This window comes from Variovorax brevis (genome assembly GCF_030317105.1).
Taxonomy (GTDB): domain Bacteria; phylum Pseudomonadota; class Gammaproteobacteria; order Burkholderiales; family Burkholderiaceae_C; genus Variovorax; species Variovorax brevis.
This window is the reverse complement of record NZ_JASZYG010000002.1, coordinates 342,105-453,524: the sequence shown is the minus strand read 5'-3', so window position 1 is coordinate 453,524 and position 111,420 is coordinate 342,105. Positions and strand designations below refer to the sequence as shown.

General features: G+C 65.3%; 112 protein-coding genes and 1 riboswitch (2 of these 113 running past the window's edge). Of the genes, 45 read left to right on the top strand and 67 right to left on the bottom strand.

Annotated features, from left to right (window positions below):
• Positions 1-644, top strand: the end of a protein-coding gene (locus QTI66_RS06770; protein ID WP_286558370.1) for a long-chain-fatty-acid--CoA ligase. The gene continues 913 nt to the left of window position 1, outside the view; 644 of the gene's 1,557 nt are visible here — the last part of the coding sequence; its start codon lies beyond the left edge, outside the window; its stop codon occupies positions 642-644.
• A 118-nt stretch (positions 645-762) separates the two neighbouring features.
• On the opposite strand, the gene QTI66_RS06765 is transcribed toward QTI66_RS06770, so the two are convergent.
• The 9 genes from QTI66_RS06765 to QTI66_RS06725 form a co-directional block, all read right to left on the bottom strand.
• Positions 763-1,767, bottom strand: a complete 1,005-nt coding sequence (locus QTI66_RS06765; RefSeq protein WP_286558368.1) for a cupin-like domain-containing protein — start codon at positions 1,765-1,767, stop codon at positions 763-765.
• 192 nt (positions 1,768-1,959) lie between these two features.
• Positions 1,960-2,949 (bottom strand): D-2-hydroxyacid dehydrogenase family protein, encoded by a 990-nt coding sequence (locus QTI66_RS06760; RefSeq protein ID WP_286558366.1) that lies wholly within the window; start codon positions 2,947-2,949, stop codon positions 1,960-1,962.
• 12 nt (positions 2,950-2,961) lie between these two features.
• Positions 2,962-4,026 carry an alpha/beta fold hydrolase gene (locus tag QTI66_RS06755; RefSeq protein WP_286558364.1) on the bottom strand — a complete coding sequence of 355 codons (1,065 nt, stop codon included), beginning with the start codon at positions 4,024-4,026 and terminating at the stop codon, positions 2,962-2,964.
• A gap of 95 nt (positions 4,027-4,121) precedes the next feature.
• On the bottom strand, positions 4,122-5,132 hold the full coding sequence (locus QTI66_RS06750) for a vWA domain-containing protein (RefSeq protein ID WP_286558363.1): 1,011 nt from the start codon (positions 5,130-5,132) through the stop codon (positions 4,122-4,124).
• Entirely contained in the window at positions 5,129-5,671 is a 543-nt protein-coding gene (locus tag QTI66_RS06745) for a tetratricopeptide repeat protein (protein ID WP_286558361.1), read from the bottom strand. Before QTI66_RS06745 ends, QTI66_RS06750 begins: the two co-directional genes overlap by 4 nt.
• On the bottom strand, positions 5,668-6,702 hold the full coding sequence (locus tag QTI66_RS06740) for a vWA domain-containing protein (RefSeq protein WP_286558359.1): 1,035 nt from the start codon (positions 6,700-6,702) through the stop codon (positions 5,668-5,670). The genes QTI66_RS06745 and QTI66_RS06740 overlap by 4 nt, the downstream gene beginning before the upstream one ends.
• Positions 6,699-7,670, bottom strand: a complete 972-nt coding sequence (locus QTI66_RS06735) for a hypothetical protein (RefSeq protein ID WP_286558357.1) — start codon at positions 7,668-7,670, stop codon at positions 6,699-6,701. The genes QTI66_RS06740 and QTI66_RS06735 overlap by 4 nt, the downstream gene beginning before the upstream one ends.
• On the bottom strand, positions 7,667-8,503 hold the full coding sequence (locus QTI66_RS06730; RefSeq protein WP_286558356.1) for a DUF58 domain-containing protein: 837 nt from the start codon (positions 8,501-8,503) through the stop codon (positions 7,667-7,669). The genes QTI66_RS06735 and QTI66_RS06730 overlap by 4 nt, the downstream gene beginning before the upstream one ends.
• Positions 8,504-8,535: 32 nt before the next feature.
• Positions 8,536-9,558 carry an AAA family ATPase gene (locus QTI66_RS06725; RefSeq protein ID WP_286558355.1) on the bottom strand — a complete coding sequence of 341 codons (1,023 nt, stop codon included), beginning with the start codon at positions 9,556-9,558 and terminating at the stop codon, positions 8,536-8,538.
• 601 nt (positions 9,559-10,159) lie between these two features.
• Between QTI66_RS06725 and QTI66_RS06720 the strand changes: the two genes are divergently transcribed.
• The 9 genes from QTI66_RS06720 (at position 10,160) to QTI66_RS06680 (ending at position 18,685) form a co-directional block, all read left to right on the top strand.
• The gene (locus tag QTI66_RS06720) at positions 10,160-11,980 is read left to right on the top strand and encodes a methanol/ethanol family PQQ-dependent dehydrogenase (RefSeq protein WP_286558354.1); all 1,821 of its coding nucleotides are present in this window, start codon (positions 10,160-10,162) and stop codon (positions 11,978-11,980) included.
• A gap of 127 nt (positions 11,981-12,107) precedes the next feature.
• Positions 12,108-12,506 (top strand): c-type cytochrome, encoded by a 399-nt coding sequence (locus QTI66_RS06715; protein WP_286558353.1) that lies wholly within the window; start codon positions 12,108-12,110, stop codon positions 12,504-12,506.
• 62 nt (positions 12,507-12,568) lie between these two features.
• Positions 12,569-13,432: a substrate-binding domain-containing protein gene (locus QTI66_RS06710; protein ID WP_286558352.1), complete on the top strand. Its 864-nt coding sequence runs from the start codon at positions 12,569-12,571 to the stop codon at positions 13,430-13,432.
• Between the two features lie 14 nt (positions 13,433-13,446).
• Positions 13,447-14,148, top strand: a complete 702-nt coding sequence (locus tag QTI66_RS06705) for a hypothetical protein (RefSeq protein WP_286558351.1) — start codon at positions 13,447-13,449, stop codon at positions 14,146-14,148.
• A 27-nt stretch (positions 14,149-14,175) separates the two neighbouring features.
• On the top strand, positions 14,176-14,565 hold the full coding sequence (locus QTI66_RS06700; protein WP_286558350.1) for a hypothetical protein: 390 nt from the start codon (positions 14,176-14,178) through the stop codon (positions 14,563-14,565).
• Between the two features lie 27 nt (positions 14,566-14,592).
• Positions 14,593-15,654 (top strand): quinoprotein relay system zinc metallohydrolase 2, encoded by a 1,062-nt coding sequence (locus tag QTI66_RS06695; protein ID WP_286558349.1) that lies wholly within the window; start codon positions 14,593-14,595, stop codon positions 15,652-15,654.
• On the top strand, positions 15,651-16,517 hold the full coding sequence (locus QTI66_RS06690; RefSeq protein ID WP_286558348.1) for a quinoprotein dehydrogenase-associated SoxYZ-like carrier: 867 nt from the start codon (positions 15,651-15,653) through the stop codon (positions 16,515-16,517). Before QTI66_RS06695 ends, QTI66_RS06690 begins: the two co-directional genes overlap by 4 nt.
• 37 nt (positions 16,518-16,554) lie before the next feature.
• Entirely contained in the window at positions 16,555-17,496 is a 942-nt protein-coding gene (locus QTI66_RS06685) for an MBL fold metallo-hydrolase (protein WP_286558347.1), read from the top strand.
• Positions 17,497-17,692: 196 nt separating this feature from the next.
• Positions 17,693-18,685: an ABC transporter substrate-binding protein gene (locus tag QTI66_RS06680; RefSeq protein ID WP_286558346.1), complete on the top strand. Its 993-nt coding sequence runs from the start codon at positions 17,693-17,695 to the stop codon at positions 18,683-18,685.
• Between the two features lie 93 nt (positions 18,686-18,778).
• Here QTI66_RS06680 and pqqE read toward each other — a convergent pair whose 3' ends face one another.
• The 5 genes from pqqE to pqqA form a co-directional block, all read right to left on the bottom strand.
• Positions 18,779-19,930, bottom strand: a complete 1,152-nt coding sequence (pqqE, locus tag QTI66_RS06675) for a pyrroloquinoline quinone biosynthesis protein PqqE (protein ID WP_286558343.1) — start codon at positions 19,928-19,930, stop codon at positions 18,779-18,781.
• A 5-nt stretch (positions 19,931-19,935) separates the two neighbouring features.
• Positions 19,936-20,211: a pyrroloquinoline quinone biosynthesis peptide chaperone PqqD gene (pqqD, locus tag QTI66_RS06670; protein WP_286559037.1), complete on the bottom strand. Its 276-nt coding sequence runs from the start codon at positions 20,209-20,211 to the stop codon at positions 19,936-19,938.
• Positions 20,211-20,924 (bottom strand): pyrroloquinoline-quinone synthase PqqC, encoded by a 714-nt coding sequence (pqqC, locus tag QTI66_RS06665; protein WP_286558341.1) that lies wholly within the window; start codon positions 20,922-20,924, stop codon positions 20,211-20,213. Before pqqC ends, pqqD begins: the two co-directional genes overlap by 1 nt.
• 24 nt (positions 20,925-20,948) lie before the next feature.
• Positions 20,949-21,869 (bottom strand): pyrroloquinoline quinone biosynthesis protein PqqB, encoded by a 921-nt coding sequence (gene pqqB / locus QTI66_RS06660; protein WP_286558339.1) that lies wholly within the window; start codon positions 21,867-21,869, stop codon positions 20,949-20,951.
• An 81-nt stretch (positions 21,870-21,950) separates the two neighbouring features.
• Entirely contained in the window at positions 21,951-22,025 is a 75-nt protein-coding gene (gene pqqA / locus QTI66_RS06655) for a pyrroloquinoline quinone precursor peptide PqqA (RefSeq protein ID WP_286559035.1), read from the bottom strand.
• A 242-nt stretch (positions 22,026-22,267) separates the two neighbouring features.
• Here pqqA and QTI66_RS06650 point away from each other — a divergent pair, with 242 nt between their 5' ends.
• Together QTI66_RS06650 and QTI66_RS06645 are read left to right on the top strand one after the other, a co-directional pair.
• Positions 22,268-23,662: an ATP-binding protein gene (locus QTI66_RS06650; protein ID WP_286558337.1), complete on the top strand. Its 1,395-nt coding sequence runs from the start codon at positions 22,268-22,270 to the stop codon at positions 23,660-23,662.
• Positions 23,659-24,288, top strand: coding sequence for a response regulator (locus QTI66_RS06645; protein ID WP_286558335.1), 630 nt, complete (start codon positions 23,659-23,661; stop codon positions 24,286-24,288). Before QTI66_RS06650 ends, QTI66_RS06645 begins: the two co-directional genes overlap by 4 nt.
• A 26-nt stretch (positions 24,289-24,314) precedes the next feature.
• On the opposite strand, the gene QTI66_RS06640 is transcribed toward QTI66_RS06645, so the two are convergent.
• On the bottom strand, positions 24,315-24,479 hold the full coding sequence (locus QTI66_RS06640) for a hypothetical protein (protein ID WP_286558333.1): 165 nt from the start codon (positions 24,477-24,479) through the stop codon (positions 24,315-24,317).
• A gap of 282 nt (positions 24,480-24,761) precedes the next feature.
• On the opposite strand from QTI66_RS06640, the gene QTI66_RS06635 reads away from it, so the two are divergent.
• The gene (locus tag QTI66_RS06635; protein ID WP_286558331.1) at positions 24,762-25,436 is read left to right on the top strand and encodes a M48 family metalloprotease; all 675 of its coding nucleotides are present in this window, start codon (positions 24,762-24,764) and stop codon (positions 25,434-25,436) included.
• A 20-nt stretch (positions 25,437-25,456) separates the two neighbouring features.
• On the opposite strand, the gene QTI66_RS06630 is transcribed toward QTI66_RS06635, so the two are convergent.
• A complete protein-coding gene (locus QTI66_RS06630; protein ID WP_286558330.1) occupies positions 25,457-26,146 on the bottom strand; it encodes an HAD family hydrolase in 690 nt (229 codons plus the stop codon).
• Positions 26,147-26,328: 182 nt separating this feature from the next.
• Here QTI66_RS06630 and QTI66_RS06625 point away from each other — a divergent pair, with 182 nt between their 5' ends.
• Positions 26,329-26,700, top strand: coding sequence for a hypothetical protein (locus tag QTI66_RS06625; RefSeq protein ID WP_286558329.1), 372 nt, complete (start codon positions 26,329-26,331; stop codon positions 26,698-26,700).
• A gap of 12 nt (positions 26,701-26,712) precedes the next feature.
• Here the strand turns inward: QTI66_RS06625 and QTI66_RS06620 are convergent, their stop codons facing one another.
• The 20 genes from QTI66_RS06620 to QTI66_RS06525 form a co-directional block, all read right to left on the bottom strand.
• Positions 26,713-27,708 carry a Bug family tripartite tricarboxylate transporter substrate binding protein gene (locus tag QTI66_RS06620; RefSeq protein WP_444814955.1) on the bottom strand — a complete coding sequence of 332 codons (996 nt, stop codon included), beginning with the start codon at positions 27,706-27,708 and terminating at the stop codon, positions 26,713-26,715.
• 36 nt (positions 27,709-27,744) lie between these two features.
• Entirely contained in the window at positions 27,745-28,734 is a 990-nt protein-coding gene (locus QTI66_RS06615; RefSeq protein ID WP_286558328.1) for a hydroxymethylglutaryl-CoA lyase, read from the bottom strand.
• Entirely contained in the window at positions 28,731-29,948 is a 1,218-nt protein-coding gene (locus tag QTI66_RS06610) for a CaiB/BaiF CoA transferase family protein (protein WP_286558327.1), read from the bottom strand. Before QTI66_RS06610 ends, QTI66_RS06615 begins: the two co-directional genes overlap by 4 nt.
• 106 nt (positions 29,949-30,054) lie before the next feature.
• Positions 30,055-31,251, bottom strand: a complete 1,197-nt coding sequence (locus QTI66_RS06605; RefSeq protein ID WP_286558326.1) for a CaiB/BaiF CoA transferase family protein — start codon at positions 31,249-31,251, stop codon at positions 30,055-30,057.
• 33 nt (positions 31,252-31,284) lie between these two features.
• Positions 31,285-32,664 (bottom strand): MFS transporter, encoded by a 1,380-nt coding sequence (locus QTI66_RS06600; protein ID WP_286558325.1) that lies wholly within the window; start codon positions 32,662-32,664, stop codon positions 31,285-31,287.
• Between the two features lie 109 nt (positions 32,665-32,773).
• A complete protein-coding gene (locus QTI66_RS06595; protein ID WP_286558323.1) occupies positions 32,774-33,679 on the bottom strand; it encodes a LysR substrate-binding domain-containing protein in 906 nt (301 codons plus the stop codon).
• 77 nt (positions 33,680-33,756) lie between these two features.
• Positions 33,757-33,966 (bottom strand): TOBE domain-containing protein, encoded by a 210-nt coding sequence (locus QTI66_RS06590; RefSeq protein ID WP_286558321.1) that lies wholly within the window; start codon positions 33,964-33,966, stop codon positions 33,757-33,759.
• A gap of 38 nt (positions 33,967-34,004) precedes the next feature.
• A complete protein-coding gene (locus tag QTI66_RS06585; RefSeq protein ID WP_286558320.1) occupies positions 34,005-34,514 on the bottom strand; it encodes a molybdopterin-dependent oxidoreductase in 510 nt (169 codons plus the stop codon).
• A 34-nt stretch (positions 34,515-34,548) separates the two neighbouring features.
• Complete coding sequence (gene tsaA / locus QTI66_RS06580; RefSeq protein ID WP_286558319.1) at positions 34,549-35,046, bottom strand: tRNA (N6-threonylcarbamoyladenosine(37)-N6)-methyltransferase TrmO; 498 nt, start codon at positions 35,044-35,046, stop codon at positions 34,549-34,551.
• A 791-nt stretch (positions 35,047-35,837) separates the two neighbouring features.
• Positions 35,838-37,808 (bottom strand): acetate--CoA ligase, encoded by a 1,971-nt coding sequence (acs, locus tag QTI66_RS06575; RefSeq protein ID WP_286558317.1) that lies wholly within the window; start codon positions 37,806-37,808, stop codon positions 35,838-35,840.
• Between the two features lie 35 nt (positions 37,809-37,843).
• A complete protein-coding gene (locus QTI66_RS06570; RefSeq protein WP_286558316.1) occupies positions 37,844-38,755 on the bottom strand; it encodes an acyltransferase domain-containing protein in 912 nt (303 codons plus the stop codon).
• Positions 38,752-39,618 carry a triphosphoribosyl-dephospho-CoA synthase gene (locus QTI66_RS06565; protein WP_286558315.1) on the bottom strand — a complete coding sequence of 289 codons (867 nt, stop codon included), beginning with the start codon at positions 39,616-39,618 and terminating at the stop codon, positions 38,752-38,754. Before QTI66_RS06565 ends, QTI66_RS06570 begins: the two co-directional genes overlap by 4 nt.
• Positions 39,615-40,274, bottom strand: a complete 660-nt coding sequence (mdcG, locus tag QTI66_RS06560) for a malonate decarboxylase holo-[acyl-carrier-protein] synthase (RefSeq protein WP_286558314.1) — start codon at positions 40,272-40,274, stop codon at positions 39,615-39,617. Before mdcG ends, QTI66_RS06565 begins: the two co-directional genes overlap by 4 nt.
• A gap of 12 nt (positions 40,275-40,286) precedes the next feature.
• Entirely contained in the window at positions 40,287-40,988 is a 702-nt protein-coding gene (locus QTI66_RS06555) for a biotin-independent malonate decarboxylase subunit gamma (RefSeq protein ID WP_286558313.1), read from the bottom strand.
• Positions 40,989-41,004: 16 nt separating this feature from the next.
• The gene (locus QTI66_RS06550; protein ID WP_286558312.1) at positions 41,005-41,886 is read right to left on the bottom strand and encodes a biotin-independent malonate decarboxylase subunit beta; all 882 of its coding nucleotides are present in this window, start codon (positions 41,884-41,886) and stop codon (positions 41,005-41,007) included.
• On the bottom strand, positions 41,883-42,218 hold the full coding sequence (mdcC, locus tag QTI66_RS06545; protein WP_286558311.1) for a malonate decarboxylase acyl carrier protein: 336 nt from the start codon (positions 42,216-42,218) through the stop codon (positions 41,883-41,885). The genes QTI66_RS06550 and mdcC overlap by 4 nt, the downstream gene beginning before the upstream one ends.
• A 12-nt stretch (positions 42,219-42,230) precedes the next feature.
• Complete coding sequence (gene mdcA / locus QTI66_RS06540) at positions 42,231-43,913, bottom strand: malonate decarboxylase subunit alpha (RefSeq protein ID WP_286558310.1); 1,683 nt, start codon at positions 43,911-43,913, stop codon at positions 42,231-42,233.
• An 11-nt stretch (positions 43,914-43,924) separates the two neighbouring features.
• The gene (madM, locus tag QTI66_RS06535; protein WP_286558308.1) at positions 43,925-44,689 is read right to left on the bottom strand and encodes a malonate transporter subunit MadM; all 765 of its coding nucleotides are present in this window, start codon (positions 44,687-44,689) and stop codon (positions 43,925-43,927) included.
• A gap of 5 nt (positions 44,690-44,694) precedes the next feature.
• Positions 44,695-45,111, bottom strand: a complete 417-nt coding sequence (gene madL / locus QTI66_RS06530; RefSeq protein WP_286558307.1) for a malonate transporter subunit MadL — start codon at positions 45,109-45,111, stop codon at positions 44,695-44,697.
• Between the two features lie 332 nt (positions 45,112-45,443).
• The gene (locus QTI66_RS06525; protein WP_286558305.1) at positions 45,444-46,562 is read right to left on the bottom strand and encodes a S1C family serine protease; all 1,119 of its coding nucleotides are present in this window, start codon (positions 46,560-46,562) and stop codon (positions 45,444-45,446) included.
• A 504-nt stretch (positions 46,563-47,066) separates the two neighbouring features.
• Between QTI66_RS06525 and infA the strand changes: the two genes are divergently transcribed.
• The 4 genes from infA (at position 47,067) to QTI66_RS06505 (ending at position 50,845) form a co-directional block, all read left to right on the top strand.
• Complete coding sequence (infA, locus tag QTI66_RS06520; RefSeq protein WP_286558303.1) at positions 47,067-47,333, top strand: translation initiation factor IF-1; 267 nt, start codon at positions 47,067-47,069, stop codon at positions 47,331-47,333.
• Positions 47,334-47,398: 65 nt separating this feature from the next.
• Positions 47,399-48,745, top strand: a complete 1,347-nt coding sequence (dbpA, locus tag QTI66_RS06515) for an ATP-dependent RNA helicase DbpA (protein WP_444814970.1) — start codon at positions 47,399-47,401, stop codon at positions 48,743-48,745.
• Positions 48,746-48,795: 50 nt separating this feature from the next.
• Entirely contained in the window at positions 48,796-49,986 is a 1,191-nt protein-coding gene (locus QTI66_RS06510) for an MFS transporter (RefSeq protein WP_286559032.1), read from the top strand.
• A 7-nt stretch (positions 49,987-49,993) separates the two neighbouring features.
• Complete coding sequence (locus tag QTI66_RS06505) at positions 49,994-50,845, top strand: DMT family transporter (protein ID WP_286558299.1); 852 nt, start codon at positions 49,994-49,996, stop codon at positions 50,843-50,845.
• A gap of 18 nt (positions 50,846-50,863) precedes the next feature.
• Here the strand turns inward: QTI66_RS06505 and QTI66_RS06500 are convergent, their stop codons facing one another.
• The gene (locus QTI66_RS06500; RefSeq protein WP_286558297.1) at positions 50,864-51,448 is read right to left on the bottom strand and encodes a DNA-3-methyladenine glycosylase; all 585 of its coding nucleotides are present in this window, start codon (positions 51,446-51,448) and stop codon (positions 50,864-50,866) included.
• 283 nt (positions 51,449-51,731) lie between these two features.
• Between QTI66_RS06500 and QTI66_RS06495 the strand changes: the two genes are divergently transcribed.
• The 9 genes from QTI66_RS06495 (at position 51,732) to QTI66_RS06455 (ending at position 58,821) form a co-directional block, all read left to right on the top strand.
• The gene (locus tag QTI66_RS06495; protein WP_286558296.1) at positions 51,732-52,637 is read left to right on the top strand and encodes a c-type cytochrome; all 906 of its coding nucleotides are present in this window, start codon (positions 51,732-51,734) and stop codon (positions 52,635-52,637) included.
• Between the two features lie 55 nt (positions 52,638-52,692).
• Positions 52,693-53,169: an FKBP-type peptidyl-prolyl cis-trans isomerase gene (locus QTI66_RS06490; RefSeq protein ID WP_286558295.1), complete on the top strand. Its 477-nt coding sequence runs from the start codon at positions 52,693-52,695 to the stop codon at positions 53,167-53,169.
• Between the two features lie 138 nt (positions 53,170-53,307).
• A complete protein-coding gene (locus QTI66_RS06485; RefSeq protein WP_286558294.1) occupies positions 53,308-54,387 on the top strand; it encodes a pirin family protein in 1,080 nt (359 codons plus the stop codon).
• A gap of 85 nt (positions 54,388-54,472) precedes the next feature.
• Positions 54,473-54,691 carry a SlyX family protein gene (locus tag QTI66_RS06480; protein ID WP_286558292.1) on the top strand — a complete coding sequence of 73 codons (219 nt, stop codon included), beginning with the start codon at positions 54,473-54,475 and terminating at the stop codon, positions 54,689-54,691.
• A 104-nt stretch (positions 54,692-54,795) separates the two neighbouring features.
• Positions 54,796-55,767 (top strand): AraC family transcriptional regulator, encoded by a 972-nt coding sequence (locus tag QTI66_RS06475; protein WP_286558291.1) that lies wholly within the window; start codon positions 54,796-54,798, stop codon positions 55,765-55,767.
• Between the two features lie 7 nt (positions 55,768-55,774).
• The gene (locus QTI66_RS06470; protein ID WP_286558290.1) at positions 55,775-57,142 is read left to right on the top strand and encodes an amidase family protein; all 1,368 of its coding nucleotides are present in this window, start codon (positions 55,775-55,777) and stop codon (positions 57,140-57,142) included.
• A gap of 65 nt (positions 57,143-57,207) precedes the next feature.
• A complete protein-coding gene (locus tag QTI66_RS06465) occupies positions 57,208-57,516 on the top strand; it encodes a putative quinol monooxygenase (RefSeq protein ID WP_286558289.1) in 309 nt (102 codons plus the stop codon).
• A gap of 116 nt (positions 57,517-57,632) precedes the next feature.
• The gene (locus tag QTI66_RS06460; protein ID WP_286558287.1) at positions 57,633-58,202 is read left to right on the top strand and encodes a hypothetical protein; all 570 of its coding nucleotides are present in this window, start codon (positions 57,633-57,635) and stop codon (positions 58,200-58,202) included.
• Between the two features lie 25 nt (positions 58,203-58,227).
• Positions 58,228-58,821 carry a hypothetical protein gene (locus tag QTI66_RS06455; RefSeq protein ID WP_286558285.1) on the top strand — a complete coding sequence of 198 codons (594 nt, stop codon included), beginning with the start codon at positions 58,228-58,230 and terminating at the stop codon, positions 58,819-58,821.
• A gap of 75 nt (positions 58,822-58,896) precedes the next feature.
• Here the strand turns inward: QTI66_RS06455 and gap are convergent, their stop codons facing one another.
• Entirely contained in the window at positions 58,897-59,898 is a 1,002-nt protein-coding gene (gap, locus tag QTI66_RS06450) for a type I glyceraldehyde-3-phosphate dehydrogenase (RefSeq protein WP_286558282.1), read from the bottom strand.
• A gap of 60 nt (positions 59,899-59,958) precedes the next feature.
• A complete protein-coding gene (tkt, locus tag QTI66_RS06445; protein ID WP_286558281.1) occupies positions 59,959-62,010 on the bottom strand; it encodes a transketolase in 2,052 nt (683 codons plus the stop codon).
• A gap of 77 nt (positions 62,011-62,087) precedes the next feature.
• Between tkt and QTI66_RS06440 the strand changes: the two genes are divergently transcribed.
• Positions 62,088-62,498: an S-adenosylmethionine decarboxylase family protein gene (locus tag QTI66_RS06440; RefSeq protein ID WP_286558280.1), complete on the top strand. Its 411-nt coding sequence runs from the start codon at positions 62,088-62,090 to the stop codon at positions 62,496-62,498.
• Between the two features lie 17 nt (positions 62,499-62,515).
• Positions 62,516-63,265 (top strand): nucleotidyltransferase family protein, encoded by a 750-nt coding sequence (locus QTI66_RS06435; RefSeq protein WP_286559030.1) that lies wholly within the window; start codon positions 62,516-62,518, stop codon positions 63,263-63,265.
• Positions 63,266-63,311: 46 nt separating this feature from the next.
• Here the strand turns inward: QTI66_RS06435 and QTI66_RS06430 are convergent, their stop codons facing one another.
• Positions 63,312-65,084 (bottom strand): hypothetical protein, encoded by a 1,773-nt coding sequence (locus QTI66_RS06430; protein WP_286558277.1) that lies wholly within the window; start codon positions 65,082-65,084, stop codon positions 63,312-63,314.
• A gap of 116 nt (positions 65,085-65,200) precedes the next feature.
• Here QTI66_RS06430 and QTI66_RS06425 point away from each other — a divergent pair, with 116 nt between their 5' ends.
• Entirely contained in the window at positions 65,201-65,353 is a 153-nt protein-coding gene (locus tag QTI66_RS06425; RefSeq protein WP_286558275.1) for a hypothetical protein, read from the top strand.
• Positions 65,354-65,653: 300 nt separating this feature from the next.
• Complete coding sequence (locus QTI66_RS06420) at positions 65,654-67,039, top strand: aminopeptidase P N-terminal domain-containing protein (RefSeq protein WP_286558272.1); 1,386 nt, start codon at positions 65,654-65,656, stop codon at positions 67,037-67,039.
• A 21-nt stretch (positions 67,040-67,060) separates the two neighbouring features.
• Here QTI66_RS06420 and QTI66_RS06415 read toward each other — a convergent pair whose 3' ends face one another.
• Both QTI66_RS06415 and QTI66_RS06410 read right to left on the bottom strand, forming a co-directional pair.
• Positions 67,061-68,632: an FAD-dependent oxidoreductase gene (locus QTI66_RS06415; RefSeq protein ID WP_286558269.1), complete on the bottom strand. Its 1,572-nt coding sequence runs from the start codon at positions 68,630-68,632 to the stop codon at positions 67,061-67,063.
• Complete coding sequence (locus tag QTI66_RS06410) at positions 68,629-70,194, bottom strand: polyamine aminopropyltransferase (protein WP_286559029.1); 1,566 nt, start codon at positions 70,192-70,194, stop codon at positions 68,629-68,631. The genes QTI66_RS06415 and QTI66_RS06410 overlap by 4 nt, the downstream gene beginning before the upstream one ends.
• Positions 70,195-70,336: 142 nt before the next feature.
• On the opposite strand from QTI66_RS06410, the gene QTI66_RS06405 reads away from it, so the two are divergent.
• Complete coding sequence (locus tag QTI66_RS06405; protein WP_286558268.1) at positions 70,337-70,855, top strand: hypothetical protein; 519 nt, start codon at positions 70,337-70,339, stop codon at positions 70,853-70,855.
• 30 nt (positions 70,856-70,885) lie between these two features.
• On the opposite strand, the gene QTI66_RS06400 is transcribed toward QTI66_RS06405, so the two are convergent.
• The 3 genes from QTI66_RS06400 to QTI66_RS06390 form a co-directional block, all read right to left on the bottom strand.
• On the bottom strand, positions 70,886-71,104 hold the full coding sequence (locus QTI66_RS06400) for a DUF350 domain-containing protein (RefSeq protein WP_286558264.1): 219 nt from the start codon (positions 71,102-71,104) through the stop codon (positions 70,886-70,888).
• Between the two features lie 45 nt (positions 71,105-71,149).
• On the bottom strand, positions 71,150-72,634 hold the full coding sequence (locus tag QTI66_RS06395; RefSeq protein WP_286559027.1) for a DUF4178 domain-containing protein: 1,485 nt from the start codon (positions 72,632-72,634) through the stop codon (positions 71,150-71,152).
• 66 nt (positions 72,635-72,700) lie between these two features.
• The gene (locus QTI66_RS06390) at positions 72,701-73,744 is read right to left on the bottom strand and encodes an SPFH domain-containing protein (RefSeq protein ID WP_286558261.1); all 1,044 of its coding nucleotides are present in this window, start codon (positions 73,742-73,744) and stop codon (positions 72,701-72,703) included.
• 173 nt (positions 73,745-73,917) lie between these two features.
• Here QTI66_RS06390 and QTI66_RS06385 point away from each other — a divergent pair, with 173 nt between their 5' ends.
• From QTI66_RS06385 to QTI66_RS06375, 3 genes are all read left to right on the top strand, one after another.
• Complete coding sequence (locus tag QTI66_RS06385; protein WP_444814954.1) at positions 73,918-76,284, top strand: NADP-dependent malic enzyme; 2,367 nt, start codon at positions 73,918-73,920, stop codon at positions 76,282-76,284.
• Positions 76,285-76,465: 181 nt separating this feature from the next.
• Entirely contained in the window at positions 76,466-76,879 is a 414-nt protein-coding gene (locus QTI66_RS06380; protein WP_286558259.1) for a guanyl-specific ribonuclease, read from the top strand.
• A gap of 90 nt (positions 76,880-76,969) precedes the next feature.
• Positions 76,970-77,371: a barstar family protein gene (locus QTI66_RS06375; protein WP_286558258.1), complete on the top strand. Its 402-nt coding sequence runs from the start codon at positions 76,970-76,972 to the stop codon at positions 77,369-77,371.
• Between the two features lie 255 nt (positions 77,372-77,626).
• On the opposite strand, the gene rsmA is transcribed toward QTI66_RS06375, so the two are convergent.
• From rsmA to QTI66_RS06360, 3 genes are read right to left on the bottom strand one after another with little or no spacing between them, the layout of a single operon-like run.
• Positions 77,627-78,400 (bottom strand): 16S rRNA (adenine(1518)-N(6)/adenine(1519)-N(6))-dimethyltransferase RsmA, encoded by a 774-nt coding sequence (rsmA, locus tag QTI66_RS06370; protein ID WP_286558257.1) that lies wholly within the window; start codon positions 78,398-78,400, stop codon positions 77,627-77,629.
• A 19-nt stretch (positions 78,401-78,419) separates the two neighbouring features.
• Positions 78,420-79,922 carry a peptidylprolyl isomerase gene (locus QTI66_RS06365; protein WP_286558256.1) on the bottom strand — a complete coding sequence of 501 codons (1,503 nt, stop codon included), beginning with the start codon at positions 79,920-79,922 and terminating at the stop codon, positions 78,420-78,422.
• A 17-nt stretch (positions 79,923-79,939) separates the two neighbouring features.
• Entirely contained in the window at positions 79,940-82,372 is a 2,433-nt protein-coding gene (locus QTI66_RS06360) for an LPS-assembly protein LptD (protein WP_444814969.1), read from the bottom strand.
• A gap of 133 nt (positions 82,373-82,505) precedes the next feature.
• Here QTI66_RS06360 and QTI66_RS06355 point away from each other — a divergent pair, with 133 nt between their 5' ends.
• The 4 genes from QTI66_RS06355 to QTI66_RS06340 all read left to right on the top strand — a co-directional run bounded on the left by QTI66_RS06355 (position 82,506) and on the right by QTI66_RS06340 (position 86,286).
• The gene (locus QTI66_RS06355) at positions 82,506-83,606 is read left to right on the top strand and encodes an aminoglycoside phosphotransferase family protein (protein WP_286558253.1); all 1,101 of its coding nucleotides are present in this window, start codon (positions 82,506-82,508) and stop codon (positions 83,604-83,606) included.
• Between the two features lie 16 nt (positions 83,607-83,622).
• Positions 83,623-84,366, top strand: a complete 744-nt coding sequence (locus QTI66_RS06350) for a 16S rRNA (uracil(1498)-N(3))-methyltransferase (RefSeq protein WP_286558251.1) — start codon at positions 83,623-83,625, stop codon at positions 84,364-84,366.
• A gap of 191 nt (positions 84,367-84,557) precedes the next feature.
• The gene (locus QTI66_RS06345) at positions 84,558-85,088 is read left to right on the top strand and encodes a YidB family protein (protein WP_286558250.1); all 531 of its coding nucleotides are present in this window, start codon (positions 84,558-84,560) and stop codon (positions 85,086-85,088) included.
• A gap of 25 nt (positions 85,089-85,113) precedes the next feature.
• Positions 85,114-86,286 (top strand): MFS transporter, encoded by a 1,173-nt coding sequence (locus QTI66_RS06340; protein WP_286558249.1) that lies wholly within the window; start codon positions 85,114-85,116, stop codon positions 86,284-86,286.
• On the opposite strand, the gene QTI66_RS06335 is transcribed toward QTI66_RS06340, so the two are convergent.
• Together QTI66_RS06335 and QTI66_RS06330 are read right to left on the bottom strand one after the other, a co-directional pair.
• Entirely contained in the window at positions 86,283-87,146 is an 864-nt protein-coding gene (locus tag QTI66_RS06335; protein WP_286558248.1) for an alpha/beta hydrolase, read from the bottom strand. The genes QTI66_RS06340 and QTI66_RS06335 overlap by 4 nt on opposite strands.
• On the bottom strand, positions 87,143-88,645 hold the full coding sequence (locus QTI66_RS06330) for a M20 family metallopeptidase (protein ID WP_286558247.1): 1,503 nt from the start codon (positions 88,643-88,645) through the stop codon (positions 87,143-87,145). Before QTI66_RS06330 ends, QTI66_RS06335 begins: the two co-directional genes overlap by 4 nt.
• Positions 88,646-88,733: 88 nt before the next feature.
• Here QTI66_RS06330 and QTI66_RS06325 point away from each other — a divergent pair, with 88 nt between their 5' ends.
• On the top strand, positions 88,734-89,495 hold the full coding sequence (locus QTI66_RS06325) for a DUF72 domain-containing protein (protein ID WP_286558246.1): 762 nt from the start codon (positions 88,734-88,736) through the stop codon (positions 89,493-89,495).
• Between the two features lie 21 nt (positions 89,496-89,516).
• On the opposite strand, the gene QTI66_RS06320 is transcribed toward QTI66_RS06325, so the two are convergent.
• From QTI66_RS06320 to QTI66_RS06300, 5 genes are all read right to left on the bottom strand, one after another.
• The gene (locus QTI66_RS06320; RefSeq protein WP_286558244.1) at positions 89,517-90,071 is read right to left on the bottom strand and encodes a bactofilin family protein; all 555 of its coding nucleotides are present in this window, start codon (positions 90,069-90,071) and stop codon (positions 89,517-89,519) included.
• Positions 90,072-90,219: 148 nt separating this feature from the next.
• A complete protein-coding gene (locus QTI66_RS06315; RefSeq protein WP_286558242.1) occupies positions 90,220-90,804 on the bottom strand; it encodes an IMPACT family protein in 585 nt (194 codons plus the stop codon).
• 30 nt (positions 90,805-90,834) lie between these two features.
• Positions 90,835-91,419, bottom strand: coding sequence for a methionine biosynthesis protein MetW (metW, locus tag QTI66_RS06310; RefSeq protein ID WP_286558241.1), 585 nt, complete (start codon positions 91,417-91,419; stop codon positions 90,835-90,837).
• The gene (gene metX / locus QTI66_RS06305) at positions 91,416-92,582 is read right to left on the bottom strand and encodes a homoserine O-succinyltransferase MetX (protein ID WP_286558240.1); all 1,167 of its coding nucleotides are present in this window, start codon (positions 92,580-92,582) and stop codon (positions 91,416-91,418) included. The genes metW and metX overlap by 4 nt, the downstream gene beginning before the upstream one ends.
• A 114-nt stretch (positions 92,583-92,696) precedes the next feature.
• Positions 92,697-93,266 carry a TMEM165/GDT1 family protein gene (locus tag QTI66_RS06300; RefSeq protein ID WP_286558234.1) on the bottom strand — a complete coding sequence of 190 codons (570 nt, stop codon included), beginning with the start codon at positions 93,264-93,266 and terminating at the stop codon, positions 92,697-92,699.
• A gap of 1 nt (position 93,267) precedes the next feature.
• Positions 93,268-93,456: riboswitch (yybP-ykoY riboswitch) on the bottom strand.
• 263 nt (positions 93,457-93,719) lie between these two features.
• Between QTI66_RS06300 and rbp the strand changes: the two genes are divergently transcribed.
• Entirely contained in the window at positions 93,720-94,235 is a 516-nt protein-coding gene (rbp, locus tag QTI66_RS06295; protein WP_286558231.1) for an RNA-binding regulator, read from the top strand.
• Positions 94,236-94,290: 55 nt separating this feature from the next.
• Here rbp and QTI66_RS06290 read toward each other — a convergent pair whose 3' ends face one another.
• From QTI66_RS06290 to QTI66_RS06275, 4 genes are read right to left on the bottom strand one after another with little or no spacing between them, the layout of a single operon-like run.
• On the bottom strand, positions 94,291-95,067 hold the full coding sequence (locus QTI66_RS06290; protein WP_286558229.1) for an SDR family oxidoreductase: 777 nt from the start codon (positions 95,065-95,067) through the stop codon (positions 94,291-94,293).
• A 5-nt stretch (positions 95,068-95,072) separates the two neighbouring features.
• Complete coding sequence (lptC, locus tag QTI66_RS06285; protein WP_444814968.1) at positions 95,073-95,732, bottom strand: LPS export ABC transporter periplasmic protein LptC; 660 nt, start codon at positions 95,730-95,732, stop codon at positions 95,073-95,075.
• A gap of 5 nt (positions 95,733-95,737) precedes the next feature.
• The gene (locus QTI66_RS06280; protein ID WP_286558226.1) at positions 95,738-96,286 is read right to left on the bottom strand and encodes a KdsC family phosphatase; all 549 of its coding nucleotides are present in this window, start codon (positions 96,284-96,286) and stop codon (positions 95,738-95,740) included.
• Entirely contained in the window at positions 96,286-97,287 is a 1,002-nt protein-coding gene (locus QTI66_RS06275; RefSeq protein ID WP_286558224.1) for a KpsF/GutQ family sugar-phosphate isomerase, read from the bottom strand. The genes QTI66_RS06280 and QTI66_RS06275 overlap by 1 nt, the downstream gene beginning before the upstream one ends.
• 72 nt (positions 97,288-97,359) lie before the next feature.
• Between QTI66_RS06275 and QTI66_RS06270 the strand changes: the two genes are divergently transcribed.
• A complete protein-coding gene (locus tag QTI66_RS06270; protein ID WP_286558223.1) occupies positions 97,360-99,345 on the top strand; it encodes a monovalent cation:proton antiporter family protein in 1,986 nt (661 codons plus the stop codon).
• 30 nt (positions 99,346-99,375) lie between these two features.
• Here the strand turns inward: QTI66_RS06270 and QTI66_RS06265 are convergent, their stop codons facing one another.
• The 7 genes from QTI66_RS06265 to rpmH all read right to left on the bottom strand — a co-directional run bounded on the left by QTI66_RS06265 (position 99,376) and on the right by rpmH (position 105,043).
• A complete protein-coding gene (locus tag QTI66_RS06265) occupies positions 99,376-100,230 on the bottom strand; it encodes a hypothetical protein (RefSeq protein ID WP_286558222.1) in 855 nt (284 codons plus the stop codon).
• A 122-nt stretch (positions 100,231-100,352) separates the two neighbouring features.
• Positions 100,353-100,820, bottom strand: a complete 468-nt coding sequence (locus tag QTI66_RS06260) for a Crp/Fnr family transcriptional regulator (RefSeq protein ID WP_286558220.1) — start codon at positions 100,818-100,820, stop codon at positions 100,353-100,355.
• An 85-nt stretch (positions 100,821-100,905) separates the two neighbouring features.
• Positions 100,906-102,315: a tRNA uridine-5-carboxymethylaminomethyl(34) synthesis GTPase MnmE gene (gene mnmE / locus QTI66_RS06255; protein WP_286558218.1), complete on the bottom strand. Its 1,410-nt coding sequence runs from the start codon at positions 102,313-102,315 to the stop codon at positions 100,906-100,908.
• 61 nt (positions 102,316-102,376) lie between these two features.
• Positions 102,377-104,125, bottom strand: a complete 1,749-nt coding sequence (gene yidC, locus QTI66_RS06250) for a membrane protein insertase YidC (protein WP_286558216.1) — start codon at positions 104,123-104,125, stop codon at positions 102,377-102,379.
• On the bottom strand, positions 104,122-104,409 hold the full coding sequence (yidD, locus tag QTI66_RS06245) for a membrane protein insertion efficiency factor YidD (protein WP_286558213.1): 288 nt from the start codon (positions 104,407-104,409) through the stop codon (positions 104,122-104,124). Before yidD ends, yidC begins: the two co-directional genes overlap by 4 nt.
• Positions 104,406-104,810 carry a ribonuclease P protein component gene (locus tag QTI66_RS06240; protein ID WP_286558212.1) on the bottom strand — a complete coding sequence of 135 codons (405 nt, stop codon included), beginning with the start codon at positions 104,808-104,810 and terminating at the stop codon, positions 104,406-104,408. Before QTI66_RS06240 ends, yidD begins: the two co-directional genes overlap by 4 nt.
• Positions 104,811-104,908: 98 nt before the next feature.
• Positions 104,909-105,043: a 50S ribosomal protein L34 gene (gene rpmH, locus QTI66_RS06235; protein WP_007834827.1), complete on the bottom strand. Its 135-nt coding sequence runs from the start codon at positions 105,041-105,043 to the stop codon at positions 104,909-104,911.
• A 305-nt stretch (positions 105,044-105,348) separates the two neighbouring features.
• Between rpmH and dnaA the strand changes: the two genes are divergently transcribed.
• The 3 genes from dnaA to gyrB all read left to right on the top strand — a co-directional run bounded on the left by dnaA (position 105,349) and on the right by gyrB (position 110,915).
• Positions 105,349-106,728: a chromosomal replication initiator protein DnaA gene (gene dnaA, locus QTI66_RS06230; protein WP_286558210.1), complete on the top strand. Its 1,380-nt coding sequence runs from the start codon at positions 105,349-105,351 to the stop codon at positions 106,726-106,728.
• A gap of 273 nt (positions 106,729-107,001) precedes the next feature.
• Complete coding sequence (gene dnaN, locus QTI66_RS06225) at positions 107,002-108,120, top strand: DNA polymerase III subunit beta (protein ID WP_286558209.1); 1,119 nt, start codon at positions 107,002-107,004, stop codon at positions 108,118-108,120.
• A 173-nt stretch (positions 108,121-108,293) separates the two neighbouring features.
• Entirely contained in the window at positions 108,294-110,915 is a 2,622-nt protein-coding gene (gene gyrB, locus QTI66_RS06220) for a DNA topoisomerase (ATP-hydrolyzing) subunit B (protein WP_286558207.1), read from the top strand.
• 24 nt (positions 110,916-110,939) lie between these two features.
• On the opposite strand, the gene QTI66_RS39550 is transcribed toward gyrB, so the two are convergent.
• Positions 110,940-111,420: the 3' portion of a Fic family protein gene (locus QTI66_RS39550; RefSeq protein ID WP_353506183.1), read on the bottom strand. It continues 80 nt past the right edge of the window; 481 of the gene's 561 nt are visible here — the last part of the coding sequence; the start codon falls outside the window, past its right edge; its stop codon occupies positions 110,940-110,942.

Here is a 111,420-nt window from a genome sequence, read left to right as displayed (position 1 = left end):
ATGGCATGACAGAACTCGGACCGGTGGCCACATTGCTCAAGCCCGCTTACCACGCAGGCCCGGATCGATCGCTCGGCAAGATCCGGTCCGGCGGCCAGCCGTGCGCCATCTGCGATGTACGCATCGTCGACGAAGCCGACCGCGACGTACCCGCCAAGGCCGTGGGCGAGATCATCGTCCGCGGCCCCGGGGTGATGCTCGGCTACTGGAACAAGCCGCAGGAGACGGCCCAGGCGCTCAAGGGCGGCTGGATGCACACCGGAGACGCGGGCTACATGGACGAGGACGGCTTCATCTTCGTTGCGGACCGCATCAAGGACATGATCGTCACGGGCGGCGAGAACGTCTACTCGGTCGAAGTGGAAAACGCCGTGGCACGCCATCCGTCGGTGCAGCAATGTGCAGTCATCGCCATTCCCGACGAGAAGTGGGGCGAGCGGGTGCATGCGCACGTCGTGTGCAAGCCGGGCACGACGTTGACGCTGGCGGAACTGCAGGGCCACTGCAAGTCGATGATTGCCAGCTACAAGGTCCCGCGCAGCCTGGAACTCGTCGAGAGCCTGCCGATGTCGGGCGCCGGCAAGATATTGAAGAACAAGTTGCGCGAGGCGTTCTGGTCTGAGCGGGACAGGCGCGTGGGTTGAGGTTGACTGGCCGGCGTGTTGGCGCTCGTTGACTTCATGGGCCAGACGCCTGCGGAGCAGCTTTCTGGAACGTGCGTTGCAACGTCAACGCCGCGAGCAATCCATGTAGGCGGTCGTTTCAGACCTTCCGAAACGCCGGATCAAAGTACTCGAACAGATTGTCGATCGGCAACGCGAAGTTCGTATACGAAAACGACAGGCTCATCTCCAGCGCATTCACCTGATGCCACCAGCCGGGCGGCAGGAAGATCGTTTCCCCCGGCTCGACGATCACGTCGAGCACCTTCACGCCCTTGAACAAGGGGAAGCGTGCATGGTCCGGCGCATCCAGGCTGATCGGGCTGAACACCGCGTTGGTGTTGTACAGGCGCGGGGTCTGCAGCGGCGAGATCATGCGCCAGCGCTTGCGCCCGACCACCTGCGTGTGAAACAGCATGACCTTGTCGTGGTGCAGGCTGGTGATTGTGCCGGCCGGACCGAACCAGAAAGATGAGCAGCGCGACAGCTGCGAGCGGTCGCAGCACGGCGGGAGCGTGCCGATGTCGTCCAGCAAGGGCGAGAAGCCGGGCTTTCGCAATGCCTCGTTGTTGGCCGTCAGGTAGTAGTCGTTGCTCGCGCCACCACTCACCACCTGGTCCACGAAATCGGCCACGCGCACTTGGCGCCGATGGGACAGCTTGTCCTGCTCGTAGCTGGGGTTGGCGTGGCGGTCTGCCTGTATCTCGACTTCGAGGTGGCCAAAGCGCTTCTTGAGGTCGGCCGGCGACCAGCGCTGCATCGCGGGCCAATCGTCCGTGTGCCCGGTGAGCACGACAGGCCGGCAAGCCTGGACGTAGCGCGACAGGAACTCTGCTTCGGTGATGTTGGCGCGCTTGTCGACCTTCTCGTATTGGGGGTCCAGTTCCCAGAGCCGTTGCACGTTCGCTGCCACCGATTCGAGCTTGCGCAGCAACTGCGTCTGCTGTTCGCCCGCGATGCAGATCGGGTTGCTGAACACGCCTTCGATGACGGCCGAGCTCACGAACTCATCCAGCCCCGCTGCAGCCATCACTTCGAGCATCGAGTCAGGCGAGCATCCGCGCATCGCTTGCTCGGCAACCCAACGCACCCACTCGCGCGTCATGGGTGTCTCGACAGCGGGCGGCGGGACCGTCGGCTCAATGGCAGCCGAACGGGGCCGTGGAGCGGGAGGCAAGGGTTTGAGCACGGCGGGCAAAAAGCTGGATGATAGTCACGCAAAAAGCGAAAGGCGCGCGCATGGCGCCTTGTTGCAAGCTTTTCGCCCGCATGCAATTGCGCCGATGCGGCTTGCTGCTTACTGCGGCACTGCCGCTGCACTCATGCCATCCAGCCAGGCCAGCAGGTTCTGCACGGTGTCGGCGTAGAAGGTTCGATAAAGGTTTTGCGAGACGTAGCCGATGTGCGGCGTCGCGAGCAAATTGTCGAGCGAGCGATAGGCATGCGTCGCAGCCAAGGGCTCCTGGTCGTACACGTCGATGGCCGCACCGGCAAGCCGTCTTTCACGCAAGGCGTCGATCAACGCCGCCTCCTCCACGATCGGTCCGCGCGATGTGTTGACGAGCCGCGCCGTCGGCTTCATGAGCCCCAGTTCGCCGGCACCCACGAGGCCTCGCGTGCGACCACTCAGCACCAGGTGAATCGACAGCACATCCGATTCGCGAAAGAGCTCCTCCCTGGAGACGCGCTTCACGCCCACAGCGGCGGCTTTCTCGTCCGTCAGGTTCTGGCTCCACGCGATCACGTTCATGCCAAAAGCCAGCCCGACAGCCGCGACGCGCGCACCCACGTTGCCCAGGCCGAGAAGGCCCAGCGTGCGACCGGCCATGTCCTCGCCCACGCCGGTTTGCCAGCCACCCTGGCGCACCGACTGCGCCTCCTGCACCAGATGGCGCGCACCCGCAAGAATCAGCGCCCACGTCAACTCCACCGTGGGGGTCGAGGTGTAGCCGGTGTGCACGACGCTCACGCCGTGTTCCCGCGCGGCCTCCAGGTCGATGGATGCGTTGCGCGGCGCCGTGGAGGCGATCAGCTTCAGACGGGGCAGCCGCTCGATCAATGCGCGCGACATCGGCGTGCGTTCGCGCATGACGCACAGGGCATCGAAGGGCGCGAGTCGCATGGCCAGTTGCTCAAGATCGGCAACGTGGTCATTGAAGACCGTGACCTCCGCGCGCTCCATCACACGCGACCAGTCGGCCATCCGGAGTGCGACGTCCTGGTAGTCGTCCAGCACGGCGATGCGAAGGCCTGCGCCGGGCTGCGAAGGGTGGGTGTCAGTGGTCATCAAAAGGTCCGATCAGTTGCCCGGGCGCGGCACGTCCGCCAGCCACTGCGCGAACTGGGTCTTCCAGAATTTGGCCATGCCGGTCGTGCCATGGCCGCGCGTGTCTTCGCTCGCCGGGATCAGGTAGAGCTTGCCATTCTTCAGGCGCTTGATCTCGCGTTCCATGATTCCTGTCTCGGGAGGGTTGCGTTCGTCGTCGGCGGAGTTGATGGCCAGCAGGGGCGCGCGAATGCGATCGAGTTGCGGCGCCGGGTTGTAGTCGCGCGATGAATCCCATTGGTACAGGAAGTCGTTGGCGTCGGCCGTGAAAGGTGCGGCAATGCGCGCGTCCAGCAGCTTGTCGGCGGCCTCGCGTGTGGGCGCCATCTTTTGATAGGCCAGCGTGCCGCCGTTGGACACCATGCCGTAGAAGGCGTTGGCCACGCGAAGGCCGGCGGGCTGCGCGGTGTAGTTTCCTTCGTTCCAGCCCGGGTCGTTGCGAACGGCGTCGATGATCATGCGCCGCATCATCCAGTTGCGGCTCGACATCTCGGTGGGTTGCGAGGCCATGGGCACCAGCGCGTCCATCCAGTCGGGATGCGCGGCGCCCCACATCCACGTGTGCATGCCGCCCATCGAGTTGCCGATGACCAGGCGCAGGTGCTTGACGCCAAGGCCTTCGCTCACCAGCCGGAACTGCGCAGCCACCATGTCGTCGTAGTTGTATTTCGGGAACTTCGCGCGCATGCCATCCGATGGCTTGGACGATTTTCCGTGGCCCAGTGCGTCGGGCAGGATGATGAAGTATTTGCTCGCGTCCAGCGGCTGGCTGGCGCCGAACAACTCGCCGCCAAAGGCCGGCTGCAACATGCCGCCTCCCGTGCCCGAGGTGCCATGCAGCACCAGCACCGCTTCATTCGAGGGCGAGCCCAGCGTGGTGTAGTGCAGGCGCAGTTCAGGCATCACTTCGCCGGAATGAAAGCGGAAGTCTTTGGCGATCCAGTCGCCTTCCCTGGCGGGTGGCAGGTCCGCGGCCAGCGCGGTCAGCGTGGCCAGGACCATGAGGCATGCGGCGCAGAACTGACGCAACAGTTTCATGATGGATGTCTCCAGTGGAATACGGCTCCCCGGGCGGCACTCTATGCACATCGTCAGGGGGTGCGCATCGGGGTCGGCACGGGGTCACGCCTGGATCAAGGCTTCTTGCGTCGCCCGCGGGAAGACCAGCCCCTGGCCACCAGCGGCCCCACGTAGCGCAGCAACAGCACGCCGAACGCCAGCGCCGCAAGCGGGCCGCGCCCGTCCGCCCTCACCAGGATCGGCTTGGCGAGCGTCGGCGCCATCAAGGCTTTTTCGAAGCCCTGCTGCGTCTGCAGGCGGTGGAAGGCCATGCCCTGCTCGCCTGCCAGCAGACGCAAGTAGCTCTCGCGCAATGCCGAGAGGTGCTCGCTGCCCGGCGTGGCACCCAGCATGGGTGCGGCGGTGCCGGCGCGGTCATCCGTCATCGCCTCGCCGCCCAGGCTCGCGCCGCGTCCCAGACTGCGCAAGTCGGTCTGCGCGACTTCCTCGGGGCGCCAGAAGCCGAGCGGCTGGCCTTGGGGATCGCTCTTGGGAATGGGCGACGGCCGCAGGTCTCCGACGCCGACGACCAGTCCCTGCACCTCGCCCGGCTTGTCGTCGAACTGGGGACGATAGTTGGGCGCGAGCGGTGGCGCCTCCTGCCCGTCGGTCACAAACACCAGCGACGGCTTGTCCGGCAACAACTTGGCGATGCCGATGGCGCTGTGCAGGCCCTTGGCGACTTCGCTGCCGCCCGACCACGACATGCGCGAATCGATCTGCGCCAGCGTCGAGCGCAGTTCAGTCAGGTTGCCGCACACCTCCACCGGTGCGAGCAGCAGCAAGGCACGGTACTCCGTGAAGATCGCCCAGCCGACCTTCGAGCCACAAGGCATGTGCAGCAGCGAATCGCGCAGCGCCTGCTTGGCGAAGGCCAGCCGGGAGACCGGTTCGCCGGCGATGCGCTCGTCGGTCACGTTCATGCTTTGCGTGATGTCGAGCACCACCACGGCATCGACCAGTGGGCGCTCGCGCATCACGCCGGGGTTGAGCGCGCTTGCCGCCAGCAGCAGGCCCGCGAGCGCCAGCAGCCAGCGGTCCCAGTCATGTTGCAGCGAGCCACGCAGCCGTTGCCAGAAGATCATGGCAACCCCGGCGAGTAGCCGCGCATCGTGGTCGGCGCGCGCTCGGCATTGCGCTTGGCGTCGGGCGGTTCCGTCTCCATTTCCTCGGGGTCGGCCAGCAGGCGTTGCGCACGTTCGAGGTTGTAGCGCGCGTCCCAGTGCTGCGGGTCGTCGCGCAGCACGTCGCGGTAGATTTCCTTGGCCAGTTCGATGAGCGCGATCGCCTTGCCGGGCTCCGGTCCCGCCTGCACAAGGATGGCCTGGCGCATCAGCAGGTTGCCGCTGTTGTAGCGGGCGGCTTGGCCCAGCGGCGAATCGCCTTCGAGGCTGCGATACAGGTTCAGCGCCGATTCTTCGTTACCCTCCGCTGCCTGCGCATACGCCCGTGCAAACTGGACCTGCGGCGGCGCGTCCTTGACCTGCGCGGGCAACGGGCCGGAGACGATGGCTTGGTTCCACCGCTGCTGGCGCCACATCCAGGCGCCATCGACTGCCGCAGCCACCACGGCAGCCGCCAGCACCAGCAGCGCGGCGCGTGTGCGTCGTTGTGCACGGCTCATGCCCATCTGCGGATCTCCACGAGGCTTGCCGCCAGGAGCATCGAAACGCAGCCCAGCGCCAGCGCGAAGAACGGCATCGCCAAGTCGCGCCGGGGCATGGTGTCGAGGTAGGTGATGGGCAGGTTCTCCAGCCGGTTGACTGCGTCGATGGCCTCCTTCAGCGCCTCGGGGTTGCTGGCTTCGTAGGCGTGGTACGCGCTGCCCGTGGACTGGAAGAAGTGATGCAATGCATATTCCGGCACCGAGTCCACGTTCGCCGCCGCCTCACCCTTTTCCAGCGTGAGCCCCGGGCTGTTGACCGAGCGCAAATAGATCCAGTAGATGCCCACGCGGAACTTGCGCGCCTGGTGCGCAATGCGCTCGCGGGTTTCGGCGTCGAGCCGGTCGCCGCCGTCGGACACGAGCATGATGATGCGCGAGCCGGTGTACGCCCGGTCGGCAAAGTAGCCCAGCGCCGCCTCGATCGCCAGGCCGATGTTGGTCTCCGACAGGCCCCGCCCGATGTCGCCCGCTGCAATGGCCGCCTGGATGGTTTCGTTCTTCTGCGTGAACTCCAGGACGCGGATCGGCAGGGTGCTGAAGACGATCATGCCGAAGCGGTCGTCCGGCCGGTTGGCGGTGAATTCGGACAACATCCGCCGCGCGACCAGGCCCTTGGACTCGGTCAGGCGGGCACGCTGCTTCATGTAGTAGTCGATGGCTTCGGGCCCTGTTCCCTTGGGGGCGCCGGCGTTCGAGCCGGCAAAGCCTTGGTCCATGCTGCGGCTGCGATCGAGCAGCAGCACGATCTCCGCGCCCTTGCCGACGCGCTCCACGTCGTATTCGGGCAGGTGCGCGCCGGCCATGCCGAGGATGAGGGCCGCCAGCGTCACCACGCCGAGCACGCGCAAAGTCCATCCGATGGCCTGCGAAGCCCGGTCGCGCGAGAGCATCGCCGTCCAGCTGTTGATGAGCGTGCGACCCGATTGCCCCCACAGCGGCAGCAGCGCCAGCGGCAAGAGCCACAACAGCCAGGGCGCATCGAAGCTCATGCAGCACCTCGTTCCGCGTCGCGGCAACGCCGGCAGAACTCGACCAGCCACGCGCGATCGCCCGTCGCCTTCGCAGCATCCCCGAAGAACTCGGCGCGCGAGCGCTCGAAGAAGGCCACGAGGTCACCGCGCAGGTGTCCGAAGCGCGGCCGCGCCTTCACGAAGCGTTCAACGCCCTGCTCGAAAACCACCTCCCCCATCGTGCGGTTCAGTGCCTGGTGCAGCGCCTGGTACGCGGCGCGCCACGCCGATTCAGGGCTTTCCGCCGTCAGGCCGCGCACGCTGCGCCAAGCCTGCGTGAAGGGCCGATGCGCGCGCCCCCACCACGGCAGGCCGATGTAGACGTGGGCCAGGTACGCCAGCATGGCCAGCGCGACCACACCGTAGGCCATCAACCGGTAGCGCGCGAAGCGCGTGTCGATCAGTGGCGGCGGCGCATCCGGCTGCAACTCCCCGAGGCCGCGCCGCGGCGAGACGTCCACCGGCACCAGCGGCGACACGGTCACGGGCCAGGCTTCGACCTCCACCTCCTGGTCACGCGGCTGGCCCTTGAAACGCAGGCTGAAGCCGGGCATTTCCAGCGTTCGCGGCTCGGCCGGCGAAAGGAACACCTGATAGGCCAGCGTCAGTTCGTGCCGCCGACCGCCCGCTTCGGCACTGCTGCGATGCCCGACGCTACGCAACTCCAGCGCCTTGCCGCGTACGCCCGCCTTCGGCAGGCTGGTCTCGTCCAGTTCCAGCCCGGTGGGCGCGTGCACGGTCACCTCGCGCGACACGAGATCGCCCACTTGATAGCCGAAAGCGCGCGGCTGCGTTGCCGTGGCGCTCAGCTGCGTCGGATCGTCCGCCGCGCCGGCGGCGAGCGGCGACGCTAGCGCCACGCCCAGCGCCGCAGCCCGAAACACGCGCATGACCCGGTTGGTGCCCACGCCCCTCATCTTGCGCCGCAGCGTCACTTCGCGCTTCATGCGTGAAAGTGCCGGGTCACGGCGTCGGCGTCGAACGCGCCTTCGATGAACAGCGGCTTGAGCCGGTTCGCCCTGAAGATCTGCAGGATGGCGTCACGGCGTTGCTGCAGTGCAGCCAGCCACTTGTCGCGCAAGGCGGGGCGCCACCACACCAGCTTTCTCGCGCCGGTTTCAGGGTCGACGACGTGCGCCAGGCCGCGCTGCGCCGTCAGGCTGAATTCCACCGGATCCCACAGCACCACCGGCACCAGGTCGTGGTGCGCCATCGACGCCAGCGTGGCCTCGATGTCCGCCAGCGGAAGATGAAAATCCGACACCAGGAACACCAGCGATCGCTGCCGGCGCAGATGGCGATGGGCCGACAGCAGCGCCTGCGCCGACGCGCCTTGCAAGTCCAGCGCCCGGAGCTTCTGCGCCAGCACCGTCCCCACGCCGCGCATGCGCGTCTGCGGCAGCAGGACGTCTTCGCGGATGCTGCTGTCGCAACCCACGAAGCCGAAGCTGTCGCCGGTGCGCCAAGCCGACCATGCGAGGCTGTCGACAAAGTCCGCCAGCACGTCGATCTTGCGGCGCGTGCCCACGAAACCCATGGACGCCGACAGGTCCGCCACCATCACGACCGGCACCGCCTTGCGCTGGCTGTAGACCCGCACGATCCAGTTGCCGAAGGGGTCGCGCAGGCTGGCGTGCAGGTCGAGCCGGCGCGGATCGGGCGCGTCCAGCAGGTTGGCGTGGCCCCGGAACTCGAAGCCGCTGTCGCCCCGCGCGCTGCGGTGGTGGCCCGGAAAGTGGCCGAGCGCCGGCTCCCTGATGCGGTAATGCAGTTCGTGCACGGCAAGCCTGGGTGTCTGGCCCGTGCGGCGGCTCAGGGCGCCGCCACGCTGGAGAGAATGCCGCTCATCAGCCGGCCGGAGATCTCGTGACGCCGCATCTCGTACACCGGCTGGTAGCACAGCCGGTGGGCGATGGTGTCGACGAACACCGCCTGCACGTCCTCCGGCGTGACGTAGGCGCGGCCCTCCAGCCAGGCCGCGACGCGGGCGGCGCGCATCAAAAGACTCATGCCGCGCGGGCTGGCGCCGGCCAGCATCAACTGGGCGGTGTCCAGGTCCGACAGGCGCACGCCGTACTCGGCCGGCACCGCGGTTGCGCGCCACAGGTCGAGCGCATAGGCCTGCAGCGCGTCGGAAGCCTGCACGCCGCGCTGGATGAGGTCCGACACATGGTTCAGCTCCTGGTACGCCACGATGCCGCTGGCCAGATCGCCCACGAGCCGGTCGGTGTCGTGAAAGCGCGGGTCGAACATCAGCTGGCGCCGGTCGGCCTCGTCGACGGGGGTGTCGATGGTCACTTCCATCATGAAGCGGTCGCGCGCCGCGGCGGAAATCTCGAAGGTCTCCTCGCGCTCCACCCGGTTGCGGTCGGCAAACACCAGCAGGTGGGGAAAGCGAAACTCGCGGTTGAAGGCCGACACGCTGCGCTCGGCCATCACGCGCAGCAGCAGTGAATGCACCTGCGGGCGCGCCCGGTTGATCTCGTTGAAGAAGAAGATCGCCAGGTTTTCCCCATGCCGGATGAGCGGCCCGGCCTCGACCGCAGGCCGGCCCTCGGCGCTGATGTAGGTGTAGTAGATCAGGTCGTTGGGCATCAGGTCGATGGTGCCCTCGGTGCGCGCAAAGTCGCCACCGAGCACCTGCGCAAAGGCGCGCAAGAGGGTCGTCTTGCCCACGCCCACGTCGCCTTGCAGCAGCACGTGGCCGCGCGCAAAGATCGCCGTGTTGATGAGGCGCGTCGCCCTCGCCTGCCCGACGACCGCGCGGGCGACTTCGGCTTCGAGCTGCAGGGCGCGCTGGCGCCAGTCGCTCATCACCGCATCGTTTCGATCCATTCGAATCCCCTCGATTTCGCGCCACAGCGGGCGCGGCGCCAAGACATCCACCGCTGTCGTGCCGGATACGGCACAAATTGCACCTGCAGTGGAACACCACGCGTGCCGCGAGGGGCGCAATTACATGCAGATTAGCAAGAGGCACGCCGCCGCGCAGGCTTCAGGTTTTGGCAATCATTGGCCGGCAGGCGGCTGCGCCAATTAACAATTGGCTAATCCAAATCAATTGGCCGGCGGCGCAGCCGGTGAAACACTCTGTGTCGAAAATGATTGCCACAACTTCGGCGCACCGCCTCCCCTGAAAGCCGGCCGCCACGCCGCGCCGGCGCTGCGCAGGCGCCTTGCTGCGCGCACTTGCCGCGGCGCAGCGGATTTGACCCGTCAATTGCGCCAATCAATAGGGTTTCCCTGAATGCAAAGCCCCCCATCGAGGACTAAACACGGGCTCGCCGACGTGATTTCCTGTTGCGATTTCGTGAAGTTTTGAGCAGGCGCGCAACTTGCATTTGCTGCCCGCGCCGTCTTCTTTGCGTAGCACGGCGGGCGCCTCGTCGGCGGGACGGTGCAGACAGGCTCTGATGAAACAAACAAGGAGACTTCGATGCGATTTTCCGGGCACATACTTTGGCGCTCATGGCGTCTGTTGGCGGCGGGCCTACTCGCGGTGCCGGCTTTGGCATGGGCCAATGCCGACGTCGAGAAGAACATCGCCGACTCCAAGAACTGGGCAATGCAGGCTGGTGACATGTACAACCAGCGCTACAGCAAGCTCAAGCAGATCAACACCGGCAATGTCGGCAAGATGCAGGTCGCCTGGACCTTTTCCACTGGCGTGCTGCGCGGCCACGAAGGCTCGCCGCTGGTCATCGGCAACATGATGTACCTGCACTCGCCCTTCCCGAACAAGGTCTTCGCGATTGACCTGAACACGCAGAAGATCGTCTGGAAGTACGAGCCCAAGCAGGACCCGGCCGTGATTCCGCAGATGTGCTGCGACACGGTCAACCGCGGCGTTGCCTATGCCGAAGGCAAGGTCTTCCTGCAGCAGGCCGACAGCAACCTGGTCGCGCTCGATGCCAAGACCGGCAAGGTCGTGTGGACCGTGAAGAACGGCGATCCGAAGCTCGGCGCCGTCAACACCAACGCGCCGCACGTCTTCAAGGACAAGGTCATCACCGGCATCAGCGGCGGCGAATGGGGCGTTCGCGGCTTCATCGTGGCCTACGACATCAACAGCGGCAAGCAGGTCTGGAAGGCCTTCAGCACCGGCCCCGACGCCGAAATGCTGATGGACCCCGCCAAGACCATGACCTGGACCGACGGCAAGATGGCGCCGGTGGGCGCCGACTCGTCGATCAAGACCTGGAAGGGCGACCAGTGGAAGAACGGCGGCGGCACCACCTGGGGCTGGTACAGCTACGACAAGGCGCTGAACCTGATGTTCTACGGCACGGGCAACCCGTCGACGTGGAACCCCGCGCAGCGCCCCGGCGACAACAAGTGGTCCATGACCATCTTCGCGCGTGACGTGGACACCGGCATGGCCAAGTGGGCCTACCAGATGACGCCTTACGACGAGTGGGACTTCGACGGCATCAACGAAATGATCCTGGCCGACATCGACGTCAAGGGCAAGGCCACCAAGGCGCTCGTGCACTTCGACCGCAACGGCTTCGGCTACACCCTGAACCGCGAAACCGGCGAGCTGCTGGTCGCTGAAAAGTACGACCCGGTGGTGAACTGGGCTACCAAGGTCGACATGAAGACCGGCCGTCCGCAAGTGGTTCAGAAGTACTCGACCGCGCAAGGCGGGCCTGACGTCAACACCAAGGGCATCTGCCCGGCCGCCCTGGGCTCCAAGGACCAGCAACCGGCCGCTTACGACCCGGAAACCAAGCTCTTCTACGTGCCGACCAACCATGTCTGCATGGACTATGAGCCGTTCAAGGTCGAATACACCGCCGGCCAGCCGTACGTGGGCGCGACGCTCTCGATGTTCCCGGCGCCCAACAGCCATGGCGGCATGGGCAACTACATCACCTGGAACGCCGGCACCGGCAAGATCGTGCAGAGCCATCCCGAGAAGTTCTCGGTGTGGAGCGGCGCGCTCAACACGGCGGGCGGCCTCTCCTGCTACGGCACGCTGGAGGGTTACCTCAAGTGCGTCGACAAGAAGAACATCAACAAGGAACTGTTCAAGTTCAAGACCCCGTCCGGGATCATCGGCAACGTGTTCACCTACGAACACAAGGGCAAGCAATACCTCGGCGTCTTCTCGGGCATCGGTGGCTGGGCCGGCATCGGCATGGCCGCTGGTCTCGAAAAAGACCAGGATGGTTTGGGCGCAGTCGGTGGATACAAGGAACTTAGTCAGTACACCGAACTCGGAGGTTCATTGACTGTCTTTGCGCTGCCCAACTGAAAAGCGGGCAATAACGAGAACAGGGCCTGCACCGGGCGGTGCGGGGGGCCCTGAACGAGGAGATCCGGAGATGGCAGCCACCCGGCTGCCATCTTTTCATTCCCACGACAACAAGGATCCTGGAATCATGAAGTTGAAGAAGGCGTTGGTCACCGTTTCCACATTGCTGTGTCTGGCCACAGCGGTTCATGCTCAAGACAAACCACTTTACAAAGTCGTCGACGGCTACAAGGTCGACAGCGAAACCATGAAGGGCTTCAGGGCCTGGCGCGCCGCAGCATGCGACCGCTGCCACGGCGCCAACCAGGAAGGGCTGGTCGGCCCCTCCCTCATCAACAGTCTCAAGACGCTCTCAAAGCCCGACTTCATCAAGACGGTGCGGGACGGACGCCTGGACAAGGGCATGCAAAGCTTCGGCACCAGCCAGACCGTGATGGACAACATCAACCAGCTCTACGCCTATCTCAAAGGCAGGTCCGACGGCGCCATCACGCGCGCGAAGGTCGAAGAACTGCCCGCCCAATAATGGCCGCCGCAGGATCCCCACGACGAGTTGAACGCAGCAGCGCCCGCAAGGCGTTGCGCAGCATGGCACTGGCCACAACGGCGCTTTCGCTATCCGTGGCTGCGTGCTGCGTGGCGGCGCAGGAGGCGCCCGCCAAGCGCACCGAGTTGCGCGTCTGCCAGGATCCCAACAACCTGCCCTTCTCCAACACCAAGGGCGAAGGCATCGAAAACAAGATTGCCGAAGTGTTCGGCAAGTCGATGGGCCTGCCGGTCATCTACTACTCCTTCCCGCAGCGGCTGGCCTTCATCCGCAACACGCTGCGCTTCAAGCTGCCGGGACAGGACTACCCCTGCGACATCGTCATCGGTGTGCCGGCCGGGTATGACCAGGTCTCGGTGACCAAGCCCTACTACCGCTCGACCTACGCCATGGTTTTCCCCAAGGGCAAGGGGCTGGACCAGGTGACGTCCGCCGAGGATTTCCTGAAGATCGACCCCGCCAGGCTGTCGAAGCTTCGCATCGGCGTGTTCGACGTGTCGCCTGCCTCGGCGTGGCTCAACAAGCACAAGCTGGTGGACCAGGGCGTGCCCTATCACTCGATGAACCCCGACCCGGACCAGTATCCCGGCCAGATCATCGTGGACGACCTTGCGTCCGGCAAGATCGACGTCGCCATCGTGTGGGGGCCGATCGGCGGCTACTTCGCGAAAAGGATCAAGTCGCCGGAAATGGCGGTGATTCCATTGAAGTCCGAGCCCGGCATCCAGTTCGACTACGAGATCGCGATGGGCGTGCGCTACGGCGAGCGCGAGTGGAAGCAGCAGGTCGAGGGCCTCATCGAATCGAACAAGCCCCAGATCCAGGCCATCCTCAAGGAGTACGGCGTGCCTGTGGTCGACGCCTCGTACTCGGCAAAGCCTGCGGCGCCCGCGGGCAAGCAGTAGGCCTGCACCCAGCGATGATGAAACGCCCACCTGCAGCAAACCTCGTCGCAAAGCTGGTGCTGGGATGCGTGCTCGCGGCCCCGTGGATGGCGCAAGCCGCCAACGACTTCTCGGTCGCCGAGCAGGCGCTTTTCATGAACAACCAGCTGGGCGGGCTGAAGCCGCCGCTGACCTTGCGCTATGAGTACCGCAAGACCGGCACGCTGGAGGAGCCTTTCGAAGACAAGGTGGACCTGTTCCTCACGGCGCAAAACGATGGGAGCTGCTGCGCGGTGCGATCGCAGTTCTTTACCGGCGCGCGAGCCATGACCCAACCCGAAGTCGAAAGCGCACAAGGCAACCCGGCCATCCTCTACTTCCTGGAGCGCGACATCCGCGAGATGCAGCGCCTGACCAAGGGGCAACCCAACTACTTTCGCAAGCGCATCCGCATGGCGGTGTACGAGGGCGCCACGCTGCGCAATGTCTCCTTGCCTTATCGAGGGAAGCCGGTGGCGGTACGCGAGTTCACCATCGCGCCCTATGTGGACGACCCAATGCGCACGCGCTACGAAAAGCTGGCCAACAAGACCTACACCTTCCTGCTCTCAGACGCCGTGCCCGGCGGCCTCTACGGCATTCGCACGCGCATCAATGCCGAACCCGGCGGCATGGAGCCCCTGATGCGGGAAGAAATGCTGATCCAGGGCGCAGACCCTGCCGCACTGGCGCGCTGACCCTGACGCAAACCTTTGGTTCAACCCATGCCCATGTTCCTTCGATTGCCCACGCTGCTGGCCTTGTCGGCCTTGTCGATGTCCGCCCTGGCGGCCGCTCCGGCAGCCCGCGCCCCTGTGAATGACTTTCCGACGGTGGACCGCGTGCTCTACGTGCAGGAGTGCATGCGCGCGCATCCGGGCCCGCAGTTCGAAATGATCAACAAGTGCTCATGCACGCTCGACGCGCTGGCCACCACCGTCAAGTACAACGAGTACGTCACGATGAGCACCATCGTCAAGGCCATGACCATCGGCGGAGAGCGCGGCGGCGCGATTCGCGACGTGCCTTCGTACGAACCCCAGGTCAAGCGCTACAAGGAACAGGTGAGCAAGGCTGAAAAGGGATGCTTCATCGGCGCAGACTCGGCGAAATAGGCGCCTGAGTTGTGAGCGGCGGGCGCGATGTTTCTGAAGCCCGTGTCGTCTTTGGTGCTCGCGGCGCGACGCCTTCGTTGGCCGATGCGCGCCGTGGTCGTGCGGGCCCTGCTGTTGTGCGGCTTTGTCTCCCTCATCCCACAGGCTGCACAAGCGGCGCCGCTCGCCGTGAGCGAAATCCAGCCCGGCGTCTACGTGCACACCGGCGCGCTGGAAGACTGGGCGCCCGCCAATGGCGGCGACGTGGCCAACCTCGGCTTCATTGTCGGCAGCCGTTGCGTGGCGGTCATCGACACGGGCGGCACGCCGGCCGTGGGGCTGGCGCTCAAGGCCGCCATTGCGCGGGTCACGCCGTTGCCGGTCTGCTACGTCATCAACACCCACGCGCACCCTGACCACGTGCTCGGCAACGTGGCCTTTTCGGACGCTGGTTCCCGGGAGCCGCCGCGCTTCGTGGCCAGCGCCCGCTATGGCCGCGCCCTGTCGGCGCGCGAGCCCTACTACCTGAATGCGCTCAAGCGCGACTTCGGCATCGAACTGACGCACGCGTCCGTCGTCTACCCCACCGTCGTCGTGGACACCTCGATGGATCTGGACCTGGGCGGGCGCGTCATCACGTTGCAAGCCTGGCCGACCGCGCATACCGACAACGACCTCACGGTATACGACCAGCGCTCCCGAACGCTGTTCGCCTCCGACCTGCTTTTCGTGCGCCACCTGCCGGCGCTCGACGGCAGCCTGCGCGGCTGGCTTTCGGTGATGGCGCAACTCAGGCGCCTGCCGGTGGCCACCGTCGTTCCCGGACACGGCCCCGTCGGCACCGACTGGCCCAGCGTCATGGACGCGCAAGCCGGCTATCTCGAAGCGCTGCTGCGCGACACCCGCGCCGCCATCCGCCAGCACATGGGCATGCAGCAGGCCATCGACACCGTCGCCGTCCCGCCCGGCCCCAATTGGCTGTTGACGGATCGCTTCCATCGGCGCAACGTCACGGCAGCGTATGCGGAACTGGAGTGGGAAGACGTCGACGCCACGGCGACGCCTTCTTCCGCGCCAACTTCCGCGAGCCCGAAAGCGTCGAAGCCATGAGTACTCGTCCTGTCATCCCGTCACCGGAAAGCCCCGCGTCCCGGCGCGCCTTCGCGCTCGGCGCCTTGCTTGTTGCAGCGCTGTTCGCCCACCCTGCCCTGGCGCAGATCAAGACCGCCGACAACCCTGATGCCAATCCCGTGTGGCAAAAGGTGCGTGCGAGCCTGTTCCAGTCGCGGCCCATTGCCAACGCGAGCGATGACGTGATTTCCATCGTCGCGCCGGTACGCGCCGAAGACGCCGCCATCGTTCCCATCGCGATCAAGACGCGCATGCCGCAGACGCCGACGCGCTACATCGACAAGGTCTACCTCATCATCGACAACAACCCCTCGCCGATCTCGGCGGTGTTCAATTTCACGCCGCAGAGCGGACGCGCCGATATCGAGACGCGCGTGCGCGTTGACGAATACACGCATGTGCGAGCGATTGCCGAAACCAACGACGGCAAGCTGCACATGGCGACGGCTTTCGTGAAGGCTTCCGGCGGCTGTTCCGCACCGCCGGGCAAGGACGCGGAGGCTGCGGCGAAGACGCTCGGCCGCATGAAGCTGAGCCTCGAAGGCCACGCCGACGCCAACCAGCCGCAACTGGCGCAGCTGATGATCAGCCACCCCAACAGTTCCGGCCTCGCGCTGGATCAGGTGTCGCGCCTGTACACGCCGCCCCACTTCGTGCGGCAGGTCAACGTCACCTATGCGGGCCAGCCGGTCATGTCGGCCGACGTGGATTTCTCGATCAGCGAAAACCCGAATTTCCGCTTCTATTTCCAGCCGCGTGGCGATGGCGAGCTGAAGGCCGAGATCGTCGACTCGCACGACCTGCGATTCGAAAGCGCACTCAAGTACCGGCGCCCCGAATGATTCGTGACGAGGCTTGGCATTGAAGTGGATTCGCGCCATGCTGTTCGCGCTGATGGCCGTTGCGGGCATCGGCCTGCTGCCCGGCTGCGCGGCACGAGGCGATCGTCAACCTGAATCGGACCCCAAGCCCATCGAACTCGCGCCCGGCGTCTACATGGTGCAAGGCAAGCGCGGCGGCGTCGATGCGCAGACGCTGGGCCGCGTGGGCAACGCCGGCTTCATCGTGGGCGACACCGGCGTGCTGGCCATCGACACCGGCACCTCGTGGCGCAACGGCGAGGCGCTGTGGCGCGCGATCCGCAGCGTGACGGACAAGCCCGTGCGGCTGGTGTTGATCACGCACGCGCAAAAGGACTTCCTCTTCGGCGCCAACGCCTTTCGCGAGCGCGGCATTCCGGTGCTGATGCATCGCAAGGCCGCGACGCTGATGGCATCTCGCTGCGACCGCTGCCTGCGCGTGCTCAAGGAAACGCTCGGCGAGGAGGAAATGAAGGGCACGACGATGTTCACGCCGGACCAGCAGTTCGACGACACGCACACGCTCGACGTCATCGGCCGACCGGTGCAACTCATCTACTTCGGGCATTCGAGCGGACCCGGCGACGTGGCGGTGCTCGACCCACGCTCGGGTGTCCTGTTCGCGGGCGGGTTGATCGATGAAGCCCGCGTTCCCGACATCATGGACGGTGATCTTGACGGGTGGATGAGCGCACTGGCGACGTTGCGCCAAGTGCCGGCAAAGGTCGTGGTGCCGGGACACGGCGCACGAACGACATTGCAAGGAGTCGATTTGCAGGAGCGCTATCTCACACAACTGCGCGCCAAGGTGGAGAAGTTGCTGCGGGCGGGAACTGCGCTCAGCGATGTCCCCAACGTCGCGGAGTTGCCGGAGTTTTCGGGATGGGACCAGTACGAAGCGTTGAACCGAAAGAACGCTTCGACCTTGTTTGTCCGGTTGCAGGGGAGTGAGTTGAAGTAACCCTGGTGTCCTCGACGGCAACAGCAAGCGCCAAGGGGTCTTGCCTCCCGCGCAGGGAAGAGTAAATTGCGCCCCAGCGCGCCCCTCGCGCTGGATGCCGTCCATGACGATGAAGGCCTTGGCCCCGTCGCTTTCAGGAACTCGTGCCATAACCCGCACCACGGGCAGGCAATTGCTCGACGTTTCCGAACCCGCAGTGGAAAGTCGACGACGCGTGATGCGCCTTGCGGCCGGCCTGGTACTCGGCATCCCCTGCGCTCCGTTCCCAGCCCGCGCGCAGACAGCGAAGACCTTCCGGATCGGGTGGCTCGGCTATGCCCTTCCGGCGAACCCCGAAGTGAAGGTATTGGAAGATGCCTTCGTCGAAGCCTTGCGGGCCCAGGGCTTTGTGGAAGGCCGGAACATCGTGATCGAGCGCCGGTGGTCCGAAGGGCGCAAGGAACAGGCCGCGGCAGCGGCGGCCGAGTTCGTCCAGATGCAGGTCGATGTGATGGTGGCGGTGGGCCCGGACGCCTTTGCTGCCAAGGCGGCAACCCCCACGATTCCTGTCGTGTTTGCGAATGTCGGAATGCCCGATCGCATGGGCCTCGTGGCAAGCCTTGCGCGCCCAGGAGGCAACGTCACGGGGGTCACCAATTTGACGCATGAGCATTCCATCAAGCTCTTGCAGTTCGTCCAGCATGTCTTTCCGCAACACATTCGCCTCGCCATCCTGTGGGACGCCACCAACCCTGTCTCGGAAATCGGCTTGAAAGAAGGGAACGTGCCCGCCGCCAAATCGCTCGGCATGGTGCCCATTGCGTTTGGCGTCCGAAGCGCCGCGGACCTGGAGCTTGCCTTCGACGGCGTGGTGCGGGAACAAGCTGACGTCCTGTTTCCCCATGCCTCGCTGTGGGCGCATCGCGCGCGCATCCAGGATTTTGCCGTTCAGCAGAAGCTGCCCTCGGTGAGCGGGGCGCGCGAATGGGCAGAGCTCGGCGCCCTGCTCAGCTACGGCCCCAACACGCGCGAGATCTTCACGCGATCGGCCGTGTACGTGGCCAAGATCCTGAAAGGGGCCAAGCCAGCGGACCTTCCCGTCGAACAACCCATGAAGTTCGAGTTGGTGATCAACATGAGGACTGCGAAGGCGATCGGAATCGACATCCCGACGCAGGTGCGCAAACAAGCGGATCAGATCATCGAGTGACCGTCCGGGGCAGCTTGGGACTCAATGCAGTGCCCCCGCCCCGGCCCTCTTCCGGCGGGGAGGGAGGAAGACGGAGACGTCACGGTCAAAACATCAAACACTCAACCGACGCGAATTCGCCGGCTCCCGAAACACCAGCGGATGCTCCACAGCCTTGGCAGGCGAAAGACTCCCCGCCCTCTCCACCGCTTCTTCCACCAGATGATGGTGCGGACTCTTGAAGCAGGCCGGGTCCGCCACATCCGGATCGTTCGCCAGCATGTACGCCTGGCACCGGCATCCGCCCAGATCCTGCTCCCTGAACTCGCAGGACGAACAAGGCTCCTTCATCCACCCCGTTCCGCGGTACCGGTTGAAGCCTTCCGACTCCACCCAGATGTGCCGCAAATCATGGTCGCGCACATTCGGAAAGCTCAGGCCCGGCAACATCTTCGCGGTGTGGCATGGCAAGGCCGTGCCATCGGGCGCCACGGTGAGGAACATGTTGCCCCACCCGTTGACGCACTTCTTGGCCTTGCCCTCGTGATAGTCGGGCGCCACGAAGAAGATGCGCATCCGGTCGCCCATGCGGGCGCGCCACACATCCGTCGTGCGCTCGGCCTGCTTCAGCTGCTCGTGCGTGGGCAGCAGATGGTCGCGGTTGAGAAAAGCCCACGAGTAGTACTGCGTGTTCGCCAGCTCCAGGTACTCGGCGCCCATCTCGGCCGCCATGCCGATGATCCGGTCGATGTGGTCGATGTTCATCCGGTGGATGACCACGTTCATCACCATCGGCCAGCCCTGGTCCTTGATGATCTTCGCCACCCGGTTCTTCAGCTCGAAGGTCTTGGTGTGCGAGAGAAAGTCGTTCATCTCCTTCGTCGAATCCTGGAAGGAGAGCTGCACGTGCTCCAGCCCTGCCGCTTTCAGGGCCGCGGCGCGCTGCGCCGTCAGGCCGACGCCGGAGGTGAGCAGGTTGGTGTAGTAGCCCAGCCGGCTGGCTTCGGCGACGATGTCTTCCAGGTCGTCGCGCACCAGCGGCTCACCGCCGGACAATCCCAGCTGCACGGCGCCCATCTCGCGGCCCTGGCGCAGCACGCGAATCCAGTCATCCGTCGTGAGCTCTTCTTCCTGCCGCGCGAAGTCGACCGGGTTGTAGCAAAACACGCAATGCAGCGGGCAGCGATAGGTCAGTTCCGCCAGCAGCCACAGCGGCGGGCCGGGCGCGGGACGCGGCTGTTGTGATGATGCTGCTGCGTGTTCCATGGTCGTCAATCCCAGGCCAGCCAGCGCTGCTTGCCGGCCATCTCGACAAAAGCGAGCACGTCGTCGCCCAAACCCTTCATCGAGAACGCCTCTTCCAGTTCGCCCACGATCACCGCCACGCTGCGTTCGCCGTCGCAGCGCTTCATGATCTCGCCGCCACTCTGGTTGAGCTTGACCATGCCTTCGGGATACAGAAGAACGTGCGCGCTCTGCGCCGGCTCCCATTGCAGGCGAAAGCCCGGACCCACGCGCGGCTGCGTGGCGGGGGTCGGCGCGGCCATCATGCGGTCACTCCGTACTTGAGCGCCATCGCGTCGTTCATGGCCCACAGGATGTCGAGCTTGAGCTGCAGCACTTCCAGCGCGCGCTCCTGCAGCGGCCGCGTCGTGAAATGGTCGAGCGTGATGGCCAAGCCCTGCTCCACGTCGCGGCGCGCCTGGCTCATGCGGTTGCGAAAGTAGGCCATGCCCTCCGGCTCGATCCACGGGTAGTGTTCCGGCCAGTTCGCCAGCCGCTGCTTGTGGATCTCGGGCGCGAACAGTTCGGTCAGCGACGAACACACGGCCTCCTGCCACGGCGCACGGCGCGCAAAGTTGACATAGGCATCGACCGCAAAGCGCACGGCGGGCGCCACATGGCGCAGGTCCAGCACCTCTTCGCGCTGCAGTCCCACCGCCAGCGCAAGGCGCAGCCACGCCTCGATGCCGCCTTCGTCGCGCACGCCGTTCAGTTCGAAGCCATCATGGTCGAGAATGCGTTGCACCCAGCCCCGGCGCACCTCGCGATCGGTGCAGTTGGAGAGCACGGCCGCGTCCTTGATGGGAATCGCGATCTGGTAATAAAAGCGGTTGGCCACCCAGCCACGCACCTGCTCCTTCGACGCGCGCCCGGTGTTGAGCATCACGTTGAAGGGGTGATGGATGTGATAGGACTTGCCACGCTCGCGCAGCTGTGCTTCGAACTCATCGCGCGACCATGCGGGGGCTTCACTCATGCTGGCTCTTTCCGGTTCGTTCGCTCACACGCGAAACTGCATGCCGTCCTCGCAGACTTCGATGCGCTCGCGCACCAGCGCGGCCCGTTCATCGGAGTCCTCATTGAGGATCGGGTTCGTGTTGTTGATGTGGATGAGCATGCGCCGCGTGCGTTCAGGCAACTTCCCCATCCACTCCATCATTCCGCCTTCGCCCGACTGCGGCAGGTGGCCGATGTCGCGCGCCGTCTTCTTGCTCAGGCCCATGCGGGGCATTTCGTCATCGGTCCAGAAAGTGCCGTCGACCATCACGCAATCGGCGCCCGACATGGCGTCGAACACGGGCGGCGTGATCTGGCCCAGGCCCGGCGCGTAGAAGGCTTTGGCACCGCTGGCGGTGTCCGTGATCAGCATGCCGATGTTGTCGCCTTCCACCGGCCGGTCGCGGTGCGGCGAATAGGGCGCCGCCTTGCTCGACAGCGGCAAGGCCCGGAAGCTCAGGTCGCCCACGCCAGGAACGCTGAAGGCCGTGCCGTCCAGCGCGATGGGATGGCGCTGCACGCCGCAGTAATGCGACAGAACCCGCAACACCGGGTTGCCCCGGCTCAGGTCTTCTTCCACCGGATCGGTGCACCACAGCGGCAAGGCCTGCGTGCGTTCTCGCAACATGAAAAGCCCGGTGGCATGGTCGATCTGACCATCCATCAACACCACGCCCGCAATGGCCGAGTCGCGAATGGAACGCGCCGGCTGCAGCGTCGCGTTGCTGCGAATCTGCTCGAGGATGTCGGGGGAGGCGTTGAACAGAACCCCGTCCACGCCATCGTCGGCCTGGACGAAAATCGATGACTGCGTGCGCGCCCTGGCGTTCAGGGTGCCTGCGCGAAGTCCCGCGCAGTTGGGGCAATTGCAGTTCCACTGTGGAAAGCCACCACCGGCGGCAGAGCCCAGGACGGTGATGCGCATAAGGAAGGAAACCCTTCAGGAACGCAGCAAATCCGGCGCGCCCCCGCCACGGGTGGAGCGCCGGACGTGCCACAACCCGCGTCAGCGGGCGGCAACGTACATCGTGATTTCGAAACCGAAGCGGAAGTCAGTTGCAGTAGGTGTAGTCCATTGCATAAGCAGTCTCCTGTAAACGATGCACAAACACCGGCTGGTGCCTGCAGGGATGTGTGGTCCCGTAACGCATCGTCCCTCTTCGGCATGGCCCCGCACAGCCCGCGCATCATGATTCGGGGCTCATGATTTTCATGAATCGGCGCGCTGCAAAACCGGAAGGCGCGCTGCGGTTTCTACCGGCGGTGCAAACTGTTGCCAGCCGCTACGATGGTCGGCGTGTCCGCACCCATCCTGCCCCGCCGATGAGCCTTCGGCTGAAGATCAACCTCATCGTCGTCGCACTGACCTTCGTCTTTGCGGCGGCCGTGCTGGCGCTCGAAGTGCGCAGCATGCGCGAGTCCGTCAACGAGGAAGTCGTGGCGGCCAACCGCGTGGCCGCGCAGCTGCTCCAGCGCACCATCTGGCGCTACGCCGCGCAAGGCACGCCCGCGATGCTTGCCTTTCTTCAAAGCATCGGCCGCGTTCGCTCCAACGAGATCACCCTCTACGACAGCGATGGCAAGGAGCTCTACCACTCGCCGCCCTCCACCTACAAGGCGGGCCGCGACGCGCCGGCCTGGTTCATCGACCTGATCGCGCCGCCGCCTTCGGTGCAGTCGATGGAGTTTCCCGACGGCAAGGTGGTGGTGCGCGCCAACGCGTCGCGCGCCGAAATCGACGCCTGGGACTACGTGGTGACGCTGGCGCTCGGCGCGCTGGCCATGCTGCTGCTGGTCAACGGCACGGTGTTCTGGCTGGTCGGCCGCGCGGTGCGGCCCTTCGGCAAGATCGTGCATGCCCTCAACGAATTGCAGGCGGGCCGCTTCGACGCCGCACTGCCGCCCCTGCCGGGCAAGGAGGCCGGGGCCATCGGCTCGGCCTTCAACCGCATGGTGGGCGAGTTGCAGGGCCACATCGAGACCGAGCGCCGTGCGGTGCGCGCGGAGATGCAGTTGTCCGACAGCCGCGAACTCACGCGCTGGATCGACCAGCACATCGAGGCCGAACGCCACATGATCGCCCGCGAGCTGCACGACGAACTGGGCCAGTCGGTGACGGCGATGCGCAGCATGGCCTTGTCCGTTGCCAAGCGCGTGCAATCGCTCGACCCGGAGGCGGCGCGGGCGGCGCAGGTGATTGCCGAGGAGTCGTCGCGCCTGTATGACGCGATGCACGGCATCATTCCCCGCCTCACGCCGCTGGTGCTGGACAGCTTCGGCCTGGCCGATGCGCTGGGCGACCTGGTCGAGCGCACGCAGCGCGCGCATGCGGACGTGAACATCGCGCTCAAGGTGGAACTGGCGGATGCGGCACTGGGCGCCGACGCCTCGCTGGCCCTGTACCGCGCGGCGCAGGAAGGCATCACCAACGCCATGCGCCACGGCAAGGCCCATCATCTGCAGCTCACGGTGCTCGTGCAGGCGGGCGAAGTGAGGCTGGAACTCATCGACGACGGCGAAGGCTTGCCGCCCGATGGCCTTCCGCGTGGCGAACACTACGGCTTGCGCTGGCTCGCGGAGCGCGTGCAGGGACTGGGTGGGCAGTTCGACATCGCCAACGCGCCTTCCCGCGGCGCCAGGCTGACGGTCCGCCTGCCTGTGGCGGGCGCTGAAACATCGACGGCAACATCGACGACGACAACACAAGGAACTGCATGATCCGCGTTCTCCTGGCCGACGACCACGCCCTGGTTCGCATGGGCTTCCGGATGCTGCTGGCCGACGCGCAGTTCGAGGTCGTGGCCGAGGTCGACAGCGGCGAGCAGGCCTGCGTCGAGTACGCGCGCGTCAAGCCCGACGTGGTGGTGATGGACCTGTCGATGCCCGGCATCGGCGGCCTGGAGGCGGTGCGCCGCCTGATTGCGCAAGACCCGAAGGCGCGTGTGCTGGCGCTGTCGGCCCATGAAGACACCGCGCATCCGCGGCGCGTGCTGCGCGCCGGTGCGCTGGGCTACCTGACGAAACGAAGCGCACCCGACGCCCTGATTGCCGCCGTCACCGCTGTTTCGCGCGGGCAGCGCTACATGGACGCCAACACCGCGCAGGCCCTGGCGCTGGCGCAACTCGAAGGCGACACCAGCCCGGCGGAAGCGCTGAGCGAGCGTGAGTTTTCGGTGTTCATCCAGCTCGCGCGCGGACAGACCGTCGCGCAGATCGCGGAAACGCTGAACCTGTCGCCCAGCACCGTCGGCACCCACCTGTACCACGTCAAGCAAAAGCTCAATGCGAGCAATCAGTCGGAACTGACGCTGGTCGCGCTGCGCTGGGGGTTGATCCAGGCCTGAGGTGGCGGGCACGCGCGTTCTCGAACCTATCGGCGGTCGTACTTGCGGAACGCCAGGCCGAACAGCGCGCACAGCAGCATGCCGCCGATCCACATGAACTGCGCCCAAAACGGCAAGGCACTCACGTTGATGAACCACGCGGGGGCGCACAGGCCAGCAGCGGCCCCCAGGAACAAGGTGCTTCTTGTCATGCGCGGTCCTTCAGTGCGTGCACATCGGGACGGGGTGTCCGCCGGCGCAGCCTGGCGGTGGCGTCATGGCGCCTTTTTGCTGTGGCATGGAGTCTCCCTCGATCGATTTTTCTGGAGGCCCGATTATCGCGGGCGCTCTGCGGATTCATGCCGGGGATTGATCCAGATGCAACTTCGCCGTCCAATCGCGTTCTTGAGACCGAGGGTAAACGCCAAGGGTTGGCATGTTTGTTGCACTGCAGCAATAAGAATGTCCTGACAGGCTTGCCCCGGAGATTGCCCATGCGATGGCTGTTGTTGATGTGGATCGTTCTGGCCTGCGGCGCGGCCAGCGGGGAAGTCGCGCCCGGCCCGCAGCCCGACATCGTCGGCGTGCTGCACCGCTCGCAGCAGGTCCAGCTGGACGCCATGACGCCGGCGGACGCCGCCAGTCCGCGCGCCCTGAAGGTGCGTGAATCCTTCGACCTGCTGTTGCGTGGCTTGAAAAGCCCAGCACTGTCCACCGTGGAGTTGCGCGTGATGCGCGGCGACATGGTCGGAGAGACGCTGCAGGGTCACGTGGTGGTGGCCAACGTAGCGCTGGCCGATCTGCCGGAAGGCGAGCGCGTCTTCATCCTCGCGCATGAACTGGGGCACGTGCTGCTGGACCACTGGTCACAGATGTGCACGCTCTATGTGAAGTGGGTGCCCGGCGCCGTCGTGCAGCAGCACACCGACGCCATCGCGGGCCAGCTGGGCCGCGATGCCTCGGCGCTGGCCTACCGCCAGGAATTCGAAGCCGACGCTTTTGGCCTGAGCGCCCTGCGCGCGCTCGGGCTGCCCGACCAGCACGTGATGGCCGCATTCATGCACCTTGGCTGGCACAACGACACCGCAACGCACCCCGGCACGCGCAAACGGCTGGCAGCCCTGCGCAGCTTGGCACCGCACTGGCAGATCGGCGCCGTGCAGCCCTGACAGCCTGGCCGCGTGGCGCGTCAGGCCAAGTCGATCACCGGCCAGCCCGCTTGCGCCGCATGCGCCCGCAGACGTTCGTCAGGGCTGACGACCACCGGATGCGTCACGGCGCACAGCAAAGGCAGGTCACCCATCGAGTCGGAATAGAACCACGACTTTTCGAATTCACCGACGCTGCGCTGCGCGCCCTCGGGCTGCGCGGCCAGCCATTCGCCCACCCGCGACACTTTGTGGTGTCGGTAGCAAGGCTCGCCGTCGATCTCGCCGGTGAAAGCGCCGTCTTCCAGACCGCCCACCGTGGCCGGCCGCGTCGCGACCAGATGGGCCACGCCGAACAGTTGCGCGATGGGCTGGGCAATCAGCCGTGTCGTGGCGGTGACGATGGCGCACAGGTCGCCGTTTTCGCGATGCTTCTTCACCAGCGCGAGACTGGCCACCGGCAGCCTGGGTGCGATCTCTTTGGCGAATTCCTGCTGCCATTGCGCCAACGTCGCGCGGGGGTATTCCAGCAGGGGCTTCATGTTGTTGCGGTGCATGGCGTGAATGTCGAGCGTGCCGGCGACGTATTCGTGGCAATAGGCCAGGTAGCGCGCTTCAGCCTGCGCAGGCAGGATGCCCTTGGCGATGAGGAACTGCGTCCATGCCATGCCGCTGTCGAAGGGAATCAGGGTGAGGTCGAGGTCGAAGAGTGCGAGGTGTCGGGATGGCATGGGGATGAGCTTAGCGTCTGTCGGCGGCCAGGCTGGACCCCATGGGAACAGGCCCGTGGGAGCGCTTCGTCGCGTGCTTGCGCCGGATGGGGCTGCAGGACTCGCGCAAGACGCGACGCGTGCCTACAGCGCTCGCGGGGCAAACGCGCATGCTCGCCCCTGATCAATCCATGGAGACTCACTTGAAAAACCTACGCTTCCAGACCGGTGGCCTGTTGCTGTCGCTCGCCGCCCTTCTCGCCTGCGGCACTGCATCCGCCCAGTCCGCCAAGCCCTCCACCTGCGATCCCCGGCAAGACCCGGCCGCCTGTGCGCGCGAATCCGGCGCAGCGCGCCAGGAGGCTGCACGCGGCGGCTTGACCCAACCCGGCGCCAGTGCCGACGTGAACGCCACCGCAAGATGCCAGGCACTGCCGGCCGCGGAGCGCACCGACTGCGAAGCACGCATCCAGGGCAGCGGCGCGGCAAGTACTTCGACCACGAGCGGCAGCGTGATGGGCGGCGGCTTGGTCCGTGAAACCGTCACACCCATTCCGGCAACGCCCAGCCGCTGATCGCCTCCCGGCTCAATCCCCTTCGATCTTCGAAGCCTTGACGACCTGGCCCCAGCGTGCCAGTTCGGCCTTGCTGAATTCAGCCAGCTTCTTCGGGTCCATGTAGTCGGCCGACGCCCCCTGCTCCGCCGCCTTCTGCTGGAAGGCCGGCGTGGCGGTGATCTTCGCGATTTCGCTGCTCAGGCGGTCGATGACCGGCTGCGGCGTCTTGACCGGGGCGAACACCGCGAACCACGAGGTGGCATCGAGCTTGGGCATGCCGGCCTCGGCAGCCGTCGGCACATTGGGCAGCGAAGTCAGCCGCGCCTTGCCGGTCACGGCCAGTGCGCGCAGCTTGCCCGCCTGGATGTGCTGCATGAAGGGCGGCGGCGTGCCGAAGGTCATGTCGACCTGGCCGCCCAGCAGGTCTTGCAGCGCGGGGCCGGTTCCCTTGTATGGCACGTGCGTCAGCTGGATGCCCGCCTGCTGCTCCAGCATCGCACCCGTCACGTGCTGCAGCGAGCCGTTGCCGGACGACGCGTAAGTCAGCTTGCCCGGATTGGCCTTGGCGTAGGCAATCAATTCCGCCAGGCTTTTGGCCGGCACGCCCTCGCGCACCACGATGACCTGCGGCGCGCTCACCACGTTGGCGACCGGGCGAAAGTCCTCCGCGGTCCACTGCGGCTTTTGCTGGCTCACGTGCGGCGTGATGACGTGGTAGCCCGAGTACTGCATCAACAGCGTGTAGCCACTCGGGTCGGCACGCTTGACCGCCATGGCGGCAATCGCCCCGTTGCCACCGCCCTTGTTGTCGACAATGACGGATTGGCCAAGCGCCTTGCCCAGCGGTTCGGCGAGCATGCGCGCCGAGATGTCGGTCGTGCCGCCGGGCGCCGTCGGCACCACCATGGTGATGGGGCGGCTCGGGTAGGCGTCCTCGGCGAGCGCCATGCCCACGGCGGCCATGCCGCATGCGGCGATGAGCAGGGTGAATGCGCGGCGCGCGGGTGCCTTGTGTTGCGATGTCATGGCTTGTCTCTCTTTCTTTCGAATGTGTGTGGGGGATCAGTGGGTCCGCGCGACGGCACGCTCGCGAATGGCGGCGAAATCGCCCGGCACGGGATGCAGGTCGAGGCGGCGGCCGGCCTTGACGATCTGGCTCGGGATGTCGTGGCCGATGAGCGCGGGCAGGCACTTCGACGCGTCGATCAACCGCGCCAGATCGACGCCGGTGTCGTAGTCCATCAGCGTGAGCGCATGCACGATTTCCTCGGTGCACACATTGCCCGTGGCGCCCGGCGCGTAGGGGCAGCCGCCAATGCCGCCGAGCGAGGCATCGAAGCGGTCGGCGCCGGCGCCGATGCCCGCCAGCACATTGGCCAGGCCCATGCCGCGCGTGTTGTGGAAGTGCAGCGTGAGTTCGGTGTCCGGCCAGCGCGCCCGGAAAGCGGCCGTGAGCTCGGCAACCTGCCCCGGATAGGCCATGCCCGTGGTGTCGCACAGCGTCACACCGCGCGCGCCCATGCCTTCGACAAAGCGCGCGCACCAGTCGAGCACCGCGTCCACAGGCACGTCGCCTTCCATCGGGCAACCGAATGAACACGAGAGCGACACATTGACGCTGACCTTGGCAAGGCGCGCCAGCTTGTTGACTTCCGACAAGCCCGCAAAGGACTGCTCGCGCGTCATGCGCAGGTTGGCCAGGTTGTGGGTTTCGCTGGCCGACATGACGAGGTTCATTTCGTCCGCCAGCGCATCGATGGCGCGCTCTGCGCCGCGCACATTGGGCACCAGTGCGCTGTAGATCACGCCGGGCACGCGGTCGATCCGGCGCAGCACCGCTTCGGCATCGCGCAAGGCCGGGATCGCCGTGGGCGACACGAAGGCCGTCACTTCGATCTTCGCCATGCCGGCTTGGGACAGCGCGTTGACCAGCGCGATCTTGTCGTCGGTCGGTACAAAGGCCGCCTCGGCCTGCAGGCCGTCGCGCGTGCCGACTTCCTGCATGTAGATGCGCCGGCCGGCGCCGTTCCAGAGCTTGTCGTTCGCGTTCATGCGACCACCTTCCTGTCGCGCAGCGCGACGATGTCTTGCGTTGAAAAACCGAGTTCACCGAGCACCGCATCGGTGTCGTCGCCCAGATGCGGCGCCGACGTCCTCACCGTGCCCGGCGTGCCAAGCAGCTTGGGCACGACGCCGGGCACGTCGACCACATGGCCGTCGCGCGTGGTCTGCTGCAGGATCATGTCGCGCGCCCGGTAGTGCGGGTCTTCGTCGATGTCCTTGGCGGTGTAGACCTTGCCGGCCGGCACCTTCGCCTCGCCAAGGATGGCGAGCACATCGGCCATCGATCGGGTCTGCGTCCAGGCTTCGATGGCTTCGTCGAGTTGCGCGACGCGCGCCACGCGGCCGGCGTTGCTGGCCAGGCCTTCGTCCTCACCCAGGTCGTTGCGCCCGATGGTCTGCATGAGGCGCTTGAAAATGCTGTCGCCGTTGCCGGCGATGAGCACGTAGCCATCCACGCACCGGTATGCGTTGGATGGCGCAATGCCCGGCAATGCACTTCCTGCCGCCTCGCGCACGGCACCGAAGGCGCTGTATTCGGGAATCAGGCTTTCCATGACGTTGAACACCGCCTCGTGCAGCGCCACGTCGATCACCTGGCCCTGCCCGCCGTTCACCTTGCGGTGGTACAGCGCCGTGAGGATGCCGATGGTGCCGTGCAGTGCCGCCAGCGTATCGCCAATGGAGATGCCGCAGCGCACCGGCACGCGGCCGGGTTCGCCGGTCAGGTGGCGCAGTCCGCCCATGGCTTCACCGATGGCGCCGAAGCCGGGAAGATCGCGATAGGGCCCCGTCTGGCCGTAGCCCGAGATGCGCAGCATCACCAGGCCGGGATTGAGTTGGGACAGCACGTCGTAGCCCATGCCCCAGCCTTCCAGCGTGCCGGGGCGGAAGTTCTCGATCAACACGTCGGCCTCGGCGATGAGCTTGCGCGCAATTTCCTGGCCTTCGGGGCTGCGCAGGTCCAGTGCAATGGAGCGCTTGTTGCGTGACTGCACCTGCCACCACACCGACGTTCCCTCCTTGATGAGGCGCCAGTTGCGCAGCGGATCGCCGGCGCCGGGCGCCTCGATCTTGATGACGTCGGCGCCGAATTCGCCGAGCGTCTTGCCGGCGAAGGGGCCGGCGATGAGCTGGCCCATTTCGATGACGCGCACGCCGTGAAGGGCGCCGCGCGGCGGGGTTGTCTCAGTCGTTGTGTTCATGATGTTGATTGTTCAATCAGGGCGCCTTGCGCGGAATGACACAGTGGCGAGCCGAGCTTTCTCCATTCGCGAAAGCGCGTGCAGGAAAACCCTTGCTGCCGATTCATCAGATGACGCCTTCGCTGCGCAAGGCCTGAAGGCGTTCGGATGGCAGGCCCAGCAGGCCGCCAAGCACGCTGTCGTTGTGCTCGCCCAGCCGCGGTGCCGGCGTGCGCAGGCGCGCAGGCGTCGCGCTCAGCTTGATGTGCGCGCCCGTCAGTTTTGTCTTGCCGGCGGTCGGATGCTCGACGTCGACGAACATCTCGCGCGCCACGGCGATGTGCGGGTCCGTCACCAGCCGGTCGACGGTGTTGATCGGCGAGGCCGGCACACCCACGGCGAGCATGGCGTCGACGATGTCGTCGACCCGGCGCGTGCGCGTCCACTCTTCGATCAGCGTCTTGATCTGCGCATGGCGCTGCACCCGCTTCGCGTTGGTGTCGAAGCGTTCGTCATCAGCCAGCGAAGCCTGCCCGATGGCGCCGCACACGAGGCGCCACAGCTTGTCATTCGCCGCCGCGATGACCACGCTGCCGTCGCTGGCCGCGAAGGAGTCATAGGGGTAGCACGACTCGTAGCGGTTGCCAATGCGCTCGGGCACGCGGCCATCGGCCAGGTAGATCTGCGTGATGATCTCCAGGCTCGCCACCACCGAGTCGACCAGTGCGACATCGACCTTCTGTCCCACGCCCGTCTGGTCGCGATGGCGCAGGGCCGCGAGCAGGCCGATGGTGACCGACAGGCCCGCCAGCACATCGCCCATCGCCGTGCCCGAGCGTGTGGGCTCGCCGCCCGGCCAGCCCGTGGTGCTCATCAGGCCGCCCATGGCCTGGGCAATGATGTCGTAGCCCGGACGCAACCGGTAGGGGCCGGTGTCGCCAAAACCGGAGACCGCGGCGTACACCAGGCCGGGGTTGATGTCCTTGAGCGTCTCGTAGCCCAGGCCGAGCTTGTCCATGGTGCCGGGGCGATAGTTCTCGACCACGACGTCGGCCTTCTTCACAAGCTCCAGGAAGATCTCGCGTCCCTCGCCCTTGAGGTCGAGCGTGACGCCCTTCTTGCCCCGGTTGAGGTTCATGTAGTAGGCGCTTTCGCCGTTCTGGAAGGGCGCGAAATGGCGCGTGTCGTCGCCCTTGCCGGGCTGCTCGATCTTGATGACCTCGGCCCCCATGTCGGCGAGCATCATGGTGCAGAAGGGGCCGGCAAGAACCCGGGTGAGGTCGAGGATGCGCAGTCCGGAGAGAGCGCCTCTGGAATCGTTCATGGCTTGTTTCCTTCGAGGGATATGGAATGGCATTCAGCGCGCGGCGGCTCCGGTCGCGAAGCCTGTCAGGTTCGGCTTGCGCTCTTCCTTGCGTCGCAGCGTGGCGGGCAGCCCATACATCAGGATCGCCGCGCAGGCCAGGCTCAGGACGCCGATGACATACAGGGCCGGCGTGGTGCTGCCGGTGATGTCCTTGATGCGCCCCACCATCACCGGGCTGACGATGCCGCCCAGTTGTCCCAGCGTGTTGATGAGCGCGATGCCGCCAGCGGCGCCCGCTCCCGTCACGAGCCGCGGCGGCAAGGCCCAGAAGGCGGGGATGGAAGCGATGACGCCTGCACCCATCACCCCCAGCGCCACCACCAGCAAGGCGGTGCTCTTGTCGAAGAAGCCCGCAGCGAAGAAGCCCAGGGCCGACAGCGTGATCAGCCCTGCGACGAACTTGCGCCGCTCGCCGGTGGCATCCGACAGTTTGCCGACGACGAGCATCGCAATCGCGCCGCACAGGTAAGGCACCGAGGTCAGCAGGCCGATGACCGTGGGGTTCGTCGTGCCCGAGGTGCGGATGAGGTGCGGAGCCCAGAAATTCAGGCCATAGGACGCGACCTGGATCAGGAAGTAGACGAGGCCCAGCGTCAGGAAGCCTGGCGTCTTCAGCGCACCCAGCAGCGAGTGGCTGCCGATGCTCTTGTTCTGGTCGGCGATGCGGCTCGACAGAAGCGTTTGCTCGGCCGGCGTCAGCCAGCTGGCATCCTGGATGCGATCCTTCAGCACGTTGAACACGAGAAAGCCGAGCACGACGCACGGCAAGCCGCCCACGAGGAACAGCCAATGCCAGCCCGCCATGCCGAGGGCGCCATCCAGATGCGACAACACCAGCCCTGCGGCGGGCGCGCCGACGAGGCCGGCGAAAGCCGATGCGAGGAACAGCGTCGAGGTGATGCGGCCGCGGTACGCCACCGGAAACCACAGCGTCAAGTAGAACAGCACACCCGGTGCGAAGCCGGCTTCCATCGCGCCGATCAGGAAGCGCAGCACATAGAACTGCCACTCGGTCTGCACGAACACCATCAAGGCCGTGGCGATGCCCCACGACACCATGATGCGGGCGATCCAGCGCCGCGCACCGACCTTGTAGAGCATCAGGTTGCTCGGTACCTCGAACAGCACGTAGCCGACGACGAAGAGGCCGGCGCCGAAGCCGTAGGCGGTGTCGCTGAGGTGCAGGTCGCTTTGCAGCGCAAACTTGGCAAAGCTGATGTTGATGCGGTCGAAGAATGCGAACAGGTAGCACACCATGATCAGCGGCATGATTCGCCATGCGACCTTGCGCACGATGCTGGATTCGCTCGGTGATGGCGCGTCGTGACTGCTGCTCGCGACGCTGGCGTGGGACGGAATGGTTGAACTCATGCGTGACTCCTTGGGGGTGCATGAATTCTGGAATTTCGCCCCCGCCGAGGGAACGACAAAGGTGCGTCGCCAGCTTTCGTGGATCGCGAAAGCCGGCCGGGGTTTCCCCTCAGGAGCGTCGGGGCGCTTCGCAGAGGTGATCGATCAGCAGGCGCACGTGCCGCGGCACCGCGCTGGCGTCGCGCAGGCCGATCAGCAGGCGCCGCGAAGCCCACGCATCCTGCAGCGCAATTTGCCGCAGGTTCATCGATCGCACGTGGGGCTGGATCGCCTCGCGCGGCAGCACGGCAACGCCCAAGCCGGCCGCCACCATCTGACACATCGCATCGAAGCTGCGCACCTGCAGGCGCATCTTCAGGCTGCGGCCCAAGGCGTTGGTCTCGGCCTGCAGCCGCTTGGCGAGCGAGGTGCCCTTGGGCAGGCTGACGAAGTCGTATTCGATGGCTTCCTCGAAGCGCACCGAGCGCCGGCGCGCCAGGGGATGGCCTTGGGGCACCACGAGCACCAGGAGGTCATCGCGGTAGCTCATCTGGTGCAAGCCGAAGGCGGGCGTGCGGTCGGCGAAGATGCCGAAATCGGCACGGCCATCGAGCACCGCCAGCACCACTTCGCCGCTGTCTTCTTCCTCGAGTTCGATGCGGATGCCGGGGTTCGCGCGCACGAAGGACGAGATGTCCGCCGGCAGGAACTGCGTCACCGCCGACGTGTTGGCCCACAAGCGCACGACGCCGACCAAGCCGGTCGCGTAATCCGACAGATCCGCCGCCAGTTGATCGACGTCGCTGAGGATGCGTTGCGCATGCACCTGAAGCGCCTGGCCGGCAACCGTCAGGGTGATCCCGCGCGAATGGCGCTCCAGCAGCGGCGAGCCCACGGCCGCTTCGAGGTCGGTGATGCGCTTGCTGGCGGCACCGACGGCAAGGTTCGCCAGTTCGGCGCCCTTGCTGATGCTGCCACTGCGCACCACCAAGCTGAACAGGGACAGCGAGAACAGGTCCAGCCGGTGGAGGTTCACGGCGCTGACGTGGGTGCGGGCATGGGCGGATTCTGCACCGCGCGCTGCCCGTGCGCAGCAGGGCTGCTATCGGGGAATCAATCCACCCCGACCATCACGCTCGATGCCTTGATCAACCCGTAGGCTTGGCCACCGACGGCCAGCTTGAGCGAGTTGGCCGAGGTCGTGGTGATGGTGGCAACGATCTCCACGCCGGGCGCGATTTCCAGGGTCACTTCGGTGGTCACCGGGCCGTGGTTGATGGCGGTGATTTTTCCGGGCAGTACGTTGCGGGCGCTGATTTTCATGGCGGTTCTCCTGGGGTTGGCTGATTGAAGCGGGAAGTTCAATTCAACGCGCGCACCTCGATGCGCACGAGGTTTCGCACATGCCGCGGTCCCTTGCGCAGGTCCGCGGCCGAGATCATCGCGATACGGCCTTCGCGTTCATCCAGGGGCTTGCCGTCGCGCTCGAACAGCACGAGCGCCCCTTCGCCGACGGCGGTGTTGGAAAGCTCCGGCCACGAGAACACCGCACGATAGCCGTCCGTGGCGGTGGCGACGACGACCAGCGTCTTCCAGTCGTTCTTGTCGGCGGTGACGAGGCCGGCGCGCTCGATGAGTGCGGAAAGCTTGACGCCACGCACGGTGGTCGATGCCGCGGTGCCGGCCCCGCTCGACGTCGATGTCACCTCGCCGATGGCCTGCGCGGGGAAGGCGGCGAGCGCCGCGACGTCCAGGCTCAGGGACTGCTTCACTGCGCCTTGGACCTCGACCCGAGTGCTCGGCTGTGCGTGGGCGGCGATCCAGGTGAACAGGCTGAGAACAAAGATGGATGCAGCGCGGGCAAGCAGCATGTTGGCACTCCGGTTGATTCGCTTCATTCGTCTGTCAGGCCATCCGGTCGTCGGCACGTGCATCGGGCAGGCGGCTGAGCCGATCGGCGAACCAGCCGATGCGCTGCGTCGCGCGAACGTCGAACTCCGGAAGGTAGGGTTTGATGTCCAGCACCGGCGTGCCGTCGACCATGTCGTTTCCGGCAACATGAAGAACGGCACCCTCCACGCGCAACAGTTGCACGATGGAGATGCCCAGCCGATTGGGGCGCGTCGGCGCGCGTGTCGCGAACACGCCGTGCGTCTGGTCGTCCAGGAAGGGTGTGACCTCCAGCCGTTCGTGGAGGCACTTGTGGAAGTGCGTGAGCAGAATGAGGAAGCCGAAGCCTTCGATGTCGCGCAAGCCTGCGACGAAAGGAGCGAGCACTTCCACCTGCGCCACCTCCTGTTGGGCTGCGACGGTCTGGATTGGCGTGCCGACAGGGTCGTCGAAGCGGCTGCGGACGTAGCCGATGGGGCGACAGGTCACGAGGTCGTGTTCGCGGGCTTCCATGTGCACCGGATTCTCCTGGTGTGCGCAATGCGCTATTCAGTTTGAGAACAGCGGAGTGTAGGCTGAGTGGGCTACTTCCCTGTGGCTGCGATTCGCATTCGACAAGAGACGGATTTGGGCAGGTGGAGGGTTGAATTGCATGGTGTTCTGTCGTCGGGGGGGCGCCGCGGCAGGTGGTCTGCGGCGCGGGCTCATACCGGGGCGGTCGATGCTGCGCATCGACTGCACTGCGGTGCTCGGTCGCGGGGCGCGGTGCAGAACTCACTGCGCGCGCCTTCGGCGCGCTACGCTCAAACAGCTGCACCGAGTCAGTTGACGAAGCGCGTGTCCTTCGGCACGCGCCGCCCCGCGCCCTGCGCTCCTCGCCGCCCCGGAAATCGCCCGCGCCACAGACCACCTGCCGCGGCTGGGCACGGCGTGCGTGTTCAGAGAGGGGCGCGGAACCCTGTGCCGCTATTGCGCGTCGGGGCGATCCCTGCCGGGTAGTGCACCCCTACCGTTTCCAGAGCAAAGGCGCCTGCGGGCCCGGCGTGACGCGCCTCTGCGGCGCCGAGAAGCGCAGCGCGACCGGCCTGCACGCGTGCCGAAGGACACGCGTGCTTCGTGATCTGACTTGCCGCGGCTGTTCGAGCTCAGTGAACGAAGTGAACGTCGCGAGTTCCGCGGCAGGCCGGGCGCGTGAGCATCGCAGGGAAGTCGGTGCGCAGCGCCGACCGCTGCAGTGGCGCGTCACGCCGGGCCCGCAGGTGCCTTTGCGTCGCGCGCAAACACAGCGAACCACGATCCAGAGATCAGTTCCTCTCAGCCAACTGCGCCAACACCGCCGGATTCTCCAGAGTCGACGTGTCCTGCGTAATCTCCTCACCCTTGGCCAGCGAGCGCAGCAGGCGCCGCATGATCTTGCCGCTGCGCGTCTTCGGCAGGTTGTCGCCAAAGCGGATCTCCTTGGGCTTGGCGATGGGACCGATCTCGGTGCCGACCCAGTTGCGAAGCTCGGCCGCGATCTTCTTCGCTTCTTCGCCCGTCGGCCTCGCACGCTTGAGTACGACAAAAGCGCAGATGGCCTCGCCCGTGGTGTCGTCGGGACGACCGACAACAGCCGCCTCCGCGACCAGATCAGTGCACGACACCAGCGCCGACTCGATCTCCATCGTGCCCATGCGGTGACCCGACACATTCAACACATCGTCGATGCGGCCCGTGATGGTGAAGTAGCCGTTCTGCGCGTCGCGGATCGCACCGTCGCCCGCGAGGTAGTAGCCCTTGAGCTCCGGCGGAAAGTAGCTGCTCTTGAAACGCTCGGGCTCGCCCCAGATGGTGCGGATCATGCTGGGCCACGGCTTCTTCACGACCAGGATACCGCCCTGCCCGTTCGGCACGTCATTGCCCGTCTCATCGACGATGGCAGCCGCGATGCCAGGGAAAGGCAGGGTGCAGGAGCCCGGCACCAGCGGCGTCGCGCCGGGCAGCGGCGTGATCATGTGGCCGCCGGTTTCGGTTTGCCAGAATGTGTCGACGATCGGGCAGCGGCCGCCGCCCACGTGCTGGTGATACCAATCCCACGCGGCCGGGTTGATCGGCTCGCCCACCGAGCCAAGGATGCGCAGGCTCGACAAGTCGTAGCTCTTGGGATGCACCGCATCGTTGCCGTCGGCCAGCTTGATGAGCGAGCGGATGGCCGTCGGGGCGGTGTAGAACACGCTGACCTTGTGCTGCTGGATCATTTTCCAGAAGCGCCCTGCGTCCGGGTAGGTCGGCACGCCCTCGAACACGACTTCGGTCGCGCCGAGCGCCAGAGGTCCATAGGCGATGTACGTGTGGCCGGTCACCCAACCGATGTCGGCGGTGCACCAGAACACGTCGTCGTCCTTCAGGTCGAAGGTCCACTTGGTCGTGAGCGCGGCGTGCAGCAGGTAGCCGCCGGTCGAATGCTGCACGCCCTTGGGCTTGCCGGTGGAGCCGGAGGTGTAGAGCAGGAACAGGGGATGCTCGGCGCCTACCCATTCGGGCTCGCAGGTGTCGGGTTGCGTTTGCGTTTCCTCGTGCATCCAGTGGTCGCGCGCCGGGTCCCATGCGACCTTGCCGCCGGTGCGCTGGTAGACGATGACATCCTTGACCGATTCACAGCCACCGAGCGCGATCGCGTCGTCGACGATGGCCTTGAGTGGCAGATGCTTTCCGCCGCGCACCTGCTCGTCGGCCGTGATGACCATCACGGCGCCGGCGCCTTCGATGCGGTCGCGCAAGCTCTGCGCCGAGAAGCCGCCGAACACCACCGAGTGCGTGGCGCCGATGCGCGCGCACGCCTGCATCGCCACCACGCCTTCCACGCTCATCGCCATGTAGATGACAACGCGGTCGCCTTTCTTGACGCCGCGCGCTCTCAGCGCGTTGGCGAGGCGACAGGTGCGCGCCAGCAGCTCGCTGTAAGTGACGCGCGTGACCTGCCCGCCGTCGGCCTCGAAGATGATCGCGACCTTGTTGCCAAGACCGTTCTCCACCTGCCGGTCAAGGCAGTTGTACGAAACGTTGAGCGTGCCGTCTTCGAACCACTTGAAGAAAGGCGCATTGCTCTCGTCGAGCGAGCGCGTGAAGGGCGTCTTCCACGTGACGAACTCGCGTGCCAGCCGCGCCCAGTAGCCGCCGTAGTCGGCCTCGGCCTCAGCGACCAACGCGTCATAGGCCTCCATGCCGCGGATGTGGGCGGTCTGCATGACGGCTTCGGGTACCGGGTGGCGATGGGCTTCGATGGTGTTGCTCATGGTGTGTCCTCGTGGTTCAAAAAAAGAAAGCTCAATCAGTGGTCCGCGTGCGATCGCAGCCAAGCTGCGATGGCGGCAGCACTGCGAAAGTCATCGCAGGCGCGGGCGGGAATGGCCGGGTAGCGCTGATTCCACATGCGCGTGAGCGCTTGGCCCGGGCCGACTTCCAGCACGCAGCGCACCTGGCGTGCGGCGATGTTTTCCATGCACTCGTCCCAGCGCACGGTCTGCGCAATCTGGGCGGAAAGTGCGGCCTTGGCACTGCCTGCGTCGCGAAGCCGGTCGCCGGTGGCGTTGCTGAACAAGGCAATGCGTGGCGACTGAAAAGGAATCGGCGCGAGCGACTGCGCAAAGCCCTCGGCCGCCTCGCGCATCCACGACGTGTGGGACGCGACGTTGATGCGCAATCGCGTGCACTGCCCGCCCTCCGCTGCGGCCATGCGCTCCGCCCTTTCAAGCGCAGCCACAGGGCCACCGAGCACGACACTCTCGATGCCGTTGCGAATCGCGATCGCCGTGCCTGTTTCGGCGAGCAGCCGTTGCAATGCGGTTTCGGCGAGGCCGTTGATGGCCAGCAAGCCGCCGGTCGTCTTCGAGGCGCTGCTGTCCATCGCGGCGGCGCGCAATGGCGCCAGCGACAAGGCAATGTCGCCATCGAACACACCGGCCACGCTGAACGCCGCAAGCTCGCCGACGCTGTAGCCAGCGACCACCGCCGGCGTTGGCACCAAAGGCGCCAACTGGCCCCATGCCGCCAACGCGAGTCCGGTGAGCAGCGTCTGCGCATTCGCGTTGTTGGCCGCCCAGGGCGCGTCTGCAAGGGCCCGGCGCCAATCGTCCACGCCGAGCTGTGCACGCACTGCGGCCACGCGTTCATCGTCGACCAGCCAGGGCAGCATGTCGGGGTGCTGCGTGCCCTGGCCGCAGAAGAGCAAGGCGAAGCTCATGGACGACCAGCCATCCGCAGGACCCAGCACGCAGCCGCGAGCGTGTCGGCTGCACCGCCGGGCGAGAGGCGACGCATGACGAAGTCCCTGGCAATGGCCTCGGCCCGCGCCAGGCCACCGGCACTTGCAGCACCGCCTTGGTCGATGAACGCCTGCGCAGCGGCTTGGGCGTGGCGCAGTCCTTCCAGTCCGCCGCGGTGCGCGAGGTTGCTGTCGTCCAGAACGGCGATCACATGGAACAACGTGTCGAGCCGCGCCAGCCGAGCCGGCAAGCCTCGCGCAAGCCCGCGCGCCAAGGCCGGCACTGCCGTTTCGAACAACACCGGAAAGGCCATGGCCGCCTCTTCCGATGCGCCACGCAGGCCAAGGCGCTTCGTGGCGATGCCGCCCGGCAGTGTCGAAGTCCGAAGGCTGCGTGCAGACAGCGCGGCGCCCCAGTGCCGACGCAAGGCGTCGCGCAGTTGCGCCGGCTGCATAGGACCCCGGCCCTCTCGCAAGACAGCACCGGCCGAAGCGCACAGCAGGCCCAGCATGAAGATCGCGCCACGGTGCGTGTTGACCCCGCCGGTCGCGTCCAGCATGCGCGCTTCCGCGTCGATGCCGCACCGCTCGAGTTCAGCAAACTCCGCACCTTCATAGCCCGCTTCTGCAATGCGCTCGAAGTAGCTGCGCAAGGCGAACACGCTGCGCATGAACGTGTTCGCGTCCATGTCGTCGTGGCTGCCGTTGTCGATCAGCGTGACTAGCCCAGGCTTGGGCGTCAGCGCCAGTTCGTCGTAGAGGGAGAGCGCGGCCGCACGGCCGATGGCCGCCGGGGTCAGCGGTACGGAACGAAGCAGCGCAAATTTGGTCACGGCTTTCATGCGGCAACCGCCTCGCACCATTGAGCGTCCTGGCGCAGCGATGCGCCGGTCAGCCCTTTGAGCATCACGAAGCGCGAGCGCTCCGCGCGCCAGTCCAGCCATTCGCGCCATGCCACGGCCGTGCCATCGGCGAACATGAGTTCGCCGTCCAGCCGCGGCGGCGCAATGAAGCGACTCAGTGACAGCGCAACAGCATCGGCGTGCTTTGCATCGCTCACCGCCACGCAAACGTCGAGGTCGGAACTCGCCCGAAGGTGGTCGAGCCCGCTGATCGCCTGCCAGCCATAGCTGCCAAAGACACGCGCCGTCGATTGACGAGCCGCCAGCGCGTCCTGCAATTCACGGGCCGATGAACGCGCCGACGGAGGAAGCAAGGCCATCACCTGATCCAGCGCAGGAAATTCCTCGAAGCACTCCACGGCCGTGCGCGGAACCTGCAACGCAAGCCGCCGCCGATCCCACCGCCCGGGCGCAGGCAGGCCCACCGCGATCCGGTCGTTCGCCCCCACGGGCTGCCGCGTGATCACCAGCGGCAGTCGATGCGTCGCCCAATGCGTGAGGCATTCGCGCGCCTGCGCGTCCCACGGCCGGTCCAGCACGGCTGCCCAACCTTCGCTGGTGACGCGAACGAGCCGATGTCTGCGCAGCGATTCCATGGCCCTTCCCCTTCAGTCGGCCGCCAGCACACGCTCCACCACCGCGGCCGCCAGCTTGCGACCGCCACGCGCAGCCCCGTCTTTCGCACGCGTGTCCTTGATCGGCGTGTTTGCCAATGCCTCGCGCAGTGCAGCGGGCAGGTCGCCCTTCCACAGCGACCGCACGCCGCCCATCGCCACGTAGTTGCCCACGCCCGGCGCAAACACCGGGTTCGATTCCGACAAGGCCGTGAGCTTTTCTTCAGACAGCTTGGTCACCCGCGCCATCGCCGGAATGCGCATCACGCGGATCTCGGCCTCGGGCAGCGCGTAGCAGCCATCGGCAATCAGCCCCGAAGTGATGAAGCCGCCCGACAGCGCCTGGTCGTACACCACGCCGATGACCGGATGGCCGCGCCGCCGCGCCAAGTCGATGCACATGCCCAGGTGCGCCATCGCGCGGTTGATGCCCAGCGTTTCGTCGCGCCGGCGCAGTTGCTGGCCCTGGGTGTCGATGAACAGCAGGATCGGCCGGCCCGGATGCTGCGCGACGGTGTCCAGCACCACGCGCGCTTGCGCCAGGGCCACTGCAACGCCGATCGGCGCATGGTTGGTGGTGCCGACGACGGTGATGGGCTGCCCTTCGAACATCACATCGCCCTGCACGAAATCGCCCGAAGCGCGCATGCCGTGAAAGGACCCGAAGAGTTGGGTCGCGAGTTGGTTCCAGTTCATGTTCGTCCGCCTTGCGTTATGCAGCGACGCGCAATGCGCGCACCGCGTCCACATCCAGTTCGGGCACGCGCTCGGGGTGCTCGATGCCCAGCTCGCGCCACAGCCAGGTGGCTGCGTCGGCGCCTTCGGTGTCCAGCGGCAGCATCTGCTGGCGCGCATCGAGCAGCGCGTGCTCGGCTTCCAGCGATTCGAGCGTCACCGGGCTCGATGCCTTCAGGGCTGCAATGGCCGCTGCACGAAAGGCTTGCACGTCGTCTTCGACCAGCGCGTCGCAGTCGCCGATCAGCCAGCGATGCTTGCCGCCACTGGTGCGCCACACGAGGGCTCGGTCGCGTGAGTCGTATTCCTCGACGCCGTGGGACGCCTCGATGACTTCAGGCCCCGACATCGCCAGCCTTCCCACATCGCTCATCACGATGAAGTCGGCGCAGCGCGCCACGATGCCCATGCCGCCGAAGCAACCGTTGGCACCGCCGATGAGCACAACCACAGGAATGCCGGCCGCGCGCACGTCGAGAACGGCGCGCATCACTTCCGACACGGCGATGAGCCCGGCATTGGCTTCGTGCAGGCGCACGCCCCCCGACTCGGCCAGCAGCACCACGGCCTCGGGCTTGTCGCGCAAGGCGCGTTGCAGCAGCCCAACCAGCTTGGCGCCATGCACTTCGCCCACGCCGCCGCCCATGAAGGCGCCTTCCTGCGCGGCGACGAACACGCGGTGCCCGTCGAGCGTGGCACGGCCGATCGCCACGCCATCGTCGAACGCGGAGGGCACGCCGAGTTGCGCAAGATGCGGACTTGTCAGCCGTTCGGCCGGCGGCAACCATTCACGAAAGCTGCCTTCGTCGAAGAGCAAGGCCACGCGCTCGCGCGCAGAACATTCGGCAAAGCTGATCATGAAGAGGCTCCTTGCGGCAGTTCGGCCACGGCCTGGTCGAGCCGCAGGCTCACCACGGCGGGCGTGGCGCCCATGTCGTTGATCGAAACGCGCACGCCGCCCAGCGGATGGCGTGCGAAGAAGTCGCCGGCAACGGCTTGCCAGATGGGGCCGAAGCCGCGTGCGGAGGTCTCCACGCGCACGGCGCAGCCATCGCCTTGCGCGGCTTCGAGCATCACTTCGAGGTTGCCCGATCCGACGACGCCGACGAGCACCGGTGCAAAGGGCTTCACGGGCCGGCCGCCTGTAAAGGAAAAGTCGAGGGTCTCGATGCCCACGGGGATGTCGCTCATGTCGAATGCTCCTTACCAGTTGCGGAAGCGCTTGGGCGGCTGGTAGAGCCCGCCCGATGCGCGCACGAGGTCGCGCATGCTGCGCGCGGCCAGCAGGTTGCGCGTGGCGTCGCGCGGGTCGATGCCCAGGTCTTGCGGGCGGCGGATCACGCCGCGGTCGCGCAGGTTTTCCACCGCTTGCTTGTCGCGTGCCAGGCCCACTGCGGTGTAGCCGGCCACGCCCCGGATCGCCTGTTCGCGCTCCGCGTCGCTGCGGCACAGCAGCAGGTTGGCGATGCCTTCCTCGGTGAGCACATGCGTCACATCGTCGCCGTAGATCATGATGGGCGGCAGCTCCATGCCGGCCTGTTCCTGCAGCGTCCACGCGTCGAGCCGGTCGACGAACGCCGGCTGCATGTGTTCGCGGAAAGTCTCGACCATCTGCACCACCAGCTTCTGGCCGCGCGGCGTGCCGGCGGCGCCGCTGCGGCCCGCGCGCGCCTCGCGACCGGCCTTGAGCCACGCGGGGCTGGAGTGACGCCGGCCGCGCGCATCGGCGCCCATGTTGGGCGCACCACCGAAGCCGGCGATGCGGCCCAGCGTTGCGGTCGAGCTGTTGCCGTCGAGGTCCATCTGCAGCGTCGAGCCGATGAACAGGTCGCAGGCGTAATGCCCTGCGGCCTGGCAGAAAGCGCGGTTGCTGCGCAGGTTGCCGTCGGGTCCGGTGAAGAACACGTCGGATCGTGCGCGGATGTAGTCCTCCATGCCCAGCTCGGAGCCAAAGGAATGCACCGACTCGACCCACCCCGCCTCGATGGCCGGGATCAGCGCCGGGTGGGGGTTCAGCGCCCAGTGCTTCGCGATCTTGCCCTTGAGCCCGAGCAATTCGCCATACGTCGGCAGCAGCAGTTCGATGGCCGCCGTGTCGAAGCCGATGCCGTGGTTCAGCCGCTGCACGCCGTATTCACCGTAGATGCCCTTGATGGCCATCATCGCCATCAGCACCTGGATCTCGCTGATTTGCGCCGGGTCGCGCGTGAACAGCGGCTCGATGAAGTTGGGGCGCGGCGCCTTGACGACGAAGCTCACCCAATCAGCCGGAATGTCGATGCGCGGCAGCGTGGTGGTCTTGCCGTCGACCAGTTCATTGACCTGCGCGATCACGATGCCGCCCGAGAAGGCCGTCGCCTCGACGATGGCCGGCGTGTCTTCGGTGTTGGGGCCAGTGTAGAGGTTGCCCTCGGCATCGGCTGCCTGCGCCGCCACCAGCGCGACCTTCGGCGTGAGGTCGACGAAGTAGCGAGCAAATAATTCCAGGTAGGTGTGGATCGCGCCAATCTCGATGCGCCCGGCCGAGACCAGCTTGGCCAGCCGCGCACCCTGCGGCCCCGAGAAGCTGAAGTCCAGCCGCGAGGCGACGCCGTTTTCGAAGACGTCCAGGTGCTCCGGCAGCGCCAGCACCGACTGCACCATGTGCAGGCTGTGCACGCGCTTCGGATCGACCTGCACCAGCGCCTTGGCCAGGAAGTCGGCCTGCTTCTGGTTGTTGCCTTCCAGGCAGACGCGGTCGCCGGGTTCGAGCGCGGCTTCCAGCAGCTTGTCGATGGCCTGCGTGGCCACGCACTTGCCCACGAGTTGAGGGCCAAGAGCCTGCGCAACCCGCGCCAAGCGTGAGGCACGGTTGTCGGCCTTGGTGTTCCAGTTCATGCGGTCCATGGCGGCGGCCTTCAGTGAACGATGGCCTTGACGGCGAAGAACAGCAGCGACGGGCCCAACAGGCAACCGAGGCCGGTGTGGAAGGTCGCGACCAGCGCGCCGTAGGGCACCAGCTTTCGGTCGGTGGCGGCCAAGCCTGCAGACACGCCGCTCACCGTGCCGGCCAAGCCGCCGAACACCATTGCCGAGCGCGGCGTCTTCAGCACCAGGAACTTCGCCGCGATGGGCGTGCCGACCATCACGATGATGGCCTTGACGAGGCCGGTGGCGATGCTGAGCGCCATCACATCCGGCGTGGCACCGATGGCCGCGCCCGTCACCGGGCCGACGATGTAGGTCACCGCACCGGCGCCGATGGTCGTCATGCTCACCGCGTCCGAATAGCCGAAGCTCCAGGCAATCGCCGCGCCGACGATGAAGGGCAGCACCGTGCCCAGCACCAGCGCGACCACGCCGATCATTCCTGCCTTGCGCGCCTCGGTGGCCTGCACTTCGAAGGCGGTGGCCACGATGGCGAAGTCACGCAGCATGGCGCCGCCCATCAGCCCGATGCCGCCAAAGAGCGACATGTCGGCAAGGCCCTTGTGGCCGCCGGTCTGCGTGCCGCCCCAGTAGGCCAGCGCCAGTCCGATGACGATGGCAATGGCCGAGCCATGCACGCGGCCAAAGGTCAGGCGTTTGGAGATCTGCCCCGAGATCAGGACGATGAAGCCGACGATGGCAAAGGCAGTCACGAGGCCGTTCAGGGCCGCAGCTTTTTCAAGGATTTCGAGCATGGCGTTCACTCCGCGTCAGCCAAGAGGGGGTTGTCGTGCAGCATCGGCGCGGGTGTCGGCTCATGTGCCGGGCGCTCCGTGCGATTGATCGCCGAGATGACGAGGGCGCAAACGCCCACCGCCGCAAAGGCCGAGAGGAGCGCCACCGGGCCGCCGCGCAGCGCGGACACCATGTCCTGCTGGGCCGCCATGGCGACCACGACCGGGATGTACATCGCGCCCCAGTACTCCACGCCGAGTTCGGTGAGCTTGGGCAGCATGTTCTTTTTCTGCAGGTAGATGCGCCCGAAGATCAAGAGCAGCATCGCGATGCCGACGCCGCCCACGTTGGTCTTGACCCCCAGCGCCTGCCCGAGCAGATCGCCAATGAAAATGCCGAGCAGATGGCAGATGGCCAGCAGCGCGGTGCCGTAAATGATCATGGGTTCATCTCCTTGGTTGGGCGCCTTGCCTGGATGGCAAGAAGCGTGGATCCCTGGGGATGAAAGGTATTCGGGGGGCCGATTTCGATCAATTAACCACCCGCGCGCAAAAACGCGCGGAGTGAAACGATCGAGGGAAAACCCTGGCAGGCTGTTGAAATACGCTTCGGGGTCGCGTTTGCGAGAGAAAGGGCCTGATGGTAGGCGCGAGGCGAAGCGTCGTACTGCTCGTACGACCGAGCCTCGCAACGCCCCAGCAGGCCCTTTATCTCGCAAACCCTTCGGGGCGGTGTCTTTGCGGGCGCGACCCCGAAGCGTATTTCAACAGCCTGCTAGATCCCCTGCGGCTTGCGCAAGGTCAGCATGCGGTCCACCGCCTTCACGCGGATCTTGCGCACTTCGCTGCCCTGCCGCACGGTGAGTTCCACTTCGCCGTCGCCCACGGTGCGTGCCCAGACCTTCTTGTAGAAGGACTCCAGCGAGCGCACCTGCACGCCATCTACTTCCAGCACCACGTCGCCCACGTGCAGCCCGGCCGCCTTGGCCGGGCCTTCGCTGTCCACGCGCACGATCTGCACGTGGCCGCCTTCTTCCTGCGATGACACGCCCAGCCACGGACGGTGGCTGGCGCGGGTGGTGCCGGTGCTGCGCATCTCCTCCAGCACCGGATTGAGCAGGTCGACCGGCACGAACATGTTGCCCGGCGTCGCGCGCCCCTTGGCCTGGGTGTTCGACACGAACAGGCTGCCAATGCCCAGCAGTTCACCTTTCTGGTTGAACACCGGCGCGCCGCTGTGGTTGGCCACGGGCGGCGCCGTGAAGAGCGCCGTTTCGATGTGATATTCCCAATAGCCCGAGAAGGCGCGGCGGTCGACCACCCGCGTCACACCAACGCCCAGTTGGCCATCGCTGGCCACGGACACCATCAGCGCCTCGCCGTTCTTGAGATCGGCCACCCGGCCCAGCGGCGCGGGCTTCACGTCGCGTACCGGCACGAGCGGCCGCACGAGCCCGAAGCCGGTGGCCAAGTCGTAGCCCACTTGCCGCGCCGGAAAGGTGCGGCCCTCGTGGGTGGTGACTTCAATGGTGTCGGCTTCCAGCAGCAAATAACCGATGGTCAGGATCAGCCCGTCCGCATCGATGAAGACGCCGCTGCCGGTGCGGTCCTGCCCGAGACTGCGCGCCGACGGCGCCCCGTCCGTTGCGCTGACTTGCACGCCCACGACCGCGTTGAGCGCGCGGCGCAGGGCGGCCACCTGCGAGTCGCTGGCCTTCGGTTCGCTCGCCTTGCCCTCCCGTACGGCGACGGGCGTCATGGCCGGTTGCACTTGCGCGACCGGCGGCGCGAGTGGAATCGCCGCGGTGGCGCAACCCCCAAGGCAGATGCTGCAAATCACCAGTGCCGCCATGCGCCGCGAAGGCGTTGCTGTTGCAGAGTCCAGAACACGCATGGCCGCGCTCCTTGCATCGATGGTGATTTTCGCCATCGTGCGCTTTCGCCCGCACGCCCGCAACTGTCTTGTGAACGCTACGTTTTCTGTAGCGGTTGCACTAGATTCCACGCGGGCTGATCACTAGAATCGGGAAGATGCAATTCAACGCTCCCAGCAACAGTCGTGCCAGATCGGTTATGATTGAGGGTTCGTTTCCGTTACACGACGAAGCACTTCGTCATTTCGCCGGCCGGTCCATTGCGACGTAGTCCAAGGGCCCTATGCACTTCAGCCGGCTCCAACAGTGCGTTGGCGCGCCAAACTAAAGGCGTGCGCGATTGCAGGCACTGCCTCGTTTATGTTGAAGAAGCGAATCTTGCGCCCCGGGTGAGAAGGCTTTCCCGGTTTGCCGCTTGTCATGCTTCTGTCCGCTTCAGGCTCGACACTTGCATCGCGCGACATGAACGGCCCGTTTTTAATTGGATCCAACGCGACACGTCGCGAATATTACAGAGGTACTGAATGCCGAAGGAAGAACTCATTGAGATGAACGGTGCGGTGACGGAAGTCCTGCCCGACTCACGTTATCGCGTCACGCTCGACAACGGCCACCAGCTCATCGCCTACAGCGGCGGAAAGATGCGCAAGCACCACATCCGCATTCTGGCGGGCGACAAGGTGTCGCTCGAGCTGTCGCCGTACGACCTGACCAAGGGACGGATCACCTTCCGTCACCTGGAGCGCCGCGGCCCCGCGCCGACGTCGCCGCCGAATTCGCAACGCCGCTGAACGCGCTGCTTCTCGTGACAGCTGCTCCCGCCGACGGGTTCGACGTGCTGCCGCTCGCGCCGCAGATGCTGGCCAACTTGGCCCAGCTCGGCTACGTGCGAATGACGCCCATCCAGTCAGCGAGCCTGCCCGCGGCCTTGCTCGGCAAGGATCTGATCGCGCAGGCCAAGACGGGGAGCGGCAAAACGGCCGCCTTTGCGCTGGCCCTCCTGTCCAACCTGAACGCCCGGCGTTTCGCGGTGCAGGCACTGGTGCTGTGCCCCACGCGCGAACTGGCCGACCAAGTCACCACCGAAATCCGGCGCCTTGCGCGCGCCGAGGAAAACATCAAGGTCGTGACGCTCTGTGGTGGCGTCGCGCTGCGCGGGCAAACCGCCAGCCTGGAGCACGGTGCCCACATCGTCGTCGGCACGCCCGGCCGCATCATGGACCACCTCGACCGCGGCAACCTCGATCTCGAAGCGCTCAACACGCTGGTGCTCGACGAAGCCGACCGCATGCTGGACATGGGCTTCTTCGATGACATCGCCAAGGTGGCGCGCCAATGCCCGTCCAACCGGCAGACGCTGCTCTTCTCGGCCACGTACCCGGAAGGCATCGCCAAGCTGAGCCAGCAGTTCATGAAGAACCCGCAGCAGATCACGGTGCAGGCGCAGCATGAAGAAGGCAAGATAGTCCAGCGCTGGTACGAAGTGAAGGAAAGTGAGCGCCTGCACGCGGTGTCGCTGTTGCTGGATCACTTCCGCCCTGAAAGCACACTCGCCTTTTGCAACACCAAGCAGCAATGCCGCGACCTGGTCGAAGTGCTGACGGCGCAGGGCTTCAGCGCGATGGCCCTCTTTGGCGAGCTGGAGCAACGCGAGCGTGACCAGGTGCTGGTGCAGTTCGCCAACCGCAGTTGCTCCGTGCTGGTCGCCACCGACGTGGCCGCGCGCGGACTCGACATCGCCCAGTTGGGCGCCGTCATCAACGTCGACGTCACGCCCGACGCCGAAATCCACATCCACCGCATCGGCCGCACCGGCCGGGGCGATGCCGACGGCTTGGCGCTCAACCTCGCGTCCATGAACGAGATGGGCAGCGTCGGCAAAATCGAACAGCTGCAAGGCCGCGAGTCCGAATGGCACCCGCTGGCCGAACTCACGCCTTCGGGCGGCGGAAAGCTGCAGCCGCCCATGGCCACGCTGCAGATCGTCGGTGGCCGCAAGGAAAAGATCCGCGCCGGCGACGTGCTGGGCGCGCTGACTGGTGACGCCGGCTTCACCAAGGATCAGGTCGGCAAGATCAACGTCAACGAGTTTTCGACCTATGTCGCGGTCGATCGGCGCATTGCACGCGAAGCCGTGCACAAGCTCTCGACCGGCCGCGTCAAGGGCAAGAGCGTGAAAGTGCGCCTCCTCGAATCGACGTGACGGCGACGTCCGCGAGCCTCGCGTCCCGCAGAAGCGCCCCCGCCTGGGTCATGCTGGCCGCCTTGTGCGGCGCCTTTGCGCTGAGCCAGGCCTTCAGAACGGTGGCCGCGATCCTTGCGCCATCCCTCCAATCCGAATTTGCCCTTTCCGCGCAACAGCTTGGCGTGTTTGCGGGCGCCTTCCACTTTTCCTTTGGTGCGCTGCAGTTCTTCATGGGCATGGGCATCGACGTGTATGGCGTGCGCCGTACCGTGCTGTGCGCATTCCCCATGGCCGTTGCCGGCGCGGCGGTGTCGGTGCTGTCCACGAGCTTCCCGGTGCTGGTGCTGGGCCAGGTGCTGATCGGCATGGGCTGCGCGCCCGCCTTCCTGGTGTGCACGGTGTTCATTGCGCGGCACTTTCCTGCCGAACGCTTTGCGCCGGTTTCCGGACTGGTGCTGGGTCTGGGCGGGGTCGGCATGCTGATCACGGGCACGCCGCTCGCATGGCTGGTGCACGAATGGTCTTGGCGCGCAGGCTTCATCGCGCTCGCTGTCTGCTCGGTGTTCGCCTGGCTGCTCATCGCGTGGAAGGTGCATGAGCCGGCGCGGGCGATCCACGTGGCCCGGCCCTCGATGCTCGGCGCGCTGCGCAGCTATGGCGCGCTGTTTCGCCTGCCGCACACGCTGGGCATCCTGGCGCTCGCGTCGGTGACCTACGCGTCCTTCATTTCCCTGCGGGGCCTGTGGCTCGGCCCGCTGCTGATCGAGCGGCACGGCTTCTCGCTGGTGGAAAGCGGCAACATCGCGCTCATCATGTCGGTCATGGGCATGTTCGGCTCGCCCCTGTTCGGCCGGCTCGATCCGGGCGCGGCGACGCGCCGGCGCTGGATCGTCGGCGGCACGCTGGCGTGCGTGGCGGTCTTCTTCGTGATGGCCTTCAATCCCGGGAGCTGGTTCGACGTGGCGGGCATGCTCGTGGTGGGCCTGTTGTCCGGCTTCATCGTGCTGCAGTACGCCGACACCAAGGCCGCGTATCCGGCAGACATGACCGGCCGCGCGATGGCGCTCTTCACCATGGCCATGTTCCTGGGCGTGGCGGTCATGCAGTGGTTCACCGGTGCCGTGGCGTCGCTGGCGCACGCGCATGGCGTCGATGCCTTTGCAGCCGTGCTGGGCACCATCGCCGCACTGCTGGCCGCCGGCGCCGCCGGATTTGCCTGGCTGCCCAAGCCTGCGCAGGCCCCGGTCCCGCAACGCTGAAGTCGCGATGCAGCAACGACCGGTGCTCGGCGCGACATGGCTCGTGCTGGGCATGGGCGCCTTTTCCGTGTCCGACGGGCTGGCCAAGCTGCTGGCCGATGATTTTTCAGCCGGCGCGCTCACCTGGTTTCGATATCTCGGGCTGCTCCTGACGGTACTGCCGCTGGCCGTGCGGCAGCCTTCGATCGTGCGCACCGGCCAGCCGATGGCGCAGGTGCTGCGGGCGGCGGGGCTGATCGGCGCGGCGGTGTTCTTCCTGTTGGGGCTGGCCACCATTCCGCAAGCCGAAGCGACCGCGATGGTGTTTGCGTCACCGCTCTTCGTGCTGATCCTGTCGCGCTGGCTGATGCGCGAGACGGTGGGCCCGCGCGGCTTTGCGCCGGTGTTGCTCGGCTTTGCGGGCGTGCTGATCGTGGTGCGGCCGGGGAGCTTTCACTTTGGCGGCGCCGAGATCTTCCCGCTGCTTTCGTCCATGGCGTGGGCGGGTGCCGTGGTGCTGACGCGCAAGCTCAGCGCAACCGACAGCGTTTCCACGACCATGCTGTATTCGGCCGCGCTCGGCGCCGTGGGGCTGGCCGTCACCGTGCCGGGCATCGACTGGGCCAGGCTTTTTTCGACCTGGCCGCTGATGCTGGGCATGACCGCCGCGTGGTGCGCCGCGCAATGGCTGGTGGTCGCGGCGTACCGCGTGGCCTCGCCCCCGGTGATCGCGCCCTTTGCGTATTCGCAGCTGCTGTGGGCCGCCCTGTTCGGCTTGGCCTTTGCGGGCCATTGGCCAGACGCGATCAGCCTGCTGGGCATGGTGCTGATCGTGCTCAGCGGCCTGTACGCCGCCTGGCTCTCGCGGGCGCGGACCTGAACCGAGGTTGCCGCCGGATCAGCGTTTTGCAGCGATGGGAAAAGGCTTGCTCAGGAAGCGCGACCCTTTTTCGCCGAAGCGCCAGGGAACGTCCATTGCCTTCGAGATGCCGATGCGGGGGCCTTCAAACAGTTCGAGCGGCTGAGCCTGCCTGGGCGCCAGCAGCCGAAAGGGCGGCGCATCCAGCCGCTTGCCGTTGAAGCTGGCGTCGATTCCCAGCGCCTGGCCGACTTTGCCTGGGCCCGAGCACAGCAGACGAAGATCGTCCACGCCGCGGCGATCCCGCATGCGCTCGATGCCCTCGGTCGGCTCGATCGCGCGGACCAGCACCCCGGCCCCGTGGCCTTCCTCGCGGCACACGAAATTCAGGCACCAGTGGATGCCGTAGGAGCGATACACGTAGGCGCGGCCCGCCGGTCCGAACATGGCGGCATTGCGCACCGTCGGGCCGCCAAAGGTGTGCGAGGCGGGGTCGTCGCGGTCATAGGCCTCGGTCTCGACGATGCGCCCGCCCACGCCATCGAGCAGCAGCGTGACGCCGATCAGGCGCCGCGCCACCTCGTGGGAGTCGGCGTCGAAGTCGATGTCGGCGAGCACAAGCATGGGTGGATCCATTCTGCGGTACTTCGATGACATGGCAGGCCATTGCCCCTCTTCGTTGGGGATGCCAAGTGGCGGGTGCTTCAAGTCCAATGGCGGCGCGCTTCGCTTCAGGCGCCATCGCCGTGCGCGGTGGACCGGCCGGCGCTCCACTTCATCCACTTCGCAGGTCTGACATGCCTTCTCGTGCCTATTCTTGTCTTCGCCGCGAACGCACCCCGCGTTCGTCCCATTGCTGCTCTCCCACGAATCCGGACCTTGCGGCGCTGGACCAGGAGCCGCGGCTGTGACGCGCACCAAAGTCTGGCTGAAACGCGTCGCCATCGTCGTTGTCGGCTTGGTGGTGATCGCGGCCGGCGCGCTGTTCGCGGGCGACCAGCTCGCCACGCGCAAGATGCAGCGCAGGCTCGACATCGCCGTGGCGGGCGTGCCTTTTCGCAACGATGCGGCCGCCATCGAGCGCGGGCGCTATCTCTTTGCTTCGCGTGGCTGCGTCGATTGCCACGGCGCACAGGGCAACGGCAAGATGTTCCTGGACGACGGCAAGGGCATGCGCATCGCCGGCCCCAACATCAGCCCCGGCGCCGGCAGCGTGGTGGCCGGCTACACGCCGCAGGACTGGGACCGCGCGATCCGCCACGGCGTGAACCCCAAGGGGCGGGCGCTGATGATCATGCCCAGCGAGGACTACAACCGCCTCACGAACGATGACTTCGCCTCGCTGGTCGCCTACATCCGCCAGATGCCACCCGCTTCCGGCGGAGGACCGGTGCTCGACTTTCCGCTGCCGGTGCGCGCCTTCTACGGCTTCGGCGTGATCAAGGATGCAGCCGACAAGATCGACCACGCGCTGCCGCCGCAGCAGCCTGTCGTGGCCGGTGCCACCGTCGAGCACGGCGCGTACGTCGCGAACATGTGCCTGGGCTGCCATGGCGCCAAGCTGACGGGCGGCAAGATTCCCGGCGGGCCGCCCGAATGGCCCGCGGCGGCCAATCTCACGCCCGGCGACGGCTCAGCCATGCCGCGCTACCCCGACGCGCAAGCCTTCGCCACCCTGTTCAAGACCGGCAAGCGGCCGGACGGCAGCGCGGTGCAGGTGATGCCTTTTGGCTCCCTGAGCCAGATGAACGACACGGACGTGCGCGCGCTCTACCTGTACCTCAAGAGCCTCGCGCCGCTGGCGAAGGGATAGTCCGTCAATGCCCGCGCCACGCGCGGGCGTTGGCGCTCGGCGAGAATCCCGGACTATGCAAATCCTCAAAGACACCGTCGTCACGCTGACGTACAAGGTTGCCGACGCCAACGGCAAGCTCATGGAGCAAAGCAAGGACCCGATGGTCTACCTGCATGGCGGCTACGACAACACGCTGCCCAAGATCGAAGCCGCGCTCGAAGGCAAGGAAGCCGGCTTCCAGACCACGCTCGCCCTGGCACCCGAAGACGCCTTCGGCGTGCGCGACGAAGCGCTGGTGCGCACCATCCCCAAGTCAGAATTCCCGCCGGGCGTGAAGGTCGGTGGCCAGTTGCAGGGCACGCTGGACGATGGCAGCGGCGCCATCTTCTACGTCACCAAGATCAAGGGCGACAAGGTGCTGCTGGACGGCAACCATCCCTGGGCCGGCATTCCGCTGCGCTTTACCGTCAAGGTGACGGGCGTGCGCGCGGCGTCGCAGGAAGAAATCGAGCATCGCCACGTGCACGGCGAGCACGGCCACCACCACTGAGCCGCCTGCGGCGGCGCGGCGGCCATCGTTCCACCGGTGGGCCGCACTGTCGCGCAGGGCGTCCTTTTGCTGACGGGGGTCGCCCCCATATCCTGTGGATCGCGGCCTTGCGCTGCACCCGTTCGAAAGGAAACGCCCGTGTCCGCTTCTCCCGTTCTCCAGATCAGCCCGCTCGGTTTTCCGTGGCAGACGATCGACCCCTTCCTGTTCTGCGTCTACCACGATGACGCCTATCCGCGCGGCAACGCGCAGATGGGCCCGGACGCTTCGCTGGCCGGCCGCGACATGGGCCAGGACTTCAGCCGCAAGGACGGCTGGAGCATGTACCACGGCGACACCGTTCCCGGCTTTCCCGGCCATCCGCACCGCGGCTTCGAGACGGTGACGATCGTGCGCAAGGGCCTCATCGACCATTCCGACTCGCTGGGCGCCGCGGCGCGCTTTGGGGGCGGCGACGTCCAGTGGCTCACCGCCGGCAAGGGCGTGGTGCATTCGGAGATGTTCCCGCTGCTGGACAGCTCGGCGCCGAACCCGCTGGAGCTGTTCCAGATCTGGCTGAACCTGCCGGCGAAGAACAAGATGGCCGCGCCGCACTTCACGATGCTGTGGTCGCAGGACATTCCGCACCTCACGGCCTGCGATGCAGACGGCCGCGTGACCGACGTGGCCTGCATTGCCGGCCGGCTGGCGCTCGATGCCGGCGCCGGCACCGAAGGCGGAGCCATTGCGCCGCTCGCGCCGCCGCCGGATTCGTGGGCTTCGCAGCCGGATTCGGACCTGGCGATCTGGACGATCCGCATGGCGCCGGGCGCCCGCTGGACGCTGCCGGCCGCCACTGGGCAGGGGACACGGCGCAGCCTGTACTTCTTCAAGGGGTCCGGCGTGCGCCTTGCCGGCCAGCAGATCACCGAGCGCGCCGCAATCGAGTTGCAGGCCGATGTGGCAGTCGAACTCGTCAACGGCGACGACGTCGGCGAATTCCTCGTGCTGCAGGGCCGTCCGATCGGCGAACCGGTCGCGCAATACGGCCCCTTCGTGATGAACACGCAGGCGGAGATCGTGCAGGCGATGACGGACTACCGGCGCACGCAGTTCGGTGGTTGGCCCTGGCCTGACCAAGCCCCGGTGCACGGGCGCGACACGCCGCGCTTTGCGCGCCATCCGGACGGGCGGGAAGAGCGGCCGACGGACGCGCCTGCCACGGCAGAACAAGCCTGAAGCGTCCAGGCAAGTCCTTGGCGGGTCGCGTTGTCCTCGCCGGGACTTGCTCAGAATCCCCCAGGCTTTGCTGTCCAATAGCGGGATGGAAAACCCGCAAGACGTCGCTCGCCGCCTGGAAGCGCTGGAAATCAAGGCCAGCTACACCGAGGACCTGCTGGACCAGCTCAACATGGTCATCTATCGGCAGCAACAGCAGATCGACAGCCTGATCGCGCAGGTGACGCAGCTGCGGCAGCAAAGCACCGATGCGGGTGCCGGCGGGGCGCGCAACCTGCGCGACGAATTGCCGCCGCATTACTGAGTGGCGCGTCGCGGGAGGCCGCCGAAGGCCTTCCTTTCAAGCTGGCCGGCGCATCCAGCACCTTGGGACACGCAGGGCACCGGCTGATTCGCCAGAATCGCGTCATGGCGCAAGACGCTCCCTCCCTCGACGTCGCGCGACCGGCAGCCTCGGTGCGCTACCTCGACCTGCTGGCCCGCGCTGCGGCGCATGTCGATGCAAACCTCGATGCGCCGCTGGATGTCGATGTGCTGGCCCAACGGGCGGCCATGTCGCGGCACCATTTCCACCGCATCTTCCACGCCCACTTCGGGCTGACGGTCGGCGGCTACGTCACCTGGCGACGATTGCGGCGCGCGTGTGAGTTGCTGGCCCTGCCGGGCGGCGACGCCGTGATGGACGTTGCATTGGCCGTCGGCTTCGCGACGCCGCAGGCCCTGGCCAAGGCGATGCGGCGCGAACTGGACGCCACGCCCTCACAGGTTCGCTCCGGCCACGCGCCGCAATGGGACGCCTTCTTCGTTCGGCGCGAGATCCGGCCCGGCGATCGCCCCGGCTCGCCCGAGCGCGAATCGCCACCGCCGCTGCACCCCCAATGGGCGCTCGTTCCCGCCTTCGCGGCACTCACCGCTACCGGCCACGGCATGCGCAACGGCAGCATGAGCGAGGCGGCGCAGCAAGGCTTTGGCGAGCTGTGGCCAGCGCTCGAGGCCGCGGGGCTGGCATCGTGCGTCACGCATTGCATCGCCGCGCTGCCCGAAGAGCCCCAAGGCCCTGACGACCAGAACTGCCGGATGCTGACCGGCGCGCTGTTCGGCATGTCACTCCCGCAGCGGCGCGGCGCACCCGAGCAGCCCGAAATCGCGCTGCAGGGCAGCCTCGTGTGGACGCATTGGCCCGCCGGCCGGTACGCCGTCTTCACCCACATCGGCCCCTACGATGGCCTGCACGCAACGTGGAAAGCCATCTACCGCCACTGGCTGCCGGCGACCGGCTATGCGTTGCGGGACGTTCCAGGCTTCGACCTGTATGTCGACCATCCGCGCGCCACGCCGCCCGAGCGCCTGCGCACCGACCTCTACCTGCCGCTTCAATAGGACTTCGATGACCACCGCCAACACACTTCAGGACCTGCTAGCCAAAGGCGCGACGCAATGCGCCAGCGCCGTGGCCGCCGGCGACACCAGCGCCCTCGAGTTGTGCGACGCGGCCATCGCGCGCATCGAGGAACTCGACGGCCATCTCAACGCCGTGGTCGTGCGCGACTTCGAACGCGCACGCGAGCAGGCACGCGCTGCCGACGCCGCACGCGCGCGCGGCGAGCGCCAGCCGCTGTTGGGCGTGCCGATGACGGTGAAGGAGTCGTTCAATGTGGCCGGCCTTCCCACGTCCTGGGGCATTCCGCCGTTTCGGGACTACGTGCCCGATCAGGACGCCGTCGCGGTGCAGCGACTGAAAGCGGCAGGCGCCGTGATCCTCGGCAAGTCGAACGTGGCGCCCGGGCTGGCCGACTTCCAGAGCGACAACCCGGTGTACGGCCGCACCGTCCATCCGCTGGACGCGGCGCGCACGCCGGGCGGCTCCTCGGGCGGCGGCGCAGCAGCGCTCGCAGCGGGGATGGTGGCGCTGGAGATGGGCTCGGACATGATGGGTTCGATCCGCATCCCCGCGCACTTCTGCGGCGTGTACGGCCACAAGCCGAGCACCAACGTGTTGCCGATGCGCGGCCACGACTTTCCGCGAACGCACGCCGTGCCCGGCGACATGCCGACCGTGATCGGCCCGATGGCGCGCCGTGCCGAAGACCTGGACCTGGTGCTTGACGCCATCGCCGGCCCGGACATCCCCGACTCGAAGGCCTATCGGCTTGCCTTGCCCGCGGCCCGTCACAGCCGGCTCGCTGCCTTTCGCGTGTTCTTGCTGACCGATCACCCCTCAGCGGCGGCATCCGGCGACGTGCGCAACGCGGTGGAGAGCGTGGCGCAGCGCATGGCAAGCGCCGGTGCATCCGTCGCGCGCAGCAGCGAACTTCTGCCCGATCTGGCCGACGTGCAGTCGAGCTACGTGACGCTCATCATGACGCTGCTCAGCGCTTTCGAACCAAGCGGCAAGTCCACGATGTCGGCCCACGAATGGATTCACCTGATGGCCAAGCGCGGCGCCATCCGCGCGAAGTGGCGCGCCTTCTTCGAGCAGTTCGACGTGCTGCTGTGCCCCGCCTTCGGCACCGCCGCCTTCGTGCACGAAACCAACCCCGATTGGGAAGCGCGCACGCTCACGATCGATGGCAAGCCGACGCCGTACGGCGCCCAAGGTGCATGGGCCACGATGGCCTCGCTGGCCGGGCTGCCCGCCACCGTCGCGCCGGTCACGCGCGACGCCGACGGCTTGCCGTTGGGCGTGCAGATCGTCGGCCCCTTCCTCGAGGATCGAACGACGATCGCCTTGGCCAGAATGCTCGCGACAGCGTGATCGGACGGATTGCCTTAGATTCGCAAGGCCATCCCATCCACCATCACTCCGGAGCCAGCATTCCAATGATCCACGTCGTCGCCGTCATCACCGCCAAGCCGGGCCAGCGCGCCACGGTGCTCGAAGCCTTCAAGGCCAACCGTCCGGCGGTGCTCGCCGAAGCCGGCTGCGTCGAATACAACGCCACGGTCGATGCGCAAGGCATGCCGCCGTCCAAGGGCACGTTTGGCGAGGACACCTTCGTGGTGGTCGAGAAGTGGGAAACGCTGGACGCGCTCAAGGCGCACGCCGTCGCGCCGCACATGGTGGCCTATGGCGCGAAGACCAAGGACCTGGTCGCAAACCGGGTGATCCACGTGCTCGAGCCTTTTTGAGCGCTGCAATCCGCATTTGCCATCAGCGTTGCACGCGATCAACATAAGGAATTAGCCCCGTTACATCCTGATACATTTCGTCCTCCAACATCAAGTCAATTTCGGAGGAGGACGACATGCGAACCACGCGACTGCATGGTTTGGGAATGTGTGCGCTGGCGGTTTTTGCGACCGGTTGCGCACAACTGAAAGCACCGCCCTATGCGGCGGACTACGAGGCGCTGGATCGCCTCAGGGCAACCAAGCCCGCGGCCATTGCTGTAGCAACGGTCCAGCCGACCGATCCGAACGACCGGGTCAACAACCTCTCATTGCGCGGCGCGCGCCTGGTGTCGCCGAGCGGCACCTTCTCCAGATATCTTGAGGACGCGTTGATACGCGACCTGAAGGAAGTCTCTGCTTACGACGCGCAATCGAAGACGCGGCTCGACGCAAGAATCCTGAAAAACGATATCAACGTCGCGGGCATCGTCACGGGCACCGGCTTCATGGAAGTCGAGATGGTCGCTACGCGCGATGGCCAGCAACGTTTGAAGAAAACGTACAAGGCCAACACCAGCTTCGAATCGAGCCTCGCCGGCATCGTTGCCATTCCGGCAGGGCAAGCCGCCTACTCGAACCTTGCACGCGCGCTGCTGCGCGAGGTGTATTCCGACCCGCAGTTCATCGCGGCCATCGGCCCCTGAATCCACAAAAACGAGGAGATCTCACATGTCCATCATTCAGAAGATCGTTCGCACCGCAGCCGCGCTGGGAACCGTCATCGTGCTCGCCGGTTGCGCGCACCCTATCGCCATCAACAGTGATGCCGGTCCCGAGCGCGTCGACTCGAAGCTCATCCAGAAGAAAGTCGCCTATGCGTTGAGCGACACGGAGCGCGCCAAGCAAGTCATCACCGCCGGTGGTGGCGGGGACAAGATCAGCTACTACCCGTACCGGGATCTGGAAAAGTCGATTCGCGATGCGCTTCGTTCGGTCTACCAGGACGTCGTGGTCGTGAAGACCGCGGCCGATGTGAATGCCGTCAAGGCTTCGGGCGCCACGCTGGTGTTCACACCGGAAATCAAGACCTCGTCGAGTTCGCCATCGGCCTTCACCTGGCCGCCAACGGAATTCACGACCGACATTTCGTGCACCGTGACCGATGCCGGCGGCGTGGAAGTGACACGCGTGAAGGCCACCGGAAACGGCAAGGCGGAGTTCGACGAGTTCAAGAGCGACTTTGCACTGTCTGCCAAGCGCTCTTCGGCCGATATGTCCGTCAAGCTGAGCGAGGAAATTCGCAACAACGTCCGGCTCCGCTGAACGTCAAGGCCCTCGGTCACCACCAACAAAAAACGCGCCCTCGGGCGCGTTTTGCATGGAAGAGCGAGCCCCGGATTACTTCGCGACCACGCGCACCATTTCCAGGCACTTGTTCGAGTAGCCCCATTCGTTGTCGTACCAGCTCACCAGCTTGACGAAGGTGCTGTCCAGCGCGATGCCGGCTTCCGCGTCGAAGATGGAGGTGCGCGGGTCGCCACGGAAGTCGGTCGCGACGACCTTGTCTTCGGTGTACCCCAGCACGCCCTTCATGGCGCCTTCGCTCTGTGCCTTGAACTCGGCGCAGATTTCCTTGTAGCTGGCTTCCTTGACCAGTTCCACCGTCAGGTCGACCACCGACACGTCGGAAGTCGGCACGCGGAAGCTCATGCCCGTGAGCTTCTTGTTCAGCTCGGGGATGACCACGCCCACGGCCTTGGCAGCGCCGGTGCTCGAGGGAATGATGTTTTCCAGGATGCCGCGGCCGCCGCGCCAGTCCTTGTTGCTCGGGCCGTCCACGGTCTTTTGCGTGGCGGTGGCGGCGTGCACGGTCGTCATCAGGCCGCGCTTGATGCCCCACTTGTCATTGAGCACCTTGGCGAGCGGCGCCAGGCAGTTGGTCGTGCAGCTGGCGTTGCTGATGATGGCTTCGCCCTTGTAGCTCTTGTCGTTGACACCGTAGACGAACATGGGCGTGTCGTCCTTCGACGGCGCCGACATGATGACCTTCTTCGCGCCCGCGTCGATGTGCTTCTGGCCGGTTTCCTTGGTGAGGAAGAGGCCCGTGGCTTCGATCACGATGTCGGCGCCGACTTCGTTCCACTTGAGGTTGGCCGGGTCGCGCTCTTGCGTGAGGCGGATCGACTTGCCGTTGACGATGAGGTTGTTGCCCTCGACGCTCACTTCACCCTTGAAGCGGCCATGCACCGAGTCGTACTGCAGCATGTACGCCAGGTAGTCTGGCTCGAGCAAGTCGTTGATGGCGACCACTTCGATGTCGCTCTTGAAGTTTTGCACTGCCGCGCGAAACACCATCCGGCCGATGCGGCCGAAGCCGTTGATACCGATCTTGATAGCCATGTTGACTTGCTCCTAAGGTTGATAAAACTGAAATGTGGCGAAGAGCCTCTGCGCGCCTGGTCAGCGCTTGAGGGCTGCTTCCACCGTAGCGGCCACGTTCTCCGCCGTGAACCCGAAATGCTTGAAAAGCACGCCCGCCGGCGCCGATTCGCCATACGTATCGATGCCGACCACGGCCGCGACGCCGTACTTCCACCAGCCATCCGTCGCACCCATTTCGACCGCAACGCGCAGCAGGCCCTTGGGCAGCACGCTCTTCTTGTACGCCACGTCCTGGCGGTCGAAGGTGGTGGTCGAGGGCATGGAGACCACGCGCACCGCGATCTTCTTCGCGGCAAGCAGTTCCTGTGCCTTCATGGCCAGCTGCACTTCCGAGCCGGTGGCGATGATGACGGCCACGGTCTTCTTGTTCTTCAGGCCCACGCGCTCGGGTTCGGCCAGCACATAGGCGCCCTTGCTGATGTCGCTCAGGTCGCCCTTTTGCGCGTACGGCAGGTTCTGGCGCGACAGCAGCATGGCCGTCGGACGCGTGGCGTTCTGCAGCGCGACGGCCCATGCCACGGCCGTTTCAGCCGTGTCGCCCGGACGCCAGACGTCCAGGTTGGGGATCAGGCGCAGCGAGGCGGCATGCTCGATCGACTGGTGCGTCGGGCCGTCTTCGCCCAAGCCGATGGAGTCGTGCGTGAACACGTGAATCACGCGCTTCTTCATCAGCGCCGCCATGCGGATGGCGTTGCGGCTGTAGTCGCTGAAGGTGAGGAAGGTGCCACCGTAGGGAATGAAGCCGCCATGCAGCGCCACGCCGTTCATGATGGCCGCCATGCCGAACTCGCGCACGCCATAGTTGATGTGACGGCCCAGCAGCCCGTCGGGGAACTGCTCGTTGCCGTCGGCGCGGACCACGTCGCCCTTGCTGTCGAAGCGCAGGGCGGGGGTGCTCTTGGTGTTGGTCAGGTTCGAGCCGGTCAGGTCGGCGCTGCCGCCGAGCATTTCGGGCAGGGCCGCGGTGAAGGCTTCGAGCGCGAGTTGCGAGGCCTTGCGGCTGGCAACAGTTTCGCCCTTGGTGTGGGCGGCGACGACCGTGTCGAACGCGGTCTGGTGGAAGTTCTTCGGCAGTTCGCCCTTCATGCGGCGCGTGAATTCGGCGGCCAGGTCGGGGAAGGCGGCGGTGTACGACGCGAACTTGTCATTCCATTCGGCTTCGCGCTTGGCGCCTGCGGCCTTGGCGTCCCACTCTTCGTACACCGCGCCAGGCAGTTCGAAGGGCGCGTGCGTCCACTGCAGCGCGCTGCGGGTCAGGCCGATTTCGTCAGCGCCGAGCGGCTCGCCGTGGGCCTTGGCGGTGTTGGCGCGGTTCGGGCTGCCCTTGCCGATCTGCGTCTTGCAGATGATGAGCGTGGGCTTGTCGTTCTGCGCCTTGGCTTCCTCGATCGCCTTCGACACTTCGGGCGCGTCGTGGCCGTCGATGGCGCCGATCACGTTCCAGCCGTAGGCCTTGAAGCGCTCCGCCGTGTTGTCGATGAACCAGGGCTTGACCTGGCCGTCGATGGAGATGCCGTTGTCGTCGTAAAGCGCGATCAGCTTGCCCAGCTTCCACGCGCCAGCCAGTGCGGCCGCTTCGTGGCTGATGCCTTCCATCAGGCAGCCGTCGCCCAGGAACACGTAGGTGTGGTGGTCGACGATGTTGTGCGTGTCGCGGTTGAACTCGGCGGCGAGCAGCTTTTCAGCCAGCGCAAAGCCGACGGCGTTGGTGATGCCCTGGCCGAGCGGGCCGGTGGTCGTTTCCACGCCCGGGGTGATGCCGGTTTCGGGGTGGCCAGCCGTCTTGCTGTGCAGCTGGCGGAAGTGCTTGAGCTCGTCGATCGGCAGGTCGTAGCCCGAGAGGTGCAGCACCGAGTAGATGAGCATCGAGGCGTGGCCGTTCGACAGCACGAAGCGGTCGCGGTCGAACCAATGCGGATTGACGGGGTTGTGGCGCAGGTGGTCGCCCCAGAGCGCGACGGCCATGTCGGCCATGCCCATGGGAGCACCGGGATGGCCCGAGTTGGCGAGTTGAACTGCGTCCATCGCCAGCGCGCGGATCGCGTTGGCCATCAAGGCTTGGTTGGCCATTTATGTGGCTTTCGGGGGATGAGGTTGGGGGGAACCCGTAATTTTAGCGGCCCCGACCGGCTGCTAGAGTTGTGGCCATGCATGGCCTCCATCTGACCGCCGATCTCCACGACTGCCGCTGTGCGCGCCAATGGCTCGAAGACGCGCAGGCCCTGGGTGCCGTTTGTCGCAAGGCGGCGGTGGCCGCGGGGCTGCAGCCGGTGGGCGAGCTGTTCAAGGCTTTTCCGGCCACGCCGCTCGGGCCGGGGGGTGTCACGGCAACGGTTCTGCTCGCGGAATCTCATTTGTGCGTTCACACCTGGCCTGAATTGCGCGCAGCAACGCTTGACGTCTACGTATGCAACGTTGGCGCCAACCACGCGCCCGCCGCGCATTCGCTGATGGATTGCCTGATTGCCCTGTTCGAGCCCTCGCGATCCGATCTCAATGCCTTGCAGCGGGGCGAGATTGCCCCTGCAGCGCCGGCCTCCGTGGAATCCACGCATTGAAGCCGCTGGCCCAGGCGATGGTGCTTGCTGCCGGACGCGGCGAGCGCATGCGTCCGCTGACCGACACCACGCCCAAGCCCTTGCTCCTCGTGCAAGGCAAGCCGCTGATGCAATGGGCGATGGAGGCACTCGCCCGCGGTGGCTTTGACCAGGTGCTCATCAACACCGCGTGGCTGGGCGAGCAGATTCCGGCCCATTTCGGCGAGCGCTTTGTCGCCCGCCCGGCAGGGCACGCCGAGGTGGCCATGTCGGTTTCCTATTCGCACGAAGGCCGCGATTTCGGAGATGCGCTGGAGACGACCGGCGGCATCGTGCGCGCGCTGCCGCAGCTGGCGGACGTGTTCTGGGTCGCCGCGGGCGATGTCTACGCGCCCGAGTTCGAGTTCCCACAGGCCGCGGTGGATCGCTTCAAGGCCAGCGGCCGGCTCGCGCATCTGTGGCTGGTGCCCAACCCGCCGCACAACCTGCGCGGCGATTTCGGGATCGCCAGCGACGGCACGGCCCTGGGCACCGCGCCCGCTGGCGAGCCGAGCTACACGTTTTCGACCATCGGCTTGTACCGGGCCGAGTGCTTCTCCTTGCCATACTGCAACATCGCGCCGGGCAATCCACTGGGGGTCAAGGCCGCGTTGGGACCGATGCTTCGCGCCGCCATGCAAGACGGCAAGGTGAGCGCCGAGGTGTATCGGGGCTCATGGACCGACGTCGGCACGCCTCAACGACTTGCGGCGCTGAACGAGCCCGAAGGTCGCACAGCGCCGCAATGACTTTTGCAACGCGCCGGGGTTTCAGATCCCGGCACGGTCATGCCCGTCAGGGCACGTTCTGCGCAGTGAGGAAGAAAGGCTTGCCCGGCAAGGTCGCGGGTGCCTTGGTTCCATCCTTGTAGAGCAGGGTCGGCGGCAGGTCCAAGTCGCCGCCATATTCGAACAGGTCGGTTCCGCTCGCGCCCATTCCGCACCCGGGCCTGCGGCAGGCGCCCCCGTTCGTGTGGAAGATGACGTTGCTGTAGCGGTAGTTGCGCACCGTGCCGCCGGTGTAGTCGGCCAGGGTCAGCGTGAAGGCTTCGGTGCCGTGGTTCTCGTTGTCCTCGATCGCGATCGGATCGACCAGGCGCGAGTCCTTGAGGGTCTTCACGATGGTGCCGCCCGTGCGGGCATCGTTGAAGTTCACCCAGTCCACACGCCGCTCGCCACGCGACAGCACGATCGCCTGCCACGCAAGGCTCTGCATGTTGCCCAGGTCGCCGCGGAAATGCGAGATGCTCGTGGGATTGCTGCCCACGGTCACCGTCCCCACCTGCCGGATGACGGATCGCGTACCGCCGCCGCCTGGCTGGGCGTAGTTGCCCAAATCGAACAGCCGCAAGCTGCCTTCCTGCGTTGCAACCCACGCGCGGGCGTTGGCTCCCCACAGCGATGCCTTCACGGCCGTCGGCCTGGCGCCGCTGGGCATGTCCATCGTCTTGATCAGGGTCGGCATCTGTGAAGGCACTGCCGCAAAGGTGTAGGGCCACTGATTGGCCGCCTCACCGATCACCTTGGTGGCGTTGAAGTTCGCGAGCGAACCGAAGTACATCGACTTGTAGTAGTTGAACAGCGGCTTCAGGTCGACGAAGGCCACGCGCTGCTCGGACTTGGAGAGCACGATCGCCACTCCGGCCGTGGCGTAGGCATCGGAGTTGTTGCCCGAGATGAAAGTCTGGCGATTGGCTTCCACGGCCAGCGGCGTCTTGTACGCCGACATCTGCCCTGTCGGCGAGTTCACCCGTCCCGTCCAGGGATTCCAGCCGGTCGTGGAAGAGATCTCGGTCGGTGCGCGCAGGTTCTCGGGCAGGTCGACGTAGCCCAGCACCTTCATGTAGGCGATGTTGCCCTGGTTGGCCAAACCGGGATGCGTGGCACCCCAGTCACCCCAGCCCACATCGCCCAAGTCGGGCCTGGCCACGGTGCAACCACCGCACAGGCCCGCCAATGCGACGACGGCGATCTGCCCGCGCGTCCTGGCGACGTCCCACACGGTGATGAGCGCGAACTCGCCGCTGTTGGTGATGGTGATTCCGGTCGGCACCTTGCCTGCCGCCAGCTTGGTCATGTAGGAGTTCTGCGCCGTGTTGCTGCCAAACGCCGTCGACACGGTGCCGTCCTGGTAGGCGACGACGGCTTCGGAACACCAGCCCGGCCGGCCGTAGCAACGCGCTGCGGCCACCGGATTCTTGAGGCCGAACTGCTGCGCGTGCATGTCGTCCACGCCGCCGCCCTTGTAGTTGCGCATGACCCACGGCAGCTCGGGCTTCTGGGTGAAGGTGTTGCTTTGCTGCGAGATCGTTGCGACGTCGGCGACACCCGTGCGGCCCGGCGAATTGGCCACGTACAGCACATTGCCGATGTTCGAGAAGTAGTCCCCCTCGCCGCCGTGCGACGCCACGGGCCCGCCCACCTGCCAGTGGCCGAGATTGCCGATGTCGGCGTTGGGGCGCTGGGCGAAGCTGAAAGCGGTGCTTGGCCTTTCGTACCACGTCGTGGTCGTGGCGCCTCCGGATGAAGGCGAGCCGTAGCGGTACGTGATGCCCGCCTCGGTGCTCATCAGGCCCGCCATCTTGGCGTAGGCCGAAGGATCGACGTTGCGCGCCGCATTGACGATGTCCCCGGCCGTTGCACTGCCGGCGGCCGCGAGCGGCGCGCTGAGCGTGGGGCTGTCCGTTGGGACGCCGTGAGCTGCCGGCGGTGGCGCGGGCGGTGGCGGTGGCGGTGGCGGTGGTGGCGGTGGTGGCGGTGGTGGCGGCCGTGATGGTGTTGGTGGCGGTGGCGGCGCCTCCACTGCCGGGGCTGGCGTTGTCGAGCCTCTACGCCTGAGCTTGTCCGCGGCGGATTCGGTCCCCGCGATTTCCGTTGAATCATCGGAGGCGCTGAGCGCTCCTGCGGGATGGGTGTCGGCGGCTGCGCCACCGGAACCACCGCCGCCGCACGCGCCCAACACCGAAACCAGCGTCAAGAACGCCGTTGTCTTAATTACTTTCACGACCTGATACCCCCTGTTGTAATAACGAATTTGTAATTTGCGCTCGCGACAGGGGCAAATGTTCTTGCAATCCCTTTCAGAATCGGTGGGCCTACAACACCTGCCTGTTACAAACGTGTGGCATGGTGTCGCCTATGAACGCCACGCAATTTGCTGATCGCCGCGCGCGACTTGCCGCTCAGTTGGGGCCTAACGGCATTGCAGTTATTCCCACGGCTCCCGAACGCCAACGTAACCGTGACAGCGACTTTCTATATCGCCATGACAGTTACTTTTTCTACCTGACAGGTTTCACCGAACCCAATGCCTGGCTGGTATTGGCCGGTGATGGCCGCAGCACACTGTTCTGCGCACCGAAGGATCTCGAGCGAGAAATTTGGGATGGTTACCGCTTGGGCCCAGAGGCAGCGCCGGAGGCGCTCAAGGTCGATGTGGCCCTGTCAGTCGAGGAGCTTGATAAGCAATTGCCGCGCCTGTTGGAAAACAGGTCTGTCGTCTGGTACCCCTTTGCCACTCACAAGGGCCTCGAGACACGGGTGGACGAGTGGCTTTCCGACGTGCGCGCACGTGTGCGCTATGGCGCAATTTGTCCGCAAGAGCAGCGGGATTTGTGCGGACCACTTGACGAAATGCGGCTGTTCAAAGATGTACACGAACAAGACGTAATGCGAAAAGCCGCCGCCATCAGCGCGCGCGCTCACATTCGTGCCATGCAGCTTTCCGCGCAAATGTTGCGTGATGGTCTCGAGGTGCGTGAATACCACCTCGATGCGGAGTTGCTGCACGAATTCAGAAAGGGCGGCTCGCAATATCCAGCCTACGGTTCCATCGTCGCCGCCGGCGCGAATGCTTGCGTGCTGCACTACCGCGCCGATACGGCGCCGGTGCGCGACGGCGAGCTCGTGCTCATCGATGCAGGTTGCGAACTCGATGGCTACGCGAGTGACATTACGCGCACCTTCCCTGCGAATGGTCGCTTCACCGGTCCGCAGCGCGCACTGTATGAACTGGTGCTCGCCAGCCAGGATGCGGCTGTTGCCGTGACAAAGCCTGGCGCGCGCTTTACCGATCCGCATGAAGCCACGGTCAAGGTGCTGGCGCAAGGCCTGCTGGACCTGAAACTGCTCGACGCGCAGAAGGTGGGCTCGGTGCAAGACGTGATCGAGCAGCGCGCTTACTTCCCCTTCTACATGCATCGCACGGGCCACTGGCTCGGCATGGATGTTCACGACTGTGGAAGCTATGTTGAACCGTCGCAGCTGGGCGAATCGAGCGAACGCAAGGATCCGTTGAGCGGCGAGGTCATCACCAACCGACCCAGCCGCATCCTGCGGCCCGGCATGGTGACCACGATTGAACCCGGCCTTTACGTTCGGCCCACCGAAGGCGTGCCGCAAGAGTTCTGGAACATCGGCATCCGCATCGAGGACGACGCCATCGTCAACGAAGGCGGCTGCGAACTCATCAGCCGCGGCGTGCCGGTGAAGCCTGATGACATCGAAGCGCTGATGCGCGGCTGATTCAGCGCAAAGGTGAAGGCATCACGCCGCGAAGTGTCCGCGCGTGAACGCCTCTTCGAAAATCGAATAGCCCGACCAGTCGGCATGCGCGAACGCGAGCCGACCCGATTCGATGCGCCGCTGCCCGATGCCGATGTGACGCAGCAATCCCGGTGAGGGAATGGCCATCGCATGGCCGTAGCGCGTGATGTCGATGCGCGTCGCCAGATGCGCCAGGTCGGGGTGTGGCACGCCCATCTCCGCCAACAGTTCATTGCGCCACGTGGCCCAGGATCGATCCTGCAGCGCGCGACGGCCATCGCTGCCGTCGTGCCCGCTCGGACCGAGCGGGCGATACCACGTGAGCACCGTCGCGCCCGGCGCAGGACTGAGGCTTTGATGACGCGCGTCCACATAGCCGAGGCCACGCGACCCATAGAGCACGTTGTCCCAGCTTGGCGCCGCCCCGGGCCGATCGGCGAGCGGTGCACGCACATGCACATTGGCCACGAGCCAGGGCGCGTAGCGGAGCCGCTCGGCCGCTTCACGCAGCACGCGGGGCGCACCGATGACGACACGTGCCGCGATGAACACGGGCAAGGCGACGATGCAACGCTCGGCCTGCCAGCGGACGGGCGCTTGCGAAGACACGTCGAACGCATCAACCTCCACGCCTGAACGTGTCTCTTCGATTCGCATGACGACATGGCCTGTGCGCAGGCGCTCGCCAAGCGGCGCCGCCATGCGCCGGGCGAGCCATGCGTTGCCTTCGGGCCAGGTCAGGACCGGGTCGCGCTCCTCGTTGTCATCGCTGCCGGGCGCATGAAAGCCGTGGCGGCTTGCGAAGTAGTGAATGCCGGCCCACGCCGACACATGCGCGATGCCCGCGCCGTAGTCGTCGCGGCAGCAGTAGTCGAGGTACCAGCGCAGATGCGTATCGCCCAGGTTCTCACGATCGAGCCACGCGGCAAAGCTGATGGCGTCCAGCTCAAGCCATTCGGGCGCCAAGGGCACCTTCGCCACTGGAATCGAGAAGCGCGTGCGCTTGCGCAGCGCATCGACGCGTTGCGCAAAGCGATGGTATTGGTCGAGCGTGGCCTGCGTGACGCCTTGCACCGGCAGCAGGCCTTCCTGCCATTGGCCCTGAAAGTAGAGGCGCTCCTGCGGGCTGTGGCAAAGATGGCGCTCGTCGTATTCCCATCGCCCCGCCACGCGCCGTCGCAGGCCCAGTTCTTCCAGCAGGTCCTGCACTTCGCTCGCATCGTCGCCGGGCACAGGCAAATAGTGCGCGCCCAGTGGGCAAGCGATGTTTTGGACGATTCCGCCACGGCTGTTGCCGCCCGCGCTGTCTTCGAGTTCGAGCAGCACGAAATCATCGATGCCCTGCAGGCGCAATGCCCGCGCGGCAGCCAACCCTGCGATGCCGCCGCCTGAAATGACCACCTGCGTGCGCTTGACGCTGGCGGAGGAGGCACTGGCGTACTCCGCATCGCGCATCGCATGGCCGCGCGCCATGTCGATGCCGGTGAATCCACCTTCGATGGGAGGCCGCACATCGCAGGCACTGAGCGCCATCGCACCGACGCCAGCACCGAGGAAGCCGCGGCGCCTCATCGCGTGCCCCACTCGTGTTCGTACGTCGTCACGAGGATCTGGTTCGACAAGCGATGGACCTGCGTCGGCACGCGCGCCATGTCGACCGGAAAGTCGAACATCAGTGGTGCCGTGGTGGCGGAAAGAAATCGCAAACCTTCAGGCAACACGTCCGGCAGACGGTAAGGGCGCCGGCTCGCAACGATGAATCCCCACTCGCCGAAACTCGGCACGTGCGCGTGGTACGGCGTCGCCGTGAGCCCGACGGATTCAATGGTGGTGACCACGGTCCAGAAACTCTTGCGCGCGATGAGTGGCGACGTCGTCTGCACCACCGCATAGCCGCTGGCCGAAAGACGCTTGTCGAGCAGGGCATAGAACGAATTCGTGTAGAGCTTGCCGATCGCGAAGTTGGTCGGGTCGGGAAAGTCGACCACGATCACGTCGAAGAAGTCGTTTGCCCCCACGCTGCCCGACGGGGCGTTCGTGTCGCCTTGCTGCAGCCACTGGAAGGCATCCATGTTGACGACATGCACCTTGGGTGACTTGAGGGAGCCGCCATTGAGCGCACTCAGCGTTTCGTGCTCGCTGAACAGTCGCGTCATGTTCGGATCCAGCTCCACCAGCGTGACGCTCTCCACCGACGGGTACTTGAGGATCTCGCGCATCGCCATGCCGTCGCCGCCGCCCAGCACCGCGACCCTCTTCGGCGCCCCCTGCGCCGCCATCACCGGATGCACCAGCGCTTCGTGATAGCGGTATTCGTCGCGCTCGGCGAATTGCAGGTTGCCATTGAGGTACAGGCGATGCCCTGCACTGCCGCGCGTGACGACGATGCGCTGGTAAGGCGAGCTCTCGCTGAACACGATGCGGTCCTGATAGAACCGGTCCTCGGCAAGCGATGTGATGTGGTCCGCAAACACGAAGGCTGTCGTCAACACGCCCAGCGTGATGGCGCATGCCACCGCATGTGCGCCGCGCCTGCGCAACTCGTGGCGAAACAACCAGAGGGCCCATAGCGCCACGGCGGCGTTCATCCAGCCGAACAAGAGCCCCGTGCGAATCATGCCCAAATGCGGCACGAGCAGGATGGGAAACGCAATCGACACCGCCAACGCGCCGAGGTAGTCGAAGGTCAGCACCTGCGACACGAGATCCTTGAGCACGACATGGCGCCGCAGGATGCGCATGACCAGTGGAATCTCCAACCCGACAAGCGTGCCGACCACACCCACGAGTCCATAGAGCAGCCACCTGAACGCGCCGGGCACATAGGCATTGGCCAGGAACAGCAATGCCGGAAGCAACCCACCGACGCAGGCCACCATCAGCTCGATGCGAAGGAAGTGCGCCGGCAACTGGCGTTCGAAGAAGCGCGAAAGCCACGAACCCACGCCCATGGCAAAGAGATAGGTGCCGATGACGGTGCTGAACTGCAGCACCGAATCGCCGAGCAAGTAAGAGCTCAGCGCCGCCGCACTCAGTTCATACACCAGCCCGCATGCGGCCACCACAAAAACGCTGGCGAGCAATGCAATGTCCACCGGGCCAGGCCGGCGTTGGGCGTGCGTCAGGTCGCGTATCAAGTCAAAAACAATCTGTTGACCATTGACATGGGCACCGCGCAAAAAAGGTCACGTTCAATTTGCACGGGCTGCGATCTCTCGACGGAAAAGAAGGTGCTTTTCAAGACAAACTCTCCCCAAGAATATTCAGGAGGATGAGGTGAGCATTTTCAAGTTCATGGGCCCTGCGACGTTGCTCGCTGCAAGCTTGTGCGGCTGCAACCAGATGACGACGGAGCCGCCGACGAATCCCGGCCGATTGCTGGTGGGAGACGAGATCAGGCTGGTCACGGACGGAAAGTCGCTCAACGGCCAGCGCGTGTCGATTGACGGCTATGCGCTGTTTTGCAGCCTCAACGGCATGTACCGCAGCGGCAATGTGGTCGACATCGAGATCCACGCCACGCGCGATTGCCGCAGCCGCACGATCGCGGCAGCCAAGGTCCGCCTGCTGCGCGAAAGCGCCGCCAGTCCGGGCCTCATGGCGTCGGGCGTGCGCCCCCGCAACGCGGTGTTGATCGGCGACATTTTCTCCAATGAACACGTCAAGTTCCTCACGGACGATTACACGGTGCTGCCGCCCAAGGGCGTGGTGCGCGTCTCGGGCGTGGTGAACTATCAGTCGGACCGGGCCGGGTCGCCGGAACTCGAAGGCATTTCGCTGCACGGTCTCAACTGACGGCGCGCCCCGGCGCGAGGCGGCGAGCCATCAGTGGATCGCCGCGGCCACGATGATCGAGATGCCCAGGCACATCGCAGCAACGACCAGCCCCAGCGCGACGTTCTGCTTCTCGACGATCTCGTTCCACAGGTTGTAGGGCGTGAGCTTGTCGAGGACGACGAAGCAGATCCAGAACACCGCCACGCCGATCAACGCGTAGACAAGGGAGCCGAGCACGACACTCGGCTTCAGCCATTCAATTCCCATAGAGACCTCCAGTCTTGCCAAACCTGACGCGACGAAATGAGGGCGTCACTTGTGCCCCCCGCCGCTGGAATACCCACCCCAGGACCCACCGGACGTGCGCGAGCCGCCCGATGATCCGCCGCCGCCGCTGCATGTGCTCAGGATGATGAGCAGCACGATGATGATGACGATGATCAGGATGATCGTGCCGCAGCCCATGCGCGATCCACTGCTGAGCGGCGCCGCGTCGCTGCGCTTGAACAGTTCCTTGTTGTCGTCGAGCTTGAAGGCCGCGGCAACGGCGGCGCTGTCGATCTTGCTGCCCGAAGACCACGTCAGTTCGTTGGCGCTTTGCTCCAGCGACAAGAGCGAGGCGCCGGCGGAAAAATCGCGGTTGAAGGTCTTCTGTCCGCGCTCGACCTTCCAGTAGAACTCACCGGCAACGTAACTGGTCTCGGCGTTGTAGCTGTATTGCAGCTGGTAGCGTTTGCCGAGGTAGGTCGCGCTCTGGGCGCCTTGCGCCATCGTGGGCGCACCGGTCGTCGGACTGACCATGCTCCAGCCGTCTTCCGAATCCACCAGGAAGCTGAACCCGCGCTTTCGGTTGTAGAGCAGGTACTCGCTCCACCCGAAGTGCTCGTCATCGCCGGGCTCGGAGCCCATGCGGTGCTGGAAACCGACCACCTGCCACGGCACGCCTTGCAGCTGACCCGTGGAACCCAGCGCGATGAGGGGCCGGATCGGCTCGTCCTGCTCCGCATGACGCAATTCGCCGCCAATGCCCTGCGACAGGTCGATGATGCTGCTGCATGAACGGCAGGTGATGGTCTTGCTGTCCGCCAGCTTGACGGTCACGGGCGCGCCGCAGTTGGGGCAGTTGAAGCTTCGGCCCGTCTCTTCCTTGGCGGATTCGTCGCGCAGGCCCTTGAGCTGGAGTTCATCGAGCAGGACGGAGCGACCGAGCGAGGCCGTCGGCTCGCTGCCCGAGTAGTCGAGGCTGAGCACCAGCCCCCGGTCGTTCCGCAGTTCGACGACGGCAAAGGCGCGACCCAGTTCCGGCAGCTTGGGCAGTTCCCCCTGGGCAGACGCCAAGGCCACCAGTTCGTTCGAGGCGACGGTATAGCTCTGGCCATTGATGGCCGTCGTCATGCCCGTGCGCAGTGCGCTTGCGGGCGGCGCACCCTGCTGCAGATCCAGCGGCAGCGAGAAGACGTAGGCGCCGTTGTCTTCGCTCAGGACGCCGGTGCGGTCGCCATCCAGTGCCGCGATCCACTCGGTCCAGCGCCCGCCGGCATAGCTGTACTGCAAGCGCCCGATGATCGTGAACGGCTTGTCCTGGATGCGGCCACTCACAAAGAGCTGCAGCGGACTGAAGTCGTCGAACAGCTCCGCCATCTTCCCGATGCGGGCGAGCGTTTCGCCCTGGCGAACGACGGTGCTCTTGCAATAGGGGCAGACGGCGTGCGTCGACTGGGCCGAGCGAAACTCGACCGGCGCGCCGCAACCCGGGCAGGGCGCCCGATAAGCCCGCTCCGATGTCTCAGCCACGATCTCTCGCGGCTTTCAGGGGCATGCCGGAAACACCGGCAAAGCGGCACGCAATGCGCGCAGGCTGGTTCACACCAGCTTCTTCAGCAGTTCGGCCTTCTTCGCGTCGAACTCTTCCTGCGTGAGGATGCCCTTGGTCTTGAGCTCGCCCAGCCTCTCGAGCGTGGTCATGACGTCATTGGGATTGATGACGGCCACGGTGGGTTGTTGTTGCGTGGTTGGCGGGCTGGCGTTGGGATTCAGGCCTTGCGCCAGGTTCTGCGCGAGCACCTGGCCGAGCGCGACACCCGCGCCCAGGCCCATCGCATCGCCGGCGATGCCACCGCCTTGCGCCGAGCCCTCGGCGAACTTCGGAATGGCCTGCGCCGTCTGGTACTGCATGAACTTGCCCATGTCGTTGCCGACCATGCCCATGCCGATTTTCTGGTCGAGGATCTTCTGCAGTTCCTCGGGGAGCGAGACGTTCTGCACCGTGATGGTGTCGAGCTTGATGCCGATCTTTGCGAACTCGGGCACCAGCTGTGCTGCCAGTGCCTGCGCAAAGGCGATCTGGTTGGCCGCAAGGTCGAGAAAGGGCACGCCGCTGGACGCAATGGCGTTGCTGATGTTCTGCAGCACCAGCCCGCGCAATTGCCCGTCAAGGTCTTCCACCGTGTAGATGTCGCGCGTGCCGGAGATCTCGGTATGGAAGAGCTTCGCGTCGCCGATGCGGAAGCTGTAGTTGCCGAAGGCGCGCAGCCGCACGGCGCCGAAGTCCTTGTCGCGCACGGTGATCGGCTGCGGCGTTCCCCATTTCTGGTCGACCTGCTGACGCGTGCTGAAGAAGTAGACGTCGCTCTTGAAGGGGGACTCGAAGAGCTTGTCCCAGTTCTTGAGGTAGGTGAGGACGGGCAAGGTCTGCGTCGTCAGCTTGTACATGCCGGGGCCGAACACGTCGGCCACCTTGCCCTCGTTGACGAACACCGCCACCTGCGATTCGCGAACGGTGAGAGAGCCGCCGTTCTGGATTTCCATGTCCTGCATCGGAAAGCGCCAGGCCAGCGTGCCGTCGCCCGTTTCCGTCCACTGGATGATGTCTATGAACTGCTTCTTGATGAAATCCATCAGCGCCATGGTCGCTCCTCGTTCATGTTTTCCCCAGCGCAGGATATTGCCACACGGCGCGCTGTGGCGGGTTTTGGCGCCCCACGCACTGTTAATTCGAGGTCTACAATCGGCGCCCCTTACACAGTGCCGCGGGCCCGCGCCCCTTGCGTGCAACAGCGGCAGCAGGAGTCAAAACGTTCATGTCCGATCCCACCTCTCCCGGTAGCATGCAAACCTCTGCCAGCAAGCCGCTGAGCGCTGAAGACAAGCGCGCAGAACTACGCCGAGCGGCATTGGAGTACCACGAGTTCCCGGTCCCCGGAAAGATTGCGATTGCTGCTACCAAGCAGGTGGTCAACCAGCGCGACCTGGCCCTGGCCTATTCCCCGGGCGTTGCCGCGCCTTGCGAGGAGATCGTCAAGGACCCGACCAACGCGTTCAAGTACACCGCGCGCGGCAATCTGGTCGCCGTCATCACCAACGGCACGGCCGTGCTGGGCCTGGGTGACATCGGTCCGCTGGCGTCCAAGCCGGTGATGGAAGGCAAGGGCGTCTTGTTCAAGAAGTTCGCCGGTGTCGACGTGTTCGACATCGAGATCGACGAGAAAGACCCGGCCAGGCTGGTCGAGGTGATCGCCGCGCTGGAGCCCACCTTTGGCGCCATCAACCTCGAGGACATCAAGGCGCCGGATTGCTTCTACGTGGAGCGCGAGCTGCGCAAGCGCATGAAGATCCCCGTCTTCCACGACGACCAGCACGGCACGGCCATCACGGTGGCGGCGGCGATGCTCAATGGCCTGAAGGTGGTCGGCAAGGACATCGGCCAGGTCAAGCTCGTGGCTTCGGGCGCGGGTGCGGCGGCCTTGGCGTGTCTGAACCTGCTGCTCAAGGTGGGCCTCAAACGCGAGAACGTTTACGTGACCGATCTGGCCGGCGTGGTCTATGAAGGCCGCACCGAACTGATGGACGACGACAAGCGCCAATATTCGCAAAAGACGTCGGCGCGCACGCTGGCCGAGGTGATCGAAGGCGCGGACGTGTTCCTGGGCCTGTCAGCTGGCGGCGTACTCAAGCCGGCCATGGTGGCCAGCATGGCGCCCAAGCCGGTGATCTTTGCGCTGGCCAATCCCAATCCGGAGATTGCCCCGGAAGACGCGCACGCCGTGCGTGACGACGTCGTCATGGCCACCGGCCGCACGGACTATCCGAACCAGGTCAACAACGTCCTTTGCTTTCCATACATCTTCCGCGGCGCGCTGGACTCCGGCGCGACGACGATCACGGACGAAATGGAGATTGCCGCCGTTCACGCCATCGCCGAACTGGCGCAGGCCGAACAGAGCGAACGCGTCGCTGCCGCCTACGTCGGCGAAAAGCTGAGCTTCGGTCCCGAGTACCTGATCCCCAAGCCTTTCGATCCGCGCCTGATGATGAAGATCGCGCCGGCCGTGGCGAAAGCTGCCGCCGACAGCGGCGTGGCGCTGCGGCCGATCAAGGACATGGACGCCTACCGCGACAAGCTGCAAAGCTTCGTCTATGCCTCCGGCACCACGATGAAGCCCATCTTCGATGCGGCCCGCAGTGCGCCCAGGAAGCGGGTGGCCTTTTGCGAAGGCGAGGAAGAACGCGTCCTGCGCGCCGTGCAGGTGGTGGTGGACGAAGGCGTCGCCCGTCCGACGCTCATCGGCCGTCCGGCCATCATTGCCCAGCGCATCGAGAAGTTCGGCCTGCGGCTGAAGGAGGAGCTCGATTACGACATCGTCAACGTTGAGCAAGACCACCGCTATCGCGACTTCTGGCAGACCTACCACCGGATGACCGAGCGCAAGGGCCAGACGGTGCAAACCGCCAAGATCGAGATGCGCCGGCGCCTGACCCTCATCGGCTCGATGCTGCTGCACAAGGGCGAGGTCGACGGCATGATCTGCGGCACTTGGGGCACGACGCAGACCCATCTGCATTACATCGACCAGGTCATCGGCAAGCGGCCCGGTGGTTGCGCCAGCACACCGCAAGACGTGCCGGTCTACGCCTGCATGAACGGCCTGCTGCTGCCCGATCGCCAGGTATTCCTGGTCGACACGCACGTCAACTACGACCCGACGGCCATCGAACTGGCCGAAATCACGACCATGGCCGCGGAGGAAATGATGCGCTTTGGCATCAAGCCCAAGGCCGCGCTGTTGTCGCACTCGAATTTCGGCACCAGCAACCATCCCAGCGCCGTCAAGATGCGCCAGACGCTGGACCTGCTGCGAGAGCAGGCGCCCTGGCTGGAGGTCGATGGCGAGATGCACGGCGACGTGGCGCTCGACGGCAAGCAGCGCTCCGTGGTCATGCCGCACAGCGCGCTGGCCGGGGACGCCAATCTGCTGGTGTTCCCGAACATCGATTCGGCAAACATTGCTTACAACTTACTCAAGACTGCGGCCGGCGGAAACATTGCGATCGGCCCGGTTTTGCTCGGCGCGGCAAAACCTGTTCACATTCTTACGGCGAGCGCGACAGTTCGACGAATTGTGAACATGACGGCGCTCACCGTGGCGGACGCGAACGCCGACCGTTAAAGGCCACAAACGGAAGCGACTGCTAACTTCTGTTAGCTTTCTGGCCACTCCACGCCTGCCCAATCCTTGGGCAGGCGCTTGCTATTTATGCGCGGCTAGTGCACACTGGCGGGCTTGAATTCGCGGGTTAACCCCAAGGTTTTACTCCGATTCGACCCCCGCACTTTTCCGCGTTACCCCCATGGCGTTTCTCGCCTCCCGTACGTCCTCTTTAAAAAAGTTTGCGCTCACTAGCTTCGTGCTGGTTGCGTTGGCTACTGGAGCACAAGCACGGGATTGGTTCGGCAGCACGGACAAAGCGCCACAGCAAGGGTCGATTGCGCTGTCAGATTTGCCGGCGCAGGGACGACAAACCTATGAAGCCATTTTGAATGGCGGCCCGTTTCGGCATGAGAAAGATGGCAGTGTGTTCGGCAATCGCGAACGCATCCTGCCGCGCGAACCGCGCGGCCACTATCGCGAATACACGGTGGAGACGCCGGGTTCCCGCGATCGGGGAGCACGTCGCATCGTGTGTGGAGGTGAGCGTGCTGCACCCGTGGCCTGCTGGTATACGGCAGACCACTATGCGAGCTTTCGGCGCATCGTGCCATGAGTTGTGATTTGGCAAGTTACTGGATTGGAGAGGCGTGCTACCGCGCGACCTGATGAGATGTTGACGACGACTATGGAAAGACCAGCGGAGATGAACGTATCCCTTCGTGGCGTGCGCCCGAATATCGTGCAGTCGATTCGCGCGTTCCGCGTGAGCGACCTGCAGGAAGCGGCGCATGCGGCGGGCCAGCATTTCCTGTATGCAAACCTGGGCAACGCCCAGAGCAAGCAGGACGTGCTCGACCTGATTGCACAGCAGTTCATGTTCCCCATGCACTTTGGCAAGAACTTCGACGCGCTGTATGACTGCATGACGGATCCGCTGCACAAATCGGGCCCGCAGCCTGGTTTCGTCATCGTGCTCGAGCAGATTCCTGCGAACGCCAAGTTCGACAAGGAAGCGCGCGAGCAGCTGCTGGACATCTTCCGCGACGCCTCCGACTACTGGGGGGACCGGAAGATACCGTTCAGGTGCTTCTATTCTTTTCTGTAGCCCGTTCTGCACAAGCTAGCCAAGCAGAACGGGCTAACGAGGCTCAGGAAGGCGTTGCTGCCACCGGCACCGCTGAAGCATCGGCCGACGCATCGGCCGATCCCACGGCGGAAAAGATGCCGACGGACAAGCTGCTGGACGTGTCGCCGCTGGCGCTGCGCATGAGCAGCCCCTTCAACGCCGGCTACTGGTTGGCCGCAGCGTAGGCTCGCTCCCTGCGGTGAAAACAAGGCGCCCGTTTCGACGGGCGCTTTTTTATGGCGCGACGGTTTGCGCGAGGGTCACGTATTCGTGCACTGGCACCTCTTCGGCGCGGCGCTGGGTGTCGAACTGGCCGTCGAAGTCGTGCGCTTCGAGCCACTTGCCTAGGGAATGGCGCAGCAGCTTGCGGCGCTGGCTGAAGGCCACCTGGACGATCTCCCCGAAGCGCTTCACGTCCAGCACGGCGGGTGCCGCACGGGGCACCATGCGCACGATGGCACTGTCCACGCGCGGCGGCGGGTCGAAGCTCTCGGGCGGAACGAAGAGCACGTTCTCCATTTCATAGCGCCACTGCAGCATCACGCTCAGGCGGCCGTAGTCGGAGGTGGCCGGCGCCGCCACCATGCGGTCAATCACTTCCTTTTGCAGCATGAAGTGCTGGTCGGCGATGACGTGCGCAGAGTCCAGCAAATGGAACAGGATGGGCGTGGAAATGTTGTAGGGCAGGTTGCCCACCACTCGCATGGCAGCCGCCTTGCCGGGCGCCAGCCGGGCTGCCAGCGCGCCGAAATCCACCCGCAGCACATCGGATTCGATGACGTCGAGCTGGCCATGGTTGCGCAGCCGCGCTGCCAGGTCGCGGTCGAGTTCAATGACGGTCAGGCGGCCAAGGCGCTCGACCAACGGCTGGGTCAAGGCTGCGAGACCGGGGCCGATCTCCACCATTGGGTCGCCCGGCAACGGCGCGATCTCGCGCACGATGGCGTCGATGATCCCGGCGTCAGACAGGAAGTGTTGGCCGAATCGCTTGCGCGGAATGTGTTTCACGTGAGCTGGGCGTTCACGCTCAGGACTGCGGCGCTTCGCGGTACTCCACGTAGGCGCGACCGCGAACCTCCTGGGTCCAGGTGTCGTAAGCCTCGTCCATGCGCTTGTTGCGCAGCACCTCGCGTGCTGCATCGCGCTGCTCGGTCTGCGAGAGCTTGGCCTCGCGCCGGCCCTCGACCTGAATCAGGTGAACGCCAAAGCGCGACACCACCGGATCGCTGACCTGGCCCGGTGCCAGCCGGTTCATGGCATCCTCGAATTCCGGCACGAACTGACCCGGCCGGGACCAGCCGAGTTCGCCGCCGTCCTTGGCGCTGCCGTCTTGCGAGTTGTCGCGAGCCAGCCCCGCAAAAGTCGCTGTGCCGCCATCGATGCGTTTCTTGAATTCGGCCAGCTGCGCCACCGCTTGTGCGGTGGTGCGCTTGTCGTCGGTGCGCAGCAGGATGTGGCGAACCTGCGTTTGCGTGACGGTGGCGGTGCCCTCGCCAATCTGCGACTTGGACAAGACCTTGAGCACGTGGAAGCCCGCACCCGAGCGGACGGGGCCGGCAATGCCACCCACCGGCGTTGATTGCGTCGCTTCGGTGAACAGGCCGGGATAGCGGTCCGCGCTGCGCAGGCCGAGCGCGCCGCCGTTGGCCTTGTCGGGAGCATCAGACGACTGGCCAGCCAGCGCTGCAAAGTCTTCGCCGGAACGTGCGCGCACTGCAATGGCCTGGGCCTTTTGCTCCAGTGTCGCGACCTGCGCGGCCGTTGCATTCTCCGGCACCGCGACGAGAACGTGCGCGATGTTGATCTCCTGCAGGGGCGACGCCTTGCCGGAGGTGGTGGCATTGGCCCGCTGGTCGCGAATGTATTGGTCAACCTCGAGATCGCTGATCTTCACACGCGGCTCGACTTCGCGTTCGCGCAGGCGCGACAGCGTCAGCTGCGTGCGCAAGTCCTCGCGAAAGGCTTGCACGGTCATCCCTTCAGCGCCAATGCGCCGACGCAGTTCAATCAGCGTCATCTGGTTTTGCCGCGCAACGCCTTCTTCCGCCTGGTCGATGGCCAGGTCGTCGATCTTGATTCCCGTCTCCTTGGCCAGTTGCAGCTGGGCCTTCTCGGAAATGATGCGCTCCAGCGCCATGCGGTTCAGTTCGGTGCGCGGAATGCGTTGCACGTCGGCGCCACCCTGCTTCAGCGCCCGGTTGACCCGCGTCTGCACATCGGTGTTGGTGATGGGCTCGGAGTTGACCAGCGCAACGATGTATTCGGCCGAGCGTTGCACCGGCGGCCCGGCTGGCGCCGTCGAAGCCGCGGCCGGTGCCGGTGCAGGCGCCGGCGCCGCGGCTGGCGGTGCTGCCTGTGGTGCAGCGATCCCCGGGCCCGCGCGCATGATGTCCGTGATGCCGCGCGGCGCCGGTGCGGGCGCCGGCGCCGTCTTGGCTGGCGCCGCGCGTGTGCCTTGCGCCTGTGCGCCCGCTGCCGCGGCCAAGACTGCCAGGCAGACCAAAGAGTGGGGAATACGGGAATGGCTCATGGCGGAACTCGGATGTGTCAGTCGTAATTGGTAAAGCGGCTCGGCCCGGGTGCCGGTTGACGCAGGGGCTGGTAGCGCTGGATGTTCTGTTGCAGCGATCGCATCGGGCTGGTGCCCACGGCCGCAAAGCCCACGAACTCCAGCTGGAACATCAGGCGGGTGTTCGCGGTCGCGAGGCCGGTCGTCAGGCGTTCCAGGACGATCCGGCCGATCCAGCAGCAGCCATCGTATTCCAGACCGACGATTCCGTCCGTCATCTTGTTGTCGGACAGGCTGTAGTTGAGGCGGCCGACCGCGTACCAGCGCCCGCCGCCCTGGCCCCTTCCGGGGCCCAAGTCCTGTCCCTTGTCGCCCCACAGGTCGTTCAGCGGCCATTGCCAGCCGATGTCGATGGATTTGCTTCCCGCGGGAATGGTCTGGCTGGGGGCCTGGTAACGGTAGGCAGCGCTCACCGTGCGATAGGGCCCCGGGCTGTAGCGCCCGCCCACGGTGGTTCGCGTCGAGTCCATGGTGTCGGGGTCTACCTGGACCGTGGCCTCCGTGCTCCACCTGGGCGACCAGTTGATCTGCGCGCCCATCAGGATGTCGCTGTACTTGTCGGTGATGGGTCCGGCGCCAGCCGTTGGAATGAAGACGTCCTGATCCTTGAACCGGACGCTCTGCGCAATGCCGAAGCGCGCAGCCTCGGCGCCCGTGTCAGGATCGATCAGGCGTGAGGTGAGACCCAGGGTCGCCAGCTGGCTGTCCGAAATGCGGTCGTTGCCGGAAAACGCGTTCTCCGTAAACAGGGTCGCGAAGCTGACGTCGTTTTGCGCCGAGTCATAGACCGGCAGCTTGGTCTGGTCGCGAAAGGGCGTGTAGACGTAGTAGGCCCGCGGCTCCAGCGTCTGGGTGAACGCGCGGCCGAAGTAGTTGGCGTCGCGCTCGAATACGAGGCCGCTGTCCAGGCTGAACGTCGGCACGACCCGGGTCGCACTGTTCTGCCCGAAGAAGGGCGTATCGAACTGGTAGGCGGTTGCGTTCAGCATGACCTTCGGAATCACGAACGAGCCCGGCGTGAGAAACGGGCGGCTCAACGACGCCACGCCGAACAGGCGCTGGCCGTCCGGCTGCGGCGGCTGGGTGGGGTAGAGCAACTGCTGCAGCGCCGCGTCACCCCGAAAATAGGTGTAGTCCGCGTTGAACGAAAAATCAAAGCCGCGGAAGTCGTACTTGTTGTAGTTCGCCGTGACCTGCGGCATGCGGTCGTACGGCGGCACGATGGTCGAATCGGGCTGCTGCAAGGTCTGGTACGACAGCGCCCGAAACTGCCCGTTGAAGTCGCCCTTGGTCCAGTTCACCGAGCCGTCGTTGGACAGCAGGCGCTGGGTGAACGACGGCGTGCGCTGGAAGTCGCTCCAGTAGTTGTCGTCGCTCACGCGGTTGATGTTGAGCGAACCGGTCAGCGAATCCAGCCCCAGCGACTTGCTGTCGAAGGTTTGCTGGTGGCGCGTCCAGATGCCCCAGCGCTCGCGGTTGCGCAGGCTGTCGGTGGGCATGTAGTCCACGCGCGCCTCGCCGCTGTAGGTGTTCTCGAGGTAGCGGAAGTCGTTCCCGAAGTTCACACCGCGCTTGCTCATCACCGTGGGCGTGAACGTCGCGTCGCGATTGGGGGCGATGTTCCAGTAGTACGGCGTGGTGAGCTCGATGCCGTTCGTGTTGTCCAGCCCGAAAATCGGCGGCAGCAGCCCGCTCTTGCGATCGTTCGTGAGCGGAAAGCTGATCGACGGCAGCGCCGGCGTGGTAATGCCCTTGAAGCTGATCCGTGCGTCCTTGGCCACGCCGACGTTCTCTTCGGTGTCCGCCTCGATCGTGGCCGCACTGATGATCCACGCGGGCATCCAGCCCGGGTAGTCCTCGCGGCGGCAGGTCGTGTAGGTGGCGTTGCGGGCAATCGAGGTGTATTCGTCCAGGAAGTCGATGCGCGCCGCATCGCCATGGCCGCCTGTCGCCAGGAAACGGTAGCGCACGCTGTTGAAGAAGCCTTCGAAGGTTTCGATCTTCAACTGCAGCTCCGGCCCTTCGTACACGTTGCCGGCCTGGTTGACGCGCACGTGGCCGGTGGCCTTGGCGGTGTCGTCGGGTGCGTAGTACTCGAGCCGATCGGCCGTGATCGCGGTGTCGCCCTTGCGCAGGGACGCGTTGCCCTCGATCACGGTGTCGAGGTCGGGACGGCCGGAGATCTTGTCGCCGTTGACGAAGTCAGGCAGTTCGCCGCGCTTGTCCTTGTTGAGCAACTCGGGCAATCGGGGCGTGGGCTTGAGCGTGAGCGGTGCCTCCAGGGGGTCGGCGCTCACTGCCGGCGCATCCTGCGCCATTGCAAACTGCGCGTGCAACAACGCGACCGACAACAGGGCCAGCGGCAGGGGCGGGGGATACCGACGCCGGATGGCACGGGTCAAATCAAGCATCGGCAAGAGACAGGTATTTCGTGGTGCGATTGGGGCACAGTGGCGCGGGCAGGTTGCGAGATGGCTGCGGGCCAACTGCTGTCTCCCCATCGCGCGGCCGCTGTCAGGGACGGATTTGTAGAATCAATTATCCATGACAGCCACTTCGACACCCGCTCTCGACGCCAACGCCGATCCGGCGCGCTCCATTGCATGGAGCGATCCGCTTCGCGCGCAGGCCTTCGAGGCTTGGCTGGCGCGCATCGCCCCAAGCCAAAAGCTGCAGCCCACGACCGTGCGCCTGGCATCCGCCGACGCCAGTTTCCGGCGCTATTTCCGCATCGATGCCAGCGGCGATGCCGCCACCCGCATCGTGATGGACGCGCCGCCCGACAAGGAAAACAGCGCGCCCTTCGTGAAGGTGGCGCAATTGATGTCGCAGGCCGGCGTGTCGGCACCACAGGTGCTGGACTGGGACCAGGACCACGGCTTCCTGCTGCTGGACGACCTCGGCACGCAAACCATGCTGGACGTGATCGACCCAGCCAATCCGCAAGCGGCGCGGCCGATGTACGACGAGGCCATCGAAGCGCTGGTGCGCTGGCAACTGTCGTCGAAGCCGGGCGTGTTGCCACCTTATGACGAGGCCCTGCTGCGGCGGGAGCTCGCGCTTTTCCCCGACTGGTACGTTGCGAAACACCGCAGCACACCCATCGAAGGCAAGCTGGCCGAAACGCTGTCGCACGCGTTTGACCTGATCGTGCGCAGCAACCTTGCCGCGCCCAGCGTGTTCGTGCATCGCGACTTCATGCCGCGCAACCTCATGGTCCGGCCCGGCTCCGGCGTACTGGGCGTGCTCGATTTCCAGGACGCCGTGTACGGCCCCATCACCTATGACATCGCCAGCCTCATGCGCGATGCGTTCCTCAGCTGGGATGAAGAGTTCGTCATCGACGTCACCGTGCGCTACTGGGAGGCTGCGCGCAAGGCGGGTCTGCCGGTGGACGATGACTTCGGCGACTTCTACCGCGCCGTCGAGTGGATGGGACTGCAACGCCACCTGAAGGTGGCAGGCATCTTCGCGCGGCTGACCTTGCGCGATGGCAAGCCTCGCTACCTGGCCGACACACCGCGTTTCCTGGCTTACATCCGCGCCACCGCCAACCGATACCGCCAGTTGGGCCCGCTGCTCAAGGCCATCGACGAGATCGAAGGCATCGAGGCGGGCATCGGCTACGCCTTCGGACGCGTCTAGCGCGGCCGGGCGCCTCATGCCGCGATTTCATTGTCCCGTCGCGCTGGTGCCTGGCGCGACGCTGGCCCTGCCAGCAGGCGCGGCCCGCCATGTGCAGGTGCTTCGCCTGCAACCGGGCGACGCGATCACCCTGTTCGATGGCCGTGCCGGTGAACACCAGGCCACGGTGGAGCGCATGGGCCGCAGCGAAGTGGTGGTGACCGTTGGCGAGCACAACCCCGTCGAGCGCGAACCCGAAAGGGCCGTGCACCTTGCCGTCGGCATGCCCGCGAACGAGCGCATGGACTGGCTGGTCGAAAAGGCGACCGAACTGGGCGTCGCGAGCATCCAGCCCTTGATGACGGCCCATGGCGTGCTGCGCCTGTCAGGCGAGCGTGCGGACAAGAAGCGCACGCATTGGGAGGCGATCGCCATTGCGGCGTGCGAGCAGTGTGGGCGCAACCGTGTTCCCGTGGTGCATGCGGTCCAGACGTACGCGAAATGGCTCGAATCCCTGTGCGAAAGCGATCAATCGTCCGGCGTCCAGCGCCTGGTGCTGAGTTTGAGTGAGGGCACGCGCGGCCTCACCGGCGTGGACAACACCGGTCCCGCTGTGCTCGTGCTCAGCGGCCCCGAAGGCGGCCTCAGCAACGACGAAGACGCCCAGGCGCGCGCCGCAGGATTTGCCGCCATCACCCTCGGGCCACGTGTGCTGCGAGCGGAAACGGCCGCATTGGCCGCGCTCGTTCAACTCGCCAGTGAGCGCGCGCGCACGGCGTGACAGAAAGCGCCCGAGGCGCGCAGAATCGCCTCGTGACGACGCCAGGAATCTCCCGGGCCCGTCCCACCGCAAGGCGCGGGCGAGGCCTTGCCTCATGCCGCGAGCAAATTGCCGCGGCCTCCGTTTCTCGCTCGACGCACCGCCCGTCCATGGACAATCGGCGGCTCTGTCACAACATCGAGGGGTAAATCATGGGATTGCTTGATTCAGTTCTAGGTCAGGTACTTGGCGGCGGGCAACAACAGCCCGGCCAAGCTGGGGCAACGGGCGGCAGCGGCCTGGAAGGGCTTGGCGCCTTGGCGGGCCTGGGAAGCCTGGGCGCGCTCGGCGGCGGGGCTGGCGGTGACACGGGTGGTCTCGCCGGCGGCCTGGCCGGTGCGCTGGGCGGCCTTCTGGCGAATGACGGAGAGAACGCCGGGCTGGGAGGCCTGATCTCGAAGTTCCAGCAAGCGGGCATGGGTGACGCGGTGAATTCATGGGTCGGCACGGGCGAGAACCAGCCCATCTCCGGTCAGCAATTGCAGGGCGCCCTTGGCAGCGACGCCATCGCGGGCATCGCCTCCAAGCTGGGCATCAACGCGTCGACGCTGCTGCCTTTGCTCGCCACCATGCTGCCCGTCGTGATCAACCAGTTGACGCCGCAGGGCAAGGTGCCGGAACAGGGCGTGGGCAACCAGCAGGACCTGATCGGTTCGCTCACCAGCATGCTGACGCGCGGCTGAAGCCACGCGCCGCCGACCGGACTGCATGAATCGCAATCTGTGGCTGCTCACGGTTTGCCAGGGCCTGTTCCTGACGAACAACGTCGCCTTCATTGCCATCAACGGTCTGGTCGGTCTGGCGCTCGCGCCGCGCACCTGGATGGCGACCTTGCCCGTGATGGCCTACGTGGTCGGCGGCGCGCTCTCCACCGGGCTCGTGGCGCGGACCCAGCGGCGCTTCGGTCGGCGGGTGTCTTTCCAGATCGGGCTGGCCGTCGCGCTGGCCTCGTCGTTGCTGTGCGCCGCTGCTGTCTACACGCACGCGTTCTGGCTCCTGTGCGGCGCGACGCTGGTGGCGGGTTTCTACAGCGCCAACGCCACGCTCTATCGCTTCGCCGCGGCTGAACTGACCAGGCCCGAGTGGCGCGAAAAAGCGGTCTCGCTCGTTATGGCCGGCGGCCTCATCGGTGCCGTGATCGGGCCGAACCTGGCCTCCATGACGCGGCAGTGGCTGGGCGTTCCCTTTGCGGGTGCGTACGTTGCATTGGCCGCGGTCGCGGTGTTGGCGGCGGGGCTCATGCACTTCATCGACTTTCCGCCGCCGCTGCCCAAGCATGCGTCGATGGGCGGCCGGACCCTGTCGCAGCTCGCTCGCCAGCCCGTCTTCATCGTGGCGGCCGCGTCGGGTGCGCTTGGTTATGGCGTCATGAACCTGTTGATGGCTGCGACGCCCCTGGCCATGCAGGTGTGCAGCCTGCCTTTCGAAGATGTGGCGCTGGTGCTCGAATGGCATGTGATCGGCATGTTCGCGCCGGGCTTCTTCACGGGCCACCTCATCCGCCGCTTTGGTGTGCTGCCGATCATGGCCGTGGGGCTGGTGTTGAACTTCGGCTGCATCGCGGTGGCGCTGTCGGGCATCGACCTGCATCACTTCATCGCGGCACTTTTCCTGCTGGGCGTGGGCTGGAATTTCCTCTTCACGGGGAGCACCACGCTTTCGTTGTCGGCCTATACGGCTGAAGAACGGGACCGCGCACAGGGCGCGCTCAACTTCTGCATCTTTGCGACGCTGGGCGTCACGTCCTTCGCATCGGGCGTGCTGGTGACGACGCAAGGCTGGCAATGGTTGAACCTGGGTTCGCTGGCGCCGGTGATGCTGACGGGCATCGCCTTGCTGTGGCTTGCGCGGGTTCGGCGGCTGGCGCCGAAGCCGGCTTAAACGCTCGTCACGACGGCTTGTTCTGCGGATGCATCCGCGAAACGCGCCCGCAGCCAATGGCCGAGCTCGGCAAACACCGGTTCCGCATCGAGTTCGTTGAAGATCTCGTGGAAGAGCGGCCCGAACTCCACGGCCCTGACGACTGAGGCCGGCGCGGCGGCTGAAAAGGCACGACTGCCTTCGGGCCTCACGAGGCGGTCCTGGCCGGCGTAGATCAGCAGCGTCGGCACTGTCCAGCGCGGCGCGACGCCTTGCACCACCTCACCCTCGTCTGCCAGGAAACGCGCCAGCCGGGCGCCGATGCGGTCGTGGTTGAGGGGATCGCTCGTGTATGCCTTAACCACCGCCGGATCGTGCGAGAGGAAGTTGGCATCGAGGCCGTTGCTCACGCGCAGGGTCGGTGCCAAGCGCGACAACACGGCAATCAATCCCTTCTGGATGGCGGTCAAGGTGGGCGCCAACGCAGGGGAGGACAGCACCAGCGCATCGACCGGCCGGACCGCGCGCGCGACAAGACTCGCCACCACCAAGCCGCCCATGCTATGGCCCATCAGGACAAGCGGCACGCCCGGAAAGGCACGTCGCGTGTCGTCGAGCACCCGTGCCAGGTCGTCGACCAGCCGCGTGCCGTTCGGCAGGCCGCCACGCGCGCCGGTGGACTCTCCATGGCCAAAATGGTCATAGGCGCGCACCGCAAAGCCCCACGCATTGAGCCGTCTTGCGACGTGCTCGTAGCGCCCCGCATGCTCGCCCAGTCCATGCGCGATGACGACCACTGCGCGCGGGTTTGCCGCAGCCCTCCACTCGCGCACCGCCAGCGTTTCACCGTCGGGCGTCGCGATCTTGATCTGCGCGCTCAAGCGGCCGAGGCCTCCGCAGCGCGTTCCAGCGGCAGCGCGGCGATGACTTCCGCAACGGCCGCCGTCAGCTTCTTGGCGTAGGGCACATGCAGGAATTCATTCGGCCCGTGCGCGTTGCTCTTGGGACCCAGCACGCCGCAGACCATCATCTGCGCCCTCGGGAAGCCCTGGCTGAGCATGTTCATCAGCGGAATGGTGCCGCCCTGGCCGATATAGCCGCAGGGCGAGCCGAAGTGCGCTTGCGACGCGGCGTTCAGCGCGCGTTCGAACCAGGGATCGGTGCTGGGCGCGTTCCAGCCCGTGGCACCACCGCCCGCCTCGAACGTCACGCGTGCCTGATAGGGCGCGTTGTCTTCGAGCAGGGCCTTGAGTTCGCCGACGGCCTGGTCGGCGTCGATCAACGGTGGCAGTCGCAGCGACAGCTTGAAGGCGGTGTACGGACGCAGCACGTTGCCGGCGTCCTTCAATGCCGGGAAACCTTCGGCGCCGGTCACGCTCAGCGTGGGCTTCCAGGTGCGGTTGAGCAGCGCTTCCACCGGATCGGTCGTCGTGGGCAGCGCAAAGGTGGTCGATCCGCCGCAGTCGTAGTGCGCCCACGGAAAGCGCTTGTAGACCTCTTCGCCCAGGATGGCGGCCGTCGCCCTGGCTTGCGCCAGGCGGTCAGCGGGCACTTCGCAATGGAAACTTTGCGGCAGCAGGCGTCCCGTCTTGCTGTCCTCCAGGCGGTCGAGCACCTGCCGCATGATCCGGAAGCTCGAGGGCACCAGGCCCGATGCGTCGCCGGAATGAATGCCTTCGGTCAGGATCTCGACCTTCAAGGTGCCGCTGGCCATGCCGCGCAACGAGGTGGTGAGCCAGAGCTGGTCGTAGTTGCCGGCGCCCGAGTCGAGGCAGATCACGAGGCCCACATCGCCCAACCGGCCACGCAAGGCGTCCACATAGGGCAACAGGTCGTACGAGCCCGATTCCTCGCAGGTTTCGATCAGGCCGACGATGCGCGGATGCGCCGCGCCTTGCGCCTTGAGGGCCTGGAGGGCTGCCGTGCTGGCGTACACCGCGTAGCCGTCGTCCGCGCCGCCGCGTCCGTAGAGCAGCCCGTTTTCATACTTGGGTGTCCACGGGCCGAGGTCGTTGCGCCAGCCGGTGAATTCGGGTTGCTTGTCGAGGTGGCCGTACATGAGCACGGTTTCCTGCATGTCGGTGCCGGTGGCCGGCACTTCGAAGAACAGCACCGGCGTGCGGCCTTCGAGCCGGACGATTTCCAGCTTGAGCCCTTCGACCTTTTGCGCTTCGACCCACGCGGCCGCGTTGCGCAGGACCGTTTCGAGATAGCCGTTGGCACTCCAGTCCTTGTCGAAGCCGGGCGACTTGGCGGGAATCTCGATGTAGCTCGTCAGTTGGCGAACAATGTCGTTGTCCCATTGGGCGCTGACGTCCGTCAGCGCGCGTTCGGCGTCCAGGAAGCCCGCGGGCATCTCGCGGTGCAGGGGTGCGTTCATCGTGTTTTCTCCGCGTGGGACAAAAAAGCGCATTTTGCGCCCGCCGCGCCGCCCGCGTAGAGTTCGTGCCAACAACCCGGAGGTGCTTGTGAGCAAGACTGGAATTCACGTGGGCGTCGGTGGCTGGACCTTCGAACCCTGGCGGGACAATTTCTATCCCAAGGGTCTCGCGCACGCCCGCGAATTGGGCTACGCCAGCCGGCAGCTGAGCGCCATCGAGATCAACGGGACCTACTACAGCACCTTCAAGCCCGACAACTTTCGCAAGTGGGCGAGCGAGACGCCCGATGGCTTCGTGTTCTCGCTCAAGGCCTCGCGCTTTGCGACCAACCGCAAGCTGCTCGCGACCGCGGGCGATTCGATCAAGCGCTTCATCGACAGCGGCGTGACGGAACTGGGGGACCGGCTCGGCCCCATCGTCTGGCAGTTCATGCCGACCAAGAAATTCGACGCGGAAGACTTCGAAGCCTTCCTGGCCTTACTGCCTGCCAAGGAGGGCAGCCACGCGCTTCGGCATGTGATGGACGTTCGGCACGAGAGCTTCGTGTCGCCCGACTACGCCGCGCTGGCGAAGAAATATGGCGTGTCGACGGTCTTCACCGACTCCGACAAGTTCCCGTCCTTCGAGGAACCCGAAGGCAGCGTGGCCTATGCACGGCTGATGATGGCCGACGCGGAGTTCGTTGCCGGCTACGCGCCGAAGGCGCTGGACGAATGGGCCGAGCGTGCCAAGGGGTGGGCGAAGAAGCGCGACACCTTTGTCTACTTCATCAACGGCGCAAAAGAAAAGGCACCCGCCGCGGCAGGTGCCTTGCTCGATCGATTGGGATGGGCCGCGCCGGAGGCCTGATGAGGCCCGGCGTGGCCGCGATCAGGCCGCAGCCTGCAGCGCAGGTGCCGGCTTGGCCGCCGGCTTTTCGCCCGCGGTTCCAACGCTGATCTCACCCGAAAGCTGTCCGCCTTCTTCGATCACGATCTTGCCGTAGCGGATCTTGCCCGTCACCTTGCCGGTGGCATGGATGACCAGCTTTTCGCGCACGGTGAGCGTGCCGTCGAACACCCCGCGGATCTCGGCGATGTCGATGCCGGCCGAACCCTTGAAGGCGCCCGACTCGGCGATCTGCATGACGCGCGAATCCATGGTGGCTTCGACCAGACCCTCGACCACCAGCGTGTCGCAATCGGTGATCTCGACGCCCTTGAGCTTTATATTGGGCCCAACGGTCAGCTTGCTGCTGCTTTCCTTGGGAGGCGCATTGTTGGCAGCGGCGGCGGCGTTGGTCATGGAGGGGGGGATGGGATTGCTGGAAGTGCCGACAGGCGAACCCGAGAGATTGGTGCCGGAACCCATGAGGGGTGCGGGACGGGAGGTAAGCGGTTCCGGATCGCGATCGCGCTTACCGAAAAAAGGGGACTGTGATGCCAATGTGTACTCCTGCAAAACGCGGATGGTATGAGCGCATCTTTGCCGCATGCGACTTCAATGCGCAAGAGACGTAACCAAATGACGCTGAGCCCAAGAGTGTAATACTTTTGAGTTCAGATTCGTCATATTTCGACGTCGAACTTTCGCATTATTCTTGCCAATTGACGCGACCTTGCGTTGCATTTTGAATGCGCTGCTTGATGTTTGTGACCTGCGTTTGCGGCACGCTGAAGGACATGCGAACGAGGTCCGCGTGCTGCACGCTCTCCAGTGCGGCGTCGCAGGCCGCAATTTCCCGGCGCACAACCCCTTCCAACTGATACGACACGTCGCAGTTGAGCGTGCACCGCGCGACCAGCAAGACCAGCGGTGCGTCGATGAGGGCTTGCGCCACGGCATCCGTATAGGCGCGCACCAGGCCGCCCGCACCCAGCTTCACGCCACCGAAGTAGCGCACCACCGTTGCAAGGACGCCTTCGAGTTGCTGGTGGCGCAGCACTTCGAGCATGGGCCTGCCCGCGGTGCCGCCCGGCTCGCCGTCGTCATTGGCAGCGGACTGGCCGCCCGCCATCAGCGCCCAGCAGACATGCGCTGCGCCCGGATGTGCTGCACGCAGGCCGGCGACGACATCTTGCGCGGCTGCGCGATCCGCCACCGATTGCACGCAACCGATGAAGCGGCTCTTCTTGATGGTCAGGTCGCTGTGAACGGGCGCGGACAGGGTGAAGGCCATGTCACCACTCTCACACGTTGATGCAAGGACTCAGCTTCGTTCGAACTTGAACACGGCGGTGCCAGCACGTGCGTTCGGCAGCCAGCGCACTTCGCGTTCGCCCTGCAGGCCGAAGGCGTCCAGCACCCGCAGGCGATTCTTTTGCGCCAGCACCTCGAAGTCCTTGAAGGTGCCCACGCGGATGTTCGGCGTGTCGTACCACTGATAAGGCAGGCGCCGTGTGACCGGCATGCGCCCACGCGCGACGCTGATGCGGTTGGGCCAGTGCGCGAAGTTGGGAAACGCGACGATGCCGATACGTCCCACGCGCGCGGTCTCGCGCAACATGACTTCTGCATTGCGCAGGTGTTGCAGCGTGTCGATCTGCAGCACGACGTCGAAGGAAGAGTCCTCGAACATCGCCAGCCCTTCGTCGAGGTTGAGCTGGATGACGTCGACGCCGCGGCGGATGCATTGCAGCACATTGCCATCGGCGATCTCGACGCCGTAGCCGGTGCAGCCGCGTTCGCGCTGCAGCAGGTCGAGCAGGGCGCCGTCGCCGCAGCCGAGGTCCAGCACGCGCGAGCCTTCGGGCACGAGGCGCGCAATGAGGCGTTGAGTGGTCTCGTCGCTCATACTGAGAGCTCTTTGGCGATGCGCTCGAAATACGAGCGCACGACGCCGGTGTAGCGCACGTCGTCAAGCAGGAATGCATCGTGGCCGTGTGGCGCGTCGATCTCGGCGTAGCTTACGTTGCGGCGGTTGTCGAGCAGGGCGTTGACGATTTCACGGCTGCGCTTTGGCGAAAAGCGCCAGTCGGTGGTGAAGCTCACGACGAGGAACTTGGCTGTTGCTCGGGCCAGCGCCGCTGTGAGGTCGCCGGCGTGTTCACGCGCGGGGTCGAAATAGTCGAGCGCGCGCGTGATCAGCAGATAGGTGTTCGCGTCGAAGTACTCGCTGAACTTGTCGCCCTGGTAGCGCAGGTAGCTCTCGATCTGGAACTCGACCTCTTGCGTCGAGTAGCGATAGTGGTGGGCCGCGGCGCCGAGCCGTTGCACTTCGCCTTCGACCGCGCTGCGCAGGCCACGACCGAACTTCTCGTTCATCACGTCGTCGCTCAGGTATGTGATGTGCCCGATCATGCGGGCGATGCGAAGGCCGCGCTTGGGCACCACGCCATGCTCGTAGAAGTGGCCGCCGTTGAAGTCCGGGTCGGTCACGATGGCGCGGCGGGCTACTTCGTTGAAGGCAATGTTCTCCGCAGTCAGATTGGGCGCACTGGCCACGACGAGCGCATGGCGCACGCGCGAGGGGTATTGCAGCGTCCACGACAGCGCCTGCATGCCGCCGAGGCTTCCGCCCATCACGGCAGCGAGCGTGTCAATGCCCAACGCGTCGAGCAGGCGGGCCTGCGCATCGACCCAGTCCTCCACCGTCACCACCGGAAAGTCCGCGCCCCACACGCGGCCCGACGCGGGATTGACGTGCATGGGGCCCGTCGATCCGAAGCACGAGCCAAGGTTGTTGACGCCGATGACGAAGAAGCGGTTGGTGTCCAGCGGCTTGCCGGGGCCGATCATGTTGTCCCACCAGCCTTCGGAGCGGGGTTGCCCCGCGTAGAAGCCGGCCACGTGATGCGACGCATTGAGCGCGTGGCAGACGAGCACCGCATTGCTGCGCTCGGCGTTCAGCGTGCCGTAGGTCTCGTACGCCAGCGTGTAGTCCTTGATCGACGTGCCGCTGCGCAAGGCCAGCGGCTGCGCAAAGGACATCGACTGTGGCGTGACTTCGAAGGACATGGAAAAAGAAAACCCGGCCTCGCCAAAAAACGAGCCGGGTCGGGCATTCGTCTTTAGCTGAACTTGTAAAGCGCCCGCAAGCTGAAGCAAATCGGCGCGTTCAAAGTATAGCGTCTATGCACCCCAGCCCATCAGCGCCGCGACGCCCAACACCAGGAAGATGCCCGCGGAGATGCCGTGGACCAGCTTGATCGGCACGTTGCGCACGATGCGCTCGCCCAGGAAGACGACCGGTGCGTTGGCCAGCATCATCCCCAGCGTCGTGCCGGCGATGACCCACCAGTAGTCGTTGAGATAGCGCGCGGCCAGCATGACCGTGGCGATCTGGGTCTTGTCGCCCATCTCCGCGAGGAAGAACGCCACCACCGTGGTGCCGAAGACGCCGAAGTGCGAGCGGCCCATGGCTTCGTCCTCGTCAAGCTTGTCGGGGATCATCATCCAGATGGCCATGCCGATGAAGGATGCGGCCAGGATCCAGCGCAACACGTCCGGGCCAAGCAGATGGGTCAGCCAGTTGCCGACCGCGCCGGCGAGCGCGTGATTGACGATGGTCGCCGCGAGGATGCCCCACACGATGGGCCAGGGCTTGCGAAAGCGTGCGGCAAGGACGAGCGCCAGGAGCTGGGTTTTGTCGCCCATCTCGGCGAGGGCAACGATGCCCGTGGATACGAAAAGTGCTTGCATGAAGGATCCTCGGCCGAAGGACGCAATTGACCATGCAGCGCCTTCGGCCTATTTCCGAAGCTGCATAGTCAAAGGTCTCGCCAGGTGGAACACTGCACGCGCCATGTCCTGCGGGGCGCAGGAGCAAGTCTGTTGACGCGAGCCCTTCTCGTGTTGAAACGGAAGGCGGCTACTCCCCAATGACAGGCTGTGATTATAGGTGACGTACGTGACGCGCCGGAATGCATGTGAGTGAGTGCCGACTTTCTCTTTATTGAGACATCTTGCACAGGAAACGTCAATCTTTTACTTGCATTTCGGATAAATCACCCATAATGCGCAAGCCTTCCCCTAGATTTTTGTAAGGGGTGGCAATCGGTGATCGGACAGTTTCGCGAGGCTCGCTTTTATTTCATGCGCGTCACGCTCTCGGGACTCCATCGCTTTTTTTGATGTGTTTATAGGAGTCCCTTGATGGGCAACAAACTGTACGTCGGCAACCTGCCTTACTCGGTGCGTGACGGTGATCTGGAACAAGCATTCGGCCAATTCGGTGCCGTGACCAGCGCCAAGGTCATGATGGAGCGTGACACTGGTCGTTCGAAGGGCTTCGGCTTTGTCGAAATGGGCAGCGACGCGGAAGCGCAAGCCGCCATCAGCGGCATGAATGGACAACCCCTGGGTGGCCGCAGCGTCGTTGTGAACGAAGCACGCCCGATGGAAGCCCGCCCGCCCCGTAGCGGTGGCTTCGGCGGCGGTGGCGGTTACGGCGGTGGCGGCGGCGGCTACGGTGGTGGCGGCGGTGGCCGCAGCGGCGGCGGTGGTGGCGGCTACGGTGGTGGCGGCGGCGGCTACGGCGGCGGTGGCCGCAGTGGTGGCGGCGGCGGCGACGGCGGTTTCCGCAGCCCGTACGGCGCTGGCCCGCGTGGCGGCGGCGGCGGTGGTCGCAGCGGCGGTGGCGGCTACGGCGGCGGCAACAGCGGCTATTGATTTCCACTGGGCTTCGGCCCGGAACTGAAAAGGCTCCCTCGGGAGCCTTTTTTGTTCATTCGCCGCGACGTTTCTTCCGGCCGCGGCCCTTCACGGCCCTGTCGAACAGGGCGTTGGGTACCGCACGCATCAGTTTCGCGAGCACGCCCATCTGCCAGGGAATGACGCGGTAGCTGCTACCGGCTTCGATGCACTGAAACGCGCGATCCGCGAACTGCGCCGGTTGTAGCAGAAATGGCATGCCGTACCGATTGCCCTGCGTGAGCGGCGTGTCGATGTAGCCCGGGCAGATCGTGACCACCTTGACGCCGCTCGCAGCCATTTCCCCGCGCAGGCTTTCGCAATAGCTGATGACGCCGGCCTTGCTCGCGCAATAGGCGCCGTGGCCGGGCAGGCCGCGAATGCCGGCAACACTGCCAATGCCCACGAGCCGCCCGCTGCCGCGCGCACGCATGGGCGCCACGAAGGCGTGAAAGGTGGCGGCCAGACCAATGTTGTTCGTCGTAAAGGTTTGCGCCATCACCTCGAGGTCGGAGCGCTCGGCGGTGTCCATGCCGATGCTGATGCCGGCATTCGCAATCACGACATCGGGCACGCCTTGCCTGGCGATGCATTCCTGCGCGGCAGCGACGATGCTGTCAACTGTTGCCACGTCAGCACCGTAGATCTGGAAGCGGGTGTCATCCAGACCACGGGCACTCGCCCACGCCTGGATCTCCGCCGTGCGCCGCGCGACGAGTGCGAGCGCGTAGCCTGCGTCGTAGTAGCGCGCCGCCAGGGCCTGGCCGATGCCACTGGATGCACCGGTGATGAAAACGAGAGGATGGGCCATGGCAGCTATCGCTTCTTCTTTGCCGGCGCCGGCCGCGCGGGCGCTGCGGCGGCAGCGCTGGGCGGCGCAATCACGCCGCGCACACGCCCGGTGAGGACCGCGACGCCGGTGAGGTTGTCGTACTCCAGCGAATCGGCCGTGAACTGATCCTTGTCACGCGTCAGCGTCACGGGCTTGTTCGAACTGACGCGCTCCGTATCGGTGAACGCATGCAGGAACTCGCCGCGGAACTCCAGGCGCGGTACCGCTTTGCCGCTCCGGTCCGTGGCCGCGTCGCGAACGACGATGGCGTTGCCGAAAAGTTGCACTTCCGAGCCATCGGCATTGGACAGGCCCCGATTGGCCGTGGAACGCGTCGTGAGCCCGTTGGGCGACACGCTGCGCACCTTCACGTCATCGACTTCGAGTGTGTCGTTGTCGGGATAGTGCCGACCTTCCTTGCCCCACAACTCGCTGCGCAATTCGCCGTTGGGCATGAAGCGCTTGACCACGAAGCCGCGCATGAAGTAATCCGGATCGTGCGTGACGACGGGTGGCGCACCGGGCTCGCTGAACTTCGGCGCGTTGCGCACGAGCCAATAGGTTCCGAGCGCCAGGCAGGCCGTCAGGATGACCGGCAGGTAGATCGTGATGCGATCTATACCAACACGCAGCCACGTGAGGATGCGGCTCAAGCGACGGGCCCCCGCGCCGCATCGAGCATTCGGCGGTAGTGCCCGCCGGCGGTCAACAGCAGGTCGCAGAACTCCCGCGCGGCGCCTTCGCCACCGCGTGCCGTGGTGACGTGGTGCGCCACCGCCCGAACCTCGCCATGCGCGTTGGCAGGCGCCACCGCCAGCGCCGCCCGCGTGAGCACCGGAAGGTCGGGCCAGTCATCGCCGATGGCCGCGGCCTGCGTCCAGTCGAAACCCAGTTGCGCGAGAAGCGCTTGCGCGGCGGGCAGCTTGTCCTCGGTGCCGTAGCGCACGTGCTCGATGCCCAACGCTTCGAGGCGAACCCGCAAGGGCTTCGAGTCTCGGCCGGTGATGACCACCGGCGTGATGCCCGCCAGCCTCAGCAGCTTGAGCCCGTAGCCATCGAGGATGCTGAAGCGCTTGAGCGTCTCGCCATGTTCGCTGAAGTACACGCCGCCATCGGTGAGCACGCCATCGACGTCGAAGAACGCCACGCGCACCGGCTGGGCGATCAGCAGCGTCTCCGTGTTGAAGACTGCCGTCATCAGATGACCTTTGCGCGCATCAGGTCGTTGGTGTTGATGGCGCCGATCACCTTGCCTTCGGCATCCACCACGAACAGGCGCGTGATGCCGTGTTGTTCCATGAGCTCTGCCGCTTCAACGGCCAGCGCATCGGCGCGGATGGTGCGCAACCCCCGATGCATCACTTCGGAAGCCCTGGCGGTGCGCAGGTCGATGCCGCCCTCGACCAGGCGGCGCAAGTCGCCGTCGGTGAAAACGCCGCTGGCGCGGCCATCCGGCGCCATCACGGCGGCGGCGCCGAATCCTCCCGTGCTCATGGCGCGCATCAGGTCGCTCACGTTGGCATCGGGGCTGACGCGCGGCACGTCGTCGCCGGAGCGCATGACGTCGCTGACGTGCGTCAGGAGTTTGCGCCCCAGCGCGCCGCCGGGATGCGAGCGGGCGAAGTCTTCCGTGCCGAAGCCGCGCGCATCGAGCAACGCAACGGCGAGCGCATCGCCCAGTGCCATCTGCGCCGTGGTGCTGGCAGTGGGCGCCAGGTTGAGGGGGCAGGCTTCTTTTTCGACGCCGCTGTCGAGCACGATGTCGGCGTGGCGCGCCAGCGTCGAATCAAGGCGGCCGGTCATGGCGATGAGCGGGACGTTCTGGCGCTTGACCACCGGCAGGATGGTCGTGAGTTCCTCGACCTCGCCGCTGTTGGAGATTGCCAGCACGAGGTCGACGGACTTGATCATGCCCAGGTCGCCATGGCTGGCCTCGGCGGGGTGCACGAACATGGCCGGCGTCCCGGTGGAGGCCAGCGTGGCGGCGATCTTGCGGCCGACGTGCCCGCTCTTGCCCATGCCCATGACGACCACGCGACCACGCACGGCAAGGATCTTGTGCACCGCCTCCACGAAGCTGCGGCCCACGCGCTTCTTGAGGCCGAGCACGGCCTCCCCTTCGATGTCGAAGGTCTCGCGTGCGCGAGCCAGCATCTTGTCGTGATCGGCGGCCGGGGCAGTGTCGGGGCGGGAGCTCATCGCGCGGATTTTAGGCGCCTCCACGGGATGCACCTCGTTGGACGCGGGGATGTTTCATCTAGGATCCGGGCCATGTCATCTTTTGATCTCACGCTGTTGTACCTGCTTGCCGCGGTCATCGGCGTGGTCGCGTGCCGCTCGCTCAGGCTGCCGCCGATGCTGGGCTACCTTTCGGCGGGCGTTCTCATCGGGCCCCATGCGTTTGCGCTGGCGCAGGACTCGGAGGGCATTCGCCACCTGGGCGAATTCGGCGTGGTGTTCCTGATGTTCGTGATCGGGCTGGAGTTCAGCCTGCCCAAGCTGCGCGCCATGCGCAAGCATGTGTTCGGGCTCGGTTTGCTGCAGGTGATGCTGACGATTCTCATGGCCACGGCGGGCCCGCTGCTGCTGAACCGTTTGCTGCCGCCTGACTGGCGATTCACCTGGCAGACGGCGCTGGCGCTGTCGGGCGCCCTGGCCATGAGCAGCACAGCCATCGTCGTAAAGCTGATGTCCGAACGACTGGAACTGGAGAGCGAGCACGGCAAGCGCGTGATGGGCGTCCTGCTCTTCCAGGATCTGGCCGTCGTTCCCTTGCTGGTGCTGATTCCGGCCCTGGGCGCGCCGCCCGAAGAGCTGATCAAGGCGCTGACGGTCGCCATGGGGAAAGCCATCTTTCTCGTCAGCATTCTTCTGTATGGCGGGCCGCGCGTGATGCGATGGTGGCTCACGCTCGTGGCGCGTCGGCGCAGCGAAGAGCTTTTCATGCTCAACCTGTTGCTCATCACGCTCGGCCTGGCGTGGCTGACCGAACTGGCGGGCCTGAGCCTGGCGCTGGGCGCCTTCATCGCCGGCATGCTGGTGTCGGAGACCGAGTTCAAGCACCAGGTCGAGACCGACATCCGGCCTTTTCACGACGTGTTGCTGGGCTTGTTCTTCATCACCATCGGCATGTCGCTGGACTGGCATGTCGTGGTGGAGCATTGGCGTGTGGTGGCCGTGCTGCTGGTGCTGCCGCTCGGCTTCAAGCTGTTGCTGGTCACGCTGCTGGCGCGCGTGCTGGGCGCGACGATGGGCGTTTCATTGCGAACCGGGCTCTACCTCGCGCAGGCCGGCGAGTTCGGCTTCGTGCTGCTCACGCTGGCGCAGAACGGCAAGCTGATGCCCAGGTGGCTCGTCGATCCGGTGCTCGCGTCGATGGTGCTGTCGATGCTCGCGACGCCCTTCATCATCCTGTACAGCAACAAGATCGTGCGCAAGCTGGTGGCCAGCGACTGGCTGCAACAGTCGCTGCAGATGACCAGCATTGCGCGCAAGACGATCAACACGGCGGAGCACGTGATCATTTGCGGCTACGGTCGCTGCGGGCAGAACCTTGCCCGCATCCTGGAGCGCGAGGGCATTCCGTACATGGCGCTCGACCTCGACCCTGATCGGGTTCGGCAGGCCGCGACGGCCGGCGATTCGGTGGTGTTCGGCGATGCGGCGCGCCTGCAGGCACTGATGGCGGCGGGCCTTGCACGGGCCAGCGCGGTCGTGGTGACCTATCTGGACGTGCCGGGCGCGCTCAAGGTGCTGGCCAACACGCGGGCCCATGCGCCGCAAGTGCCGGTGATCGTGCGCACGCAGGACGACCGCGACCTGGAGCGCCTGCAGGCGGCCGGCGCGGCCGAGGTGGTGCCCGAGGCCATCGAAGGTTCGCTCATGCTCGCAAGCCACGCGCTGGCGCTGGTCGGCGTGCCGATGCGGCGCGTGATCCGCGTGGTGCAGGACCAGCGCGATGCGCGCTACGACCTCCTGCGCGGCTACTTTCACGGCGCCGATGACGACAACGCCGACGAGATCGACCACGAGCGCTTCAACAGCTTCACCCTCTCTGCCGGCGCGCATGCGATTGGATCTTCCATCGCGCGACTGGGTCTGGAGGCGATCGGCGTGCGGGTGGCCAGCCTGCGCCGGCGCAATGGGCAGCGTGCGGAGCTGCTGGACGACGCCGTGCTGGCCGATGGGGACACGCTCGTGTTGTCCGGCAAGCCGGATGCGCTGGCGCTTGCCGTCGACATATTGCAGAAGGGGTGAAGGGCAGCGCTTGTGTGCGGCCCTGCGACCTCAGTTCGCGGTCGGGTTGCGCTTTTCTTCTTCGAGCGCCTGCTGGCGACGCACGGCTTCGCATTGCGCATGCGCCCTGAATTCGGACTTGTCGCATTGCGTCGCCATGCAGCGCGCCTTCGCGATGAAGTTGAGGCCCGCACAAGTGGTCTGCGGCGCCTGGACTTCGACCGGCACTGGTGCCGGAGCCGGCGCCGGCGTTGCGGCGGGAGTCTCCTGAACGGTGACCGTCGGGGGCGGCTTCTTCGCTGCCTGCTTGCGTGCCTTGGACGTTGACGCAGCAGGTGCGGCTTCGGCCCGAGCCGGGCCGGAAGGCGTCGGCGCCACTGTCGGCGGCGAATGGCCTGCTGCCTGCTGCGTTGCTTGATCGGGCGGTGACGGCTGCTGCTGGGACGTCGCTGCCGCCACAACCACTGGAGACGGCGCTGCGGGTGCAGTGGTCACCGGGGCTTTGGTTCTCGAGACCGGTGGCTCCTGCGCTGGCGCTTCGGGCGACGCATTGGAGGTCGCCGCAGCGGACTCGGCGACATTCTCGGCAATCGGAATGCTTCTGTTCCTGTGGCCGTACCATCCCGCCGCGCCAACGATCAATGCCACGCCGAGCGCAACCAACCCGACCCAACGGCCGTTGCCAATGCGTGCCCTTCGCGGCATGCGGATGGGGAGAGCGAGTTCCGGTTGCGGCGGCGCTTCCTCGCTCGGCGGCGAGACAGCCGGCTGATCGGCGACGAGCGGCGTTGCAGGGGCAAGTGCCGGTGCCGGTGCCGGTGCGGCCGGAACCGGCGCGGCGGCAGCGCGTGGCGAAGGCTTCAGCAGGACGGTGGCGTCACCCGCCGCCGCGGCAACCGCGACCACGGCGCCAGACCCGTGCTTGGCCCAGGCTTGCGCAATTTTGCGGCCGCATCCTTTGCAGAACTTGGCTGCGTCTCGATTTTCAGTGTTACATGTTCCGCATAGCACTGACATCAGGGGCCCTTTCAGGTGACCGCGACACGCTTTGGTTTGTTGACCATCCGCCTGGCAATCACCGCACCCAGCGCCAGCGTCATTTCGAGCGCGAGGGCAGGTTGGCGATTGGCCATTTCGGAGAACCGGATGGGCGTCATGCGCCAGAGCTTGCTCGCACCCGTCGCGATGACGTTGGCAGAGCGCGGCAGGCGCGAGAAAAACGATCCTTCGCCAACCACCGAGCCCGCATTGAGGATCGCCAGTTGCATCTGGCCCGTGGAGCCGATGACGTGCACGCTCAGCGCGCCGCTTTCAATGAAGTAGACCGTGCGGTCCTGAGAACCCTGGTCGATCAATATCTGGCCCGCAGCAAGGTCCATGGGCTGCAGATAGCTGGCCAGCATTTCCCACTGCTGGGCGGTGAGTACGGGCGCAAAAGCGTCGTAGCTTGTGTTCTGGGAAATCGAACGGCAGAGATCCTGGATCGTGGAGGACATATTGTCTCAATCCTTGCAAGAGCCGTCAGTATGAGTCATCTGATCGATAAACGATCAACTTTGCAACATTTGTAAACAGTAGGACTTACTTGCCAATGCAGAAGCGGGAAAAGATCACACCCAGCAAGTCGTCCGCACCGAATTCGCCGGTGATTTCGTTGAGCGCGTTTTGCGCCAGGCGCAGTTCCTCGGCCAGCAGATCGAGCAGTTGATCCCTTGCGGCGAGGTGGTCCGCCGCGATTGTGAGGTGCTCGCCCACCCGAAGCAACGCCTGCACGTGGCGCGCGCGCGCCAAGTAGACGCCCTCGGGCACGGCCTGCCAGCCGGCGATGGCCAAGAGGCGATCGCGCAGCATTTCAAGGCCGGCGCCGGTCTTGGCCGAGAGCGAGATGCCTTCGTGGGGCAACCCGCTGGCGGAGGCCGCATCGCATTTGTTCCAGATATGCAACACCGGCACGCTCGCCGGCAGCTTTTCGCCGATGAGTTGCAGGATGGCGGCGTCGCCGGTGGCGTATTCGGGTGTATCGGAGCGGGTGAGATCGTGGAGGAACAGGATGGCGTCGGCGCTCTCGATCTGGCCCCAGGCGCGTGCAATGCCGATCTGCTCCACCTCATCGGTGCTTTCGCGCAGGCCGGCGGTGTCGGCCACGTGCACTGGCACGCCGTGGATCTGGATGGTCTGGGCCACAACGTCCCGCGTCGTGCCGGCAACGGCACTGACGATGGCCAGCTCCGCCCCGGCCAGGGCGTTGAGCAGCGAGCTCTTGCCCGCATTGGGCTGACCCGCAATCACGACCTTGATGCCTTCGCGCAACAGCGCGCCCTGTCGAGCACGCAGCTGCACCGCCTCGAACTGGCGGCGCAAGTTGGCCAATTGGCCCGTCGCGTCGGCTTTTTGAAGGAAGTCGATTTCCTCTTCCGGAAAGTCGAGCGTGGCCTCGACCAGCATGCGCAGGTGAATGAGCGCGTCGCGCAGCGTGTGGATTTCGCGCGAGAACTCGCCGGAAAGCGAGCGACCTGCGCCACGCGCCGCCGCTTCGGTGCTGGCGTCGATCAGGTCGGCGATGGCTTCGGCTTGAGCGAGGTCCATCTTGCCGTTGAGGAAGGCGCGCTGGCTGAATTCGCCCGGCTGCGCCACGCGCAGGCCCGGCAGGCGAGGGCGCTCGGTCGCCGGGTCGATGTCGGCTGCCGCCTCGAGGCATCGCGCCAGCAGAAGCTGGAGCACCACCGGGCCGCCGTGCGCCTGCAGCTCCAGCACGTCTTCGCCCGTGAAGGAGTTCGGCCCCGGAAAGTGAATGGCCAGGCCCTGGTCGATGGGCTCGCCCGCCGCATCGCGGAAGGGCAGGTAAGTTGCCTCGCGCGCCCGGAGTGCGCGTCCACAGATTGCGGTGATCACGGCAGCCACGTTGGCACCCGAGACACGGACGATACCCACGGCGCCCCGCCCCGGCGCGGTGGCGATGGCGACGATTGGATCGTTGGCGCGAGTCAGCATGGAGCGGATCTTCCAGCAAAAAGGGCCGCTTTCGCGGCCCCCTGGTTTTGTCTTGCAGTGCTTACTTGGTGTGCAGCACACCGAGGCGCTTGTTGATGAACCACTGCTGCGCAATCGACAGCGTGTTGTTCGTGATCCAGTACAGCACCAGGCCGGCCGGGAAGAAGATGAACATCACGCTGAAAGCGAGCGGCATGATCCACATCAGGCGGGCCTGCATCGGGTCCGGCGGCGTCGGGTTCAGCCAGGTCTGGAACAGCGAGGTCGCCGTCATGATGACCGGCAGGATGAACCAGGGGTCCGGTGCCGACAGGTCATGGATCCACATGATCCACGGCGCATGGCGCATTTCGACCGAGGAGAGCAGCACCCAGTACAGCGCGATGAACACCGGGATCTGGATCACGATGGGGAAGCAGCCGCCCATCGGATTGACCTTCTCTTCGCGGTAGATGCGCATCATCTCCTGCTGCATCTCCTGCGGCTTGTCCTTCAGGCGCTCGCGCATTTCCGTGATCTTCGGATTGATGGCCTTCATCTTGGCCATGCTGGCGTAGGCCTTCGCATTGAGCCAGTAGAAGGCCGCCTTGAGCAGCACCACCAGCGCCACGATCGCCCAGCCCCAGTTGCCCAGGATGTTGTGCAACTGGTTCAGCAGCCAGTAAAGCGGCTTGGAGATGATCGCGAAGATGCCGTAGTCCTTGACCAGTTCCAGGCCGGGGGCGAGCGCTTCGAGCTTCTTTTCTTCTTCCGGGCCAGCGAACAGGTCGCTGTCCAGGGTTTGCGTGGCACCGGGGGCGATTTGCGGCAGGCGCACCACCATGGCGGCGGAGTAGAGGTTGTTGCCCAGGTCGGCCACGCGGAACTCGCGTTGGGCCTTGTCGTTGCCCAGCAGCCAGGCCGAGACAAAGTAATGCTGAACCATCGCGACCCAGCCGTTGTCGGCGGACGGCGGCACTTCGGCCTTCTTCTTGGCAATGTCCGCGAAGTCGACCTTGTGGAACTTCTTCTGCTCCGTGTAGAAGGCGGGGCCAGTGAAGGTGTTGGTGCCGAACATCGTGCCGGCGGCGACGGTGCCATGGCGAACGAGTTGCAGGTAAAGCTGCGCGTCGAGCGGCTTGTCGCTCACGTTCACGACCTGGTGCTTGACGCGGATCGAGTAGTCGCCGCGCGAGAACTGATAGGTCTTGACGTACTTAAGGCCGCCCTGCGGTTGCGACTCGAAGGCAACTTCGAGCTTGTCCTGACCGTCGGCCAGAACGCGCGGGCCGCCCTGCGCCGTCATCGGGCTCAGGTGGTTCGGAAAGCGCGCGCCGGTGTCGATCGTGTTGAGCAGGCCCGTCTGCGCGACATAGCGCGTGGCGGGCGAGCCGTCTTCCATCAGGGTGACGGGATGGCTTTCGTTCATCGGCACCGGCTGGCCGATGAGCTTCTTGAACCATTCCACCAGGCCGTGGTTGTTCGTCTGCTCGACGTACTTGAGCAGTTGCAGTTGCGACAGCGTGCCGCCTTCACTGTCGATGACCGCCTTGAACAGGTCGGTGGTGACTTCGACCCGTTGTCCGACCGGCGCCGCCGTGGCCTGTGCCGGCACCGAGGTGCCGCTCGCCGCGCTGCTTGCAGCTGCCGGAGCCGGAACCCCATTGGCGCCTGCGGCCGGCGCCACGGGTTGTTTGCTGTCGGCAGTGGCCTGGTGAGCCGATGGCAGGAAGGTCGGCTTATGACCGTTGTAAACCTGCCATTGGTCCCACAGCAACACCAGCGAGAAACCAAAGATCACCCACAGGATGGTTCGGCGGATATCGTTCATGGAGAAGACTTCTTGTCGGAAGAGAGAAAGGAGAACAGCGCGCCCGGCTTGCCGCCTGCGCGCTGTGCCTTCGGGGGAACGGGGTCGTGGCCGCCCTCGCACCAGGGCTGGCAACGCGCCAGCCGCTTGAGCGTGAGATAGCTGCCCGTGGCGGCGCCGTGTTCCTGGAGCGCCTGGATCGAATAGACCGAACACGTGGGCTCGAAACGGCAGGCCGAGCCGAGCCATGGGCTCAGCAGGAGCCGATAGCCTTTGACCAGTGCGATGAGGGCGCGCGCGATCATGCGCGCACCTGTTTGGCGCTTTGAAGCGAACGTTCGAACAGTTGCTGCAGTTCAGCGCGAACGGCTGACTTGAGCTTGTCGGAGCTTGCGCTCACGAATTCCTTGCGATCAAAGGCAGCGCGCAGCCGGACCACGTGGGCGGCCTGCGGCAGTGCGGCTTCGAAAGCGGAACTCACGTTATGGATCTGACGCTTGATGGCGTTGCGCGTAACTGCACGACGGGCCCAGCGTTTGGGCACCATGGCGCCCAGCCAGACAACCGGCGTGTCGAACAGCGGAACCTGGTTGGCATTGACCGCCCCGTCGATTGCACAACGGTGCAATGCGAAGTGGGTGGTGCGGGCCACGGTGGAACCTGCGAGTGCTGCCTGGAATTGCGCGCGGGTTTTGAGCCGCTGCATGGATTCCTGGCGCAAGACGGGGGCCAACGAGGCTGGCGAAGGGCCAGTGTCGATGTCGTTGGCTCGTCGATCCGGGGAATGCTCCTGACGGAAAACCGTCAGACAGCCAGACGCTTGCGGCCCTTGGCGCGGCGAGCGTTGATGACGGCGCGGCCGCCACGGGTCTTCATGCGAACCAGAAAACCGTGGGTACGGGCGCGGCGGACTTTGGATGCTTGGTAGGTGCGTTTCATGATTGAAGTTCCTCTGATTCCCTGGGGGAGTTCTTGAGGTTGGCGAGGGGCGAACCCGATGTCCTCCCGATGCCAACTGATGCATGCCCCCGAAACAACACAATGAGGTTTTCAGGGAAACCCGCGATTATCGCAAACATTTGGATGGCAGACAATTCCGCACTGATTCAGGCGGCCTTTGCCCCCACCTCCAGACGGTGTGGATAAGGTTTTGACAAGTTAGAATGCAGGCCGCATTGCGCGAGCAACTATCCACAAACAAAGAACGACAATGACCGAGGGACAAACCCAGCTTCGACGTGCTCATGCCCTCTGACGGCATCGGCGACAGCCTCTGGCAGGCCTGCGTCGACCAGCTCGCCCAGGAGCTGTCCGAACAGCAGTTCAACACCTGGATCAAACCGCTGACCGCACAGGTCGCGGACGACCTCTCACGCGTCACGGTTTTCGTCGCAAACCGCTTCAAGCTCGACTGGATTCGCGCCCAATACGCCGGCAAGATTGCCTCCATGGCGGAGAAGCTTTATGGCCAGCCCGTGGCCATTGAGTTAGCGCTCGCTCCGCGTGAAGCGCCCGTGCGGCCTGCACCCGTTGCAGCGCTGGCTGAAACTGATGTGCCGCGTGACGTCGTGGGCATGGGCGAGGAACCCGCAGCCGCCGGCTTCAAGAATCGCCTCAATTCCGGACTCACCTTCGACAACCTCGTGGAAGGTACCGCCAACCGCATGGCACGTGCCGCAGCCATGCACGTGGCGGGCATGCCGGGGCACCTCTACAACCCGCTGTTCATCTACGGCGGCGTCGGTTTGGGCAAGACCCACTTGATGCATGCAGTTGGTAACCGATTGTTAGCTGACCGGCCCGACTCCAAAGTTCTCTACATCCACGCGGAGCAATTCGTTTCGGATGTGGTCAAGGCCTATCAGCGCAAGACTTTCGATGAGTTCAAGGAACGCTACCACTCGCTCGATCTGCTGCTGATCGACGACGTGCAGTTCTTCGCCAACAAGGATCGGACGCAAGAAGAATTCTTCAACGCCTTCGAAGCCCTGCTCGCCAAGAAGTCGCACATCGTGATGACCAGCGACACCTATCCCAAGGGTCTGGCGGACATCCACGAGCGGCTCGTGTCGCGCTTCGATTCGGGCCTGACAGTGGCCATCGAGCCGCCCGAGCTCGAAATGCGGGTGGCGATCCTGATCAACAAGGCGCGTGCCGAAGGCACCGAAATGCCCGAAGAAGTCGCTTTCTTCGTGGCCAAGAACGTGCGCTCCAACGTGCGTGAGCTCGAAGGTGCGCTGCGCAAGATCCTGGCGTATTCGCGCTTCAACCAGAAAGAGATCTCGATCGTGCTGGCCCGCGAGGCGCTGCGCGACCTGCTGTCCATTCAAAACCGCCAGATCTCGGTGGAGAACATCCAGAAGACCGTCGCCGACTACTACAAGATCAAGGTCGCCGACATGTATTCGAAGAAGCGGCCGGCGTCGATTGCGCGGCCGCGGCAGATCGCGATGTACCTGGCCAAGGAACTCACGCAAAAGAGCCTGCCGGAAATTGGCGAGCTCTTCGGCGGACGCGACCACACCACCGTGCTGCACGCCGTCCGCAAGATCTCCGGCGAGCGCCAGCAGCTCACCGAACTCAACCAGCAACTGCACGTGCTCGAGCAGACGCTCAAGGGTTAAAAACAGGCACCATGACCGCGCACACGTACTCCAAATTGTCAAAGGACAACTCTGGGGATCGTTTTGCCGAAAGCCCTGGCTTGTCCACATGGATCGTGCCGCGCATCGACTTGTCCAATTTTTCGCGACAGCTCGAAAGCACGGGTACCCACAGCCATGCGAATGCGCCAAGTGCTTGTCACATCCGGGAAAAGTGTCCCTTTCCACAGATGGGTGCCACCCTTATCTACTGCTATTAAATTGAATCAAAGAAATAAATAAGAGGTAAGACCAATGATCGTTTTGAAGGCAACACAAGACAAAGTCCTCGCAGCGCTGCAATCGGTGTCCGGAATCGTCGAGCGTCGGCACACGCTCCCGATCCTTGCGAACGTCCTGATCCGCAAGGCGGGTGGTCAGATCCAGCTCACGACGAGCGACCTGGAAATCCAGATCCGCACGACGGCGGAACTGGGTGGCGACGAAGGTGCGTTCACGACCACGGTCGGCGCGCGCAAGCTCATCGACATCCTGCGCACGATGCCTGCCGATCAGACGGTCAGCCTCGAATCCAGCCAGAACAAGCTGGTGCTCAAGGGCGGCAAGAGCCGCTTCACCCTGCAAAGCCTGCCGGCCGAAGACTTTCCGCTGGTGCAGGAATCGGCCAACTTTGGCCCGGTGTTCAGCGTTCCGCAAAAGACGCTCAAGGACCTGCTGAGCCAGGTGTCCTTTGCGATGGCGGTGCACGACATTCGCTACTACCTCAACGGCATCCTGTTCGTGGCCGAAGGCAAGCAGTTGAGCCTGGTGGCCACTGACGGCCACCGCCTGGCCTTTGCCTCCGCCATTCTCGACGTGGAAGTGCCGCGCCAGGAAGTCATCCTGCCGCGAAAGACGGTGCTGGAAATGCAGCGCCTGCTGAGCGATGCCGGCGGCGAAGACCAGCCCGTCATCGAAATGCAGTTTGCGAACAACCAGGCCAAGTTCAGCTTTGGCGGCATGGAGTTCGTCACCAAGCTGGTCGAAGGCAAGTTCCCCGACTACAACCGCGTGATTCCCAAGGGCCACAAGAACAGCATCACGCTCGGGCGCGCGCCCTTGCTGGCCAGCCTGCAACGCACCGCCATCCTGACGAGCGAGAAGTTCAAGGGCGTGCGGCTCAACATCGATCCGGGCACGCTGCGCATCGCGTCGAACAACGCCGAGCAGGAAGAAGCGCAGGACGAACTCGACATCGACTACGGTGGCGATTCGATCGAGATCGGCTTCAACGTGACCTACCTCATCGACGCGCTGGCGAACATGAGCCAGGACATGGTCCGCATCGACCTGGCTGATTCCAACAGCTCGGCGCTGCTGACGATTCCCGAGAACACGTCGTTCAAGTACGTCGTGATGCCGATGCGCATCTAGGGCCAGGGCGACAGGACTGAGCGCACCACCGGGGCAGGGCCAACGAATGGCAGCCCCAGCCCCTTGCCTTGAGGGGCAAACCACCGCACGCAGGCGATGCCCGAATGCGGTGTTCTTGAGATGAAGACGAAACGACGGTGCCCTCACAGGTTTCCGAGAGAGGTTGATCCCCAATGACTGAAGAAAACAAGCTCGCAGCACCGCACACCGAACCGGTCTACGAGGCAGACATCGAGAACGCGATTCCGGTGGAAATCACAGCGCCGTCGGCAGACACGTACGGCGAAGGGTCGATCACCATCCTCGAAGGCCTGGAAGCGGTGCGCAAGCGCCCCGGCATGTACATCGGCGATACCTCCGACGGCACCGGTCTGCATCACCTCGTGTTCGAAGTGGTGGACAACTCCATCGACGAAGCGCTGGCGGGCTATTGCGACGACATCGTCGTGACGATCCACTCCGACAACTCCGTGTCGGTGACCGACAACGGCCGCGGCATTCCCACCGGCGTGAAGATGGACGACAAGCACGAGCCCAAGCGCTCGGCCGCTGAAATCGCGCTGACCGAACTGCACGCCGGCGGCAAGTTCAACCAGAACAGCTACAAGGTCTCGGGCGGCTTGCACGGCGTGGGCGTGAGTTGCGTCAACGCGCTGAGCAAGATGCTGCGCCTGACGGTGCGCCGCGAAGGCAAGGTCCACACGCTGGAGTTCAGCCGTGGCTTCGTGCAGAACCGCATTCTGGAAACGAGCAATGGTTTCGAAGTCTCGCCGATGAAGATCACCGGCGAAACCGAGAAGCGCGGCACCGAAGTGCACTTCTTGCCCGACACGGAAATCTTCAAGGAAAACAACGATTTCCACTACGAGATACTGAGCAAGCGTTTGCGCGAACTGAGCTTCCTGAACAACGGCGTGCGCATCCGCCTGATCGACGAGCGCACCGGCAAGGAAGACGACTTCTCGGGCGCCGGCGGTGTGAAGGGCTTTGTCGAGTTCATCAATAAGGGCAAGACGGTGCTGCACCCGAACGCCTTCTACGCGGCCGGCGAGAAGCCGGCCGAAACCTATGGCGGCATTCCCGGTACGCACATCGGCGTCGAAGTCGCGATGCAGTGGAACTCGGGCTACAACGAGCAGGTGCTCTGCTTCACCAACAACATTCCGCAGCGCGACGGCGGCACCCATTTGACGGGTCTGCGCGCAGCGATGACGCGGATCATCAACAAGTACATCGAAGAGAACGAGTTCGCGAAGAAGGCCAAGGTCGAAGTGACCGGCGACGACATGCGCGAAGGCTTGTGCTGCGTGCTGAGCGTGAAGGTTCCTGAGCCGAAGTTCTCGAGCCAGACGAAGGACAAGCTGGTGTCGAGCGAAGTGCGCGCGCCGGTGGAAGACATCGTTGGGCGCCTGCTGTCGGACTACCTGCAGGAGCGCCCGAACGACGCCAAGATCATCTGCGGAAAGATCGTCGAGGCCGCACGTGCGCGTGAAGCGGCTCGCAAGGCGCGTGAGATGACGCGCCGCAAGGGCGTGCTCGACGGCATGGGCTTGCCGGGCAAGCTGGCCGACTGCCAGGAAAAAGATCCTGCGATGTGCGAGGTCTACCTGGTGGAGGGTGACTCCGCCGGCGGCTCCGCCAAGCAGGGCCGCGACCGGAAGTTCCAGGCCATCCTGCCGCTGCGCGGCAAGATCCTGAACGTGGAAAAGGCGCGGTATGAAAAGCTGCTGACCAGCAACGAAATCCTGACGATGATCACCGCGCTGGGCACCGGCATTGGCCGCGCGGGCGCGACGACATCAGGCGGTGGCGCGGACGATTTTGATGTGAGCAAGCTGCGCTATCACCGCATCATCATCATGACCGACGCCGACGTGGACGGCGCGCACATCCGCACGCTGCTGCTGACCTTCTTCTATCGGCAGATGCCGGAGCTGGTGGAGCGCGGACACATCTACATTGCGCAGCCGCCGCTTTACAAGGTGAAGGTTGGGAAGGAAGAGCAGTACTTGAAGGATGGTCCTGCGCTGGATGCTTTCCTGCTGAAGGTGGCGATGAAGGATGCGAGCCTTTCAACTGGCGGCGCCAATCCGACCGTGATCAGCGGCGATACGCTCAATGAACTGGCGCGCAAGCATCAGTTGGCTGAAGCGGTGATTGCGCGTCTGGGCAACTTCATGGATGCGGAAGCGCTGCGCGCGATCGCCGATGGTGTTGTGCTCGACCTGGACACGACGCCTTCTGCGGAAGCGTCGGCTGTGGCGCTGCAGGCCAAGCTGCGCGAACTGAACACGACGGGCGTGCCGGCTGAAGTGGCGAGCGAATTCGACGCGCGCACGGACAAGCCGATCCTGCGCATCAGCCGCCGGCATCATGGGAACATCAAGAGCAGCGTGCTGACGCAGGACTTTGTCCACGGCGCCGACTACGCTGCGCTGGCCGAGGCTGCCAACACTTTCCGCAACCTGCTCGGCGAAGGGGCCGTGGTGAAGCGCGGCGAAGGTGAGAAGGCGAAGGAAGAGAAGGTCGATGACTTCCGCACTGCGATGAAGTGGCTGATCGGCCAAGCGGAGAACGCGACATCACGTCAACGCTACAAGGGTCTGGGCGAGATGAACCCCGAGCAGTTGTGGGAGACGACGATGGATCCGAATGTTCGGCGCTTGCTGCGCGTTCAGATCGATGACGCGATTGAAGCGGACCGGGTGTTCACCATGCTGATGGGTGATGAAGTCGAGCCGCGGCGGGAGTTCATTGAGCAGAACGCCCTGCGCGCGTCGAACATCGACGTTTGAAGGATGATGCTTCAAAGCTGGGCGTCAGGCCGCCCAGCCATGGAGCTTCCCGGTCCACTTCGTGACTGCCTCGACCTTGTTCGGGAGCGGAATCGATCTTCTCGAAGGCTTGGTCACAGGCCTGCAAAGACGCGGTCTCCTGGAGCAGCGTCTGCTCCAGGGCGGACTCCGCGCATGACGTGATGAACTGGGCCGCGGTCTGGCCCGCCCAATTCGCGTAGAGGACGACGACCTGAACTGGAAGTCGAATTGAGATCCATCGATGTACGTGTGACGTCCGAGAGTGAGCGCGCAGGCTTGCTGAAGGCTTCCAGGGCCTGCAGGTAGCCCTTTTCGTCCTTCTTCATAACGACTGACAAGGGCAGGATCGCCGGGCAGCGCCCCGGTGTAGTTCAGGCTTTGATGCGCCAGCAGCCTGGAGAGCCGCCCATTGCCGTCAACAAAGGGCTGCAGGAACACAAACCCGAAGCTCGCCAGCGCCGCCTTCATGAGCGGCGGTTGTCCC

What these genes read in the sequence shown, in the direction of transcription:
- QTI66_RS06765 (WP_286558368.1), bottom strand. Translation starts at nt 1,767, where the DNA reads ATGACGCGCGAGTGGGTGCGTTGGGTTGCCGAGCAAGCGATGCGCGGA.
- QTI66_RS06760 (WP_286558366.1), bottom strand. Translation starts at nt 2,949, where the DNA reads ATGACCACTGACACCCACCCTTCGCAGCCCGGCGCAGGCCTTCGCATC.
- QTI66_RS06755 (WP_286558364.1), bottom strand. Translation starts at nt 4,026, where the DNA reads ATGAAACTGTTGCGTCAGTTCTGCGCCGCATGCCTCATGGTCCTGGCC.
- QTI66_RS06750 (WP_286558363.1), bottom strand. Translation starts at nt 5,132, where the DNA reads ATGATCTTCTGGCAACGGCTGCGTGGCTCGCTGCAACATGACTGGGAC.
- QTI66_RS06745 (WP_286558361.1), bottom strand. Translation starts at nt 5,671, where the DNA reads ATGAGCCGTGCACAACGACGCACACGCGCCGCGCTGCTGGTGCTGGCG.
- QTI66_RS06740 (WP_286558359.1), bottom strand. Translation starts at nt 6,702, where the DNA reads ATGAGCTTCGATGCGCCCTGGCTGTTGTGGCTCTTGCCGCTGGCGCTG.
- QTI66_RS06735 (WP_286558357.1), bottom strand. Translation starts at nt 7,670, where the DNA reads ATGAAGCGCGAAGTGACGCTGCGGCGCAAGATGAGGGGCGTGGGCACC.
- QTI66_RS06725 (WP_286558355.1), bottom strand. Translation starts at nt 9,558, where the DNA reads ATGGATCGAAACGATGCGGTGATGAGCGACTGGCGCCAGCGCGCCCTG.
- QTI66_RS06720 (WP_286558354.1), top strand. Translation starts at nt 10,160, where the DNA reads ATGCGATTTTCCGGGCACATACTTTGGCGCTCATGGCGTCTGTTGGCG.
- QTI66_RS06715 (WP_286558353.1), top strand. Translation starts at nt 12,108, where the DNA reads ATGAAGTTGAAGAAGGCGTTGGTCACCGTTTCCACATTGCTGTGTCTG.
- QTI66_RS06710 (WP_286558352.1), top strand. Translation starts at nt 12,569, where the DNA reads ATGGCACTGGCCACAACGGCGCTTTCGCTATCCGTGGCTGCGTGCTGC.
- QTI66_RS06705 (WP_286558351.1), top strand. Translation starts at nt 13,447, where the DNA reads ATGATGAAACGCCCACCTGCAGCAAACCTCGTCGCAAAGCTGGTGCTG.
- QTI66_RS06700 (WP_286558350.1), top strand. Translation starts at nt 14,176, where the DNA reads ATGCCCATGTTCCTTCGATTGCCCACGCTGCTGGCCTTGTCGGCCTTG.
- QTI66_RS06695 (WP_286558349.1), top strand. Translation starts at nt 14,593, where the DNA reads ATGTTTCTGAAGCCCGTGTCGTCTTTGGTGCTCGCGGCGCGACGCCTT.
- QTI66_RS06690 (WP_286558348.1), top strand. Translation starts at nt 15,651, where the DNA reads ATGAGTACTCGTCCTGTCATCCCGTCACCGGAAAGCCCCGCGTCCCGG.
- QTI66_RS06685 (WP_286558347.1), top strand. Translation starts at nt 16,555, where the DNA reads ATGCTGTTCGCGCTGATGGCCGTTGCGGGCATCGGCCTGCTGCCCGGC.
- pqqE (WP_286558343.1), bottom strand. Translation starts at nt 19,930, where the DNA reads ATGGAACACGCAGCAGCATCATCACAACAGCCGCGTCCCGCGCCCGGC.
- pqqD (WP_286559037.1), bottom strand. Translation starts at nt 20,211, where the DNA reads ATGGCCGCGCCGACCCCCGCCACGCAGCCGCGCGTGGGTCCGGGCTTT.
- pqqC (WP_286558341.1), bottom strand. Translation starts at nt 20,924, where the DNA reads ATGAGTGAAGCCCCCGCATGGTCGCGCGATGAGTTCGAAGCACAGCTG.
- pqqB (WP_286558339.1), bottom strand. Translation starts at nt 21,869, where the DNA reads ATGCGCATCACCGTCCTGGGCTCTGCCGCCGGTGGTGGCTTTCCACAG.
- QTI66_RS06650 (WP_286558337.1), top strand. Translation starts at nt 22,268, where the DNA reads ATGAGCCTTCGGCTGAAGATCAACCTCATCGTCGTCGCACTGACCTTC.
- QTI66_RS06645 (WP_286558335.1), top strand. Translation starts at nt 23,659, where the DNA reads ATGATCCGCGTTCTCCTGGCCGACGACCACGCCCTGGTTCGCATGGGC.
- QTI66_RS06640 (WP_286558333.1), bottom strand. Translation starts at nt 24,479, where the DNA reads ATGACAAGAAGCACCTTGTTCCTGGGGGCCGCTGCTGGCCTGTGCGCC.
- QTI66_RS06635 (WP_286558331.1), top strand. Translation starts at nt 24,762, where the DNA reads ATGCGATGGCTGTTGTTGATGTGGATCGTTCTGGCCTGCGGCGCGGCC.
- QTI66_RS06630 (WP_286558330.1), bottom strand. Translation starts at nt 26,146, where the DNA reads ATGCCATCCCGACACCTCGCACTCTTCGACCTCGACCTCACCCTGATT.
- QTI66_RS06620 (WP_444814955.1), bottom strand. Translation starts at nt 27,708, where the DNA reads ATGACATCGCAACACAAGGCACCCGCGCGCCGCGCATTCACCCTGCTC.
- QTI66_RS06615 (WP_286558328.1), bottom strand. Translation starts at nt 28,734, where the DNA reads ATGAACGCGAACGACAAGCTCTGGAACGGCGCCGGCCGGCGCATCTAC.
- QTI66_RS06610 (WP_286558327.1), bottom strand. Translation starts at nt 29,948, where the DNA reads ATGAACACAACGACTGAGACAACCCCGCCGCGCGGCGCCCTTCACGGC.
- QTI66_RS06605 (WP_286558326.1), bottom strand. Translation starts at nt 31,251, where the DNA reads ATGAACGATTCCAGAGGCGCTCTCTCCGGACTGCGCATCCTCGACCTC.
- QTI66_RS06600 (WP_286558325.1), bottom strand. Translation starts at nt 32,664, where the DNA reads ATGAGTTCAACCATTCCGTCCCACGCCAGCGTCGCGAGCAGCAGTCAC.
- QTI66_RS06590 (WP_286558321.1), bottom strand. Translation starts at nt 33,966, where the DNA reads ATGAAAATCAGCGCCCGCAACGTACTGCCCGGAAAAATCACCGCCATC.
- QTI66_RS06585 (WP_286558320.1), bottom strand. Translation starts at nt 34,514, where the DNA reads ATGCTGCTTGCCCGCGCTGCATCCATCTTTGTTCTCAGCCTGTTCACC.
- tsaA (WP_286558319.1), bottom strand. Translation starts at nt 35,046, where the DNA reads ATGGAAGCCCGCGAACACGACCTCGTGACCTGTCGCCCCATCGGCTAC.
- acs (WP_286558317.1), bottom strand. Translation starts at nt 37,808, where the DNA reads ATGAGCAACACCATCGAAGCCCATCGCCACCCGGTACCCGAAGCCGTC.
- QTI66_RS06570 (WP_286558316.1), bottom strand. Translation starts at nt 38,755, where the DNA reads ATGAGCTTCGCCTTGCTCTTCTGCGGCCAGGGCACGCAGCACCCCGAC.
- QTI66_RS06565 (WP_286558315.1), bottom strand. Translation starts at nt 39,618, where the DNA reads ATGAAAGCCGTGACCAAATTTGCGCTGCTTCGTTCCGTACCGCTGACC.
- mdcG (WP_286558314.1), bottom strand. Translation starts at nt 40,274, where the DNA reads ATGGAATCGCTGCGCAGACATCGGCTCGTTCGCGTCACCAGCGAAGGT.
- QTI66_RS06555 (WP_286558313.1), bottom strand. Translation starts at nt 40,988, where the DNA reads ATGAACTGGAACCAACTCGCGACCCAACTCTTCGGGTCCTTTCACGGC.
- QTI66_RS06550 (WP_286558312.1), bottom strand. Translation starts at nt 41,886, where the DNA reads ATGATCAGCTTTGCCGAATGTTCTGCGCGCGAGCGCGTGGCCTTGCTC.
- mdcC (WP_286558311.1), bottom strand. Translation starts at nt 42,218, where the DNA reads ATGAGCGACATCCCCGTGGGCATCGAGACCCTCGACTTTTCCTTTACA.
- mdcA (WP_286558310.1), bottom strand. Translation starts at nt 43,913, where the DNA reads ATGGACCGCATGAACTGGAACACCAAGGCCGACAACCGTGCCTCACGC.
- madM (WP_286558308.1), bottom strand. Translation starts at nt 44,689, where the DNA reads ATGCTCGAAATCCTTGAAAAAGCTGCGGCCCTGAACGGCCTCGTGACT.
- madL (WP_286558307.1), bottom strand. Translation starts at nt 45,111, where the DNA reads ATGATCATTTACGGCACCGCGCTGCTGGCCATCTGCCATCTGCTCGGC.
- QTI66_RS06525 (WP_286558305.1), bottom strand. Translation starts at nt 46,562, where the DNA reads ATGCGTGTTCTGGACTCTGCAACAGCAACGCCTTCGCGGCGCATGGCG.
- infA (WP_286558303.1), top strand. Translation starts at nt 47,067, where the DNA reads ATGCCGAAGGAAGAACTCATTGAGATGAACGGTGCGGTGACGGAAGTC.
- dbpA (WP_444814970.1), top strand. Translation starts at nt 47,399, where the DNA reads ATGCTGGCCAACTTGGCCCAGCTCGGCTACGTGCGAATGACGCCCATC.
- QTI66_RS06510 (WP_286559032.1), top strand. Translation starts at nt 48,796, where the DNA reads ATGCTGGCCGCCTTGTGCGGCGCCTTTGCGCTGAGCCAGGCCTTCAGA.
- QTI66_RS06505 (WP_286558299.1), top strand. Translation starts at nt 49,994, where the DNA reads ATGCAGCAACGACCGGTGCTCGGCGCGACATGGCTCGTGCTGGGCATG.
- QTI66_RS06500 (WP_286558297.1), bottom strand. Translation starts at nt 51,448, where the DNA reads ATGCTTGTGCTCGCCGACATCGACTTCGACGCCGACTCCCACGAGGTG.
- QTI66_RS06490 (WP_286558295.1), top strand. Translation starts at nt 52,693, where the DNA reads ATGCAAATCCTCAAAGACACCGTCGTCACGCTGACGTACAAGGTTGCC.
- QTI66_RS06480 (WP_286558292.1), top strand. Translation starts at nt 54,473, where the DNA reads ATGGAAAACCCGCAAGACGTCGCTCGCCGCCTGGAAGCGCTGGAAATC.
- QTI66_RS06475 (WP_286558291.1), top strand. Translation starts at nt 54,796, where the DNA reads ATGGCGCAAGACGCTCCCTCCCTCGACGTCGCGCGACCGGCAGCCTCG.
- QTI66_RS06470 (WP_286558290.1), top strand. Translation starts at nt 55,775, where the DNA reads ATGACCACCGCCAACACACTTCAGGACCTGCTAGCCAAAGGCGCGACG.
- QTI66_RS06465 (WP_286558289.1), top strand. Translation starts at nt 57,208, where the DNA reads ATGATCCACGTCGTCGCCGTCATCACCGCCAAGCCGGGCCAGCGCGCC.
- QTI66_RS06460 (WP_286558287.1), top strand. Translation starts at nt 57,633, where the DNA reads ATGCGAACCACGCGACTGCATGGTTTGGGAATGTGTGCGCTGGCGGTT.
- QTI66_RS06455 (WP_286558285.1), top strand. Translation starts at nt 58,228, where the DNA reads ATGTCCATCATTCAGAAGATCGTTCGCACCGCAGCCGCGCTGGGAACC.
- gap (WP_286558282.1), bottom strand. Translation starts at nt 59,898, where the DNA reads ATGGCTATCAAGATCGGTATCAACGGCTTCGGCCGCATCGGCCGGATG.
- tkt (WP_286558281.1), bottom strand. Translation starts at nt 62,010, where the DNA reads ATGGCCAACCAAGCCTTGATGGCCAACGCGATCCGCGCGCTGGCGATG.
- QTI66_RS06440 (WP_286558280.1), top strand. Translation starts at nt 62,088, where the DNA reads ATGCATGGCCTCCATCTGACCGCCGATCTCCACGACTGCCGCTGTGCG.
- QTI66_RS06435 (WP_286559030.1), top strand. Translation starts at nt 62,516, where the DNA reads ATGGTGCTTGCTGCCGGACGCGGCGAGCGCATGCGTCCGCTGACCGAC.
- QTI66_RS06430 (WP_286558277.1), bottom strand. Translation starts at nt 65,084, where the DNA reads ATGAGCACCGAGGCGGGCATCACGTACCGCTACGGCTCGCCTTCATCC.
- QTI66_RS06420 (WP_286558272.1), top strand. Translation starts at nt 65,654, where the DNA reads ATGAACGCCACGCAATTTGCTGATCGCCGCGCGCGACTTGCCGCTCAG.
- QTI66_RS06415 (WP_286558269.1), bottom strand. Translation starts at nt 68,632, where the DNA reads ATGAGGCGCCGCGGCTTCCTCGGTGCTGGCGTCGGTGCGATGGCGCTC.
- QTI66_RS06400 (WP_286558264.1), bottom strand. Translation starts at nt 71,104, where the DNA reads ATGGGAATTGAATGGCTGAAGCCGAGTGTCGTGCTCGGCTCCCTTGTC.
- QTI66_RS06390 (WP_286558261.1), bottom strand. Translation starts at nt 73,744, where the DNA reads ATGGCGCTGATGGATTTCATCAAGAAGCAGTTCATAGACATCATCCAG.
- QTI66_RS06385 (WP_444814954.1), top strand. Translation starts at nt 73,918, where the DNA reads ATGTCCGATCCCACCTCTCCCGGTAGCATGCAAACCTCTGCCAGCAAG.
- QTI66_RS06380 (WP_286558259.1), top strand. Translation starts at nt 76,466, where the DNA reads ATGGCGTTTCTCGCCTCCCGTACGTCCTCTTTAAAAAAGTTTGCGCTC.
- QTI66_RS06375 (WP_286558258.1), top strand. Translation starts at nt 76,970, where the DNA reads ATGAACGTATCCCTTCGTGGCGTGCGCCCGAATATCGTGCAGTCGATT.
- QTI66_RS06365 (WP_286558256.1), bottom strand. Translation starts at nt 79,922, where the DNA reads ATGAGCCATTCCCGTATTCCCCACTCTTTGGTCTGCCTGGCAGTCTTG.
- QTI66_RS06360 (WP_444814969.1), bottom strand. Translation starts at nt 82,372, where the DNA reads ATGCTTGATTTGACCCGTGCCATCCGGCGTCGGTATCCCCCGCCCCTG.
- QTI66_RS06355 (WP_286558253.1), top strand. Translation starts at nt 82,506, where the DNA reads ATGACAGCCACTTCGACACCCGCTCTCGACGCCAACGCCGATCCGGCG.
- QTI66_RS06350 (WP_286558251.1), top strand. Translation starts at nt 83,623, where the DNA reads ATGCCGCGATTTCATTGTCCCGTCGCGCTGGTGCCTGGCGCGACGCTG.
- QTI66_RS06345 (WP_286558250.1), top strand. Translation starts at nt 84,558, where the DNA reads ATGGGATTGCTTGATTCAGTTCTAGGTCAGGTACTTGGCGGCGGGCAA.
- QTI66_RS06340 (WP_286558249.1), top strand. Translation starts at nt 85,114, where the DNA reads ATGAATCGCAATCTGTGGCTGCTCACGGTTTGCCAGGGCCTGTTCCTG.
- QTI66_RS06330 (WP_286558247.1), bottom strand. Translation starts at nt 88,645, where the DNA reads ATGAACGCACCCCTGCACCGCGAGATGCCCGCGGGCTTCCTGGACGCC.
- QTI66_RS06315 (WP_286558242.1), bottom strand. Translation starts at nt 90,804, where the DNA reads ATGGCCTTCACCCTGTCCGCGCCCGTTCACAGCGACCTGACCATCAAG.
- metW (WP_286558241.1), bottom strand. Translation starts at nt 91,419, where the DNA reads ATGAGCGACGAGACCACTCAACGCCTCATTGCGCGCCTCGTGCCCGAA.
- metX (WP_286558240.1), bottom strand. Translation starts at nt 92,582, where the DNA reads ATGTCCTTCGAAGTCACGCCACAGTCGATGTCCTTTGCGCAGCCGCTG.
- QTI66_RS06300 (WP_286558234.1), bottom strand. Translation starts at nt 93,266, where the DNA reads ATGCAAGCACTTTTCGTATCCACGGGCATCGTTGCCCTCGCCGAGATG.
- rbp (WP_286558231.1), top strand. Translation starts at nt 93,720, where the DNA reads ATGGGCAACAAACTGTACGTCGGCAACCTGCCTTACTCGGTGCGTGAC.
- QTI66_RS06290 (WP_286558229.1), bottom strand. Translation starts at nt 95,067, where the DNA reads ATGGCCCATCCTCTCGTTTTCATCACCGGTGCATCCAGTGGCATCGGC.
- QTI66_RS06280 (WP_286558226.1), bottom strand. Translation starts at nt 96,286, where the DNA reads ATGACGGCAGTCTTCAACACGGAGACGCTGCTGATCGCCCAGCCGGTG.
- QTI66_RS06275 (WP_286558224.1), bottom strand. Translation starts at nt 97,287, where the DNA reads ATGAGCTCCCGCCCCGACACTGCCCCGGCCGCCGATCACGACAAGATG.
- QTI66_RS06270 (WP_286558223.1), top strand. Translation starts at nt 97,360, where the DNA reads ATGTCATCTTTTGATCTCACGCTGTTGTACCTGCTTGCCGCGGTCATC.
- QTI66_RS06260 (WP_286558220.1), bottom strand. Translation starts at nt 100,820, where the DNA reads ATGTCCTCCACGATCCAGGATCTCTGCCGTTCGATTTCCCAGAACACA.
- mnmE (WP_286558218.1), bottom strand. Translation starts at nt 102,315, where the DNA reads ATGCTGACTCGCGCCAACGATCCAATCGTCGCCATCGCCACCGCGCCG.
- yidC (WP_286558216.1), bottom strand. Translation starts at nt 104,125, where the DNA reads ATGAACGATATCCGCCGAACCATCCTGTGGGTGATCTTTGGTTTCTCG.
- yidD (WP_286558213.1), bottom strand. Translation starts at nt 104,409, where the DNA reads ATGATCGCGCGCGCCCTCATCGCACTGGTCAAAGGCTATCGGCTCCTG.
- QTI66_RS06240 (WP_286558212.1), bottom strand. Translation starts at nt 104,810, where the DNA reads ATGCAGCGGCTCAAAACCCGCGCGCAATTCCAGGCAGCACTCGCAGGT.
- rpmH (WP_007834827.1), bottom strand. Translation starts at nt 105,043, where the DNA reads ATGAAACGCACCTACCAAGCATCCAAAGTCCGCCGCGCCCGTACCCAC.
- dnaA (WP_286558210.1), top strand. Translation starts at nt 105,349, where the DNA reads ATGCCCTCTGACGGCATCGGCGACAGCCTCTGGCAGGCCTGCGTCGAC.
- dnaN (WP_286558209.1), top strand. Translation starts at nt 107,002, where the DNA reads ATGATCGTTTTGAAGGCAACACAAGACAAAGTCCTCGCAGCGCTGCAA.
- gyrB (WP_286558207.1), top strand. Translation starts at nt 108,294, where the DNA reads ATGACTGAAGAAAACAAGCTCGCAGCACCGCACACCGAACCGGTCTAC.